Raw genomic sequence first — 115,343 nt, 5'->3', positions numbered from 1 at the left:
GAGCCGCCAGTTCATATTAGGCTCGGAGTGCGATCTTGGAGCTACCTTACGCGGCATGTATCCGCAGAAAGAATTTATAGTGCCCTGCATCAAGTGTCCGCACATGAAGCAGATAACCATGGCCCGTACCCTGGATGCGCTGCGCTCGATCGGTACTGAAAAAGAAGCCCTGTTCGAGATCACGCTCGAAGATGAGATTATCAGAAATGCCCTGACCCCGATAGAGCGAATGCTGGCTTTTGCATAACTAAAGTAACATGCGGTACGATGTGATTGTGTTGGGCAGCGGCATTGCGGGTCTGACATTTGCCCTCGAAGCTGCTGCTCATAAGAAGGTGTTGGTGCTCTGTAAAGCTGCATTACAAGAGACCAATACCGCTTATGCGCAGGGTGGAATAGCCGCTGTGCTGGGTACTATAGATTCGTTTGAGCAGCATGTGCAGGATACCCTGGAAGCCGGCGCTGGCCTGTGCGATGAGACGGCCGTACAGTTTATGGTGGAGCAGGCGCCGGAGAGTATAAAATGGCTGCAGCAGCAACAGGTTAAATTTGACAGCGGTGCCGACGAAACGATAGCCCTCGGCCTGGAAGGCGGACACAGCCAGCATCGGATTGTGCATGTAAAAGACCATACCGGCTTAAGCATACAACAGGCACTTAGCAGAGCTGCTTTACAGCATCCAAATATTACGGTATTTGAATATCACCTGGGGCTCGACCTGCTCACGCAAACTATAGCTGATGAAAAAGTCTGCTGCGGCGTGCAGGTGCTGGACTTAAAGACCGGCAACTATAAAACGATATTTGCCAACGCCACCGTACTGGCTACAGGTGGCTCCGGCCAGGTTTTCTGCCACACCACCAACCCAACTATAGCCACCGGCGACGGGCTGGCCATGGCCGCAAGGGCAGGAGCAAAGATCCGTAACATGGAGTTTTTCCAGTTCCACCCGACAGCCTTGTACGACCCCACTTCAGAAGATACTTTCCTGATAAGCGAAGCCTTGCGCGGAGCAGGAGCGGAACTGGTATTGCCTGCCGGGGACACATTCATGCATCGTTACCACCCGCTTGGCTCCTTAGCCCCCCGCGATGTAGTAGCCCGTGCCGTGTACGAACAGATGCAACTGCACAATTCGCCATGTTTATTCCTGGATGCTCGTCATCTTGGTAAAGCGTTATTGCAACAGAAATTCCCATCTATCTATAACCGCTGCCAGACTATAGCCATCGACCCAACTATAGACCTGATCCCGGTGGTGCCGGCGGCGCATTACCAGTGTGGCGGCATACAGACCGACCTGCAGGGGCAAACAACTATAGCCGGACTGTACGCCATCGGGGAAGTGGCTTGTACGGGTGTGCACGGGGCTAACAGGCTGGCCAGCAATTCCCTCCTCGAAGGGGTGGTGTTTGCCAGGTCGGCCGCGGCTCATTTCCAAACTATAGTGCAGCCAAAGTGTTTTGCGGATTTCGACAGCATAGTTTACCACCGGCTTAACGAGGAACAGGATGCCGCGATAAACCACCTGAAAAGTGAGCTGCAGCTGCTGCTATGGCGGCAGGCAGGTATTGTTCGCACACCCGAAGGGCTGGCAGGTGCCCTTGATAAACTGGAAGTTCTGAGATACAAGCTGGAACGCCTGCACACTTTTTCGGTTGCCTGGCAGGAGGTGCAAAACCTGCTAACAGTAGCTGAACTTATACTGGTCGCCGCTAAACATCGCAAAAAAAGTGTAGGCGGGCATTTTGTACAATCCACTCAGGCACTGGCAGCCGTTTGTTAACCTTTTGTTTTCATAAGGAGTTAATGTTGTAACTAACTGAACTATAGTTAACTATAGCTGAAGTTGAGCATGGTAATCCGGCCTGAGAAGTACAGTTTAAATACTACAAAAGTGAAGCGGTTGTGAAAAATACGTACCGCTGTAAGTGTTATTACTTAAAATTAAACCTTCGTAGTAATTAAAACATTCTGGAACATAATGAGTAAGTTTATGGCATTGCCAAACGGGCCAGTACCTTAAATTTAACATATGGAGCGGAAAACAGCACCTGTAAATCTTGCTATTGAAAAGAACTATGACTCGGAAATGTGTGGGAGCATACCGCTGCACCTGGTAAACCTGATACAACCACACGGCATGCTGCTGGTGCTCGATAAACAGGAGCTGCGCATACTGCAGGCCAGTGCCAATACCGAAGTTTATTTACAGATTGCTGCCGACGAACTGCTTTCCAAACCTTTCTCAAGTCTTATACCGGAGCACCAGTTTAACGAGGTCGTCTCTAAACTGAAAAGCCAGAACAAACAGGACAAAATTCCCTTTACACTTAGTTTACCGGCCGGCGATACGGTTAAAACCTTCACTGCTATTATCCTGCAGCACCCCGATTACATTCTGGTGGAGCTGGAAGAAAGCAGAACTATAGCACAGGAGTCCTTTCTGAGTTTGTACCAGCACCTGAAGTACATTACCTCGCTGCTGAAACAACCGGATACGATAAGCGAAATAGCACAACTGGCAGTAGAGGAGCTCAAAAAGTTCAGTGGCTTTGATAAAGTGATGGTGTACCAGTTTGACCCGAACTGGAACGGCATGGTTATAGCCCAGGCACGCGAAGCAGACATGGACGATTACATGGACCTGCGCTTCCCGGCATCGGATGTGCCCAAGCAGGCCCGCGACCTGTATTTTAAAAACCCGTACCGCCTGATCCCGACCCGCAGTTACACACCCGTGCGGCTGGTGCCGGTGCTGAACCCGGTAACACAAAAATTTACCGACCTCTCTGACTGCAGCCTGCGCAGCGTAGCCAATGTGCACCTCGAGTACCTGGCCAATATGAGAGTGGATGCGTCTATGTCGTTACCGCTGATCATTGATAACAAACTATGGGGGCTGATTGCCTGCCACCATAAAACGCCTAAATACCTGAGTTACGAGATGCGCTCTGCCATGGAGCTGCTATCCGATATATTAGCTGCCCAGTTGCAGGCCCGCCAGAAAGAAGAAGCCATGGCCCACCGTGTAAAGCTTCGCAGCCTGCACGCATCGCTACTGGAACAGATCTACAGCAGCCCGAACTTTGCCGAAGGCTTACTGGAAGGTGAGACAACCATCCTGGAACTGTTCTCGCTGAGTGGGGCGGCAGTGTTTTACGAAGGCAATACCTGGGTAGCCGGCGAAACACCCTCTCCGCAGGAGATGAAAGAGCTGGTGTCGTGGTTGCGCCGAAACAATGCGACAGGCTTGTATGTTACTGATACACTGCCACAGGCATACCCGCGCGGCAAAGATTTCCAGACAAAGGCCAGCGGACTGATGGCAATACCAATAAACAAGGAGCAGGGCGAATTTATACTGGGCTTCAGGCCGGAAGTACAGCAGACTATAAAATGGGGAGGCGACCCGAATAACGCCGTGCAGATGGAACCGGATGGCAAGAGCTATCATCCGCGTAACTCCTTTGCTATTTACAAGGAAGTTGTAAAAAATACGTCCCTGCCCTGGATGCCGGACGATGCCGCTGCCGCTGAAACGCTGCGGCACGCCGTGCTGGAAAAGCTGATCAAAGACAGATATTAAGATTGGCTGATTACCGCTTACCTTATTGCACACATGAAGTCAGAACAGCAACAGTTATCTATGGCAGTAACGAAACCATCTGAAAAAGAGAAGGCTAAACCTACCGACCATTACCTGGTAGGGATTGGTGCGTCGGCAGGTGGGCTCGAAGCGATCCATATGCTCTTCGACCATTTTCCGAATAACTCCAGCTTTTCGTTTGTCATCATTCAGCACTTATCGCCCGACCACAAGAGCCTGATGACGGAGCTGCTGAGCAAGCATACCAGCATGCAGGTGCTGGAGGCAGAAGATAACATGTTTACAAGGCCCAACTGTGTGTACGTGTTGCCCAGCGGCAAGCAGCTTACCATAGAGAACGGCCGCCTGCGCCTGACCGAAAAGACCCGAAGCCGCGAGCCAAATTTTGCCATCGATCTGTTTTTTGAGTCGATGGCCAGGAGCAGGGGCAAGTACGCGATTGGGGTTGTGCTGTCTGGCACCGGTACGGATGGCACCAAAGGAGCCAAAGCCATAAAGAAGGCTGGTGGCATGGTAGTAGTGCAGGACCCTGAAACGGCCAAGTTTGACGGCATGCCACGCAGCGCAATTGATGCAGGTTACGTAGACTATGTGCTGGCACCGGACCAGATGCCAGACGAGATCATTTCTTATACACAGAAGATACCTTTGCTTAAATCACTGATAAAGGATAGTAAACACGAACACGAGAACGCTATACTGAAAGATATCCTGGACCTGGTGTGCACCCACACCCAGACCGATTTTTCAGACTATAAGGAAGCGACCATTAACCGCCGCATCCGGAAACGGATGGATAGCTTAAAAATTACAGAGCTGGCGGCTTATCTGGACTATCTGCATGAGAACCCTAACGAGATAAAAAAACTATGCCAGGAGTTCTTTATAAATGTTACCAATTTCTTCCGCGACCCGGAGGCGTTTGAGTTGCTGGAGCAAAAAGTAATTCCGCATATAATTGAAAATAAGCCCGAGAATGAACCTGTAAAAGTATGGGTGGCCGCCTGCAGTACCGGCGAAGAGGTGTACTCGCTGGCCATACTCTTTGTCGAAGCCTACGAAAAGCTGGGCAGAGAGCCGAATATCAAGCTTTTTGCCACGGATATAGACCAGCAGGCTATTACTCAGGCATCGAAAGGCAGTTACCCGACCAGCATTGCCAAGCACGTAACGGCAGCCCGCATCGAGCGTTTTTTTACATTGCGGAATAACCGCTACATTGTAAAGGATGAGATCCGGAAGCTGGTGATTTTTGCGCAGCACGACCTGCAGAAGGACCCGCCTTACAGCCGTATAGACCTGATCACGTGCCGCAACATGCTGATCTACCTGAATGCCGAGCTGCAGAATAAGGTAATTGCGCTGTTTCCGTATGCCCTTAATTTTGGAGGTTACCTGTTGCTGGGCCCCAGCGAGCATATCGGCGATATGGGATCTTATTTTAAGGAAGAGAACCGCAAATGGAAGCTTTTCCGGAAGATAAAGGAAAGCCAGGGCTCGGGGAGGAAGAAAGCCTATGGGCTGAACCACCAAAACACAGGCCTCACATCGCTGAGTCAGAACACACAATATAAAAATCTTTCGCTGGCCCTCTACAATAACTCCTTTATGGATGCCGTGTCCGAAGACTTTAAAGTTACGGCACTGTATGTGGATGAACAGTACCAGCTACTGCACGGCATCGGCGACATCAACCGTTTCCTTAAGTTTCCGGACAAGCGCCTGCACTTTAACCTGATAAAGATGGTGCCTGAAGAGCTGGCCGTTACCCTGAGCGTGGGCATACGCAAAGCCCTGAAGCAGGACCGCAAAGTAGTGGCGCGGCAGGTAACCGTAAAAATGGGCAAAAAGGAGCAACTGGTACACGTTTCCATACGCCCGGTTTCCGGAGAGAAAGATCAGTCGAAAGTAATACTGGTGCTGCTGCAGGAGCTTGGCGAAGTAACGCCGCTGCCTAAGGTATCGGACATGACCTTTGTATCGGATTCGGATTATTACCAGCAGCTAACGGCCCTGGAAATGGAGCTGAAGGAAGTGCGCGAAAGCCTGCACATGACGGTGCAGGACCTGAGCACCTCCAACGAAGAGCTCCAGTCGAGCAACGAAGAGCTGATGTCGAGCAACGAAGAGCTGCAAAGCTCCAACGAAGAGATGCAGTCGCTGAACGAAGAGCTGCATACTGTAAACTCGGAGCATCAGCTAAAGATAAAAGAGCTGCAGGAGCTGAACGAGGACCTGGACAACTTTATCCGCAGTTCCAACATCGGGCAGCTGTTCCTGGACCATCACCTGCGCATCCGTAAGTTTACGCCTGCAGTAGAGAAACTCATCAACATCATCGATAGTGACCTTGGCCGGCCTATCCACCACCTGTCGCATAACCTGAAGTACAGCCAGTTTATAGACGATATAAAGAAGGTAAACAACACCTCGGCAGAGATAGAGCAGGAAATAGAAACGCAGGACGGCAGATATTACCTGATGCGTATTCTGCCATACCTGAAGCAGGATGGCAACAAGGATGGAGTGGTTGTTAGTTTTGTGGATGTGACCACACTCAAAACCCTGACCAATGTGGTGCAGGGCGTGTTGAACAGTTCCCTGAACAGCATTATGGCCTTCCGGTCGGTACGTGATGATAAACGTGCTATAGTTGACTTTAACTGGACCCTACTGAACAAACGGGCAGAGGCGCTGATCGAAAGATCGCAGGCAGACCTGTTAGGCAAGAGTGTGCTCGATACCATTCCGTTCCTTAAAAAATCGGGCTTGTTCCGGAAGCTGGCACAGGTTGCCGAAGATGGTAAATCATTGCACATAGAGCAGCAACTGGAGGTAAACGGAGGCAAGATATGGTACGAGATAGCGGCTGTAAAAATGGGCGATGGCGTTACCTTAACAATGGGCGACGTTACCGGCAAAAAGAACAGCGAAGATAAAGTACAGATCGCTTACGAAGAGCTGAAAGCGGCCGAAGAAGACCTGATCAGGCTAAACAACGAGCTGGAGAAGCGGGTAGCTGAACGAACTGCCGCCCTGGCCGCCAGCGAAGAGCGCTTCCGGATGGTATCGATGGCGACGAACGATGTGATCTGGGACTGGAACCTGGTAACAAACGAGATCTGGTGGAGCGATAGCTTAAAAACCATGCTGGGCTACGACTCTACGCAGCTGCTGGATGGCGTAAACAGCTGGTTCAACCTTATTCACCCGGAAGACCGCGAGAAGGTTGTAAAGGATATAAACAGCGCGATCAACACCGGCAAGGATCAGTGGTCCGGAGAATACAGGATCAAAAAGGCAGGTGACGGCTATGCTTTCGTATCGAACAGGGCCTACATTATGCACAACGAATACCAGATGCCGCACCGGGTGCTGGGCTCGTTTATAGACCTGACTGACCTGAAACAGACCCAGGAAAAACTGCAGCAGACCAACGAGCACCTGCTCCGTGTAATAGAAGACCTGGATACGTTTGTGTACACGGCGTCGCATGACCTGAAATCCCCGATCGGGAACATAGAAGGCCTGATGCTACTGTTGCAGGACCAGATCGCAACCGCAGGGCCGATTCCCGGAGAACCTACCGAGCCTGTCTTTGAGATGATGAAAGATGCCATTGTGCGGTTCAAGAATGTGATAAGAGACCTGACGGACATCGCCAAAATACAGCGCGACGTAGACAGTGAGCCTGAAACAGTGGATGTGCGGGAGGTTTTTGAAGAAGTGAAATCAAGTTTGCAGGAACTCTTGATCCGTGAAAAAGCCCGGATCGAGGTTGATTTTGAGACCGCGCCGCAGGTGGCCTTTTCAAAAAAGAACCTGTATAGTGTACTGTATAACCTGATAAGCAATGCCATAAAATACAAAGCTAAAGACAGGCCACCGCACATTGTCCTGAAAACCGATGCGGTAGATGGTTATGTCCGGCTGACGGTGCAGGATAATGGCCTGGGTATCAGTGCGCAGAACTTAGCAAAGATCTTTACGCTGTTCAAGCGTTTCCATACGCACGTAGAAGGGACGGGCATGGGTTTATACATAGTAAAACGATTAATTGACAACGCAGGAGGCTATATTGAAGTAAACAGCCGGGAAGGAGAGGGCACTACTTTTGAATTGTATTTAAAAAAAGAATAAAAGCCGCTTTTTGAGAGCGGCAGCCGTATAACCGGTTTTTGCGCGCCAATAGTTAGTTCAGTTTTAGTAACAGGAAATTTATAGTTGATGAAGAAAATCTCTTCGGTAATGCTCATTGACGATGATGAGACAACAAATTACATTAATAAGCTGACCGTAACCCGTGCAGAAATAACCGATGAACTGTTGATCTCGCTGGACGGCAAAGCTGCCCTCGATGTGATACAGCAGCGTTGTGAGCAATCTATAGCATGCGGTGTGAACTGTGTGCCCGAACTGATTCTGCTGGATATTAACATGCCTGTGCTGGATGGCTTTGGTTTTCTGGAGGCACTGGCCAGGCTGGAAGCAATGCAAAAACATAAAGTGGTAATAGCCGTGCTCACTACCTCGCTTAACCCCCGTGATGTGGCTCGGGTAAAAGATGCCGGCGTTACCGAACTGCTAAACAAACCACTTACCCGCGAATCGCTTTTACAACTGGTGAACAAATACTTCCCCAGCGTATCCCCTGCTGTAGTTTCTAACTGATCACGACAGCGCCTGTGGTGCCGGGCCACCGGCAGGTTTCGATCTGTCTTCTGGAAGTGGTACAAACTCCTGGTTATCAGTAGGTGGTAACAGGATGCGCCCGGCTTTCCAATCGGCTTTTGCCTGTTCTATCCGCTCCTTCCGCGACGATACAAAATTCCACCAGATAAACCGTTCACCTAACGGCTCTCCGCCAAGCAGCATCAGGGTGGCAGCTGTTCTGGCAACTATAGTTGGCTCTGCATTTTTGTTGAATACCAGCATCTGGCCCGTGGTGTAAGTGCGGCCTGCTACTTCTATCGTACCTTTCGCTACATAAATGCCACGTTCGGTATGCTTGTCGGGTAAACTGAACCGGGCGTTAGGCTCCAGAATCACATGCAGGTAAAACAACGGCGAATGTGTTTTTACTTCGTTGCCGAGGCCGTAGGCATTGCCGGCAATCAGGCGCATCCACACGCCGGTATCCGTAAAAACGGGCAGTTCTTCGGGTTTATAGTTGGTAAAGGCAGGGGCCGCTTCTTCATCTTTTTCGGGCAGGGCCACCCAGGTCTGTATCATTTCCAGGGTGCCGCCGGCCAGCGCAGCCGGGTCTTCAAAGCGCTCTGAGTGGGCAATGCCGCTGCCGGCTGTCATCCAGTTCACTTCTCCCGGGCGTATGATCTGCTCCACGCCCAGACTGTCGCGGTGGGTTACCTGGCCGCCAAACAAATAGCTGACTGTAGATAAGCCAATGTGCGGGTGCGGCAGCACATCCATGGCATGGGTTTGGGCAGGAGCCACATCCACAGGGCCGGCATGGTCCATGAATATGAACGGGCCCACCATGCGGCGCAGCCTGAACGGAAGGATCCGGCGTACATCCATGCCCGGTGCCAGCGATGCTTTACGGGCTTCAATTACAATATCCAGCATAACTATAGTTTATAGTTTTAATCTTCAGAACGAAAAATAACCTTTTGCGGCCAACATTGCACAAGCATACAGCAACTACAACTATAGCAACCCTAATGTTTTAGGTAAACTATAGTCTGAAATGCAGCCTTTTAAAATCGAACTGCGTAACCTGCTCTGTACCAATCCTTCTCGCGTATGACCTTTTACACCACCAACCCCGAGCACCTTTTGTTTGATGCCGCCCGCAACGGCGATGTGGCTTACCTGAAAGAACGTATTGCCGAAGGCGCGGACCTGACGATAAGAAACGGCCGAGGCTTTACCCCCTTAATTATTGCCAGTTACGACGAGCACCTGGAAGCTACCAAACTGTTGCTGGAGGCCGGCGCAGACCCAAATGCCCAGGACAGCGGCGGCAATACGGCCCTGATGGGCGTAAGCTTTAAAGGCTACCCCGACATTGCCAGACTGCTGATAGCACACGGTGCCGACCTGAACCTGCAAAATGGCAGCGGCGGCACTGCCCTGATGTTTGCTACCCTGTTCGGGCGCAACCAACTGGTGAAACTGTTGCTGGAAGCCGGCGCAGATACAACCATACGCGATGCGCGCGGCCTTACTGCCCTGGACCTGGCTTACCAGCAAGGCAACGAGGAAGCAGTCAACCTCTTTCGGCAGGCCGGTAAACTATAATTGGTTTCATTGCCATAGCGATTTTGTAATCCGCTCTCAAAGCGCGAAACTATAGTTGCTGGAATATGCGCGTGAACTATAGTTTGGCACTTTAAAAGACTATGACTTACCGGTGTTGATAAATAAAAACTAATATAGTTAGTGTGGGTGGATAAATAACTAATTAAATTAGCGGTCTGGTCTTGCGTAATGTGTCGGCAGACATGCCATAGTTGCTGCTTTATGTTACTTCGGATCAGTTCTAAAAAGCGTAATCTATAGTTTACAGCAGCGTTTATAGTTGCTTTTTGCCCATGCCTGGTACAGCACCCGATCAGTTTTTTCAGGAAAGCCGCAGTTTTGCCGAGATCAGGCAGGAGTTATTCGGGAGGTACCTGGAGGTGTGGTGCGATCTGCAACAGGAAAAGCACAAAGGTGAAAATAAGTTACCGCTGTTGCTGATAGATCTGGAAGCCGGCGCTGACCTGTCCGAAACGGAAGATACTGCTACACTCGATCCTTATCTTTACAAAAGCATTCTGAAAAGAGAGCAGCAGCGCCAGCCGGTGCTTAGCTACCTTTACAGCAAACGGAAAACAGCCCTTGCGCAGCTCTGCGAAACGATACCGGCATTGCCTTTTTACGATGAACTGGAAACGCCGCCTGTGGTGCTGCACAATGCTGAAAATAAGGAGCAGACAACTATAGCACTGGAAGCCGGCCATCCTGCCCTTGTTTTCCTGGAGCCGTTCGGCAGCAGCTACGCGCAACAGGTACTGCAGCAAGCAATAGATAGCGAAAGCGCAGACCTTTTTATGCTCCTTCAACCGGAAACTATAGCCAGCGCTGTTACCACTGCAAAGCCATCGGCAGCACTCACCAGGTTGTTTGGCAGTCATCTGCAACCCATCCAGGCTTATTGCCGCAAGCAGAAAAGCAAAGCCAGGCGCGCCGCCTTCATTCTCGATATTTTTGAAGCTATCCTGAAAGAGAAAGAGTACTTTCTTCAGCGCTTCCACATAAACCTGCCCGGCACCGGGGCTGCTGCTTATTACCTGCTTTTTGCATCCCAAGACAGCTATAGTTACCGTAGTTTTAAGGAGATGCTGCTGCCCTATAGTATACTGCAACCCGATGGCGTGCCCCTGTTCATGGCCAATACGTTTGTGCAGCAACAGACCGAGCTGTTCGGGCAAAAGCCAGCCTATAGCATCGCGTGTCTGGAAGAGCAGATTCTGGCGCAGGAAGCACTGTACAAATACAAATCCATTGAGCAGATTTATACTACAGACCACGCCGGTACGCCATATACCCGCCAGAACTACCTGGAGGCCATTGAGCGGCTGCGCCGTGCCGGGAAAGCAGAATTGCTGAATGGCAGCACCATGCAGCCGGTGAAGCGCCCGGTGCCCTCGGCCAAAGTAAAGTTCAGATCCCGCTCCTGAAACTATAAGTAAAGATTTGCCCCACTGGTGTTAATCCTGTATTTTCAGGAACAGAAATGTTTAGCACCTAACCTATCCCTTTATGCTGCAACGCCAGGTTTACCGCATGCCCCGAGCAGGTTCCATCAACAACCTGGCCTTACAAACCGAAACGTTGCCAGCCCCGGCACCCGACGAAGTGTGCGTGCAGGTGAAAGCGATCGGGCTGAACTTTGCGGATATTTTTGCGATGCAGGGCCTCTACAGTGCTACTCCCAAAGGCGCTTTTGTTCCGGGGCTGGAGTTTTCGGGGGAGATAGCGGCCGTTGGCGAACAGGTAACCACCTGGAAAATAGGGGACAAGGTAATGGGTGTTACCCGGTTTGGCGGCTACACAACCCACCTGAACATCGATCAGCGCTACGTGATACCGCTTCCTGCCGGCTGGAGCTACGAGGAAGGTGCCGGTTACCTGGTGCAGGGACTTACGGCGTATTATGCGCTCACGCAGTTAGGCGCGCTGGAGCCGAACACCACCGTACTGATACACAGCGCAGCCGGCGGGGTAGGCATACTGGCTAACCGCATCTGCAAAAAGTACGGGGCCTATACCATAGGCACGGTCGGCAACCCGGGCAAAGCGGAGTTTTTACTTTCTTCCGAAGGCTATGATGACGTAATTGTGCGGGACAGCGAGTTTGAGCAGCGCCTGCGAACAGCCCTGCACGGCCGGCCCCTGCAGCTGATTATGGAATGTATTGGCGGCGACATATTGCAACAGGGCTGGAACATGCTGGCACCCATGGGGCGGATGGTGGTTTACGGCAACGCAAGCTTTACCACGCACTCTTCCAAACCAAATTACCCCAAACTGATCTGGCGTTACCTCTGGCGCCCCAAAATTGATCCGCTCCGGCTGCCCACAGAAAACAAATCGCTGATGGGGTTTAACCTGATTTACCTCTACGAACAGACCGACATGATGCACCGCCTGCTGCGCGAACTACAGGCCCTCGACCTGAAACCACAATACATAGGGCAGGTCTTTCCGTTCGGGCAGATGCACGAGGCGATCCGCTTGTTTCAGCTGGGGAAAACGATAGGCAAAGTAGTGGTAACCACACCGTAGTAAACTATAGTTTGGTAGCCCAACACCTATAGTTTGTAAAGACATGATACCTTTGGTCCGGTGATCCTACTTCATCTCAGTAGACCATTTACAATTTTTTATTACAGCTACCTGTAGTTTACAAAAAGTGAATTTGGTTTACCAATCCACTCAGCTTCTGAAGTATGCAGTGGTTTGGTGAATGTGTTATAACATTGATTTACTGAAAGTTATAGTTTGAGATGAGGAGGTGGGTCTGTTAACTTATTGTCGCTCAGAGAGAAATGAGATAGCCCCAGCTGTTAAAATGATCGGAAATTAGTGTAATATTTTGTTTGATGAATATTATGTATTGTCTGATTAAACTATAGATTTGTATTTATTGCGCTTACCATACAAACTTAACCGCACGCTATTTTATGCTTCAACGATTACTACTGGTACTGTTGCTTTTCCTTTCGCAGCAGGCTATTGCCCAGGAGTCAGGTGCCCGGCAGTACCGGTTATCAGGTACTGTAAAAGGAGCCTGGGGCGAAAAACTGGAAGGAGCCTACCTGGTATTCAGCTCGGGTAAAACCGCTCTCTCTGATAAGCAGGGCAGGTTTTCTGTTATGTTACCGGCTGGCAAACACGAAGTAACCTGCCAGTTCATCGGCATGACTCCTTTTCGCGAAACCGTTGTGCTGAACAGCGACAAAGAAGTGGTATTTACGCTGATACACCGCAATTTTGACCTGCAGGTAGTAGAGATCACCGGCCGCCAGGTGACAGACCCCAGCTCTACCAACATGGGCAGTACCTTTATAGACCAGAAACTGATGACGCGCATGCCCAAACTGCTGGGCGAAGCCGATGTGATTAGAACGGTTTCGGCTTTGCCGGGTGTGGTAAATGCCGGCGAAGGTACGTCCGGCTTTTTTGTGCGCGGTGGCAGTGCCGACCAGAACCTGGTGCTCATGGACGATGCTCCTTTGTTCAATGCCAATCACCTGTTCGGTTTTTTCTCGGTCTATAACCCCGATATCCTGAAGAGCTTTATGCTGCACCGCAGTGGTATCTCGGCAAGGTATGGCAGCCGCATCTCCTCGATACTGGATGTGAGCCTGCGCGATGGTAACCCCGATAAAATGCAGTACGAGATAGGCGTATCGCCGATAACCGGTAAACTGAGCATGGATGGCCCCTTGTCGGAGAAGGCAACGATGCTGGTGGCGGTGCGTGGGGCCTACCCGAACTATATCATGAAGCTGTTCCCGAGCCGGAACATAAAGCAGAGCTCCGGCCACTTTTACGATGCCAATCTCAAGCTCAAATACAAACTGAACGAAAATAACAACCTGAGCTTTTCAGGCTACTATAGCAACGACGGCTTTAAATTCCCCAATGACACCACCTACCAGTGGAGCAATGCACTGGGCACCGTAAAATGGAGCCACCTGTTCAATAATGACTTTTCGGGGGTGGCTACGCTGGTAAAAAGCGTGTATAAAAACAAAGTGGAAGGCCTCTCGACCGGCGAGGAATTTGAGCTACATTCCGGTGTAGACCTTACCCAGGCAAAGCTTGATTTCGGTTATTTCGGTTTAAAAGGGCACCAGGTAGATTTTGGCGGCGAAGCATCGCTGTACGCCATCGAACCCGGCGACCTGAGGCCGTCAGGCACCTCGAGCCTGAACCCGCGCACCATGCAGCAGGACAGGGGCATCGAAAAAACCTTGTATGTGAACGACGAGATCACCTTCAGCGAAAAGCTTTCGATCTCGCTGGGGCTGCGCTATTCGCATTTTGCCAAAATTGGTCCGGCCGTTTCGTATGTCTACGCCGAGGGCCAGCCGCGCAGCGAGCAGACCATTACCGACACCATTCACTATAGTTCCGGAAGCGTGGTAAAGACCTACCATGGCCTGGAACCACGTGCATCGGTAAAGTATAGCCTTACGCCGGCATCGTCGGTAAAAGTGGGTTATAGCCGTACACGCCAGTACATTCAGCTTATCTCCAACACGGCCGCCATCACGCCTGTCGATGTCTGGAAACTGTCCAACCAGTACATTAAACCGCAGGTAGCAGACCAGTTATCGGTGGGGTATTTTTATGCGGATACCGAAAGCATGTATGAGTTTAACTGGGAAGTGTACTATAAAAAACTATACAACCAGGTGGATTATAAAGATGGTGCCACGCTGCTGCTCAATCCGTCGCTGGAGTCGGATCTGCTGATCGGGGATGGGTACGCGTACGGCTCGGAGTGGATGGTGAAAAAGAACATCGGCCGCCTGAAAGGCTGGGTAAGCCTGACCTATTCCAGATCGATGCGCCAGATAGAGGGAGCAACAGCTGCCGAAACAATAAACAACGGGGATCCTTACCCATCGAACTATGACAAGCCGGTGAACGTGAACGTGTTTGCCGATTACCATTTATGGCCGGACTGGAAATTTACAGCCAACTTTACGTACACCACCGGCCGCCCGGTAACTTTAGCCGACTCGTGGTACTGGTACCAGGGGCAGATCTTTGCCAACTACTCAGGCCGTAACCAGGAGCGCATGCCCGATTACCATCGCCTCGATGTGTCGCTGAACCGCGAGCCTATTAAAAAAGAAAATGTGGAATACAGCTACGGTATTTCGGTATACAACCTGTACGGCCGCAAAAATGCCTACTCTATGCTGTACCAGCACTACTACGGCGAGCCACCAAGTGCCTACAAACTATCTGTTATTGGTGCCCCTATCCCTTCCATCAACTTTAATATTAAATTCTAAACCGATATGCTGAAACGGTTCCTTTATATAGCACTTGTATTCCTGGTTGGGTGTATTGACCCGGTAGATGTTGACCTGAGCACGCAGCAAAAACACCTGGTAGTAGAAGCTTATTTTACCAACATCGCGAAGCTGAACTATGTACGCCTGAGTTACTCGCAGCCCCATTCCGTGCCGTATAACCTGTTCGAGGAAAATGCCAGCGTGTACATTACCAGCGACCAGGGCGAAGCCTATAGTTTTTACTACGACAAGGCAGGCTTTTATTACCCGACAGCCGGCGGCGATGCCTTTGGTGTACCCGGGCGAACTTACACGCTCCATATTATGGCTGGTAACAAACTATACCAGTCGGAGCCGGTAAAAATGCGTGAAGCCCTGCCGATAGATGCCATACACTTTGAGGTAGATGAGCAGACCTATGCTTTTTACGGTGAGCGGGAGAAGCAACTGCTGCCAGGCTACAACGTGCTGATCGATTACCAGGACCCGGCCGATGAAAAGAATTACCTGCGCTGGTCTTTTGAAACGCAATATGAAGTACGCACCCAGCCCTGGGATTATATCCATCCGTTTACAGGGTTACCGGCACCAAAGGACTGCTGTGTGCAATGTTTCCTGAAAGACAGACTGGAATTGCTGCGGGTATCCGACGACCGCCTTACCAATGGCCGTAACGTACGCAATTTAGCGGTGCTGTTCATGCCTTTCGAGAAGTACCTGAATACCAAGAACAAGCTGACGGTGTACCAGCATTCTATTACCGACGAGGCTTACAATTTTTTCAGGATACTGGAACAACAGAAGAACAGTACCGGCACCGTGTTTGACCCGCCTCCTGCCGAGGTAAAAGGCAATATGAAAAATGCCGAGAATGAGAGTGAGCAAGTGATCGGCTTTTTTGATGTGTCGGGGGTGAGCATGAAGGAAGTGACCATTCTGCGCCAGGACATTGATTACCCGGTGGGGGAGTTCCGGTATCCGGATGACTGCCTCGTGCTGCCCGGCGCCACTACTGAACGGCCTGTGGGCTGGTAAACGTCCGGGCTATAGTTCAAGCATTTTCAGATCGCCTGTTCCAAAAGAGCAGGCGATTTTTTTTTGCGAAGCGGGCAATAGGTATCCCGAACTTTCAGGAAATAAAATAGCGGTTAGGTGCAACGGTTATAGTTGGCGCTTGTCTTTATACCAACACTAACCTGACACACATTTTAAACTTCAGACTATGGAAAAAAGGATACTCCCTTTGCTGTTTTACCTGTGCCTGTGCTGTGGCATTTCGGCCCTTGCCCAGAGCAGCCCAACCACAGCCGGCACCGGAAAAATATCCGGGGTGCTGGCCGACTCCCTTACCGGAAAACCTGTAGAGTTTGCAACGATAGCATTACTCTATGGCGGAACCGGAAATTCTGCAGCCGTGCAGATGACCAGCGCCACCGGCAAATTTGAATTTGCAGGCCTGCAGCCCGGCACCTACGAACTGGCCATCAGCTTTATCGGTTACCGCACCAAAACTGTAAAACAGCTCCAGATCACTACCCAGAAGCCAGCTATTGTTTTAGGTACTGTACGCTTTGCACCAACCGCTACGCAACTAAAGGAAGTAACGGTACAATCGTTGCGCCCGACTATTACCCAGGAAGCCGACAAACTGGTGGTGAGCATTGAGGGGACGGCACTGGCTGCCGGCAAGACCGCTTACGATGTGCTGGCCACCTCGCCGGGCGTTTTTGTGGACCCGGATGGCAATATACAACTGAATGGCCGCGCCGGGGCTACCGTAATGATCGATGGAAAACTGACCTACCTGTCCGCCCGCGACCTGCGCTCGCTGCTGGAGTCCATGGCTGCCGAGAACATCAAAAACATCGAGATCATCACCAACCCGTCTGCCAAATACGACGCCGAAGGCACCTCGGGTATCCTGAACATCAACCTTAAAAAGAACACCATTTTCGGGCTGAACGGCAGCGTGGCCGTGGGTGCAAACTATAACGGCGCAGATGTTGGCTACAGCACCACCGGCAGCATCAACTATAAATCGGGTAAGTGGAGTTCTTTTCTGAGCTTGGACATGGCACGGCGAGTGTTTGGCCGCGAAGCCACGTTTACGCGCGTGTTTAAGGACGAAGGCAACACCACGTACTTTGACCAGGTAGCCGAGTCGAATGGGGTAGTGCAGGGGCCGCCATCAGTGCGCGTGGGCTCCGACTATAGTTTAAATGACAAGCACAGCATCGGGTTTATGAGCTACTATGTTACCAATAAACTGCACGCCGATTTCCTGACCGACACGTATATTGGCAGCGCGCCCGGCAACTATAACCTTTTTGTAGAAGCCGACAACTATAACACCAACCGCTTCAGCAACTTTACAGGCAACCTGCATTATGCCGGCAAGTTCGATACGCTGGGCACCACGCTTACTGCCGACCTCGACTATGTGCGCATCACCAACCGGGGTTTTGCCAACTTCTACAACTATAGCACCGTTATTGGCGCCGGCGAGCCGGCAAAACGCGACCTGCTGTACACCGAAACACCCAGCGGCTTTGATATTTACGCCGCCAAACTGGATTTTACCAAACCGCTTCAAAACGGCCAGAAACTGGAAATGGGATTGAAAGCGAGCAAGGTGGTGTCGGATGCAGATTCCCGCTTTTTCCTGAACAATGGGCCGGTACCGGTACTGGATGCCCGCCGCACGAACCACTTTATTTACGACGAGACCATATATGCCGCCTATGCCAACTGGAACGGTAAACTGAGGGATAACCTGACACTGCAGGCTGGTCTGCGGGCCGAGCAAACGGTGTCGGAGGGAGAACTGGTGACGACCGGCGAAGTAGACCCCCGTGATTACCTCAGCCTGTTCCCGAGCGTTTTTCTGCAGCACAAGATCAGTGATAACTATGAGATAAACTATAACTATAGCCGCCGCATACAGCGCCCCAACTATGGCCACCTGAATCCTTTTTTCTCGTACCGCGATCAGTATACGTACTGGCTGGGCAACCCGGAGCTGCGCCCGCAATACACCAACTCGGTAGGCATAACCCAGTTGTTCCGGAAAACCTATAGCCTGAGCCTCAGCTACCAGCACAACCAGGATGTTATCGCCGAGCTGGTGCGCATTGTTCCCGAAGATACCACCACCATTTATTATGTGGGCAACGTGAACGACCTGCGCAGTATAGGTCTGACAGCTCTGGTCCCGGTCAAGATCATGAAGAACTGGGATACCAACAATACCTTTGTGCTGTCTTATAACGAGAACAGCGTGATAGTGGAGGAGCGCCAGGTGATCAACGACCAGGTGTATTACATGCTGCAGTCCAACCATACCATTGCCCTGCCACGTAAGTTTAAGCTGGAACTGAACGGAACATACTACAGCAAATCAGTGCATGCCCTTTATATTATTGAGCCGCGCTGGTGGGTAAACGGTGGCATCCGGAAAAGCTTTCTGGGTGATAAACTGGACGTGAGCCTGAACGTGAACGATATCTTTAAAAGCCAGCGCCTGGTACTGGGCACCAAACTGGACGATGGCAGCGTAAGTGATTTCGACCAGTACTTCAGGACACGCAATGCCACGCTCACCCTGCGTTACAACTTCAGTAAAGGGCAGAAAGTAGAAGAGCGCCGCCGCAACAACCTCGAAGAACTGAACCGCACCGGCGGCTGATAAAATCCTGCTGATAATAAAACGACAGCCCCAACTATAGAACAACCGTGTTACAGCCCATAACGCAGGTGTTCTATAGTTGGGGCTGTGGGTTTTAACGTACCAGAGCTGGAAAGGGGACATGCACCTATAGTTGGTAAGCTGTATTTTTGAGGACGAACTATAGCTATAGTTGCCGGAATTAACCGTAGCTTGCCATAGCAGTATACCATAACCTGACTTAAACTATAGCTAAGCCCGAACCCATGTACCAGGTATTGCTGGAAAGTATACACACCAAAGTGCACCTCACCGAAGCAGAACAGCAGTTATGCCAATCCTTTTTTGTGCCCGAAACGCTACACCGCAGGCAGTTTTTATTGCAGGAAGGCGACGTGTGCCGGCATATAGCCTTTGTGGAAAGTGGCGTGCTCCGTTCGTATACCCTCGATGCCAAAGGAGGGGAACACGTGGTGCAGTTTGCGCTGGAAGGCTGGTGGATCTCCGATAACTATAGCTTCCTGACGGGCGAGCCCTCTACCTTTAACATTGATGTGCTGGAAGACAGCGCCGTGCTGCTGCTCACCAAAGACGCCATGGACGAGCTGGTGTTGCAGGTACCCAAAATGGAGCGCTACTTCCGGTTACTGATGCAGAACAGCCTGATCGCGCTGCAGCGCCGCCTGGTAAGCTCGCTCAGCAATACCGCCGAAGAAAAGTATCTTAAACTCATCCAGACGTACCCTACCATTGTGCAGCGTGTGCCGCAACACATGATCGCCTCCTACCTGGGCATTACCCCCGAAACCCTCAGCCGCATCCGCAGACAACTGGCCACGCAGCACAGGCTATAGTTCTTTCTTGATCTATGTCAATGGAGCACTGGTACTTGCTGTTGTATCTTTGTATCATAGTATAAACGGCGGGCAACTATAGTCGGCAGCCATCGCACGAAACGTTACGCGACACTATGAACAGAAAAGATTTTATAAAAACATTAGCAATAGGAGCAGCAGGAATGACAACACTATCTGCCTTTAACAGATTTACAGACGGCCTTGCCGTAGACGATCAGCTGATGCCGGTGCTTTTTATCGGGCACGGCTCGCCGATGAACGGAATTGAAGACAACGAATTCAGCCGGTACTGGACAAAACTGGCCAAAGAGATACCAACACCTAAAGCCGTACTGGTAGTGTCAGCGCACTGGCTGAGCAAGGGCACCCGCATCACGGCCATGGACTTCCCGAAAACCATTCACGATTTCGGCGGATTTCCGCAGGAGTTGTTTGAGGTACAATACAAAGCACCCGGCAACCCGGCACTGGCCAAAGAAACAGCTGCTTTGCTTGCATCTACGGACGTGGAGCTGGACCACGACTGGGGCCTGGACCACGGCGCCTGGACAATTGTGCGCCACATGTACCCGGAAGCCAACATACCGGTGCTGCAGCTGAGCATAGACTATACCAAAGGCCCGCAATACCATTACGACCTGTCCAAGCAACTGGCTGCGCTGCGTAAAAAAGGCGTATTAATAATGGGCAGCGGCAACATGGTGCACAACCTGCGCATGGTAGCCTGGGACAAGCTGGATGCCTCGGAATACGGGTATGACTGGGCGATTCAGATGAACTCGAAGTTTAAGGAGCTCATCAGCAGCGGCCAGCACGATAAACTGATCAACTATGAGAAGCTGGGCCGCGAAGCCATGCTCGCCATCCCTACTCCCGAGCACTACTGGCCATTACTTTACACGTTAGGCCTGAAAGGCAGCAAAGACGATATCTCGTTCTTTAACGACAAAGCCGTAGGCGGCTCCCTGACCATGACATCGGTACGCATCGGGTAAATAAATTTTTGAACTAAGCAGAACTATAGCATAATGAACCTGACTATGAAACAAACCGAACTTCAGGATGACCTGGTGTTGCAATACCTTGTAAAGCCTGCCACACAGGAGGTCTCCAAAAAGAAAGCGATTATACTGCTACACGGCGTTGGCAGCAACGAAGCAGACCTTTTCAGCCTGGCGCCCCTGTTGCCTGCAGAGTTTATAGTGATATCGGCAAGAGGGCCGGTTACACTTGGCAGCGGCAGATACGCCTGGTACGAAGTGGATTTCTCATCGGGGAAGCCAGCTATAAATGCCGGTCAGGAAAAGCAAAGCCGCGAACGCATTCTGGAGTTTGTAGAACAGGTAAAGCAGAAGTATAGTTTGGATGAAGTATACCTGGGCGGTTTTAGCCAGGGCGCTATCATGAGCTATAGTTTAGGCCTGCTGCACCCGGGCACAATTACCGGAGTAGTGGCCCTGAGCGGAAGAATTCTGCAGGAAATAAGACCGGAAGTAAAACCGGGTAAAGATGTAGAGAATCTGAAGGTGTTTATAGCGCACGGCACACAGGACGGCACCTTGCCGGTACACTATGCCCGCGAAGCAAAAGAATACCTGCAGCAGTTACAGGTAACACCTGCCTGTTTTGAATACAACGGTGGCCACCAGATAACTCAGGAAGTACTCACCAACCTGGCCAACTGGCTGCAGAAATAAGCCGATCAATATAAACTAAGATCCTAGGATAAGGAGAAGGGAAACTATACCTGCTTCTGTCTCAGGATCTTGTTGTCTATGGAGTAGCGGCCGGGGCCTTTCACCATAAAGAACAGCACCAGCGCAATTATCCCCAGCGATAGCAAAAGCTCCGTGTTCTGCAGGCTGATACCGGCCTCACGCTGCGGGCTTACAATAAGCAGTGCACCTACCAGTATCGGAAGCTGGCAGAGCAGCGCCAGGCGTGTCAGCATCCCGAACGCGATCATAAGCCCACCTACAATATGCACCATGCTGGTCAGAAAATGCGCTTTCCCCGCCGAAAGCAGGTCCTGCTGTGCTCCAAAAATATAGAACACATCGGTGGTATGCTCCAGGAACAGAATTCCCTTAACAAACAGGAACAAGCCCAGTAAAACGCGCAGGGCATCCATCCAGACCGGGTTATTGGCGCTGTTGATGCGCCGCGGGTGTCGGAGTTCGTGTGCAAGAGCCATGGCAGTAAGGTTAAGTAAACAAATGAGTTATAGCTATATTTACGTTTTGCTGCTATAGTCCGGTTTTGTACTATTTATCCTGCCGTTTAACCTTAAAAATCCACTTTACGCCGAAATCGCTTTCAGTATTGCCTGTATCGTTTTAGCTTTGTACTCCCGAATGAACGTTCGGTTGAAGGAGGAGCGCTTATGGAACCGATAGCAGATAAGAAGAAGGCAATATTTGAAAGCACGCTGGAACTGGTCCGGGAAAACGGCTTTCACGGCACGCCCATGAGCATGGTAGCCAGACACGCCGGCGTGGCAGCGGGCACTATTTACCATTACTTCGAGAGCAAGGATCAGCTGATAAAGGAATTGTTTGATTATGTGCAGCAGCAGGCCATTGCTATAGTTGAGAAAGAAGATTGCAAAACAATTCCGTTCAAAACCTGTTTTCTTAACCTTTGGTTTGGCTTATACACCCTGTATCACGACAGGCCGAATGTACTGAAGTTTTTTGAGCAGTTTGTGAACTCACCTTATAGTACAGGCAGGCCGCCGCTGGAAGAAGATAAGTTTTATGCGCCCCTGTTGCTGTTTTTTGAGCGCGGCATAGCCGATGGCGAATTGCAACAGGTAAGCCCTAAGATACTGGCCATGCTGGCACACAGCAGCATTGTGTCAACGGCAAAACTGGCCGGGAGCGGCATTGTGCAGCTTACCCCAGCCGAACTGAAACAGATACCCGAACTGCTCTGGAACGGCATTAAGCAAACAACCTGATAACTATAGTTTAAACTATAGTTATCAGGTTGTTTAAACATACACCAGAAATAATTTACATACAGATCATCAACAACACTAAAAACAAATGAAATAATAACTGCCTGAGGCTTACCTGGTAACGGCGTTGTCCGTTTAACATTGCAACTAATTTACTGAACACCAAACCTATACATGAAACTAAGTAAACGCTTAAAATTACTGCTTACTGCCTGTCTGCTGGCCCCGGGCGTGCTGTTTGCGCAGGACAACAAAGCCGTGCCTGCCACCGACAGCCTGACCCTGGAGCAGGTGATAGCTTATGCGCTGGAGAACAGGGCAGCCGTAGAGCAGGCACTGATAGACGAAGCCATCGGGGAGCGGGAGATACGCGCCAGCCTGTCCGGTTGGTTTCCGCAGATAAATGCCAACTTTGGCGGTAACTATAACATTAAAAGGCAGCAACAGCCTTTCGGCGACGATATCATTACCGTGGGGCAGAAGTATAATTCCAGCCTTTCGTTGCAGGCCACGCAAAATATTTTCGACAGCAACCTGCTGCTGGCTTCGAGGGCAGCACGCTCCAGAAGAACGCTTCTGGATCAGGAGATAACCGATACCCGCATCAGTACGGTAGTGGAAGTGAGCAAAGCTTTTTTTGATGTATTGCTGACACAGGAGCAGCTCCGCATACTGGACCTGAACATTACCCGCCAGGAAAAACAATACAACGATGCCCGCAGCCGCTACGACGTTGGGTTGGTAGACAAGACCGATTACCAGCGTGCCGCCATTACCCTGGCCAATATCCGTTCGGACCGCAAGCGCGCCCTGGAGGGTATAAAAGCCAGCATTGCCTACCTGAAACAGCTGATGGGCTACCCGGTAGACCAGGACCTGAAACTGACCTATAGTTACGAGCGCATGGAGCAGGCCGTGCAGGTAGATACCACCCAGTTGCTGGCCTACGAAAACCGGATAGAGCTGCAGCAACTCGAAACACAGCGCGAGCTTTTAAGACTGAATACCGCCTACAACCGCTGGAGCTTTTTACCAACTGTGTCAGCTTTCGGTAACTATAACCTGCTATACTTCAACAATGATTTAGGCAACCTCTATAACCAGCATTACCCAACATCAGGGGTAGGCCTGCAGGTGTCGCTTCCTATTTTCCAGGGTACCCGGCGGTGGCAGAATGTGAAGATAGCTCAGCTGGAAGAGCAGCGCCTGGATGTAACTATAGAGGATACCCGCCGCGCCCTGAACACCGAATACCAGACAGCCCTTGCCAACTATAAAAGCGACCTTACCGAGTGGAAAACATTGCAAAGTAACCTGCAGATGGCGGAAGAGGTGTACGAGATCATCAAACTACAGTACGACGAAGGCGTGAAAGCTTATGTGGACCTGATCGTAGCCGAAACTGAGCTGCGCACTACGCAGCTGAACTACTATAATGCCCTTTACAATGTACTTTCCAGCAAACTCGATCTGCAAAAAGCTTTAGGTAACATCGATGTCAACAGATAAAACAGAGAAAAACTCCAACATGAAAAATAGATACACATGGCTGCTCTCGGCCATTCTTGCGCCGGCTGTTCTTGCATCCTGCGGCGACGATAAGGCTGCCCAGCAGCAGATGAACCCGGCGGCTATGGCAGTACCGGTAAATACCATGCAGGTAAAAGAAGAACGCGTAACCGGCAAAGATACCTATCCGGCAACGGTGGTGGCCCTGCAGGAAGTGGAGCTGCGTCCGCAGGTATCAGGTTATATCACCAACATATTTGTGCAGGACGGCCAGCGCGTAAAAAAGGGCCAGAAACTATACGAAATAGACCAGAGCAAATACCAGGCAGGCATACAGTCGGCGCAGGCCAGCTTGCAAAGTGCCAGAGCTAACCTTGCCAGAGCAGAGAAAGACCTGGAGCGTTACGAGCGACTGGCTGAGCGCGATGCCATTGCCAAACAGCAGGTAGACTATGCCCGCACCGATGTACAGACCGCCCGCGCGCAGGTCAACGCTGCCCAGGCACAGGTGCGCAGCGCCTCCACCGACCTCAATTATTCTGTTATCAATGCGCCTTTCAGCGGAACTATAGGTATTTCGCAGGTTAGGGTAGGAGCGCAGGTTTCTCCGGGTCAGCCACTGCTGAACACCATCTCATCTTCCGACCCGATCGCGGTAGATTTTGTGATCAACGAAAGTGAGCTGGGCCGTTTTACAAACCTGCAGCAGGGTAAGCAGCCGGACTCACTTTTCACTATCCGTTTTAACAATGGCGAGCAATACGAGCATGCCGGTAAACTGGTAGCCATCGACAGAGCGATTGGTCGCCAGTCGGGTACAACTACGGTGCGTGTGCAGTTCCCGAACCCTAATGAGAGATTAATACCTGGCATGACCGTAAGCCTGGACGTGCTGAACCAGGACATTGGCGAGCAGATCGTGATCCCTTACAAATCTGTAACCGAGCAGTTAGGTGAGTACTTTGTATATGTGGTGCAGGGCGACTCGGTGGTGCAGCAGAATGTGCAGTTGGGTACCCGCATGAGTGGCAACGTAGTAGTGCGAGAAGGCCTGAAAGAGGGACAGCAGATTGTGACGGAAGGTATACAGCGCCTGCGCCAGGGTGCCAAAGTACAGGTAGGCGCACCGCAGCAACAGGGCCAGCCACAGGCAGGGGCACCAAAGAAATAATTTCATCTACCCTTCAGAAGAGATTCAGAAAGAAACATGATATCAGAAGTATTTATAAGAAGGCCCGTCACCGCTATGGTGATCTCGATCGTGATCGTGCTGGTGGGTGTGCTGGCCATGATGAATTTGCCTGTCACCCAGTACCCGGATATTTCGCCGCCCTCGGTTTCGGTATCGGCTAACTATACTGGCTCCGATGCCTTAACGGTGGAGCAGGCCGTAGCCACCCCGATCGAGACGCAGATCAACGGTTCGCCAGGCATGGCCTACATTACCTCTACCAGTACCGGTACAGGCCAGATGAACATGTCGGTTACATTTGAGATTGGTACGGACATAGACATTGCAACGCTGGATGTGCAGAACCGCGCCAGTATTGCCCAGCCATCGCTGCCGGAAGAGGTACGCAGACTGGGTGTAACAGTGCGTAAGCGTAACCCGAGCATCATGATGGTAATCGGTATCTACTCGCCGAACCGTACGCACGATGTACAGTTCCTGGATAACTATACTAACATTTATGTGCGCGATGCCCTGATGCGTGTAAGCGGTGTGGGGGATATCTTCTCTATTGGCCAGGACTTTAGTATGCGTGTGTGGCTGCAGCCCGATAAACTGGCGCAGTATAACATTGGTGCCTCCGAAGTTACAGCCGCTATTCAGGAGCAGAACCTGCAGGTAGCGGGTGGTACGGTAGGTGCCGCGCCACAATATGACACACAGGCTTTCCAGTACCCGATTACCGTAACAGGCCGTTTGCAGACACAGGAAGAATTCGGCAATATCATCGTTCGGACCAATCCTGCTGATGGCTCAATCGTTTACCTGCGCGACGTAGCACGTATCGAGTTCGGTAAGTTTGACTATGGCCGCGAATCCAAGATAAACGGCAACCCTGCCACCATGATGCTGATTTACCAGGCCCCTGGCAGTAACGCCCTGGACACGGCCGAAGGTATTTATGCTGCGCTGGATGAAATGAAACAAACGTTCCCGGCTGATGTGGATTACATTGTGTCTTTCGAGACAGTTTCGGTGGTGCAGGTGTCGATCAACGAAGTAGTGAAAACGCTGGTTGAAGCCCTGATACTAGTTATTATAGTAGTGTTCCTGTTCCTGCAGAGCTGGCGTGCTACGTTGGTCCCAATTCTGGCCATTCCGGTTTCCATTATAGGTACGTTCGTGTTCTTCCTGCCTTTAGGCTTTACCATCAACACGCTTACCATGTTTGGTTTCGTGCTCTCCATTGGTATTGTGGTGGATGATGCCATAGTTGTGGTGGAAGCGGTGCAGCATTACATTGACCATGAGAAGCTCTCGGCGAGGGAAGCCACGCGTAAAGCCATGAAGGACATTACGGCTCCGGTTATTGCCATTGCCCTTATTCTGGCAGCGGTATTTATTCCGGTGGGCTTTATTCCGGGTATTGTGGGCAGGTTGTATCAGCAGTTTGCCATCACAATTGCTATCTCTGTACTTATCTCGGCTTTTGTGGCTTTAACGCTTACGCCGGCCCTTTGCTCACTGATGCTGAAGCCAATGAACGTGAACAAGGACTCGCGCGGCATCAACAAATTCTTCTATAAGTTTAACAACTGGTTTGCCCGCACCACTGAAAATTACTCGGTGGGAGTGCGCAAAAGTATAAAAGCGTCGCCGCTGGTGCTTATCCTTCTGATCTGCCTTTATGCAGGTACAGTAGGCTTGTTTGCCAGTAAACCAACAGGCTTTATCCCATCCGAAGACGAAGGCCGTTTCTTCGTGTCGATAGAGTTGCCGGAAGGTGCATCTAAAAGCAGGACTTCTGAGATATTAAACCAGGTAGGCGAGCAGATGGCAACTATACCAGCCATCCGTAACTATACTTCCGTTGCCGGACTGAACGCCATCAACTTCTCGTTTAAATCGAACAGTGGTACGTTCTTCGTGCAGATGGCGCCCTGGGATGAGCGTGAAGATGAATCGGAGAAACTACAGGCTGTAATGGCTACACTGCAACAGAAATTAGCCGGTATTAAGGAAGCCAACATCCTGGTGGTGGCGCCGCCTGCCATTCCGGGTCTGGGTGCTTCGGGTGGTTTCAGTTTTGTGCTGCAGCAGCGCCGTGCCGGCGATGTAAAAGAGCTGGAGCAGGTAATGGGGCAGTTCCTGGCAGCCGCCAACCAGCGTCCTGAAATTGCGATGGCCTATAGTTTCTTTACAGCCAAAACCCCGGGCTACCACGTAGACGTGGACCGCGAAAAAGCCAAGAGATTAGGCGTGAACGTTGCGGATGTGTATGCTACCATGTCAACGTATATGGGTAGCCGCTATGTGAACGACTTCACCCGCTACGGACGTAACTTCCGGGTGGTAGCGCAGGCCGATACCTCGTTCCGTATGGACATTGAAAGCCTGAAACAGTTTTACGTGATGAACCGCCAGGGCGAATCGGTGCCGCTGAGTGCGCTGGTAAGCACCAAAGTGGTAGAGAATGCCCCGGTAATTTCGCACTATAACCTGTTCCGTTCCGTGGATATTAATGGTAGTGCCGCACCGGGCTATAGTTCGGGGCAGGCATTGCAGGCCCTGGAAGAAGTTGCAGCTGAAGTTTTACCAGCTGGGTACGGTTACGAATTCTCCGGTCTGAGCCGTGAAGAGCTCGCAGCAGGAAGCAGTACCATTTACATCTTCTCGCTTTCCATTATCCTGGTGCTATTGTTACTGGCTGCGCTGTATGAGAGCTGGTCGGTACCGTTCTCTATCCTGTTTGCTATTCCGCTGGGTATGTTCGGGGCGATACTGGCCTTAACCTTACTCCCTAAGCTGGACAACAACGTGTATGCCCAGGTAGGTATGATCACGCTGATCGGTCTGGCTGCCAAAAACGCCATTCTGATTGTGGAATTTGCCAAGGAACGGGTGGACAGGGGCATGGAGCTGATTGCAGCAACTATAGAAGCCGTAAAACTGCGTCTTCGCCCGATCATCATGACCTCGCTGGCCTTTATCTTAGGGGTGGTTCCGCTGGCTATGGCCTCAGGCGCCGGTGCCGTATCGCGCCAGACAATTGGCTGGGTTGTGATCGGTGGTATGCTTGCCGCTACGTTCCTGGCGATCTTTGTGGTACCGGTACTTTACGTGGTTATCACCAGGCTGGCTTATGGTAAAAAAGGCCTGGCCGAACTCCGCGAAAGAGCCAACAACCAACCGGATACAGATGAAGGCGGTGACCCAGCGTATGTGAATCCGTAATTATAAACTATAGTTTGAGGATAAAAGAAAATCCCCGGCCGGTATGGTCGGGGATTTTTTTGTCCTGGCGATCGCTGCGTAAAACTTCGCGCCCTTTGCGGTTAAATTTAAAGGCAATGAGCGCAAAGGCACCCGCAACGTACGCAAAGAGCTACAGCTATCGGCTAACTATAAGCTTCACGGACTTACTTTGCGAACCGCTGATGATGCGGGCAATGTACATGCCGTTTGGCAGGGCAGCGCCATCTACTTCCACCTGTTTTGTTTCGCCGGCTATAGTTGTGCCCGCTGCCAACTCACTGATCAGGTTGCCGCGCAGGTCGTGCAAGGTAACAGTGTAAGGTGCGGCTTCGGTCGCCTCAAAGGCTATAGTTGTTCTGTCGGAGAACAGGGTAGGAGTGGCGTAGGCGGCTAAGGTGTTAGTGGTTGCGGCAGAACAATCTTCTTCCCGAACCTTCATGCAGAATTTGATATCATCTACAGCACCAGAGCCAAGCGTTATTTCCATCCTCATGACACGCCCTGTACTGCCCAGATCTATAGTTTGCTTGCTGTTGTTGCCGAGTGGCTGCAATTGTATTGACTTTAGTTGGTTTCCATGTTCATCAAACAGCGCTACCCACGAATTATCCTCATATTCATCTACATCCAGTACCTTCATGGATTTTAATGTTACCGGACCAAATGCAGAGAAGTCAAGATAAAGCTTGCCGCCGAACTGGTTATCATTGGGTACATCGGTAAGGTCCTGATTTATGATCAGTACATTGCCCCAGTCTTCTGTGTAAAGGTCATCATCGTCACCGGTTGGCATACCGGTATCAAAAACAGCAGCATGATTTTCCGGAGAAGGGGGCAGTTGCCCATACTGATCGTTATTTTTGCTGCCCCAGATCTTTACTGTGCCAGCACCGGTTCCTGTCATAGAGATAAGTCCCTTACTTTCATTGCTGAAATCAAGAGTATAACAAACATCATTCTGTAAGGCTGATAAAACACTGACTGTGGTGGACGTACTGCATACGGTTCCGTTTATAGTTACCGTAACGGTGTAGAAACCAGCTAAACTTACTACAGGGTTCTGCTCATGGTAGGTAGTGCTGTCAGGCCCTGTCCAGGTAAACGAAACGTTTCCTGTCACGGACGATGCCTGTAATTGAGCTGTACCAGTTTCACAACTAAGAATACCACCCCTTGCTGTAAGTTCAGGAGCAGCACACTGATCTGAAATGGTGTATTTGTTTACAGTCAGATTGTAAACACTGTCCTCTCCATCGTGGCTGATATAGCCGGATAAATAAATTTCCCCTGTATTGCTGATGGCTATATAGTAGCTGTGCGTGTTTATCTTTTTATCAAGTAAAGTCCCGTCTGATGTGTGTAGCAGCATAACAGCTTCTGTTGTGCGGGTAGCCGGATTTACAGTAGAGCCTAATGATATGACACTGCCGTCTGGTAATACTGCCAATTCACTTGGATATGCCCTGTCACCATATTCCGGGTCGTACGTATCCGCCCAAAGTTTTTCTCCGGTACTTCCGTCTATTTTAGCGGTTACAAAACCATAAGGTGGCGGTGTATGATTGAGTTGGGCTTCGGTTAACAGAAATACGTTTCCTGCTTCGTCTAAAGCGGCATCTGCATAATAGTCACGTTGTTCAAAGTGGTAATCGTCTTCCCATAGTAAAGTCCCCGATGCATCCAGTTTTGCTACCCCCAGCATTCTGACAGGCGACGACAGGTGCTGTGTTTGTTCCATGATGACATATAAGTGGCTGCTGTTATCATGCCAGATCAGTTCCCTTGCCCAGTAGCGTCCGCTGCCTTCTCTCGTATTAATGAACTCCCTGCTGTAAAGCGTGGCGGCGGTTTCAGTATCGAGCTTGAGCAATATAAAGGCTTGTTCTGTTCTGCTTCCTTCTTTAGAATAGGTCAGATATAGTTCATCTCCAATACCCAGCACAACCTCTGCTGATCTTATCATTGGATCTGTGGCTATAGTTTTAGTCCAGAGGGTACTGCCTGAAGGCGACAGTTTAACAAGGAAGAGCTCTGCTTTACTTTTGTAGCCGGCTACATACACATTGCCTGCTGCATCTACCTGCATGGTTTCTCCAAAGCTCAGCGCATACGGAGTCAGGTCATGTGTCCATAGCAGGTTGCCGCCTGCCGATAGTTTGGTAACCGCGTTGCCGAGCAGGTAAGCATTGTTCTGCGCATCTAAGGCAATCATAGTTACAGCATCGTTCACCGGCGTAGCCCATAGGGTAAATCCATTGGTATTCAGTTTGGTAACAGTGGCAGTTCTATCAATACTTGCGAGTGCAATAGCGTGGTTATCTGATGTGGTAAGAATATCGGTTAACTCTGCCGGTTGCTCAAAATACCTGAGCCATTCGTGTTTAAATACCTGAGCCGTTGTGAGCGCGGGTAACAGCAGTAAAAAAGTTAACAGAACTATGCCATATTGGTAAGTTGATTTTGGAAAAGCATGTTGTAAAAAGTAGTATATCTGTTTCATAGGTATAATAAGTAGTATTAGTGACTATAGAACAGCAGGGTGAAGGCTGAATAGAGGGAGCGGGCGCGGATACTATCTATACTTTTACCCTTTATCAGTTCGTTAGTTATAGTTAAATTTTAAGGAGAGTGCTGATAGTAGAAGATGATATAACTGTTTGGTTAATAGTGCTATATTGGTGAATTGAGCTATGGTGCGCTGCGCCAGTGTTACGGCTTTAAAAATTGCACTGTTTCTCGGAGATGATTCCTGAAACTATGGAACAAGGAGTTTACCAGTAGCTAAAGAAATTACAAACTATAGTTATGCTATAGTCACAAAAAAGCCCCGACCTTATGGCCGGGGCTTTGGTATAATTTGCTACATCAGCAGCTTGTAAAACTATAGTTGTCTACGCTCTTACTTTTTCCAGCAATTGCTCCATCCAGAAGATCAGGAAAAGGGCTACCAGGTTTACCCCGATAAACTCCTGGCCAAGGTCGGTGCCGATGTTGAAATGGAACGATGAAAGGGCCAGCCGGAATTTAAAGATCCATCCACCGATCATATCCACGCCAATGCCAACACGCAAGCCCGCCACATACTGGAAACCGTACGCCCCGAACGAGAAGTACACCACCTGCAGCACCTGGTTAACGATTGAAAGCAGGAGCCCACGCTTATAGTTGCGGTACAGCATGCGCCCGCACAGGATAGAAAAAACATAAAGCGCTCCTGCAAAAAGGCCCATGCGCAGGGCAGCCTGGTCTATTACCATTTCGCCGCTGTACATAACCCAGGCTGTCAGTAAAATGCCCAGTACGCCGCCCACGATCTGGTAAATGGCAATGATCGATAATTTAGTTCGGGTTGATTTATCCAAAATTCAGCTGTTAAGTTTACCTCCTGCCTCTGGCAGGCGCAGTGCAAAAGTAACAATTAACAGCGAAGCATGGGCAGGTGTTTCGGCAAACTATAGTTCGGGCTGCAGCGCTGCCGTATCCAGGGCGCCAACGGTGCCAGTTCTCCGGCTTACCAGGTAAACACGCCATACCAGTAACAGGGCTTCTGCTATAATAATCGCCAGGAAGGCCGACAGGAAAGTGGCATGTATATGCGCGAACGTTACGGCCAGCATAGCAACAAAAGGCAGCAGGATCAGGATGGTATCGAGTTTATTGAACAGGCCGGACCGCAGAATGGTAGCAGCAAAAGCAGCAAAAGCCAGCAGGGCAGCCATGTTGGTAAGCGTTATATTTACATAGGCCAGCACCATTGTAGCCATAGCAAAGCCCAGCCCCAGCCAACTATAGGTATTTTGCCCGATGTGGTCGGTCGGGGCAGGAGTAATGTTACAGGGGTTGTTCTGGTAAAACATGAACCGGAATTTCTTATGCTCCAGTCCAAGCAGTGTCAGGTTCAGGCCTAAAAAGATCGCGTTCAGGTACGGGGTTCCGGTCCAGTTCATAGATACCGTAACGGCCAGAATGGACACGTTCATGGGCACCAGCATAACAGCTCCCAGCAAACTAAACCGCTGCGACAATAGCAACATACCACAAATTACCTGGCTGATGGCCACTACCTGCGCAAATAATCCAAGGCCGTGTTTTGCAAGCGCTTCTTCCAGCCAGGGCGGCCCTATCAGTTGCCCGAACTCGCCATGCGTGAGCTTGCAGATGCCGGCCGAAAAAAAGATATAGCCCAGAAAGAGGCGGATAAGTACAGTGAGCATGTCTTGATTGCGGAGCATAGTTTTATGAGCTAAGTATAAAAGATACAGGTAATTATACTTAAAAGTAGCAGGTGCAGGCATAGCAGTGCAAAGCTTTTATACCAACAGGCAGGATGTTTCGGTTAACTGGCAAATTAGCGGGCTGAGCCGGAAGCGGGAACAGGGAGGGGCAGAAATTAAAAAAGGCTCCCCGTCTGGGAGCCTTTTTTACTGAATAAGTTATAATAACTTTTCAACTTTTAGCCATCCCTTTATACGGGAGGACTTCAGCGGAGGTTACAGGTTGTGTAAAAATTTTTAATTTTTTTTCGGATGAGCGGTATTGGGGATAAAAGGAAAGATTAAACCCCGCCGGGGCACGCCACAAGCACGTAGTACCTATATTTGCAGTGCCGCACGCTATTGCCCGGAACATGTTTAAAGAGCTACTCGAGTTTAAGAAATCCGACAGAAAATGGCACATGCCTGTGCTGGCCGGTCTCTGTATTGGCATACCTGTGTTGGGCGGTTATTTTACAGGGCACATGCAGGATGGCAAACTGGCTTCCATGTCGGCGCTGGTTATTCTTTACATACAGTCGCAGCAGCTAAGCCGCCGCATGATCGTGCTGATGAGCTGTTCTTTTGGCATTCTGGTGTCGTTTGCCTTAGGGCTGGTATTTGGCTTTAACCTTTACGTGGCATCGCTGGTGCTGGGCCTCTACGCCTGCGTTGTGCACCTCACCCTATACTACCTGAAAATGGTGCGGCCGCCCGGCAACTTCTTTTTTATCATGATCGCGGCGGTGGCCATCAGTCTGCCACACGAGATAGCCCTGGTGCCACACCGCCTGGGGCTGGCCGTAATCGGTACCATTATTTCGTGCCTGCTGGGCCTGGTCTATAGTCTGATAACGCTGCGCCCACTGGTAACGGACAACGAAGTGGTAACGGTTACCAAGAACCGCTATGTTAACCTGGTAGAGTCGCTTACTTATGGCTTTTTTGTGGGCTTCTCGCTGCTGGTGGCTTATTTACTGGAACTCGAAAATCCGTACTGGGTGCCCACTTCGTGTGCCGCTGTAATGCAGGGAGCCAGCGCCACACACATCTGGCAACGGAGCGCGCAGCGGGTGCTGGGTACGTTTATCGGGCTTATTGTTACCTGGGGCGTGCTGTTGCTTCATCCGTCGCTGCTAACTATAGCCATCAGCATTATTGTGCTCCAGACGGTGGTAGAGATACTGGTTGTGCGCAATTATGGCATTGCGGTTATTTTCATCACTGTGCTCACTATTTTCCTGGCAGAGAGTGGTACATCCCTTACAACGGACCCAACCGCACTCATCACTACACGCTTTTTCGACATCCTGATCGGGAGCGTGATAGGGGCAGCAGGCGGCTGGATCTTGTACAACGAGAAACTGCACTACCTGGCCATCCGACAGATCCGCCGCAACAGGATCAGGATGGGAAGACGCCGGTACAAAAAAGAATAGTTAAAACCACCAACTATAGCCTGTGTTCTACAATTATAGTCCGGAAGGCTGAACTTTAGTTTGTGCATTACCCAACTATAAACAGGAAAAATAAAGGTTAAGCTATAGTTTGAGAAGGCTGCGCCAACTATAGTTCTGAGCGGCAGCTTACCTACCGCATCAGAAACTTAAAGTGTTCCAGGTTCTTCAGCGCAATGCCGGTACCATTTACAACAGCGTGCAACGGGGCATCCACAATATGCACCGGCAGTTTGGTTCTGCGGGCCAGTCGTTTATCCAGGCCACGGAGCAGCGCGCCGCCGCCCGTTAAGTAAATGCCGGACTGGTGAATGTCGGATGATAATTCCGGCGGAGTTAGCTCGAGCGTCATCAGCACGGCATCTTCTATCTTGGAAAGCGATTTATCGAGGCAGGCAGCAATGTCGTGGTGAGTAATGTGCACCTGCTTCGGCAAGCCATTCATCAGGTTACGGCCTTTTACAGCATACGGCTCCGGTGGTTCCGGCAGGTCATCCATAGCAGCTCCCACTTCAATCTTCAGCTTTTCGGCGGTTGGCGCACCGATCAGCATGCTGTGCTCCCGGCGTATATATTCTATAATGTCTTCGTCAAAATTGTTACCGGCCACGCGTACCGATTGCGAACAAACAATACCGCTCAGCGCGATCACGGCTATCTCGGTAGTGCCGCCGCCTACATCTATAATCATGTGCCCGGTGGGCTCCTGCACGTCCAGCCCGATACCGATGGCAGCGGCAACAGGCTCATGGATCAGGTAAATCTCTTTGGCACCCGCTATCATGGCTGAGTCGCGGATGGCACGTTTTTCTACTTCCGTAATACCGGCAGGCACACACACCACCATTCTGTAAGACGGCGAGAAACCCAGGCGGCCTTGTTTTTTCAACTTCAGCATACCTTTTATCATGTGCTCGGCTGCATGGAAATCTGCGATAACGCCATTGCGCAGCGGCTTCACGATCCGGATATTCTCATGTTCGCGGCCAGCCATCTGCTCGGCCTGCCGGCCAATGGCTACCACCTCGCCGGTTGTATAGTTAAAAGCGATAATAGAGGGCTCATCCACCACCACATTGTTTTCCTGAAGTACCAGGAAATTGGCTGTGCCGATGTCGATAGCTATATCTTGGTTAAGAAAATTAAAAAGACTCATACTATAGATTTTGTGCCTGAGGTACTGCCGTACCCGTATTGTTACAAATTTAAGGCTTTTACCCGAGAACCAGCAGGTTTACGATAGGATAATGCACGGAATAGCAGTATAGTTTCGTGGCGAGGGTGGTGGCCCTTACTTTTTCCGGGAAGCAGGCAGACCCCATGTTTTTGAAACTGCAGGTAAAATAACTATACTTACCCTGTGTTTTAAATGTAACCCGATGAGAAACCTACTGTCTACCGTTTGCCTGCTGGTGCTTTGCACTACCGGCGTATTTGCCCAGAACAGAGTATTTACCCGCCAGGATACCCTGCGTGGCTCCATCACACCGGAACGCGCCTGGTGGGATCTGACCTATTATCACCTGAGCGTGCAGGTAAACCCCGTCGACAGCACCATAAAAGGCACAAACACTATCCGCTATAAAGTACTGGAGCCAAAGCAGATTATGCAGATCGACATGCAGCAACCGATGGCGATCGAAAAAATAACCCAGGGCGGAAAAGTACTGACTTTCAAAAGGGATGGCAACGCTTATTTTGTACAGCTTCCGGAAGCGCAACAGGCGGGCAAGGTAAACGAGGTGAAAGTACATTTTGGCGGCAAACCAACTGTAAGCACCAACCCACCGTGGTCCGGCGGCATCACCTGGAAAAAGGACAGCAACGGCAACCCGTTTATTGCCAACTCTAACCAGGGAAGCGGCGCCAGCATGTGGTGGCCCTGCAAAGACCACTCGTACGACGAGCCCGACAGCATGCTGATCAGTGTGCGCGTGCCGGAGCATTTAATGGACGTATCGAATGGCAGGCTGCGCGGCGTGGAGCAGCACAACGACAAGACAAAGACCTGGCACTGGTTCGTAAATAACCCGATCAACAACTATGGCGTGAACATCAGCATTGCCGACTATGCGCATTTTTCGGAGAAGTACCAGGGCGAAAAAGGCGTGCTGGACTGCAACTACTACGTGCTGAAGGAGAACCTGGAGAAAGCCAGAGTACAGTTTAAAGATGCTGCCCGCATGTTGCAGGCCTTTGAGCACTGGTTTGGCCCTTATCCGTTTTATGAAGACGGCTACAAACTGGTGGAAGTGCCTTACCTGGGCATGGAGCACCAGAGCGCTGTTACCTATGGCAATGGCTACCAGAACGGCTACCGCGGGCGCGATTTGAGCGGCTCCGGCTGGGGAATGAAATTCGACTTTATCATCATCCACGAATCGGGGCACGAGTGGTTTGCCAACAACATCACCAACAAGGATGTGGCCGATATGTGGATTCACGAAAGCTTCACCAACTATTCCGAAAACCTGTTCCTGGATTATCACTATGGCAAAAAAGCCAGCAGTGAGTATGTGATAGGTACGCGCCAGAACATCAAAAACGACCGACCAATTATCGGGACGTACAATGTAAACCGCAGCGGCTCGGGCGACATGTATTACAAAGGCGGCAATATGCTGCACACCCTGCGCCAGATCGTGAACGACGATGAAAAATGGAGAAATATACTACGCGGCCTGAACAAGGATTTCTACCACCAGACCGTTACCACCCAGCAGATAGAAAATTACCTGAGCCAGCACACCGGCCGCAACCTGACACCGTTTTTCGACCAGTACCTGCGCGATGTGCGCATCCCGAAACTGGAATACCAGGTAGCTGGCAAAAAACTGAAATACCGCTGGAGCAATACCGTTCCGGATTTTGATATGCCGGTAAAAGTGCTGGTAAACGGACAGGAACAATGGCTGGAGCCAACTACGGCCTGGAAGGAAACCAAGCTCCGTAAGAAAAATGCGACCGTAACCATAGTACCTGATTTTTATGTGGAAGCTGCCACTGCAAATGCCACTGCCGAAGCCCGGTAAAACTATAGCCCAGCTATAGTTGCAGGTGCGTTCCCTTGCTCTTCCGGGCATAGATACCCGGAAGAGCTGAGGGCACAACACACGCTAAACACATACCACTTCATATTTTACTTTACTACAATCTTCCCTTTCATTACCGGGTGAAAACTGCAATAGAAGGCCGCACTTTTGGTGGCAGCCATGCGCCAGCTATCTCCGGAAGCCAGGGCGGGTGATTTCCATGCCTTCCCGGAGATCTCTGTAGCATCGTGGGTAACGATGTCTTTGTTCACGAACACAATTGTGTCTCCTTTATGAACAGTCAGGGTGGCGGGATTGAACTGCATCTGGCTGATCCGGATGGTGTGTACAGTTGGCTGCACGCCTGCTACCGGCGTAAAGGTAGTGCAAAGCAACAGCAACCCGAACAGCGACAGATCGACTGGTAACAGTTTCAGGGTTTTCATTTCTGGTTGAGTTGTTTCTGCAACATCTGGGCATGTTCCAGGTGCGCATTCAGGGCAGGTACTATACTTTGCAGCAGGTTTCGCAGCTCCTCATTTTCTGATTCGGGGATAAGCAATCCCTCCACTGCCGAAATAACCGCTTTGTGGTAGGCCACCTCATTGTTCACATAGGCTTTGTCGAAGGCGCTGCCGGATTTGGTGCGCAGCATGTTGGCTGTTTTGGCTGCATCAGCCTGTAGTTGTTTGCCCACGGCATTCTCTTTGGGGGTTACGCCTAATTTCTGCACCAGGTCCGAAGCCTGCTTTATCACGGCCTTGTGGTCGTTTATCATGGTTTCGGCAAACTGCAGCACGTCCTGGTTCTTCGATCTTTCTTTGGCCAGCATGGCCTGGTCAATATCTATCTGGTTGGCGATAACAGCTACCGACGCCACTTCCGCATCCGATAGTTTCGGGTTGTTCTGTTTGTTCTGAGCAGCGGCGGTTTGCAGTTGCAGGGCAAAGGCTATAAATAAAACCATTGCCCAGAAAGTTGATGATTGGTGTGTTCTCATAGTTTTTGCTTTTTGTTTACCTGTTAGAGTAGCTTGCCGGCAGGTAGTTACAGAAACTATAGTTTTTATTTTGGCTGATACTAAACAACTATAGTTCGAAACCGGAATCACACTTCATAAGCACTGGAGCAGTAAACTATAGTTTGCTCAACTATAGAATAACCCCAGTACACCACCATAAACCAGGTGCGCCAGCAAAGTTGCCAGGGGCGTGCCATGGCCATAGTTCAGAGCCATAAAGCCGGGCGGTTCCAGTTGCCGTGTAGGAGTGGGGCCCTGGTAGGGATTGGCTACCCTTGGGTGTATGGTGGTAACCAGCGGCAACCCGACCGTGAGCACAAATGTACCATGCACCAGCCCGATGGCCATGCCAAACCACCAGGTGGCCAGCCCGCTACTTTCAAAAGCAGCGCCGTAAATAAACGCAAAAAGCCAGCCCATGAGCAGGTGCAAGGCAAACCCCCACAGCGGTGCCTTGTTGCGGTTGGGCGTAAAAAAAGTGCCGAGCAAAAAAGGCAGGTCCATACGGGTAAGGCCCAGTGGCCGCGAGGCAGCCAGGAGTATGGAAAGGATAAGCGTGGCAGCAAATCCCCACAGAAAAAGGTCACTTATATGCATAGTGTTTTATGTTTTGCTGGTATACTTCGTTAAGTGAAAGCGCCGCATTAATGAGGCCGATGTGCGTGAAACCCTGCGGGTAATTGCCAAGCAGCGCGCCGGTGTCGGGGTCTATCTCTTCAGATAAAAGGCCTGCGGGACTGGCATGTGCCAGCATGGTTTCGAACAGTTCGATGGCTCTTTCCACTTCTCCGGCCTTTACCAGCACCTCTATCAGCCAGAAGTTACAGATACCAAAAGCGCCTTCATCGCCCTGCAGCCCATCTGTTATGTTGCGGTACCTGTAAAGCAGGTCGTTTTTCAGTAGTTTATCGCAGATTGTTCGGGTAGTGGCGCGCATTCTGGGAGAGGCCGCATCGCAGTAGCCTACCAACGGCAAGGTAAGCAAACTGGCATCTACCCGGTCGCCGTAAAATTCGTGCGTATACGAGTCCATTTCTGTGTTGTACCCTGCTTCTTCCACCGCCTGCTTTATCCTGTCGGCTGTTTCTTTAAAGAGTTGCAGCGGGGCGTCGGTCCAGTTATACTGTTGCGCTAAGGTCAGTAACCTGTCGAGCCCGGCCCAGGCCATTACTTTGGAGTGTGTATGATGCGAAAGATCGGCGCGCACTTCCCAGATACCGTTGTCGGGTTTGTCCCAGAGGCGACAGATGATCTTGCCCAGCCCGATCAGGAATTTGCGGGTGTCGCGGTCAAAGGTTTTTACGAGAGGCGCATAGGCACACACGGCATCCAGCACTTCGCCATACACATCCAGCTGAAATTGCTTATCGGCTCCGTTCCCGATCCGGACAGGCGTTGAGTTTTGGAATCCGCGCAGCCAGTCCAGTGTTTTTTCCTTCAGTTTTGCATGCCCGAACACCGAGTAAACTACCTGAAGCTTTGGCCTGGTCAGGCGGGTGGCGTGCAGTATCCAGTTCATGTAGGCGTGCGCTTCGTCGGTATAGCCCAGTTTTATCAGCACCCTGACGGTAAAAGAGGCATCGCGCAGCCAGCAGTAGCGGTAATCCCAGTTGCGGCCGCCGCCGGGGTGCTCGGGCAGCGAAGTAGTAGGGGCTGCAACTATAGCGCCGGATGGGGCATGGGCCAGTAGCTTAAGCACCAGCGCGCTGCGTTTTACGGCCTGTTCGTACACGCCTTTATACTGGCAGCGGCTGCTCCAGTTTTCCCAGTAAGCTATCGTCTGGTGCATCCGGTTCAGGCCGGTTTTGGGCAGCTCGGGCAACACCACGGGGCACTGACCCGAATAGCTCATCGAAAAGAGGATCTGTTCGCCGGGCTGTACTATAAACTGCGCTGTCGCGTTGCCTTCCTCCACTATAAACTGGTCTGGTTGCAAGGTGCTCAGCAGGGTGTAGATGTTCCCTTTCCAGGCGAAATGAATACCGAGCTTCCGGCGGTTTTGCAGGCGCGGTGTGTTCCGGCCATAGTAAGTACGGGGTGTATATTCCAGTTTAAAAGCAATCGTTCCGGAAAGGCCTTCCACCACGCGCAGCACTTCATGGTCGGGGAACAGCGTGCGTTTCCTGGCTTCTTCGGTCTGTACGGCAAAGGCATCCAGCAGGCGTGCTTTGCCGGTGGCGGTCTCAAAAGTGGTTTCCACTACGTTGGTATCGGGCAGATAGCGCTGCTGCGAACTATAGGTGCCTTCGGGGCAAATGCTGAAATGGCCGCCACGTTCGGGATCTAATATAGAAGCAAACAGGCTGGGCGAGTCAAATTCGGGCAGGCAGCACCAGGCTATAGTTCCGGTTTTACTGACCAGGGCTGCCGCACGCGCATTCCCGATCAGGGCATAGTCTGATAACCTGGTAACCATAGTCAGCGGGCAAGGTTATAGTTTATAGTCAGAAGGCAGGGCTTTGAGTACGCGGCCCACCAGGGCATCGCAGCGCTTGTTTCCGAACTCAAATACATCCCGGTTAACAGACAGCTTGAACAGGCTCTCTTTCAGCATGGATTTGGCACGGTGCAGCCGCACTTTTACGTTACTTTCCGACAGGTGCAGGCATTGGGTGATCTCCTGTATGGGCATGCCTTCTACTTCGCGCAGGTTATATACCACGCTGTATTTGGCAGGCAGGCTGTCGATGGCTTTTTCCAGCAGTTGCTTTACTTCCTGCCGGATAGCTAATTGCTCGGGGTTCATATAGTTTACTTGAGTTAACAGGTGAGAAAAATCTTCCGGCTGGTCTAACAGAAATGCGACCGGCGACAAACGTTTCCGTTCGCGCAGCTTTGCCAGGGCATTGTTAATCCCGATCCGGATGAGCCAGGTAGAGAACAACGCATCGCTGCGGAACTGGTATAGTTTCTCGAAAGCTTTCAGGTAGGTGTCCTGCATGGTGTCTTCTACTTCCTGTTCCTGTTTCAGATAGCTCCGGATAACCCGGTATAGTTTCTGGTTGTGCCGCCGCATCAGCAGTTCGTACAGGGATACTTCGCCGGCTAGCACGCGGGCCACTACGGCGGCATCGGTAAGGGCTGCTTCGCCGGTGGCGCTTCTATAGTTCATCTCTTCCATAGCATAATAGGTTTTATAGTTAGATGTACAGTAGCAGAAGGAGTTACAATATTCTGTAACGTATTTCAGCGGCATTCATCTAATCAGCAGAAACCAATTAAAAAGGAGGACAAAAATCATGGGAACAATTGCATCAACTACAACCAGCGCACACAGGGCCGAGCGCCCCGCCTACGACCGCCTTGCCACTGCCACCAACCTGCTGAAGTACACCTATGGCCTGGTGCCTATTGTAGCAGGCCTCGACAAATTTACCCACCTGCTTACCGACTGGAATAAGTACCTGGCCCCGGTGGTGGCCGATATGCTGCCATTTAGTGTGAATACCTTTATGAGCATAGTGGGTGTTATCGAGATCATAGCCGGCGTACTGGTGCTTATCAGGCCGAAGATAGGCTCGTTGGTAGTGTGCCTGTGGCTGGTTGGCATAGCGCTTAACCTGCTGCTCAGTGGCGAGTATTTTGATGTTGCCGTCCGGGACCTGGTCATGGCGATAGGTGCTTTCTCGCTTTACCTGCTGCTGCCCCGCACCGACGAAGCACATCTGTAAACAAAACTGAGGCTGGCTTATGCCAAAGCGGGCTTCTCCGGCAGGATCGGGGAGGCCCGTTTTTTTTGTGCGGTACAAAATGCCGGTTGTTTTGCATTTTGGCCGGGCGGGCTATAGTTGCCGGCTGCACGGTTGCAGATTATAGTTACCAGTGATGGCTACAACTATAGCACTTCCTCCGGGCGATTAGTTTGAAATGCCGGATTAACCCTGCTTTTAAATCGCTTGTTGTAACATAGGTTTAAAAGCAGAGATCGCTGTTGTTTTGTGCTGTTTCATAAAAGACGAAAGCTGCTGCAGTGCCAGGCATCTCAGTTCTAAACCACCCTCTCCGCCTGTCCGGAAAACAGGTGGTAATGCAAGCAGTTGATTGTCAAACAGAAGTAACGGAAATTTAATATATGAATTTTCTAATATTATCTGTTGAGTCTTTGGATTTAAAACTAAATGAAGCTTATTTTGGTGAAAAATAGAGCCTGAGGGAAAGTGAGTTAAGTAGCTTTATATGACAGGTTTAGAGCTTTATTTAAAACCTGTTTTGCGTTTTTGCCTGCCACCTGAAAACAAACTATAGCTTTTTAATAATCGCTTAGTTTTCAACTTATAGCCAAACTTTCACGCCCTCAGCCATGCTACATTTCCCTGCCCTACAGGTCAGTTCAGGATTCTCATTCCTCAAAAATAAAATACTACTTTTCTTGCCTGCCTCGCCGTGAGTTTAGGTAAAGCTACGCCTGTTTGCCTGCATTGTGTTGGCTATAGTTGTGGAGCATTCTTATACCACGCCAACCGCATTACCGATGCCTAAACGGGGAGCAACCGGCATTTTAGTATAAATTTTTATTAGCACAACCAACCTTTTACATACATGATAAAATTTTACAAAAAACGGGATCTGGATCAGCGGACCGTAACTGCGCCTTGGTTCGCAGCAAACGGTTCTGATACAGCCCGCCCGATTGGCCTGCCAAAAAAAGCAGCGTTATTTTCAGGGATCTTCATCCTGCTGCTGAGCCTGATCAGCTTTCACGCGAAGGCACAGCTCATACAGGTTAATACCACCACCTCTTTTGTGCAGGCCGATGCGGCCGTTTGGTGGTACTGGGGGCATACTGAATCGCAAAAGAAAACTGTAGCGCAACTTAACCAGACATACAGCGCGTCAATCATCCAGAATGCAAATGGTGGCTGGGTGAATATCTCATCATCTGGGAGCCTTACAAGTATGGTAAGCGGTGACGGGTATCAGTTCACCTTAACCGGAAACCAGTCTTCAACTAATGCCAACCATGGAGGCGTAGGTCGTTTTTATACAAACATTGAGTTCCTGGCATTGACTCCAGTTAAAATGCAGCTCATTTCAGGCTTGCATGCTGGTGGCGGTGCCAATAATGTGCTTGATGTGACTGTTTTTGAGAAACTTGCTGACGGTTCATTAACGGAGGTAAAACGCTTCCGGAAAAACAGCGACTCGGTCTTTAACTTAGACCCGGGTTTCGTATTGCTGGCTGGTGGCAAAATATACGTGCTCCAGATGAACGTGGAACGGGTATTCCCTTCTATTTACACCAGCTACACCAGCCAGTCGGGTAGTATCATTGTAAAATTATTATCTGCTACAGATATAACCGGCATTTCGGATGATACGGGCGTTTCGGCAAGCGATGCGGTTACGAACGATGGCACACTACAACTTAGTGGTACTGCCTTATCAGGCTCAACAGTAACGTTAAAACAAAATGGCTCCTTAATTGGAAGCACTACTGCCGATGCATCCGGGAAATGGACATTTTTCCACTCATTCACCCTGAGCGACAGAACTTATACTTTTAAAGCTATTGCAGCTGACGCTTTTGGAAATGAGATCGGGCAAAGTGATGATTTTATAGTAAGGATAGATAAGAGTGCACCAACCATTACAGCACCTGCTGCCTTAACCGTGACTACGGATGCAGGCAAAAATACAGCTTCCGGTGTAGTGCTTGGTACTCCGGTAACTGCTGATAATCATCAGGTAGCATCAACTATAAATAACGCGCCTGCTACTTTCCCGGTAGGAAACACCACAGTAACCTGGACAGTGACCGATGTGGCTGGCAATACCGCCACAGCTACGCAGGTGGTGACAGTGCAGGATAATGAAAAGCCGGTACCAACTATAGCCACCCTGCCAGCGCTGACGGGCGAGTGTTCAGTAACTGCAACTGCGCCAACTGCTACAGACAACGTGGCCGGAACTATAACTGCTACTACTACCGATCCTTTAGTTTACACCGCGCAGGGTACCTACACCATTACCTGGACATATACTGATGGAAGTGGAAACACTGCTGCCCAAACGCAGCAGGTAATCATAAAAGATATTACGGCCCCGGTATTTGCAGCAGTAGCTCCTATTACAAAGATTAATGATGTTGATAAATGTGGTGCAGTGGTTACCTATACAACACCAACTGCTACCGACAATTGCAGCGCCGGAGGCAAAAAGGTGCTGTTAATATGGGATGAAATGACCGCCAGTACAATAAGCCTGAAAAACGCTCTCACTGCTGCCGGGTTAGAGGTTACTTTAAGTACTACAGCCGAAAACGGCTATGATGGTACAAACCCCTCTCTGACAGGATTTGATGCTGTTATTCACTTGAACGGAACTACTTATGATGTAGCCATGCCGGTTTCCGGTCAAAACGCACTCGTTGATTTTGTTCTGAACCAAGGCAAAACCTATATCACCAACGAATGGTCGGCTTATGAAATAGACTATACGACCGCAATGCGGGATATTGTGGTGCTTGAAAGAAGTAGTGGGTTTACAGAAGCAGTTACTTATACCACAGTAGCTGATCAGGCAGCGCATCCGATACTAAAAGATATTCCGACATCTTTTGTACTACCAAGTGCAGGTGGGAATGTTGGTGGTGCCAGAACATATAGTGAAAACCAGCCAAAGGTATTAATGACCTCTGAACACGGAGCTGCCGTTGCTGTAAGAGAGTTTGCTAATGGAGGTAAAGCGATAGGCTTCCAGCATGCCGGTAACTATGATTACTCTACTGTTTTATCCGATGCCAACGTGCAGAAGCTTTATGTGAACTCTGTAAAGTATAGCGGTGGCACTGATATTACGATCACCCAAACGGCTGGTCTTGCATCTGGTGCCTTGTTCCCGGTTGGTAAAACCACCAACACGTTTGTTGCAACCGATGCAGCAGGTAACACATCGGAGATCAGTTTTGATGTAACAGTTACAGATACGCAGAAACCAACAGTGGTAACTAAGAACATCACGGTTAACCTGGATGCCAATGGTGCTGCCACCATAACCCCTGCTGATGTGATCAATAGCGCTACCGATAACTGCGCAATTGCTGCCGATGGCTATAGTTTAAGCAAGACCAGCTTTACGTGTACCGACCTTGGACCGAAGACAGTTACGCTTACTGTAACCGATGTACATGGCAATAGCCAAACCGCAACGGCCGTAGTAACTATAGCTGACCCGATCAATCCTACTATTACCGCGCCGGTAGCTGTTGTCGTGAACACCGATGCAGGCAAGAATACAGCGTCTGGTGTGGCACTGGGTACTCCAACTACAGCCGATAACTGTCAGGACGTAACTGTTACGAATAATGCTCCTGCCGCTTTCCCAGTGGGCACGACTACAGTAACCTGGACCGTGACAGATGCTGCAGATAATGAAGCCCACGCAACGCAACTGGTGACTGTAGAAGACAAAGAAGCACCGGTACCAACTATAGCTACACTGCCAACTATAAACGGTCAGTGTGCCGCAACTGCTACCGTACCAACAGCTACTGATAATGTAGATGGTACTGTTTCGGCGACAACCTCCGATCCGCTGTCTTATACAGCGCAGGGGACTTACACCATTACCTGGACCTATACCGATGCGGCTGGGAACACCAGCTCACAGGCACAGCAGGTAATTGTAAAAGATAATACTGCTCCGGTAGTAGCTACCCGTAACATCACCGTTCAGGTAGATGCCAATGGCAAAGCAACTATAACTCCTGCCATGGTCGACAATAGTTCGGCAGACAACTGCGGCATCGCCAGCATGAAACTTGACCAGACTGAGTTTGCGTGCGGCGGTACAGCCACAGTAACCTTGACGGTAACGGACGTGAACGGCAACTCTGCGACAGGTACAGCTATAGTAACCGTAGAAGACAAAGTAGCGCCGGTAGCCAATGCCAAAAACATCACCGTTGAGCTGGATGAAGCAGGTAAGGTAACTATAGTTGCTTCGGATGTGGAGAATGGCTCCACGGACAACTGCGGTATTGCATCTTACGAACTAAGCAAAACCGCTTTTGACTGCAGCAACGTGGGTCCTAACACCATTACCTTAACCGTTACCGATAACAGCGGCAATACCCACTCTACTACCGCTATAGTTACAGTGGTTGACAACATCAAGCCAACTATTACAGCGCCTGACGATATAATAGTGGATGTAGATCCGGGTAAGAACACTGCATCTAATGTAGCATTAGGCACACCGGTAACGGCTGATAACTGCTCAGTAGCCAATATTAAAAACTATGCTCCGGCTGAATTTGCTACCGGCACAACTATAGTAATCTGGGAGGTAACCGATGTGAACGGCAACACAACTAAGGCAACGCAAACCGTAACGGTTCGTCGTGATGTGGTTGCGGTAGCCACACCGGCCACTGTTACTGTTCCGATCCGGACCACGTTTGCCAATGTGCCGCTGCCAAGTACAATCACCGTTACTTACTCTGATAACTCAACCGAGCAAATTGGTGTCACCTGGAGCCAGGGCAACTACAACGGCACAGTAGCCGGCAACTATAGTTTAACAGGCCAGCTGGACTTGGCTTCTGGCACGACCAACACGACCGGCCTTACCGCTGCGATCACGGTAGTGGTTGAGCCAAACAAAGTGCCTACCAACCTTGCTTTCAGCGCGACTACCTTTGCCCCGAACATTAAGGCAGACGAGGCCATCGGCACGCTTTCCACCACCGACCCGGATGACACCCAGTTTGTCTACACCCTGGTAAGTGGCAGCGGCGACACGGACAACAGCTTGTTTGAAGTGATCGGTGATAAGGTTTACCTGAAGAGCAACAACGGCTTATCCGGCCGCACCAGCTTCAGCTTCCGTGTCAGAAGTACTGACCCGTACCAGAACACGATCGAAAAGGCCTTCACCCTGACCAAAAGCAACTATGGCGTGGCAGCAGATAAACTCAAGATCGTGAACGCATTCTCACCAAACGGCGATGGCATCAACGACACGTGGAGTATTCCGGAACTGCGCTTCTATAACAACGTGGAAGTGGAAGTATTCGACCGCTCGGGTGTGCGCCTGTTCCACTCTACCAACCCGGAAATGACCTGGGACGGACGCAGTGCCAACGGACAAGTTCTGCAGGGCGCCTTCTTCTACATCGTGCAGGTGAAGGATATCAACCTGGTGAAAAAAGGTGTCGTGACCATTCTTAAGAAGTAATCAAAATGAAAAAGATAGTATTAACCATAGCCCTGGTGGCTTCTGTTCTGGGCGCAAGTGCCCAGAACAGAAAACATGTGGCCAACTTCTCGCTGTTTCAACAGTATTTTAACCCGGCCCTGACCGGCTACGAAGGCTCCATGCTCAAGACCTATTACCGCAACCAGTGGACAGGCTTTGAAGATGCGCCCAAAACCATCTTCGCCTCCGCCGAACTGGACCTGGCTGATCTGGCCTCCTGGAAAAAGGACGGTCTGCTCAAGACTAACCGGGAAGACAACTACAACCGCCAGCTGGAAGCCAAACATGCCTTTGGCCTGGCCGTGCTCAACGACCGCTTCGGCCCGTTCACGGAAACGCAGCTGCATCTGAGCTACGGCACGCGGGTACGTTTGTCGGAGAAGCTGAGCCTGCGCTGGGGAGCGGCCGCTACCTATAGTTCGCAGCAACTGGATGCCAGCAAGTTGACCATGGACCAGGAAGGAGACCCCGAGTTTGAGAACTTCAACGGCCAGACCGCCAAAGTGGGCAAAGTGGACCTGAACATGGGCCTGATGCTCACGGTCGACAACTTTTATGTGGGCTACGCCATGCAGGATATTATGCAGGGCAAGATGACTACGGGCGATGATTACCTCAACAGCAGCTTTCCACGCCAGCACGTGGTGCAGGCAGGCTACCGCACGGCCCTCACCGAGCAGATCGGGGTGGTTGTGAACGGCCTGTACCGCTACGACGAGAAGCTGGAGGAGACCATGGAAGGGCAGGTGAAGGCGGTGTACCAGAACATGCTGTGGTTGGGAGCCGGTTACCGCAAAGACCTGGCTTACTCACTGCAGGGGGGCATCAGGCTGAACCAGCTGCGCTTGGGCTATGTGTACGAGGTGCCTGCTGCGGATGCCCGCTATATCAACAAGGCCACCAACGAGATTATGGTCACTTACAACCTGGTACCGGTCAAATACCCGAAGTATGGCAAAAAAGTGAGCATCTGGTAAGCAAATAAAGAAAAAGAGACAATGAAGAAAATACTATACACGATCGCCTTTATACTGGCTACCGGAACTATAGCACACGCACAGGCACCCATTCTGCAGTCGGAGCAGGAAATAGCGGACTATATGGTGCTTGAAAATGACCTGCTTCTTTTTACGCGCAAGGAAGCCGATGGCCAGTACATTTACAGCGAGCGTAAGCAGAACTGGGAGAGCGTCATTCAAAAAGAAGCGGCACTGAACACCGGCACCATCAATACCGTGATCGGGAGAAACGAAGCTGGCACCGAATTATACGTGTACCAGAAGAATGGCCGCAACGAGGAAGCGATTACCTTTTATAATGTAAAAGATGGCGCCTTCGAGAAGACCGGTGAACGTAAGCTGCCAAAACTGAAGAATCATTCAACTAATCTGGGTTTGCACTTATCAGCTGACAAGAATACGCTGGTGCTGTCTGCGGAATTGGGCAAAACCCATGGCTACGACGATGTATACATCAGCCAGTGGGAAAACAACCGCTGGACCAAACCTAAAAACCTGGGCAAAACGGTAAACACCCGCCAGCCGGAGTTTGCGCCTTTTGTAGCCGATGAAACCCTCTACTTTACCCGTAAGGAAGGCGATAAAAGCCTGGTATACAGTGCTGCGCTTACAGGCAATGCCATAAGCAGCGAGCCCCTTATGCTTGATGAGGTAGTGAACAACACCGGTACCTACAACAGCTACTATAAAAAGCAGGGAGAACAGGAGTTCTGGATCTCAGCAGCTACGGACAAGGCCTTTGCCATTTATACCCGCGAGCCTGTTATGGAGTACAAAGAGGTGTATGAAGGCCCCGTAGCAGAAGATGACCTGAGCTTTGCAGATGCTGTTTCCGGCTCACAGGACCCCGGAAGCATAAAATCGGATACAAAAGCTATAGTTGAAGAAGACGAGTTAGCTGATTTCATGTCGCATTCTGCAAGCCCGCATGATGCGTTTGTGCTGGACCGGGAAGAAGCGGAGAAGAACAACATGGTCACGCACCAGGAAAACGGCCTGACGATGCACTACCTGCTAAACCAGGTGTACATGGGCGGCAAACAGACGCAGATCCTGACGACTTATCTTAAGTCGCTGCCAAAGGGAGCTACGCTTAACATCAAAGGCATGTCCGATGGGCTTGGTGCAGGCAATGTTAAAGCCAGGGTGAGTAAACAGCGCGCCCAACTGCTGAAAGCGTACATCCAGCAGAACTTCGCAGCTAAAAACTTTAAGGTAAACGTTGACTCGAAGGTGTGGAAAGAAGTGGGTAAACACTTCCGTGTTGCGGAGATACGCGTAGCTAAGTAAAAGCAATGATCTGTTAACTAAAAGAGCCTTTCTGCATAAAGCGGAAAGGCTCTTTTAGTTTAGCTATAGTTGTTTAACCTGTTTTGCTATAGTTGCTATAGTTACAGATCAGCGAATATCGGCCATCCACTTCCGGATGAGGGGGCTTATCAGCATTAGCAGGATACCGAAGCCAATAGCATAAATCCCGATCTTGCTGATGATATCGGCATAATAAGGCAACGACAGTACCGGATTGTCCACTACCGCTTCCGGCACACTCATCAGCGCCCCGATCTTACCTGCCAGGAACTCACCAATGGCACTGGCAAAAAACCAGATACCCATCATCATGGCCACAATTTTGGCAGGCGCCAGCTTTGTTACCATCGACAGGCCGATCGGGGAGATACACAGCTCACCGCAGATGATGAAGAAATAACCAAAGATGAAGGCCGGCAAGGAGATCAGACCCGACTCGGCACCCCAAACAGTGGCGGCAAAAAAGGTGCAGAAGCCCAGCCCAAGCAGTATGAACGATAAACCGAATTTAAGCGGAGTAGATGGTTCCAGGCCTTTGCGGTTAAGGGCAGGCCACAGCCAGGCAAAAAAGAAGCTCAGCACAATAACCCAAGCCGGCGGCAGAAAGTTGTTTACTGCCAGCGCCGGTAATTCAAAACCGGCTACGTGCATGTCCACGTTGCGCATGGCAAACAGGTTAAGCGAGCCGGCGTTCTGCTCGTAAAAGGCCCAGAACAGCGTAGAGAAAATGATAAGTACCAGCGCAGCAAAAAGCTTGTTACGGGCAATACTTTCCAGCTGAAAAGCAATGTAGAGGATGTAGATTAACGATACGGCGCCCAGCCCGAACATGATAAAATCCATGAGCTCGTAGCGGTGGAAGAGAGCCACAATCACTGGGATCACTAACAGCGAACCGGCATAGATCCAGATTTCTGTAGAGATGCCTGCAAACAGCGGCTTGTTAAGCGCAGCCGGGTCAGGTGGCAGGCCTTTTTCTTTCAGTGATTTACGACCGATGGCAAATACGATCAGCCCCAGGATCATGAAGATACCGGCTAATCCGAAACCGTAATGCCAGTTGATCTGCTGCCCTACGTAGCCGCAAAGCAGGCCGCCAAGCGCCGCCCCGATGTTGATGCCCATGTAGAAAATAGAAAAACCACTGTCTTTGCGCGGATCGTTGTCGGCATACAGGGTGCCTACCAAACTGGAAATGTTCGGTTTAAAGAAGCCGTTGCCACAAATGATAAAGGCCATCCCGAAAAAGAAGCTCCAGTCTTCGGGCACCGCCAGCACCAGGTGACCGATACTCATCAGAATGCCGCCATATAACACGGCTTTGCGGTAGCCGAGATACCTGTCTGCCATCACGCCGCCAAACAAGGGCATGGTGTACACCAGGGCAGCATAAGAGCCGAGGATGGCGTAGCCTTTTGGTTCGTCAAACTTTAGCTCGGTTACCATGTAGGCAAGCAACAGGGCTTTCATGCCGTAAAACGAGAAGCGTTCCCACATCTCGGCAAAAAACAGCATGTATAATTGTTTCGGGTGGCCCGTAGCGGCAGGGGCTTCGGGTACCTTGGTTTCTGTCAGGTCCATATAGGTGTTCGTGTTGTTAGGTGTTTTGCAGGTGTGCTATAGTTTGTAAACGGAATTGGTGCTTCTGCTGCAAAGCAAAAGGCGTGCTAATATACTGATTTCTCAACTCTCGTAGCCTGCAGGCATAGCCCGGGGCGTTTTTATAGTCAGGGTAGAGGAACGGCAGCCAACAGGCAAACTATAGTTGCACTATTACAGACAAGCTACATGGTGTAACTATAGTTTATAGTTGCCGCTTATTTTACCCTATAGTTTAGTTTCACGGTAATAGAAGCTGTTTTTTCTTTAGAGGATGTATTGAACGTGCCACCCCACGAGTATTCTTCGTTCGAGTTCTGCCCGGTTATCTGGAAAATGCCGAGGCTGGCAGAAATAAGGTCGCCGATCTCGCTGCCCGAGTTCTGTGAGATCTTTTCGGCCCGTTCGCGCGCATCTTTCGTCGCTTCCGAGATCAGTTCAATTTTAAGGTCCGATAGCTTGGTATAGTAGTAGCGCGGCGGTTGCGAGTTCAGTTGTATGCCTTCGTTCAGCAGCTCTGTAATGCGGCGCGAAATGTCCTCTATCTTTTCGATCTCTTTGGAGGTGATCTGGATAGACTGGGTGAGCCGGTAACCGATGAATTCATCGCCCATGTACTGTCCCTTGTCGGAATATTTGGGGCGTTGCTGTTCGGTTATTTCGATGGCGCTGAACACTACCTCGCTGGGGTTGATACCGTTTTTGGTTAAGTACCCGGCTATGATCTGTTTGTCCTGCTCCAGCTGGGCCGATGCGGTTTTCAGGTCCTGCCCCTGCTTTATAAAGCTGCCTTCCCACACAATAAGGTCAGAGGTAAAATCGCGGCTGCCGTTGCCGGTTACAGCAATTTCGCCTTCGGGCTTGCTGCGTTTGATGTAGGCATTGCCCAGCACAATGGCCGAGATGATAATGGCTACCGAAAACAGGATGGCGCTGGTGTAATTTCTCATAGTGGCAGGATTTGTTTTTTCAGGGCTATAGTTTGGTGGCAACACAAGTTTTGTGCCTAACCTGCATTTAAGTTACCTGCTTCTGCTTTCTGTTGCAACACCGGAGCAAGATATTTCTATAACTATACGAGATCGGAGATCTGCAGCGTAAGTCTCTCATATAAGCTAATCAGCGATAGCGTGTAAGGATGATAGGTGGCCTGGCTTTGCAGATGGTTTTAAACTGGACAAACATAGAACTTCCCTGATCTGATTAATACCCCAAAGGCAAGATGCTATGCTGTTTCCTGAAAGGTTACAACTATAGCAAACCAGGAAATGCAAAGCCTTTTTACTGATAAGGTACAGCTATAGTTCCGTACCAGCCGTCATCAAAACATACTATACTTTTCTTCGTTGATAGGAGCAGTGTTCAATTTAAAATAAGATAAAGCTAATGGAGCAGAAGTCCCTGATCGAAACTATAGGAAAGCAGGAGTGGCTGGATGCGGCCGGCGATGCCGTTCAGCCTGCCGTTTTAAATGCGTTTGAATCCGCCGGCGAAACGGGGCGGGTTGTAAAAGATGCTTTGCATGGCACCTGGCTTGGGCACCCTTTGCACCCTGCCATTACCGACGTGCCGATCGGGTCGTGGACAACTGCCGCTGTACTGGATACCATGGAACTGATGGGCGAGAAAAAGTACGCGCCCGGCGCTGATGCAGCGGTAGCCGTAGGGCTGGTAGGTGCCGTAGGCTCAGCCATTACCGGACTTACCGACTGGACCGCCACAAGCAAGGAAATGCGCAGCGTAGGATTGATGCACGGGATGCTGAACGCCGGAGCGGCTGCCCTTTACCTGACCTCGCTGGTGCTGCGGCGGCGCAAAAAAACGCGCAAAACGGCCATTGGCTTGTCAATGCTCGGGTATGGCGTAGTTAGCGCGGGAGCGTACCTGGGCGGGCACCTGGTATTTGGCATGCAAACCGGCGTAGACCATACCGCCACTTCCGACGAGCCACCTGCTGATTTTGTAGCCGTTCTGCCCGAAGCCGAATTAGCGGATAACACGATGCGTTGTGTAAAGGCCGGAGAAGTGCCGGTGCTGCTGGCCCGCAAAGAGGGCAGGATCTATGCACTGGCCCATACCTGTTCCCACCTTGGTGGTCCGCTCTCGGAAGGAGAGTTGCTGGATGGGTTAAAGGTAAAGTGTCCATGGCACGGTTCGGTTTTCTCGCTGGAAGATGGCAGTGTGGCGGAAGGGCCTGCCACAGCACCGCAGCCAAAGTACGAAGTCAGGACCCGGAACGGACAGATAGAAGTGCGCCCGGCATGATAAACACAACGCTGCCAGTAACTGTAAACTATAGTTTGGAGCCTGCTGCTCAATGTTCTCTGCTGGTGGGCTGCCGCTGGCACTGGCCAGGCTATAGTTTATAGTTTCAAAAACACCATTTGTTCAATTTGCAGTGCGCAGGTTCGGTATCCGGTAAAGAAGCTTGCGTTATGCTATAGTTGTGCAGCAATAAGGTAGATCTCAGCCCTATCGCTTTTCAGCTTCATTTTCCTCGCTATCCAGCAGCCAGCCTTCTGCGTCCACTACCGCGTTGTGGGTTGATATGCCCAGGCCGGGTTCTTGTCTGAATGCTTTTACCGGACCATTGATGCGCAGTTTATCGGAGTGCATTACTTCCCTGTACACCTGCTCGCTGACACCCGTCAGGTATAGTTTGCCGTTTACATCATGCAGCAGGGAGGCATAGTCTGCCAGCACCGAAACCAGCGTTGGCCCCAGTTTCTTCCGGCCTCTCAGGCGGAGGATCACCACCGGGTTCCGGGCGTCTTCAGGTTTAGGCAGCAGGTGTTCCAGGGTTCTGGCGCCGGCATAAAACAGGTTGCCATACACGTTCAGTACCGTTACCTGGTTTCCTTTCAGGGTTTTGGGTGGCTTGTGTTCTTCTATAGTTCCATCCGATCGTTTTCTGAGCTCAACCAAGGTTATCTCGGTAGAGGATTGTGTGACAAAAAGGAAAGCCGAAAGCAGCACGCCGATGCCCACTGCCGTAGGGATAGGCAAAACCAGCGTCGCGCCAAAAGTTACACCGCCGGCCAGCAACGAGGGCCACGAACTCCACCCCGAATTCCAGGTTGCAACAATATCTGAAAGCTTGATACTCCGGATGCCGGCCAGTATAAGCATGGCACCCAGAGAAGGCATGGCCGTATGAGCAACTATAGTTGACAGTGCCACAACAATAAGCGTCATTGCCAGGCCAGAGAAAATGACGGCCCACCGGGTTTGCGCCCGCGCCAGCACATTAACAGCCGTAGTTCCCAACGACCCACCAACGGGCAAGCCCTGTATAAAACCGCTGGCAATATTGGCGGCTCCCTGTGCCACAAAGTCGCGGGAGGTGCTGGTGCTCTCGCCGTTTTTATTGGGTACGTTCTGGCTTACCCCGGCTCCCTGTATCAGGATAACGATGGCTACGGCTATGGCACCGGTAATTACCTCAAGGCTGATGGCCGAAAACGGGGGCACCACCAGGCTTGGCGTACTGCCGCTGATATCACCTATATCCTGCACCACTTTTACACCTTCCAGATCGAAGAAATAAACTATAAGCGAGGGGATAGCAATGGCAATTAAAGCGAAGAATTTTTTGAGCGGGGTTTTCTGCAGAAAGATAGCCAGCAGAATGGTTAAGGCAGCCATGCTTACGCTTTGCAGGTGAACCTGACCTATGTGCAGCAACAAATCAAATGTCTGGACGATGCTGTTGCTGCCTTCCGGGGCATAGCCGGTGGCAGTAGGGAGCTGGCTCATGACCAACAGAACCGAGATGCCGGTCAGGAAACCGGTCATAACAGAAAAGGACACAAAACGCGTCAGCCGGCCCATGCCTAACAGTCCCATAATGGCCTGTACCACCCCGATCAACACCACCAGCAGGAAAAATACCTGTGCCCGCTCTTCGGCAGGCAGGCTACGGATGGTCTGGCCGGCCATGATCGCAGAGGCACTGGTGGCAGTGATCATCATTAACTGGGTACTGGAAAAAATACCACCAACTAAAGGGCCTGCTATACAGGCATATAATCCGTAAATGGGGTTTACGCCTGCCAATAAGCCGTTTGCCATGCCATCAGGAAGGCTGCTTACGGCGGTGGTCATGCCGGCAATGGCATCCTGTTGCAGTTTGTTGCGCGGCGGTACTTTTTTAGAGGCATTCTGCACCGCATCGCGCAGCACCGAAAGTCCGGGCAAATGAAACTCATTGTCTGGTGTGGTGGCCTTTTCCTCTTCCGTAGTTTCTCCCATTGTCTATAGTTTACAGTACCTGCTGTTTGCTAATCAAACTATACGATTTGCCGCTGCTCTTGTCACTCTTTATAGTTGGGGCCGGGGTCGGGTATTTCATCCTGTTTTCTTCTGCCCAGTCACCAGGCCAGCGGAAACAGAATAGCCATGCTGATAAGCGAAATAATGATGACCATGACAAGAGGACCTCTGGTCTCGAAACTAAGGGTAGCCACCACGGTGGCGGCAGCTATGTTGCGCTGGGCTGTGGCCAATCCGATCAGTTCACGGATGCTTTCCCGCCAGGCAATAAGGTACCCGATGGCGTAACAACCCAGCACAAAAACTACAGCTGACAGAATAGCACCGGTCCCGAACAGGGAGATAACGGTTCCGAAGTAGAGCAGCAGCGAGGTTAAAAATAAAAGCACCAGCGCGATACCGGATAGTTTTGCCGCCCAGGGTTGTAGTCGCTCGGCCCACATAGGCAGGAAACGTTTAAGCAGAATACCGGCAACCAGGGGCAGCAGCATGGTGAGTAAGAGCGGCTTCAGGATACTCCAGGCATTCACGTCGGCTTCGGGGATGGCCAGCGGCACCACAATGGGCATAAAAATAGCTGTGGCGGGCAACAGCAGGATCAGGCAGGTGGCTGCAAGCGCAACATCCACCTTTGCCATGCCGGCCAGTTGTATCAGAAAAGGAGCCCCGGCACCACAAGCTGCCAATACCAGTCCTGCCTCCAGGGTGGGATGTAACGAGAAAACCTTTATAATGAGTATAGTGAGTGCAGGAACCAGTATGAAGTTTGCCAACAGAGCCAGTACCACGCCTTTCCTGTTCTTCAGAGGCTCTGTTAAGTACTGAAGCGTATAGGGCAGCCCCGCAGAAAACATGCTCAGCACCGAAAATACCGGTACAATCATATTCAGGAACCCTGGTAAAAACTCCTTCATTCAATTCGGTGTCTGGGGGCTGCTATGGCGGAGCTGTTATAGTTGTAGCCTACTTTGCTGAGCTATAGTTTGATAAGCTTAACGTACAGCAAAGTCCCGGGTTTGTAAGAACACCCGATATCTGTATTCGGCTACATGTTAGAAAACAGTTCGGTTGTAGTGAAGGACAGGAAATCAGCAGGAAACAGGGAATTAAAAGGTAACTATAGATAGATGTGAATCTACTACAGCTTTGGTAGCCTGAGCGTCGCTTCCTGCATTTAAACGACAAACTATAGCATCAGAATATACGCCTGAACTATAGGTAACAGGCAGAAGGTGCAGATTGTTAAAAGCTTGCCGAAATGCAAAAACAGGATGGATATCGAGGCTGGGGAAATGGATAACGGCAAAACGGGACACTCCTGATCTCCGCTCCGCAAAAATGAGAGAGGAATTACCGCTACCAGCCCGGGACAAATCACCAGACCGGTAGCGGTAACTCTGTTAAACTATAGTGCCTGCTGCCGCATAGCCTCAACCTCAGCTATAGTTTTAGGCAGCGGTTCGCCCAGTATGCGACTTCCATTTTCAGTTATCAGCAGGTCATCTTCTATCCGGATGCCGCCAAAATCACGGTAGCTGTCCAGCTTATCAAAGTTGATGAATTGCTGCGCCACTTTATCGTTTCGTCGCATGTCGATCAGTTCCGGAATAATGTAAATGCCCGGCTCCACGGTCAACACAAAACCCGGTTCCAAAGCACGGCCCAGGCGCAGCGACTTCAACCCGAATTCGGTGCTTTTGCGCAGCTCCGGTGTATAGCCTACGTATTGCTCGCCCAGGTTTTCCATGTCATGCACGTCCATGCCCATCATGTGGCCCAGGCCGCACTGGAAGAACATGGTATGTGCACCGGCCTGCACCGCTTCTTCGGTATCGCCGCGCATCAGGCCAACCTGTTTCAGTCCATCAGTCAGTTTCCGACAGGCCAGCAGGTGCACGTCTTTGTATAAGATCCCCGGTTTCAGGGCTGCCATGGCGGCTTCGTGTGTGTCCAGCACCACCTGGTATAGTTCACGCTGTCGCTCGGTAAAAGTAGTGCCAACCGGAATGGTACGCGTCATGTCGCCTGCGTAGCCAGCCGGGGTTTGTATGCCGCCATCAAATAACAGCATATCGCCGGGCTGCAGGGTGTTGCCGCGGTAATGGTTGTGCAGTACCTGGCCCTGCGTGGTGCAGATAAGCGGAAAGGAAAGCAGGTTGTTTGTAGATTCAGCATACCGTACGGCTTCGGCAGCCACCTCATGTTCCTTCATGGCTTCGCGGGCAAACTGCATCACGTTACGGTGCATGCGCGAAGTATAGGTCACGGCCTTTTCAATCTCAGCTACTTCAGCATCCGATTTAATGGAGCGCTGCGCAACTATAGCTTGTATCAATTGCAGGCTTGGTTCCAATACAGTTTTGCCAGTCCAGGCCTGTAGTTTAAGTTCATGTTCCGGGCGGTAAGGTGGCAGATAGTGTAGTTTTTTTGTGCTTTTCAGATAGTCCGCTATTTTCCTGACAGGCATTACTTTTTTTATTCCCACCTGCTCAGCCAGCGAGGCCAGGCTCGGAAGCGGTCCTGTCCAGATCACGTCATCTATGCTTTGCTCAGGCCCGAAAATGATCTCTTCGTTTGTATCGATATTGATAACCCCGGTCAGACCGGAGAGATCGATGCCGAAGTAATAGCGGAACGTGCTGTCCTGGTAAAACGGGTACCAGTTGTCTTTATAGTTCATGCTGGCTTCTTCGTTGCCCAGTAACACGATCAGGCCTTCGCCAAGCTGTTGTTTTAGCTGCTGGCGGCGCTGTGTGAAGGTTTCTGCATCAAATGGGTTGGTAGTATTCATAAGGCTATAGTTGGGTTATACTTTGGTTATAGTTGCCTGGCGCCGGAACTCGCGCGGGGTGGTGCCAATGGTTTTTGCAAATACCCGGTTAAAGTGCGACAGGTTGGCAAAGCCGCAGGAAAAAGCAATGCCGGCTATGGTCTGGTCGGTGTGCAGCAGCGCATGGCAGGCATTGTTTACGCGCAGCTCGTTTAAAAACGTGACTAAGGTTTTGCGGGTGCGGTCTTTAAAAAACCGGCAGAAGGCTTCGCGGCTCATGTTGGCTACCGATGCCACTTCTTCCAGGCTCAGTTGGCGATGACTTTCTTCTACCAGAAACTGTACGACCTGCTCCATCCGTTTGCCCTCGCGCTCGTTCAGGTTGTGCATCTGGTCGCCCAGGTTCAGGCGCCGGAGCGTTGCATGTCGCATTAGCACATCCACCAGTTGCAGGGCACCCAGTACCTTTTCCAGTTTCTCCTTGTGCTGTAGTTGCTGTATCTGCCGGATAAAACTTTCCTGATCCGTCACCTGTACCCGGTAACAGCCGTTCAGGTGCTCAAAAAAATCCTTTGCTTCCTGCAGTTCTTCTGATGTCCAGAATTCGTTGCCGAACGCATGCAGGTCGAAGAACACTATGATACTATGGCTTTGCTTCTGGCTTTCGGGCTTGTAATACGCATCATCACTCCGGAAAACATGGGGTACGTTACGGCCCAGCAGGAAAATATCGCCTGGCTCAAAGCGGCCAATGTAGTCACCCACGATCAGTTTTCCTTCTCCCGATAGGATGCAGCTCAGCTGTATTTCGGGGTGCTGGTGCAGCTTATCGTAGAAGTAGGGCTGGCAGTCCACCTGGTAGCGGATCAGCTCTTTGCTCGACTTCGGTATTTTAAACGGGATGACCTTCATGGTGGTACCATGTTAGCTAATTTCTGTGGGACTTGCAAAAATAAGGTCAATATACTACCAGTACTTATTAATCCAGTACAGGATTTTGGTGTGCCGGTCGCCTACCTTTGAAATAGAACCAAAACCCTTCTTATCATGATCAACTGGAACGGAGTATTTCCTGCACTTACCACAAAATTTCATGCCGATGGCAGCCTTGACTTTGAAACCTGTTTTAAGAACATAGATGCCCAACTGGAAGCCGGTGTAGACGGCATTATACTGGGCGGTACCCTGGGCGAAGCCAGCGTACTGCGCACCGACGAAAAACAGGAACTTACCCGCAGAACGATTGCCTATGTGGCCGGTAAAGTACCGGTGATCATGAACATTGCCGAAGGGGCTACCCAGGAAGCCATACTCCGTGCCCGCGAAGCAGAAGAAATGGGCGCGAGTGGTCTGATGCTGCTTCCGCCGATGCGTTACTACTCCGACCACCGCGAGACGGTCGCCTTCTTTAAAGCTGTAGCAGAAAGCACATCGCTGCCCATTATGCTCTACAACAACCCGGTAGACTATAAGCGCAGCATCACCCTGGAGATGTTTGAGGAACTACTCGTGCACGACAACATTCAGGCTGTAAAGGAATCAACCCGCGACCTGACCAACGTAACCCGTATGCTGAACCGTTTCGGCGACCGCATTAAAATACTTTGTGGCGTAGATACCCTGGCGCTGGAAAGCCTGCTGATGGGAGCCCATGGCTGGGTAGCCGGACTGGTTTGCGCTTTCCCGAAAGAGACGATGGCAGTGTTTAAATTAGCCAAGGCCGGAAGAACGCAGGAAGCACTGGAGATTTACCGTTGGTTTATGCCTTTGCTAGAACTCGATATTCACCCGAAACTGGTGCAGTACATTAAGCTGGCAGAGCAGATGGAAGGTATTGGTACCGAGCATGTGCGTGCGCCACGCCTGCCATTGATCGGGGAAGAACGCGAAGCCGTAATCGCTACCATTCAGAAAGGAATAGACAATAGACCTGCCTTGCCGGCTTTTAAAGAAGAATCCTATGCCCTATAAAAATGCAATGATACAGGCAGCGCAGGCCTTTGAAGTATACAAGAAAACCACTCCGGCACAGCGAGCGCAACTGCTCCGAACTATAGCCGAAGAAATTGAAGCCTTAGGCGATACGTTGCTGGAAACGGCCAGCCGCGAAAGCAACCTTCCCCTGGCTCGCCTGACCGGCGAGCGCGGGCGCACCTGTAACCAGCTGCGGTTATTTGCCGACGTGGTGGAAGAAGGTTCCTGGGTAGAAGCAACTATAGACACTGCCCTGCCGGACCGTCAGCCATTGCCGCGTCCTGACATGCGTCGTATGCTGGTGCCGCTCGGGCCGGTAGTTGTGTTTGGGGCAAGTAACTTTCCGCTCGCATTTTCTACAGCGGGCGGCGATTCGGCTTCTGCGCTGGCTTCGGGCTGTACCGTAGTTTACAAAGAACATCCGGGCCACCCGAAAACTTCTCAATTGGTATATGGAGCCATCTCTAACTCTTTACAGAAATGCGGACTGCCGGAAGGTGTTTTTCAGCATGTTAGTGGTGGCGTAGAGGTAGGGCAGGAGTTGGTAAAACATACAACTACAAAAGCAGTGGCTTTTACAGGTTCCTACAAAGGTGGCAAAGCTATTTTCGACCTGGCCATGCAACGCGAAGTACCGATACCGGTGTATGCCGAGATGGGTAGTACCAACCCCCTGTTCATCCTTCCTGAAAAGCTGAAACACGATACAGAACAACTAGCAAAACAGGCAGCCGCTTCGGTGCTGTTAGGTTCCGGGCAATTCTGTACCTGTCCGGGTTTGCTATTTGTGCAGGAATCGGATGCAACCAATCCTTTTATGGAAGCTTTGGAAGAAGAATTGAGCAAGGCTGTTCCTGCCAATATGCTGCATGAAGGTATAGCCGGAAACTACTATACCGGACTGAATAAATTGCTGAAAGAGCAGGGAGTACAGGCTATAGTTCAGCAGGAAACTGATGTGCTGGAAGGTCGTGCTGCGCTGGCACGAACTGATGTGCAGCAGTGGTTACAGAACCCAGCCCTGCAGGAAGAGATCTTCGGGCCGTTTACGCTGGTAGTAACCTATAAGAATACAGACGAATTACTGGCTGCTGCCAACGCGCTGCAGGGGCAACTTACCTGCACGCTCTGGGGCACAGACCAGGAACAGCAACTACAACAACAACTGACCGATGTGCTGCGTGATAAGTGCGGACGTTTGCTTTTTGCCGGCGTACCAACCGGGGTAGAAGTAAGCTATGCCATGACGCACGGCGGCCCGTTTCCGGCTACCACCGACAGCCGCAGTACGTCGGTAGGCGTGTATGCCATCAAACGTTTTGCCCGTCCGGTTACGTTTCAGTCGGCACCGCAGGCACTTTTGCCGCAGGAGTTGCAGAACGGGAACAGCACAGGCATCTGGCGCACTATTAACGGAAAATTAACCCAAAACAGCATCAACGAATAAGTATGGCCCGGAAAACATTCTTTTGTATCGATGCCCACACCTGCGGCAACCCGGTGCGCCTGGTGGCAAGCGGCGGCCCTGTGCTGCAGGGCCAGAACATGAGCGAAAAGCGCCTTCACTTCCTTAAAGAGTACGACTGGATCCGGAAAGGGCTGATGTTTGAGCCGCGCGGCCATGATATGATGTCGGGTAGCATTCTGTACCCGCCCCACGACCCTGAAAATGATGTGGCTGTACTTTACATTGAAACGAGCGGATGCCTGCCTATGTGCGGTCACGGTACCATCGGTACGGTAACTATAGCGCTGGAAGAAGGCCTGATCACCCCGAAAACACCAGGCCAGCTGCGCCTTGAAACGCCCGCCGGGCTCGTGCTTGTGCAGTATACCCAGGAAGGTGATAAAGTGAAATCAGTAAAACTGACCAACGTGGCCTCTTACCTCGATTCGGAAGGGTTGACGGTGGAATGTCCGGAGCTGGGTGAACTAAAGGTGGATGTGGCCTATGGCGGTAACTTTTATGCTATAGTTGATCCGCAGGAAAACTTCAACGGCATGCAGAACTATACGGCGGATAAGCTTATTTCCTGGAGCCGTGTGCTGCGGCAGCGCCTGAACGAGCAGTACACTTTTGTGCATCCTGATAACCCTGCAATAAGCGGCCTTTCGCATATTCTCTGGTCCGGAGATCCGCTGGCATCTACTTCCACAGCCCGCAACGCTGTTTTTTATGGTGATAAAGCCATTGATCGATCGCCCTGTGGCACCGGCACTTCGGCGCGTATGGCGCAGTGGTACACCAAAGGCAAGCTAAAACCCGGTCAGAAGTTCATCCACGAAAGCATCATCGGTTCGGTGTTTACCGGCACGATAGAAGGGGAGACCACCGTGGCTGGCAAACCTGCTATTTATCCCGGCATCGAAGGCTGGGCCATCATTACAGGCCATAACACCATCTTTTTTGATGAGGAAGATCCATACATTCACGGTTTCCAGGTAATCTGATATGAGCAACGTAACTATAATCGGCGGCGGCATTGTGGGGCTGTTTACGGCTTATTACCTTTCGGAAGAAGGCTTTAACGTAACCCTGCTCGACCAGGGCGACATGCAACAGGGCTGCTCGACAGGTAATGCCGGGATGATCGTGCCGAGCCATATTGTGCCACTGGCTTCGCCGGGTATGATCAGTAAAGGACTGAAGTGGATGTTCTCCGCTACCAGTCCTTTTTACATTCACCCCCGGCTGGACAGGCGTTTGCTGCAGTGGTGCCTGCATTTTTACAGGGCATCTACCAAACAGCACGTAGAGCACAGTATTCCGTACCTGAAAAACCTGAGTTTGCTGAGCAAGCGCCTGTACCAGGATTTTGCAGAACAACACCCTGAATCTCAGATAGGGCTGGAAGAAAAAGGCCTGCTGATGTTATACCGGACTCCGGAAATGGAGCGGGAAGAAGTGGAAATGGCGCACCTGGCAAACCAGCACGGGCTGGAAGCAAATGTCCTCTCAAGGCAGGAAGCGCAGCAACTGGAACCGGATGTAGAACTGGATGTGCGCGGTGCCGTGCATTTTACAGGCGATGCTCACCTGGATCCGTCTAAACTGCATGGCTTTTTGAAAGATTACCTGAAGGCAAAAGGCGTGAACATGGTGCCGCTGGCGCGGGTGTTGAAGTTTGAGTATAAAGGCGACCGCATTCAAACTATAGTTACCAACAAAGGCGGTATCACCTGCGATCAGCTTATAGTTTGCGCGGGTGCGTGGTCCGGCGAGCTGGCAGATAAGCTGGGTATTTACCTGCCGATGCTCTCGGGCAAAGGCTATAGTTTTATGCAGCAGAACCAGCCGGCGCTGCAAATTCCTGCCATCCTGTGCGAGCGAAAAGTTGCCGTAACTCCATTTGGGGAGCAAGTGCGTTTTGGCGGCACTATGGAGATAACCGGTACCAACCAAACTATAAACCAGAAGCGGGTACGCGGTATTTTTGATGCTATTCCGGATTACTACGCCAACTTTAATCATACCTTCCCAAAGCAGGATACGATCTGGAGCGGGTTGCGCCCATGTTCGCCGGATGGGCTGCCTTATATTGGCGCCACGCAGCGCTGGAGCAATGTGCTTTTCGGTACCGGCCATAGTATGATGGGTGTGAGCCTGGCCCCGGCCACCGGCAAAGTATTGGCGGAACAATTGCTGAACAGAAAAGCGCAACTGCTAACCGACGCCTTCTCACCGGACAGGTATAATTAAGTTAACAGCTATAGCTATAGTTTTATTTCGCTGTTCCGGATTTCCTAATCCGGAACTTCAACTGAAGCGGATTTCCTAATCCGCGTAGGCTGCAACACGGGGATTAGGAAATCCCCGGCAGATGGCTTTCGGACTGGGAAGTCCGAAAGAGCAATAGGAATGGGAAGTCCAAAAGAGCAGTAAGCAGAATGGGAAGTCTGAAATAGCGGAATGGCAATTCATAAGTCTGAACTATAGCTGGGAACAAATTAATTTGCTAATTTCCTGCTTCCGGCCCGGACGTTACGTACGAACTTCCGGGTCAGCAGAATTTCTTTAAAGTCTCATAATTCGCAACTACCACAAACTAAACCACCCATGTACAATTTAAAACTACGGACCTTTCTGTTGCAGTTACTGCTGCTGCTTTTTATCTCCTTCACCACGCTGGCACAGGGCTACCAGAACCGGCAGTGGCTTAAGTCCGGCGACACCTACGTGCAGGCCGAGCAGGGGCAACTGGTAAAGCATAAACTCCCTGAAGACGCCACTGAGATCTTCCTGAACAAAACGGCGCTTGTGCCAGCCGGAAAAACAGAACCGTTGAAGATCAGGAGTTTTGACCTGTCGGCAGATGAGCAGAAGGTGCTGATCTATACAAACACTCAGAAAGTGTGGCGCTACGATACACGGGGCGACTACTGGGTGTATGATCTCCAAAAGAAAACCCTGCAACAGGTAGGAGCCGGCAGACCGGAATCGTCGCTGATGTTTGCCAAGTTTTCGCCGGATGGCAGTAAGGTAGCTTACGTGAGCGAGCACAATATTTATGTAGATGACCTGCAAAGTGGCCAGCAAAAGCAGTTGACCAAAGATGGCACCCGCAAGCTCATCAATGGTACATTTGACTGGGCTTACGAAGAAGAGTTCTCTGCCCGCGATGGTTTCCGCTGGAGCCCGGACAGCAAAAAGATCGCCTACTGGCAACTGGATGCCACACAGGTAAAAGACTACATCATGTTCGACATGCTGGATGGTGTGTATGCCAAGGTAATTCCGGTAGAGTACCCGGTTGCCGGCGAAGCGCCATCGCCTTACAAGATCGGCGTAGTTGGCGTAGATAATGCAGTTACCCGTTGGATGGAAATTCCGGGAGATCCGAAAAATACCTACCTGCCCCGCATGGAGTGGACCACCAATACCAACGAACTGATCGTGCAGCAGCTGAACCGTAAGCAGAACGAAAGCACCCTTTATCTGTGCCAGGCCGATAATGGTAAAACCCGCCAGATACTGAAAGAGAAAGACGAGGCCTGGATAGATATTCTGCCTACCTGGGACAGAACCTATAGTTACGGCGGCTGGGACTGGCTGAATGGCGGCAAAGAGTTTTTATGGGCCAGTGAAAAAGATGGCTGGCGACACCTGTACCGCGTAAGCCGCGATGGCAAAAAAGAGCACCTGATCACAAAAGGCAACTATGATGTGATGGAGATTGCCGGAATTGATGAAAAAGGCGGCTATGTTTACTTCCTGGCGTCGCCGGAAAACGCTACACAGCAATACCTGTACCGCACGCGCCTGAACGGAAAAGGTAAGGCCGAGCGCCTGACGCCGGCATCACAACCGGGCACGCACAGCTATAGTTTGTCGCCGAATGCAAAGTATGCGCAGCACCGTTTTTCTAACCATTACACCAGGCCGGTTGGTGAGTGGGTAGCATTACCAAATCACAAGGCATTAGGTGGCGAGAGCGCCGTGCAAAAAGCTTTGGCCAGCGCCGATAAAGCTGCCAACAGAGTAGAGTTCATCAAAGTTAAGACAGCAGATGGTGTGGAAATGGATGCCTGGATGGCCAAACCTGCCAAATTCGACCCGAAGAAGAAATACCCGATCGTGTTCTATGTGTACTCAGAACCAGCCAGCCAAACAGTAACTGATACCTATGGCGCAGGCATGAATTTCCTGTACGGTGGCGACATGGCGGAAGACGGCTATATTTATGTATCGGTGGATAACCGTGGTACGCCTGCCCCGAAAGGAAGAGACTGGCGCAAGAGTATTTACCGCAAAGTAGGCCAGCTTAACATTTCTGATCAGGCTGCCGCCGCCCGCGAGCTGCTGAAACTGCCGTATGTGGATGCATCGCGTGTTGCGGTGTGGGGCTGGAGCGGTGGTGGTTCTGCCACACTTAACCTGCTTTTCCAGCATCCGGATATCTATAAAACCGGTATTTCGGTAGCAGCTGTGGCTAACCAGCTTACCTACGACAATATTTACCAGGAGCGTTACATGGGCCTGCCACAGGAAAACCGCGAAGATTTTGTGAAAGGTTCACCGATTACGTACGCTAAAAACCTGCAGGGCAACCTACTGTACATCCACGGTACCGGCGACGATAACGTGCACTACAACAATGCCGAGCAACTGGTAAACGAGCTGATCAAGTACAACAAGCAGTTCCAGTTTATGCCATACCCGAACCGCTCGCACAGCATTTCGGAAGGAGAGGGCACAGGCGTGCACCTGTCTACGCTGTTCACAAATTACCTGAGACAATACTGCCCGCCAGGTGGCAGATAAGCTATAGTTTGTAAGCATAAAAGCCGGCAGCAATCTGATTGCTGCCGGCTTTTGTTTTATAGTTGTGCTATAGTTTATCCGAACTATAGCACTCTGAACTATAGTTGTGCATCGGGCTTATTCTTCTTCCTTGTTCTTCAGTTTCATGAGCAGCGCGTAGGCTCCTTTGGTCACGTAGGTCTGTTTTTCAGGCTGTAAAAGTTGGTCAGGCTGCAGCGCCGTGTAACCATGTTCGGAGTTGCCGGTTTGTGCTTCCAGCATCTCAAAAACGCCGCTGTTACGGGCCGCGAAAACATACTGTTTGTTGCCGTAGCGCACAATCGCATCTTCGGGCAGGGTATAAGCCTCTTTGCTGTGCACCTCGATCTCTGCATTCATGAACATACCGGGCACCAGCGTCGGGTCTTCCTTGTCCAGGTGGCAGTGCACTTTTACAGCCCTGTCATCGGTTACATCCTTACCGATGTAAATGATCTTGCCTGTATATTTCTTTTCGGGTTGGTTGGCGCGGTAGGTCAGTACCTGCTGCCCGATTTCCAGATCATCCAGGTCTTTCTCGAAAACGGTTAACATCAGGTGCAGATCCGCTGGATTCACGAGCTCAAAAAGCACATCAGTTGGCACCACATACTTGCCAATGTTCACATTCACTTTGGTCACGTAGCCATCAATCGGGGAGTAGATCCTTAACGTGCGGGTCAGGTTTTTCTGGGTAAGGCGGTTCGGGTTGATGCCTACCATGCGCAGCTTTTCGCCAAGGGCTTTCAGGGCAACCTGCTGGCTCTGGTATTCCGACCGTGTTTGCTGGTACACTTTGTCGCTGGTGGCTTTGCTCTGGTTCAGTTCGCGCTGGCGCTCATATTCCTGGGTAAGGTAGCCGAGTTTTGCTTTGGCTGTCAGGTAGTCCTGTTGCAGTTGTATGTAGGCCTGGTCTTCCAGTTCGGCCATCAGTTGTCCTTTTTTCAGGTGCATGCCGGGGAGCAGGGTCGTGTGCTTCACATAGCCGCCCAGCGGTACGCTCACCGATACCATACTTTGTGGCGGGGCTTCCATCACACCATTTACCTGCAGTACGGTTGCTATCGTTTTCAGTTCCGCCTTCGCGGTTTCTACGCCGGCATTTTTCATCTGGGCGGGAGTAAGCTGCACCAGGTTGGTCTCCTGGGGCTTTTCAGCTATAGTTGATTCTGCGGGCTGCTCAGAGCTGCAACCGGCCAGTAAAGCTGTTATAAAGGATATATAAATTAATTTTTTCATGATGTTATCTGTTTCCGGTTAGGGCATTTAATTGGAGGATGGTCTGATTATAGTTCCGCAGGGCATCCAGGTAGCTGGTTTGCAGGCTGATAGCCTGGTTTGTAAGCAGCACCCATTCCAGGTAGTCAATTTCGCCACCTTTAAACTGGTCGTCGGCTGTTTTAATGATAGATTCGGCACCAGGTAAGGCCGTTTGTTCATAATAGGCAAGGTTTTCGGCGGCTACCCGGTACTGGTCCATTGCTTTGCGCAGCTGTAGCTCCAGCGAGCGTTTACCGGCATTGTAACTGTTGCGGGTAGCTTGATCCTGTATTCTGGCAGCCTGAATGCGGGCTTTTTGTGCCCCATAAAACAGCGGAATGCCTACGCCTACTTCCACCGATGAAAACCTGTCGGATGCAGTAAAATTTTGCTCTGCCCCGTTCACCGTCTGTGAGCCTTTTATGCTTTGGTTATTGTAGCCTACCTGCAGGTCGGGGAGCAGTCGGGATTGCTCCGTTTTTATACTGGCCTGGCTAACCTGCTGCTGTTGCTGCAATAAATTCAAGTAAGGATGCCCGGCTATAGTTGCGGAGTCACCTGTTAGGGATAGCTCCATCTTCAGCGGGCGCGCTGCGGGCACATAAACTGTATCGGTATTGAGCACCAACTGGAACTGGTGCTGTAGTTCTGATAGCTCCTGTTGCAGCTGCTTTAGTTGCAGATTTACCTGGCCGCGCTGGGTCTGGGCAGTACTTTTTTCGAGCACGTTGCTTGATCCCAGTTTAAACCGCAGGTCTGCGTTACGCTGGAAGTTGGCAAACAGGCTGTCGGTGCGGAGCAGCAGTTTCTGCTTTTCGCGGGCATACAGCATCTCGTAGTATAGTTCCATTACCTGCCACTGCAGTTCATAATCAGCCAGCTCTGCCTCCCGCACTCCCTGCTGCCATTCCCGCTTCAACAGCTGTTTCTGCTGTACATATACCGTCGGGAATTTGATACTTTGGGCTACACTCAGACGGGTATCCTTAAGGGGGCTGTTAATCTGCCCGTACTCGCCGGTTATTGTGGTATGCGGAATGTCCCAGGCGGTGCCTTGCAGTTTTTGCCGAGCTTTTGCCTGTAGTTGCGCATTCTGTAGTTCGGGGTTCTGTTTGCGCGCTTTTACTATAGCCTGTTCCAGGGTGATGGGCTGCTGTGCCGAAACCAGGTTAGGGAGCAGGAAAAGCAGCATAATGCCAACCACTTTTGCCAACGGTTTTGCAGGTTTATCTTCGTGGTGGGCGGCTTTCTCAAAAAGGATGTAAAGCGCCGGTAGCACGAATAAAGTAAGCAAAGTGGCCACTACCAGTCCCCCGATCACAACAGTTGCCAATGGGCGCTGCACTTCGGCCCCGGCACCGGCACTCAGCGCCATCGGTAAAAAGCCAAGGCTGGCTACGCTGGCCGTCATCAGCACCGGGCGCAGGCGCGATTTAGTACCTTCCAGCACGATCTCCTTCAGGCTAAGTCCGCCGGCCAGCCGCAGGCGGTTAAACTCTGCGATCATCACAATCCCGTTCAGCACGGCCACACCAAACAGTGCTATAAACCCGACACCCGCCGAAATACTAAAAGACATATCCCGGACCCACAGCGCAAAAATACCTCCTATAGCCGACAACGGAATAGCCGAGTAGATCAGCAACCCATAGCGCACCGACCGGAAAGCAAAGTAGAGCAGCAGGAATATCAGGCCCAGCGAGACCGGCACGGCCACACTCAGGCGCTGCTGGGCAGCCTCAAGGTTTTCGAAGGCGCCGCCGTACACCACATAGTAGCCGGGTGGCAGGTTTAGTTGCTGCTGTACTTTTTGCTGTAGTTCATCCACTATGCTCTGTACATCGCGGCCGCGCACGTTAAAGCCTACCATAATGCGGCGCTTGGCATCTTCGCGTTGTATCTGGTATGGGCCTTCTTCCAGCTTTACATTAGCCATTAAGTACAAAGGCACCTGTTGCCCGACAGGGGTAGGAATGAGCAGGTTCTGTACATCGGTCAGGTTCTTGCGTAGTTCGCCCTGCAGTCGCACTACCAGGTCAAAGCGCCGTTCGCCTTCAAATACAAGGCCGCTGCTAACACCGGCGAAGGCGGCATTTACGGTGCGATTGATATCCGCTATGTTGGTGCCGTATTGGGCAATGGCAGCATGGTTATAGTCTATCACGATCTGCGGCATGCCCGTTACGGTCTCTACATACAGGTCGGTGGCGCCATCAACAGTAGTTGCAATGCTGCCTAACTTTTGGGCGTAACGCGCCAGGGTGTCCAGGTCTTCGCCAAATATCTTACACACCACATCCTGCCGGGCACCTGTCATCAGTTCGTTGAAGCGCATCTGCACCGGGTACTGGAAACCTGCCGTAATACCGGGTACATCCTGCAGGGCGGTACCCATTTTTTCAGCCAGTTCGTTGAACGATGTCGCAGAGGTCCATTCTTTTTTAGGTTTCAGGATCACCATCATGTCGCTGGCCTCAAGGGGCATGGGGTCGGTTGGTATTTCACCGGAGCCAATCTTGGTGACCACTTTCTCTACTTCCGGGAAACGCTCTAACAAAATGCCGGCCGCCTGCTGTGTTGATTTTATAGTTGTGTTCAGGTTGCTGCCCGTCAGTACACGGGTATCAACGGCAAAGTCGCCTTCTTCCAGGGCAGGTATAAACTCGCCACCCAGCGACATTAAAACCAGCACAGCGCCTGCAAAAAGCACAACCGCACCAGCTATGATCGCTTTCGGGAACTCGATGACGCGGCGCAGGTACTTCTGGTAAAAGTTCTCGATGCGGGCCATCATCTTATCAGAGAACGTATCCTTGTGGCTGATCTTTTTGCTCAGGAAAAGTGCACTCATCATCGGCACGTAGGTCAGCGAGAGGATGGCCGCCCCGATCAGGGCAAAGGAAACGGTCTGTGCCATGGGCTTGAACATTTTACCCTCGATGCCCTGCAGTGTTAGAATAGGAAGGTAAACGATAAGAATGATGATCTGCCCGAAAATTGCGCTGTTCATCATTCGGCTTGCCGACTGCTGTACAGTATCATCCATCTGCGCCTGGTTGATGCGGTTGGTAGTGGCAAAGCGCTTGTTAAAATGGAAAGTATGCAGCACAGCTTCCACTATAATGACAGCCCCATCCACGATCAGACCAAAGTCCAGGGCGCCCAGGCTCATCAGGTTGCCGCTCACGCCAAAGGTGTTCATCATGGTTATGGCAAACAGCATGGAGAGCGGAATGACAGAGGCAACTATAAGCCCGGCCCGCAGGTTTCCTAAGAACAGCACGAGTACGAACACCACGATCAGGGCGCCTTCCAGCAGGTTTTTTTCTACGGTACCAATCGCATTGTTCACCATTTTGGTACGGTCCAGGAAAGGCTCAATTACCACGCCTTCGGGCAGGGACTCCTGAATCTGGGCTATGCGGGCTTTTACTTCTTTGATTACCTGGTTGCTGTTGGCGCCTTTCAGCATCATCACCACCGCCCCGGCTACTTCGCCCTGGTCGTTGTAGGTCATGGCTCCGAAGCGGGTGGCATGGCCATAGTTTACATCAGCCACATCGCGGATGTAAATGGGAGTACCATTCTGTGTGTTCCGGATCGCTATGGATCTGATATCATCGATGCTACCCAACAGGCCTTCGCTGCGGATAAAAAGGACCGCATCGCCTTTGTGGATGTAGGAGCCGCCGGTGTTCTGGTTGTTGTTTTCCAGGGCTGTAAACACATCGGAAATAGAAAGACCGTAGGATTTCAGGCGCGAAGGATCTATGGCGATCTCGTATTGTTTCAGGTAACCGCCAAAGCTGCTTACATCGGCCACGCCCGGCACACCTAACAGCTGCCTGCGCACAATCCAGTCCTGTATGGTGCGCAGCTCCATGGCATCGTATTTACCTTCGTAACCCGGCTCTGGACGTACCATGTATTGGTAGATCTCGCCGAGGCCGGTGGTTACAGGGCCAAGTTCCGGGCTGCCAACACCTTCTGGAATCTGTTGCTGCACGGTTTGCAGGCGTTCGGCCACCTGCTGCCTGGCCCAGTATACATCCACCCCTTCCTGGAAAACTATAGTTACCAGCGATAAGCCGAAACGGGAAAAGCTGCGGATCTCTTTGATGCCGGGAATGTTACTGTTGGCCTGTTCTACCGGGAAGGTGATCAGGCGCTCAATGTCAGGGGCACCCAGCGAGGGCGCCACGGTAATGACCTGTACCTGGTTATCGGTAATATCGGGCACGGCATCTATAGGCAGGCGCGTCACGTTATACACCCCGATAACGATCAGCCCCGCTACAAATAAGCCAATGATCAGCTTATTCTGTATCGAAAAAGAAATAATTTTATTTAGCATAATACTATAGCTAACTGTTATGAAATAATACCTGAACAGTATGACTCAATCTGCAGCTTATGAGGGATAAGCGCTGGCAGTACCATGCTGGTAGCAGCAGGTACAAATGCAACAAGTACTAACTATAGTTGGGGTGGTTGCCAGATGGCTGTGGGTAGGCGCAATAATTCGAAGCGGTCCTTCAGAACCGTATAGTTCAGTTGCTCGGGCAAGGGTGCCAGAAACGAAAGCTCCAGGAAATGTGCCGGTATAAAGGCGATGGCAAAAGCTGTGGTGAGGAAGTCGGCACACCTGAAAGGGAGCTGCAGATCGCGGGTATAATCAGCATCTTTTTCGCTGCCGCTCAGGTAATGGATAACCACATACTCCACTAAAGACAGGTCTTCGTCCAGGATCTTATGCTCCAGGTAATGCTCCACCAGAACAGGCGCTTTCCGGAGTTCCTGAAACGTAGAGCCTGAACATGTATAGATCAGGAGGAGCAATATGGCCGTAAACTGTTTCACACGTAGCGGTGTGTTCTTTTCATTTATAAACCAGACAATAGCTTTATCCGGTTGCCTGAACAAATATAAAACGAATATTCTGTAAACCTGATGCTTGCTATTATTTAATTAAATGATGAAAACCACTCTTATATTCTTTATATAGTCTGTAACTATAGGCAACCAGCCCCGACAAGGCAGTGTTCAGGTTTTATTTTCTCCGGAGCTCTGCCTGTTTAAACTATAGAACAGCGGTATAGGAAGGAAAGTTTATGTAAATGGTATAAATCGAATTGTAGTTTGAAACATTTGTAGCAACGGGGAGTTAAACTATAGAACTGCGCAAGCTATAGTTCAGATCATTTACAGACATAGCAGGGCCGGGTAGCTTAGGTTTTTAGTTGAGGTTAGGTATGGCAGAAGAGCAGAGAATTCTGGTAACCGGAAGTGCAGGTTTTATAGGGCATCATCTGATGCAGGAGCTCCGGCAAACTGATCATACTGTAGTAGGCCTTGACGTACTTAACAGCTATTACGACCCCGAACTGAAATATGCCCGGCTGGAGGCACAGGGCTTTCACCGGGAGCAAATCCAGCCGGAGGTCATTGCCGCCAACTATAGTTTCCCCAACCATTCGTTCATTCAGCTAGACCTGACCAACGGAAAAAGCCTGCATGATCTTTTCGAAAAATACAGGTTTGATGTGGTGGTTAACCTGGCGGCACAGGCAGGGGTAAGGTATAGCATTGATAATCCGCAGGCTTATATCGACAGCAACCTGACCGGTTTTCTGAATCTGCTGGAATGCTGCCGAAGTTTTTCGGTAAAGCATCTGCTGTTTGCTTCTTCCAGCTCGGTGTATGGCCACTGCCGGCAGGTACCTTTTAAAGTCGGGCAGTGCACGGATTACCCTGTTTCCTTGTATGCCGCTACCAAAAAAGCCAACGAAGTACTGGCCTATAGTTATGCGCATCTCTACAGAATACCCACCACCGGGCTCCGGTTTTTTACCGTGTATGGGCCATGGGGCCGGCCCGACATGGCCTACTATAGTTTCGCAAAAGCTATTACCGAAGACCAGCCTATACAGGTATTCAATAACGGAGACATGCAGCGCGATTTTACGTATGTAGAGGATGTAGTGAACTGCCTTGCAAAACTATTGCGCCTGCCCCCTGAAACCACTTTCCCCGGAGCACCCTTTAAACTATACAACATTGGTAATAACAAGCCGGCCCACCTGCTGGAACTGATAGCTGTACTGGAACGGCAACTGGGCAAAAAAGCTGTACTGCAACTGGAGCCCATGCAGCCCGGCGATGTATACACCACTTACGCTGATGTGCGGGAACTGGAGAAAAAGATAAACTATAAGCCGGCCACTACCCTTGAAACCGGCCTGGCGCATTTTGTAAAGTGGTTTAAGCAGTACCATTATGCCCCGGAAGTAGGTGTGCCGGAACCCTGAATTTGTTTTGAACTGAACGCTGTCTTAACTATAGATGCCATGTCGTTAACTATACTTGTGCCGGTTTACAACGAAATAGAATGTCTGGATAGGTTCTGCGAGTCCATGGACGCTTTTCTGGCGCAAACCCCGATGCCCACGCAGGTATTGTTCATAAACGATGGCTCTACCGATGGCAGCCTGCCCCGCATACAACAAATCTGCCAGCTACGGCCCAACTATAGTTATATTTCCCTGAACAGGAACTATGGCCTGAGCACCGCCCTGAAAGCAGGCATTGATCACACAAACACCACTTACCTTGGTTACCTCGACTCGGACCTGCAGACATCTCCGCTGGATTTTATGAGCTACTTTGCTTACCTGCCCGGGTACCAGATGGTGAACGGCATACGCGCCAGGCGAAAAGATACGCTTGTTAAAAAGCTGTCCTCTAAAATTGCCAACCGCTTTCGGCGGCTGATGATAGACGACGGCATACAGGATACCTGCTGCCCGCTAAAAATAATGGAGACAGCTTGTGCCAGGCGTATCCCTTTTTTTGATGGCATGCACCGCTTTCTGCCGGCCCTCATCCAGTTGCAGGGCGGCAAAGTAAAGCAGGTGCCGGTGCAGCATTTCGAACGATATGCCGGCACGGCCAAGTACCATCTCTTTAACCGCCTCTGGGGACCCTTGTACGATACTTTTGCTTTCCGCTGGATGCGCCGGCGCTACATCAACTATAGCATTGCAGAGAAAAGTGTTTTTAATTTGAAAGAGGCGCATGAGCAGATTTGATCTTGGGGTGTACGGAATAGGCCTGGGAGCGCAGTTGCTTTTCTCTTCCCGCATCCTGGTGCAGTGGATTCAGTCGGAGCGGGCCGGCAAAGTGCTTTCGCCTACCTCGTTCTGGACCTTTAGTTTGCTGGCCTCTTTTCTGCTGATGGTGTACGGGGTACTGCGCAACGACCTGGTGATACTGGCTGGCCAGGCTGTTTCGTATTTCATTTATATCCGCAACCTGCATCTTAAAAAAGCCTGGGACGGGCTGCCGTGGTGGGTGCGCTGGCCTGCTGTTCTGTTTCCTGTCACGGCTATCGTCTGGCTTATTTTTGGCGATGTCTATAGTTTGGGATATATCTGGGAGCACAGCAAAATAGCCGGGGCACTGGTGGCATGGGGCGGCGCCGGGCAGCTGGTGTTCACACTTCGGTTTGTGTACCAGTGGTATTATTCTGAAAAGCAGCAGGAGTCGGTGTTGCCACGGGGTTTCTGGGTACTGAGCCTGCTTGGCAGCCTGATGATCATTTTGTACGCAGTTTTAAGGCTGGACCCGGTGCTGTTTATCGGGCAACTGTTCGGGGTAGTAGCTTATAGCCGGAACCTTTACTTAGGCCAGCAGAAACAGCAGCCAAGTTCTCCCATCACCAACTGACCCCGAACATGAGACTACGCGTGTTCCGCTTGTCCGGCAAAACTATAGTTTGGGCGATCTTTCTCATCATGTTTCTGGCACTGCTCTGTAACCTTGGCGGGTGGGGCGTACTGGAAACCAGCGAGGCTCGCTATGCCGAGATCAGCAGAAATATGCTTGTTACCTGCGACTGGCTGCACCCACGTTTGCTGGGCATTCTGCATTATCATAAACCGCCTGTAACCTACCTCATTTCGGCCGGTGGCATGGCGCTGTTTGGTGTGAACAGTTTTGGGGTACGTTTCTTTCTGCAGATTTCTTTGTTGCTGCAAGGGTTGCTGGTTTACCTGCTGGCAAAGGAGCTTTTCAGGAACAGGGAAATTGCGGTAACTGCGCTGCTTGTGTATTTCACAATGCCAGTAGTACTGATCTCGGCCCGAAATTTAACGACGGATTCTTATCTGGCGAACTTCGAATTACTGGCTATCTGGGCGTGGGTAAAGCATAAAAGTACGGCGCGACACGGCTGGGTTTACCTGTTCTATAGTTTGCTGGGGCTGGCTTTTTTAACGAAAGGCCCGGTGGGGCTGGTGTTTCCGGTGCTTGTTGTTATAAGTTATGCCTTCCACAAAACTGAAACTGGGAGCAAAACTAATGTAAAGCACCTGTTAGCTGGTTTTGCGCTGTTCCTGGTACTGGGCGGCAGCTGGTTTGTGTACCTGATGCTGCAGGACAGGCAGTTTGTCGATTACTTTTTTATCCGGCATATCGTTGACCGTTACGCGCACGCAGAAGCTTTTAGCCGTGAAAAGCCCTGGTGGTTTTATATTGTACTTGCCCCCTTGCTCAGTCTACCCTGGTCTGTAATTTTGCTCAGCAACTATAAATGGCTTTCTGACCTTCAGCGGCGGTTCAAGTGGCTGTTTATGCTATGGTTGGTGGTGCCGCTTTTATTTTTCTCTTTTTCCAGCTCCAAATTGATCCTGTATATCCTGCCTTTGTTTGCCGGGTTGGCGTTACTGGTGGCCTGGCTACTATACCGGCTTCCGGAGCGGAGCCTGCACAAAGTAAGCAAATGGGCAATGGGGTATTATATTTTCCTGGCGGTTGCGCTTATAGCAGGGCCATTGTTGCAACCAGGTCTGCAGGTGTATAGCTGGTCGTTAAGCCTGCCTGTGCTGATGGTACTCTGCCTGTTCCTGATCTGGAGAAGCAATTACACAGCCGTGCCTAAACTATTGCTGGGTTCTTTTATATTTACTGTGCTTCTTTTACCTTTTGTGTCTTACCTGTTGCAGGCAAACCCTGCTCTAACCAACAGCGCGGTAGCACTAAGGCAGGTGTTACAGCAAAAAGAACTGCACGGGCGACGCATAGTAGTATACGACAGGCTGCTTCCGTCTTTAGCCTTTGAGCTGGGATGTAACTTTGTAACTATACAGGACCACAACAGAAACCTCGACCGGGAAACCCAGTTTGAAAAAGATACTACATGGAAGCAGTATTATCTAAAACTGAACCAGCCGGAAGACTCCATCAGAATAGTTCAACTAATACAACAACCGGTAGTGCTGCTGGTGAAAAATGAACTGCCAGCCGAACGACAATGGCTTGTGAAGCGGCTGCATCAAAAAAGAAGGGTAGGAGCCTGGCTGATATATTTTTAGAAATGCGTGCAACGCCGGAGCAGCATGTCTTTTTAGAGCAGGGCAAACTATAGTTGGGCTTCAGAAACCCGCGACAAACTATAGTTATCGGTCACAGTTAAGGCCCAAACTATAGTTGGTTTCGGGTATAGCTTCTAGGACTGAGTTATGGAGCAGATGATATGATCAGGGATGAAAATTTTTTTAGCAGTGAGAAGCAATGCATTTGCTGGTAGTTCGTTCTATAAGTACACGTCTGAAACGCATTTTGTAGCGAAACATTCCTACCCCACAACTGAACTAATACCGCTGTTTGCAAAGTTGTAAAAGCATGGCAACCGATGGGCTGCTGCATGTTCACTTTAATTTTCGCTGCTATGTTTAAAAAGCGTATTTCCCTGCTGATTTTACTTTTTGCCGTTATGGTTTCCACTGCAAGCCAGGCACAAACTATAGCCGGCCACGAGGCCTGGCTGCACGAATACAACGCAGCCCTAAAGCAGGCAAAAACGGCACACAAACCCATTCTGATGGTGTTTGCCGGCTCCGACTGGTGCAAGCCCTGCATCCTGCTGAACAAAGAAGTCTGGAACACCGACACGTTTGCAAACTATGCCAAAGACAACCTGGTATTGCTGGAACTGGACTTTCCCCGTTTCAAGAAAAACCAGTTGCCTGCCCAGCAGGTAAAGCACAACGAACAACTGGCCGAGAAGTATAACACAGAGGGCGTTTTTCCGCTGGTTGTGCTGCTGGATGAGGAAGGCAACGTGATCTCGAAGACCGGATACAAAACCGGAGGCCCTGAAGCCTACGTAGAACACCTGAACAAACTGTTGCACCACTAACAAAGAACCATTTACTATGCTGCATCGCCTGCGCTTACTTGTTTTATGTAGTTTGCTGCTGATGCAGATACAGGCCATTGCCCAGGGAGCACCTTCTTCTGCCAAAGCGCACAAGAAGGTGCTCCTTTTAATGGGTACCCGTTTCGAGCTGGTAGCTGTTTCTGAAAACGAGCAGTTGGCCAATAACGCCATAGATGCCGGTGTAAACGAGATAAAACGCATCGAAGCCCTGATCTCGGAGTGGCAGCCTACCAGCCAGACAAGCGCCATTAACCGGGCCGCAGGTTCCATGCCTGTTTCCGTCGATCCTGAACTATACCACCTTATTGAAAGAAGTATCAAGGTTTCCAGGCTTACTGATGGTGCGTTTGATATATCGTTTGCAGCCGCTTATAAACTATGGAAGTTTGATGGCACCATGACGCAGATGCCTGCACCGGAACAGGTTGCAGCCTCTGTCAAACACATCGGGTACCAGCGCATCAAACTCAACTCTGCCAACTATAGTGTCTTTCTGGACGATCCGGAAATGAAGATCGGGTTTGGGGCCATTGGCAAAGGCTATGCGGCCAACCGGGCCCGCGATGTGATGCGCAAAATGGGCATTAAGGCCGGCGTAGTGAATGCCGCCGGGGACATGGTAACCTGGGGAAAACAACCTGATGGCCAGCCCTGGTACATCGGCATCGCCGACCCGGCCGAAAAAGACAAGGTATTCAGCTGGCTAACAGCCAGCGAAACCGCTATCGTTACCTCCGGCGATTATGAGAAATTTGTGGAAATTGATGGCAAACGCTACGGCCACATCATCGACCCACGCACCGGTTACCCTGCCAGCGGCCTGAAAAGCGTAACCATTATTTGCCCCGATGCCGAGCTGGCCGATGCCCTGGCAACCGCTACGTATGTACTGGGCCCGGAGGATGGCTTGTACCTGATCAATCAACTGAAAGGTGTGGAGTGCCTGCTGATAACGGATAAAGATGAAATGCTTGCCTCCGATAACCTGAGCCTGCACTTTTACCAGAACACATCATCGCCCCGAAAGGAAAGCAAAACAGCCACTGAGCAACCTTAAAACCCGACAAACTATGAAAACCTGCGTTAAACCGGCATCCGTCTTTACAGGCCTGCTTATAGTTGCACTGCTGAGCAGTTGCGAGGCCGTAAAGCCTTATCAGAAGTCGTACCTGAACGAAGAGGAAATGCAGCTGAGCGCCCGCAAAGTGCAGACCTTTGAAATGAATTTTGAAAGCTACCGGGAAGGGGCTTCCGGGGCAACAGGCGGTAAAATGGGAGGAGGCTGCGGATGCAACTAAGGTATATCGGGGTGCTGGTGGCCTGTTCGGTGGCCACGGCAACTATGGCGCAGCAAACTACTTCAACAACTACTACCAATGGGCGCCGGGTGCGCGAACTTTCGCCTACGGAAGTGAACATACTGGGCAGCTACTATAGCCAGACCGGGGAACACTCGCCGGTTACGGGAGGCGTTGGCACCGAAGAACTGACCGACGTGACGCCCACCATCATTGTGAATGTGCCCCTGGATACGGTGACCAACCTGAACGTGAATTTCGGGATGGATTTCTATAGTTCGGCCTCTTCCGACAAGATAGACTATAACGTTTCCAGTGCCTCTAAGTCCGATACCCGCACCCACCTGAACGTAGGGTTGAGCCGCCGCAACAATGCCCGCCGCACTATAAAAGGCATTACCCTCGGCGGCTCCACCGAGTACGATTACCAGTCACTGTCGGTAGGGGTGAACTGGGCTGTGCTTTCCAAAGACGGAAACCGGGAGCTGAGCCTGGGCGCACTGGCCTTTTTTGATACCTGGTCGCGTATCTACCCGATAGAGCTGCGCAGCCAGGGCGAGTTGCTGAGCGAAGATAAACGGCAGTCCTATAGTTTGTCGGCCACCTTTTCGCAGGTCATCAACCAGAAACTGCAGGCAGCCCTTTCCTCAGACATTGTGTACCAGACCGGCCTGCTCTCCACGCCCTTCCATAGGGTATATTTTACAGACCGGGAACAGCCCGACATTGAGCGCCTGCCCGAAAACCGCTACAAATACCCGGTCGGGTTGCGGGTTAGCTACTACACCTCCGATTACCTGACCATGCGTTTCTTTTACCGGTTTTATACTGATAGCTGGGGCATGACGGCCAATACCATTGAGCTAGAAACACCCATCAAAATAGGGCCGTTCTTTTCCTTTTACCCCTTTTACCGCTACCACACCCAAACGGCTGTAGATTACTTTGCACCATACAAAGCACATTCCTCCACCGAAGAATTCTATACTTCCGACTACGACCTGGCAGGTATCAACAGCCACAAAGCCGGGCTTGGTGTGCGCTATTCTCCCCTGGAGGGTATCACGCATTTTGGCCTCCCTTTTTCCAGGAACACCACGCAGTTTAAAAGTGTAGAACTACGGGGAGGCAACTACTGGCGCAGTGATGGCCTGAAAGCCTTTATCATCAGCGCCGACCTGGGCTTTACCATACCGGTTAGCAGATAAAAGTACTTATTCTTTCATAAGTTACAGGCGTATGAAACTGGTTTTTCTTTATCGTAGCAGGTATCGTTTTCTGCAAGGTTTTCTGCTGTTTATTGTAACGGCAGCGCATGCTCAGGTGCCCCCAGTAACTATAGATACGGTTGGTTATGGCCATAGTGTGGATACCTTGCAACAGGTACTTCCGGTACAGTTGCCGCAGGGTGGTGGTCGGAAAGCATCTGTATTAAAAAACGGAGCTCTTATAGTTGCCGGCGTTGGTGTCTGGACAGCAACTTTTGCCTGGGTGGATGAGCCGGTTCAGCGGTTTATGTTTTCTCACAGGTCGCAGGCTGGGGATAAGATTGCGACTGTGGTAGAGCCCTTTGGCCGGCAGCATTATATGCTGCCGCTTGCTGTTACAGCTGCTGCAACAGGTATGCTCCTGAAAGATAAAAATCTGGAGAAAGCAGGCATTCTGGCAGTGGGTAGTATTATGGTGAGCGCCGGAATTACAGAAGGATTAAAGCATCAGTTTCACCGGCACAGGCCAAACAGCGGCGATGATAATCATTTTTTTGACGGCCCGTCCCTGAGCCCGGCGCATACCTCTTTGCCCTCTTCCCACACCACTACGGCGTTTGCCATGGCAACTTCCGTCGCGTCTGTTTACCGTTACGAGCATCCCGCCGTACCACCCATAGCGTATGGCGTAGCAACGTTGGTGGGTTTATCGCGCATACACGATAACGCCCACTGGACAACCGATGTGCTGGCAGGCGCCCTGGTAGGGTATGTATCAGCAAAGGGAACCCTGTATCTTTATGACGTGCTGGACCAAAAGCTGAAGATACGGAAACAAAAGCTGTTAATCACGCCGCAGCCCGGAATCAGATTTGGAGGCGTTAGTGCCCTGCTCATTTTTTAGTTATAATATCGCTGCCTGCCTCTTTTACAGGCTTACTATAGTTGGCCAACGGCTAAAGTATTACCAGCGGGCGCATGGAAGATGGAATGCCGTGAATGACCGGATGATGTGCTGCGGGGCTTTCTGCGGTACTGCAGCTCATCCAGGCTAATGTACAAAGCTACTCCGGCGGCGTTCGGCTGGTAGGTTGGAATGAGTGTGAAAGGTTTCCGGCCCCAGCGGTTGCGGTGCGAAAGGTAAGAAAGGTGAGAGGATAAAATACCAATGCCAGCCCCAACAAACACATCTGACTGCCAGTGCTTGTTTTTTAACATACGCATGGCTGCCACACTCGTAGCTATACCATAGGCGCCTACTCCGTACCACTGGCTGTGGTGGCGCAGCTCGGTATGCACGATTGAAGCCGCCAGGAAGGCCTGGGCCGTATGTCCGGATGGCATGGCTTTGTTGTCTTCGCCGTTCGGCCGCTCCAGTTTTGTTACTTCCTTCAGCCCGAAAACCAGGGCAGCCATCACTGCTTCGGCTTTGAGGGTAACCAGTGCTGTGTTTACAAAGTCGTTGTTTGATTTTACCTGTAACAGGTTTACAAGGGCCAGCTCTACATAGGGTGCTACCAGGAGCGGGTTGTCAAGCCAGGTATCAAAATTCGGATAGGCTTCCAGTATATCTTCCCGTGCATCATAACTCGAGTAAATGCCATTATCCCTTATAGTACTCACCCCATACCCGATAAGCACCGCCGGAATGATAGTTGCCTTAAACAGTTTAGATTTATAAAAAGGGACTTTCAAGCTATCGGGCCGCGATTTCTCATATTTTCTGAGCGTATCTGTTTCCTGCGCCAGTAGTTCCTGGCCACACGAACCAAGCATCAGCATAAAAGTAAGCCAGATTGTAAAAATGTTTTTCATAGGAATTGATGTTTAAGAGTACGGGTTGTTAAACAGCGCTTTGCCATCGGATCAAAGGTTACATTGCAGCCTGGAGTATACTGGAAGTACGTAGAAAGGATGGCACCTTGTTTTATTTTCAGTATGCAGTTTCAGGTACGCCTTACGCAACTATAAAGTGCAGTTATTTAAAACAGGCCTTCAACTATAGTTAGCAGCCATCATCTTTCTGTTTCCAGATACAAACCCGGGAATATGAAAGCTATGTCAGCCTCTGCTATCGCAAACAAATCGGAAGCATCCAAGTATAGCAACTCACCGTTATACAGTTCATAAGTTGCCGTGTTTAAAACAAGCAGCTCTACTTTCATTCACTTCATTAAAATGAATCCTTATGAAATGGCAAGGCAGAAGAAAAAGTACTAACATAGAAGACCGCAGGGGGCAGGGAGCAGGTGGTTTCGGAGGTGGCAGGGGCATCAGCCCGATGCTGCTGGTACCGTTGTTCCGCTTGCTTTTCTCTAAAGTAGGGTTGATCATTGTGGCAATACTGGTCGTGATCATGTTTCTGACAGGCACCAACCCTTTGGCGCTGCTGCAGCAGTTTATGGGCGGTGAACCACAGTATGCCCAGTCAACCGGGTACGAGCCAAGCCCGGCAGAGCAAAAACTTGCCGACCAGACGGCTGTGGTGCTGGCAGATACCGAAGATTTCTGGAGCAAGACCATTCAGGGCTACCGGGATCCTACGCTTGTGCTGTTCTCCGATCAGGTAAGCTCTGCCTGCGGGCTTGCTTCCTCCGCCTCCGGGCCGTTTTACTGCCCCGGCGACGAGAAACTATACATCGACCTTAGCTTTTTCCGGGAAATGGAAGATAGGTTTGGCGCAGCAGGAGACTTTGCCCAGGCCTATGTGGTGGCCCACGAGGTAGGGCACCATGTACAGCACCTGACCGGTACCATGGATCAGGTAAACGCCATGCGTGGCCAGCTATCCGAAACAGAATTTAACCAGCTGATGGTAAGGGTAGAATTACAGGCTGATTTTTATGCCGGCGTATGGGCACACCATACTCAAAAATCGACAGGATTTATGGAGCCCGGCGACCTGGAAGAAGCCCTGAATGCTGCAAGTGCCATTGGGGATGACCGTCTTCAGAAGCAGGCCACCGGAAGGGTAGTGCCGGATTCTTTTACGCACGGTACATCAGCCCAACGCGTGCGCTGGTTCCGGAAGGGCTTTGAGACAGGCGATGTGTCGCAGGGCGATACGTTTAATGCCCCAGTACTATAGTAAGTATAGTAACTATAGTTTAAACCAGACTTGCTATAGTTTAGCAACAAAGCCACCCGAAATGTGGCTTTGTTGTTGGCCTGGCTATCCGGGGCATCATCCCAGGCAGGCGCTTTAGGTTCTGTTTAGATTGCCGGAATTTCTTCTTCTGCTGGTGCAGGTGTAGACGATCTGAACAGGTCATTCTGGTTCACCCGACCCTTTGGGTCTGCGCCGTAGCGGTTGTTGCCGTGGTCTCCGTCCCCAAACAGCATCCAGAGTCCGTAAAAAGGAATCAGCTGGTAGAAGCCTGAATTGCCACGATCGTGGCATCTTTTGGTACCGGAAGCAAGGCTGATCCAGCATGCCAGCAGAATGGAAACACCAAAAAAGATGATGGCTCCCATGGCAGCAGACTCCCCAGCGAAAAGTGAGATGCCGAAAACAAAGAACAGGAAGCACATAACCATAGAGGTAAGGATTTGAGTAACGGCGTACTCGGTTCTGCGGATTCGTCCGCTAAAAGAGAAGATGTTTGACATAGGTGTTTGTTTAAAATAGTTGGAAAGATTAAAGCACAATGTAAGTATAATATATGGAAAATACTATACTATAAGTATGGTATTGATAGGGGGCTGTGTCGGAAATTCTAGAAGCAACGAAAACCGGCCAATTTGCAGAAAATTAGCTGGTTATGATAGCGGGCAGAGAGGATAAACTATAGAACCCGACTGGTAATTGCTTACAAGTTTAAAACCTGCGTGTTGTCCAGCTTTTTATTGGGATGAATGAAGTAGGAGTATAGCTGAAATATATTCACTGCACAATCAGGTGCTACACATCATCACCTGAGCGGTAAATGAGTAGAAGCTTACCCCAGAAATGATGACCTTAATTCAGCTTAAGAAATTTAACTGTTTCTTTGCGTTCACTTGTTGTTAAAACGTAGCTGCCAGGTTGCAGGTCCGAAACGGGTAAACTATAGTTGTATTCAGTACCGGTACAGGCAAAAGTCTTGATTACTTTACCGAAGTGGTTTATAATAAAGATCTTTTCCGGGGCCTTATGGTCCTTGAAAGATACATACAATACATCCCGTACAGGATTTGGATATAGTTGCAAACCTTCCTTGCTAGGTGATCGCTTAACCGGCACTGTTCTGGAATACATATGCGAGCCATCTGTATCTACCTGCCTTAAGCGGTAGTATGCTGTGCCGGAAAACGGTCTTCTATCCTCAAAATGATAGGTATTTTTAATGTTGCTGTTGCCCGCACTTCTTATGGTTCCTATCGTTTCGAATTGTCTTCCATCAGGGCTTCGTTCAATCTCAAAGCGGTCGCTGTTTTTTTCGGAGGCTGTTATCCAGGTAAGCCGGGTAGCATTGTTATGTGGCTTTGCTGTAAAAGAAATAAGCTCTACAGGAAGAATGCTTATACTACGAACAGATCTGAAATTTACTGATAGATCATCAATAGCGTACATGCCATCGAGAAGAGAGGCGTCTTTGCCGGACCACCTGAACCAGATGGTATCCCCTTCTGCAAGGGTTAAGTCTATATTTCCGGAGATGGCCGCTCTGTTGGCAGGCAGGTTGCCATTCACAGCACCTGCAGTTGTAGTAGTAGTAAGTATTTCAGCTAAATCCATCTTTGGTAATGGCACCCAGCTTGCAGCAGCATCATTTATCCCGGTGGCATTTAAACTATACTCAAATGTGTAAACTTCATTTGTCTCATTTGAAGACCCTGAACGCCACTGCTCCATAACTCCCGACAACTCGATTGAAAGTACAGGCACTCCGGTTTGGTTAGTAAATCCCGCTCCAAACCTTGGCCCCGTCGATCCCGAACTCAAAGCCCCAAGGGCCCTGTCTGTTGCGTTTGTTGTTCCGACATTATACATCTTTCCTTCCAGGCTCCCTCCCGAGCCATCAGAAACAGAAATTGTGAGTGCCTCTCCGATGGTTTTGTCTCCGGTATGCCTTACAGCTGACCAACCTGTTGGAAAAGTAGTGCCTGTTTGGCCCATGTCATCAAAGTTTTCCACAAGAGCTACATCCGCCTGGGAAATTATGATCTGGCCTTTACTATTAAATGGCTGTAAAATCCCAAAAAGAATTAACAGCAAACTGACTTTAGGTTGGAGCGATTTTAGGAGCAAGGAATACATTTGTAAAAGAATTCTTTTTGATTTCACGGATAGGAATAGAAGCCTATTAGCGAGATCAAATTTTTAACTGACGCTTAATAAATTAACTGTCATAAAGTTAGATAGATAAATCTTAATATTATCGACAAACTATGTTATATAAATGTTAATTGCATCATATGACGCTTGACGCCAACTATAAGGCTGGTAGAAGTATATAACTACCGTTAATAGCACCAGCGATTTCACAATCAGGCAATCCGCTTTTATGGTGTCTCTCCTGCTTCTTTTAAAGTGAAAATAGTTATTGGGTTTGTTAAGTGTATTAAACCAAAGGCTGGTAAGCTGAGGCAGGTAACCAATAACTCTTACAAGTCGGAACAGTATACTTGTCTGATAAGCAGGTTTCCTAAGCCTGGCAGTGAAAAAATAAAAAATAGAATGCGGTTAGTTACAGTAAAAGCTCCCTCCGGACAAGGAAAGAACATAGCTCAGATTGCTTTCGAGTCTGAAATTGAGCACGTATCTATACTACAGTCACGCCAATACAGCTCAAACCAAAGTCAAACAGAACTGGATGTGGTGGAGATCGAAACCGCCACACCAAAAGCCAGGAAGTTCCTGGAGAGCCTGATGGTTTCTTCTATCTATGATCCTGAAACATTCACTTTCTCCGTGCGGCATCCGGAGTCGATATTTGGGGATGAACCTCCTAAGGAAGAAACCTGGCCGATTGTAAGGCCTACTACAGACGTGTATCAAGAGCTGTGGCAATTTACTCAGGTTACAAAAAGTCTTGTTGGCAGGGTTTTTCTCTCTGCTATTTTACTTGCCTACGGGATGGTAGAGGATATGCTTCCGCTCATTATTGCCGGTCTCTTGTTTTTACCTTACCATCACCACATGCTCGGGATAGGTTTGGGTATACAGCTTCGGGAATGGCGCTTTCTGTGGCAGGGACTTCTGGCGCTGTTGGTTACTACTGTCCTCATTGTGGCTGCAGGTGCTTGTGTCGCGCTCTTTACCAATCCCCCCATCGGATTTGAAGAATTTGGTACCCCGTTAGCCGGGATAGTGCTTTCTGCTGTTATCGGTATTGCAGCGGCGTTGGCCGCAATGGACGACGCCGGACGCCGGGAACTCATTGGCTTAGCTGCCACGGCGCATATTTCAGTTTATCCGGCCTGGTTTGGACTCAAATTAATTTTTGGGTTTGATGCAGCAGATACGTGGGCAGAGCATTTGTTAACCTTCAGCCTCAATATTTCTACGTTGATTTTAGCTGCATGTCTTACATTCTTGGTTTTGGGAATGAAAGGTAAGGGTATCCGCCGCTTTGCCAGAAGGTGATCAGGTGCCGATATCGCGCAGTTTAACTGCGATTATAAAAAAACGCGAAACGATTCCTCTCCCTAAGTATACGTTGTTGCAACCGGGCTTTTACTCTGCTTAGGGTAGTATGAGATAAGCCGGTATGGCTACGCTATAGTTTGATGTATAAACTTAGCTCCAAATCAAGAATTAGTCTTGCAAAGTAATTACCTCAAACTATTAAAGTAATTACATATAAAATTTAAAATTTAACTTACATTTACCTGAAGTAGAAAGAAATTACTTCTGAATTATCTTTTAAGGATGATGTGTTAACCTATCCCGGATCAACAAAATGCGTGAAAAGCCTTTACAGTTTAAGCCAGCAGATCCGGATGATATTACCTACATTCTTGCCCTGCTTGCTACCCAACACCCTGTCTGCTTAGAACTACAGAACGAATTCTATAAACACGCTATATCGATACAACTACAGGAAGGGGAGCACCTGCTGTACGAAGGGGGCAGGTGCAATTACATGTACTTTATAAGAGAAGGTGCGCTTATGGCGTACTCCACACACAAACGGAAAAGGATTACTACCTATATTTCGGTCGAGAACGAGTTTGTCAGTTCCTTGTCGGGGCTGTACGGCGAGCAACCATCCCGGGAAGCTATAGTTGCCATAGAGCCTACGCTTGTGCTGGGCGTACATACCGATATATTACAGGACTGGTATAAGCGCTATTTTGACCTGAATTATATTATCCGGCAGGTGTACGAGAATTATTACCGCGATGCACAGGAGAGGACGCATGTTATTCGTGTTGGAAATGCGACAGAGCGCTACTTATACTTTGTAAATTCCAAGCCCGGGTACATCGAACGGCTACCCCTGAAGTGTGTTGCTTCGTTCCTGGACATGAAGCCGGAAACACTATCACGGATCATAAAGCAGGCGAAAGTTAAGGAACAGGACCAGGATGGCGGATACCTGCTTCAGCGGGTAGAGCAATTCATGCTTACGTCTGAATGCTATAAAGAAAAGACGTTAAAAGTCAATGATCTGGCCGCGAGGCTGCAGATTCCTTCCTACAAACTATCGCAGGTACTGAACGTGTTTGCTAACTCCAGTTTCAACGATTTTGTAAATAACTACCGCATTGCATACCTCAAATTGCAGTTAGAGAAAGATGGTTCTCTGCAAAACTATACCATCGAAGCTTTAGCCCTGCAAGCAGGTTTTGCCTCGAGGAGCGGATTTTACAAAGCATTTAAGAAGTCAGAAGGAATTAGCCCCAAGGAGTATTTAGCAGCTTCGAAAACTATAGTTTAGCGCTACTTACAGATAAAAAGAGGTTGTGTTATCCTGTCCGGAGTTGCTCTTGATTAAACAGGCAAAGCAGTTAAGAGCTTGCTTATAACACAAGTTGAGTAAGCGTAACTGCAATTATAGTTCTTGTCCTTCCATTACAATCGCCATCTTTTCGGGCTAAACCCTTTTTGCTTCCAATCAGACCTATCAAAAGCATTTCTGCTACAATAGTAATTAACACTTCTTCGGGAATTATTTGTGTCCGTTTTTAATACGAGACAAACCAGTGCAATTCTATATTGGATGGACGCTAACTTAAACTATAACTTGCGCTACTATTTAAATGCTCTTATTACAAGATCTACTTTAAGTATTCAGCCTCAGCAGAAACCGAACTATAGTTTGGTATTTGCATTACAGTTAACATCCTGAAATATATAGTATTTGGGTTTTAACTGTTTGGTTTTAAGGTGCTACCTATATAGCCCTCCCCGCTTTCCCGCTTCCAGAGTTACTACCGAAAACGATGAAATTAAACCAGTTTCAGCATAAAGCTGAAGCTTACATGTATTCAGTATCAAATTTCAATTTATAGCCAAACCTTTACCCCCTATTTATGAAACATGCTGTTGCACGTCCTGCTCATCAGGGCGCTGTATCAACCGTTTTCCTTCGGTTGCTTTATAACGTGCAGTCGACCTTCGCAGCCAGGTGCCACTTTCAGGTAACTATAGTTCTGGCCGTGTTTTGCACCAGCAAACAGCAATGTTTTACTCCAGCCAACTAATCAACAACCAACCTCTTTATATGAAACAATTTTACATGCAGTTGTCCGCTTTGTGGGGCCATCCCAAATCCCGTGGATCAGCAAAAATGAAAGGACTGTTCCTGGTCCTTGCCTTCATGTGTTCTGTGCTAAGTGCACAGGGGCAGCAGACGTTTACTTTTAATTATACAGGTACTACTCAGGAATTTACGGTTCCTGCTGGTGTAGCATTGATAGAGATAAAAGTTAGTGGAGCCTCTGGTGGAAGTAACGCATCTTGGGGAGGTTTAGGTGGTATTGCAACTGGTAATTTATATGTAACACCAGGGCAGGTTCTACAAATCAATGTAGGCGGAATGCCTAACGGACAATTAGGAGGCTTCAATGGAGGCGGTAGAGGATTATGCTTTAATGGAGGAGGTGGAGCTACAGATGTTCGTATTTCACCTTTTACGTTGAATGATAGAAAAATAGTAGCTGGCGGTGGCGGTGGCCAATTGGGCAACGGCCTGGCAGGTAGTGGAGGGGGATTAGTAGGAGGTACCGCTTCAGGCGGGTATAATCCAACGTATCAACCAACAGGAGGTACACAAACAGCAGCTGGGACACCTGGTACTGGCGGTGGTTTTGGATTAGGACAAAGTACAAGTAGCTTAGGTGGATATTGCGGCGGCGGCGGTGGCGGCGGCTGGTATGGCGGTGGAGCAGTAGATCCTGCTTTAGGTAGTAACGTTTCTGGTGGCGGTGGCTCCAGTTATATAAATGGGGTCCTTAATGGTTCAACCACAGCAGGTGTAAACTTGGGGCACGGTAAAGTAGAAATTAAAGTGCTTTATGGTGTAACTCTTACCGAAACCCAATCTATCTCATGTGCTGGCGACGCCACAGGCGAACTTACTGCGACAGTATTAGGTGGTACTGCGCCTTATACCTATAGTTGGTCACCAACTGGCGGGAATGGTACTACTGCTACTGGTTTAACCGCAGGCTCCTATACTGTAACCGTAACAGATGCAGTTGGAGCTGTAACTTCTGCTACCAAAGAAATCAAAGTTAATGATACGGTAGCGCCTGTTGTAACTAAAACAGGTACAAAAGTTATTTCTATACCAGCTGGTCAATCCAGAGACTGGAACATGTTTAGCCATTCCTTCGCCGATCCGCTTCCGGTAGGTGCTGTAGTTACAGGTATAACCCTGGAATATTCCGGCAGAGATCAGAACTGGGGTGGTACAGGCGCCTGGGCAAGAATGATCGTTTCTAATACTCATATTGGGTCTAACCAGTTCTTTGGTACCAGCCAGAATTTCAAGATCGAATACAAAGGAGCTGTGCCAGGTTATGTATATGGCGGCAATAACTTCCTGAGAATGGATTTTGATACATGGCCAGGCTGGGTCGGATACTTCAATGGAGGTACCATGACGATCCATTACGAAATGATGCCTGATGTATTAGCCGAATGTAGTGCTACCATAGCAAGAGCTCCATCTGCTGTTGATGCTTGCAATGGTACCATTATAGGTACAACCACGGACCCTTTAACTTATACAACACTGGGCACACATGTAATTAACTGGAAGTTTGATGACGGAAATGGGAACATTACTACAGCTACCCAAAACGTAATAATTATAGCAGATAAAACCAATCCAGCAATAACAGCACCGCCAACGGTTACTATAAACACCGATGCAGGCAAGAACACCGCATCAGGTGTAGTGTTGGGCACACCAGTAACAGCTGATAATTGCGCACTTGGTACCACTACTAACGATGCACCGGCTACGTTCCCGGTAGGTAACACTGCTGTAACCTGGACCGTGACAGATAAGGTTGGCCATTCTGCTACAGCCACACAAATAGTAACTGTTACAGATAACGAAGCACCGGTACCAACTATAGCCACCCTGCCAGCGCTGACGGGCGAGTGTTCAGTAACTGCAACTGCGCCAACTGCTACAGACAATGTTTCAGGAACTGTTACCGGTACTACTACAGATGCCTTAACTTATACTGCACAGGGCACCTACACTATCACCTGGACCTTTACTGATGCGGCCGGCAACAAAGCTACGCAGCAACAGAAGGTTATCGTTAAAGACATCACCAAACCAAGCGTCATTACCAGGAACATCACAGTAAACCTGGATGCAACAGGTAATGCCACTATAACGGCTGCTGATGTAAACAATGGCTCTACCGATAACTGCGCTATTCCGGCTAATGGCTATAGTTTAGATAAGTCAACGTTCACTTGCGCCAACATAGGTAACAACACCGTAACCTTAATGGTAACAGATGCTGCCGGTAACACTTCTTCAGAAACTGCTATAGTTACTGTTAAAGATGTAACGCTACCAACTACGACTGCAAAAGCAATTACTGTTCAGCTGGATGCCAGCGGTGCAGCAACTATAACACCTGAGATGGTGGATAATGGTTCTTCTGATGTATGTGGAAATGTAACCTTAGCGCTTTCTAAAACTACATTTGATTGCAATAACCTGGGAGCTAACACAGTAACGTTAACCGTAACAGATGCTTCAGGAAATGTAGCTACAACTACAGCAACCGTAACTATAGAAGATAAGGTTGCTCCCAAAGCTATTGCCAAAAACATAATGGTAACATTAGATGCAACTGGCAAAGCAACTATAACCGCAGCACAGGTAAACAACGGCTCAACTGACAACTGTGGTATCGAAACGTTAGTGCTGTCTAAAACTGCTTTCGACTGCAGCAATGTGGGCGAGAACACAGTAACCTTAACTGCTACAGACAAGAGCGGAAACAGTCATGCTGCAACAGCTATAGTTACTATAGTAGACGAAACACTTCCGGTTGCGCTTGCTAAGAATATCACTGTTCAGTTAGACGCAACTGGTAATGCAACTATAACTGCGGATGAGATTAATAACGGTAGTTCAGATGCTTGCGGCATTAAATCTTTGAGCCTAAGCAAAACTGCTTTTGATTGCAGTAATATTGGTGATAACTCCGTAATATTAACGGTAACCGACAACAACGGCAATGCAGCAACAGCTACGGCTATAGTTACTGTAGAGGATAAGGTTATCCCGATCGCTAAAGCGCAGAATGTAACCATAGAGCTTGATATCAACGGTGTTGCAACTATAACCGCAGCGGCAGTAGATAATGGAAGCTCTGATGCATGTGGTGATGTAACCTTAGATTTATCTAAAACTACCTTTGGTTGCGCTAACCTGGGTGCCAATCCGGTAATCTTAACCGTTACCGATAAGAATGGCAACAAAGCAACTGCTGAGGCAACTATAATAGTAGTTGATAATATTGCTCCGGTAGCGCGTGCGAAGAACATCACGGTTCAGCTGGATGCAACGGGTAACGCAACTATAACTGCCTCGCAGGTTAACAACGGATCTTCTGACAATTGCAGCATTAAAACGATAATGCTGGATAAGACGACGTTTGATTGCAGTACAGTAGGAGAGAACGAAGTTGTATTAACGGTAACAGATGTTAACAACAACACGCACACCACTACGGCTATTGTTACCGTGGAAGATAAGGTTGCTCCGGTTGTTATCACCCGGAACATCACCGTTCAGCTGGATGCAGCTGGTAATGCAACTATAACGGCTGAAGACATTAACAATGGAAGTTCAGATGCTTGCGGTATCAAATCCATGAGCCTGAGCAAAACTGCTTTTGATTGCTCTGACATCGGAGCCAACACAGTAACCCTGACTGTAACTGATAACAACGGAAACGAATCCACCGAAACAGCTATAGTTACTGTAGAAGACAAGATTGCTCCGATTGCGCTTACCAAAAACATCACCGTAAAACTGGATGCAAACGGTAAAGCAACTATAGTTGCGGCTGACGTAGACAACGGTTCTTCGGATGTGTGCGGAACTGTAACCTTAACTATAGATAAAGCTGCATTCGATTGTTCAAATATCGGCGACAACACGGTGATACTTACTGTAACGGATGCCCATGACAACGAAACTTCTGAAAAAGCAACGGTAACTATAGTTGATGACCTGGCTCCGACAGTTATAACTCAGAACATCACTGTAAAACTGGATGCAACAGGTAACGCAACTATAACTCCTGCTATGGTCGACAATGGTTCGGCAGACAACTGCGGAATTGCCGGTATGGAGCTGGATGTAGCAGCGTTTACATGCGAGGATGCTGGTGTTAAAACTGTGACGTTAACAGTAAAAGATGTGAACGGCAATGTAGCCTCTAAAGAAGCAACTGTAACTATAGTTGATGAAATAGCACCTGCTGCATTTGCCAAAAATATCACCGCTGAGCTTGATAAGAACGGTACGGTAACTATCAAGGCAACACAGGTAAACGATAACTCTACCGATAACTGTGGTGTAGAAACGCTGGAACTTGACAAGGATACGTTCGGCTGCAGCAATGTTGGTGAAAACACAGTTAAGTTAACTATAACCGATAAAGCAGGTAACAAATCAAGGGCTACAGCTATCGTAACTATAGTTGATAACATCGCACCAACTATAACTGCCCCGGCAGACCTGGTGCTGGATGTGGATGCTGGTAAAACAACTGCTTCTAATGTAGACCTTGGAACTCCGGTAACTGCTGATAACTGCGATGCTGCAGCTATAGTTGTAACCAACGATGCGCCATCAGAATATCCGGCAGGTGTAACCATCGTTACCTGGACGGCAACCGATGCATCTGGCAATAAAACGACAGCAACACAAACTGTAACCGTTCGTCAGAACATTGTATCTGTAGCGACTTTGGCAACTATAAATGTTCCGATCAGAACTACTTATGCCAATGTGCCACTTCCGGCAACAGTAGAGGTAACCTACACCAACGGTCAGAAAGAAGCGATTGGCGTAACCTGGGCACAGGGTACTTACAACGGCCTGGTAGCCGGCACCTACGTACTTGTCGGTGAGTTAATTCCTGCACCGAACACGACCAACCGTAACAGCAAAGTAGCTACCATATCGGTAGTAGTAGAACCGAACAAAGCACCTACCAACCTTGCTTTCAGTGCGACTACTTTTGTCCCCGAAGCCAAGACAGATGATGTGATTGGAACGCTAACTACGACTGATGCCGACGACACTGAATTTGTGTACACGCTGGTAGCTGGTGAAGGGGATGCAGGTAACAGCCTGTTCGAGATCAGAGGTGATAAGGTATACCTGAAGAGCAACAACGGTTTATCTGGTAAAACTACTTTCAGCATCAGAGTTCGCAGTACCGACCCTTACCAGAACACGATCGAAAAGGTATTTACCCTTAACAAAGAGCCTTATACCAAACCAGTTGATAAACTGAAGATCGTGAATGCATTCTCGCCAAATGGTGATGGCATGAACGACACCTGGACCATACCGGAGCTTCGCTTCTACAACAGTGTGGAGATCGAGGTATTCGACAGAGCTGGGGTTAGGCTGTTCCATACAACAGATCCGGAAAAAGGATGGGACGGACGCGGCCTGAACGGACAGATCCTGCAGGGCGCCTTCTTCTACATCGTGCAGGTGAAAGATATCAACCTGGTGAAAAAAGGTGTCGTGACCATTCTTAAGAAGTAATCAATAATGAAAAAGATAATATTAACCATAGCCCTGGTGGCTTCTGTTCTGGGCGCAAGTGCCCAGAACAGAAAACATGTGGCCAACTTCTCGCTCTTTCAGCAGTACTTTAACCCGGCCCTGACCGGCTACGAAGGCTCCATGCTCAAGACCTATTACCGCAACCAGTGGACGGGCTTTGAAGGTGCACCGCGAACCATTTTTGCTTCAGCAGAACTGGACCTGGCAGACCTTGGATCCTGGAAGAAAGATGACCAGTTGAAGTCGCGTGAAGAGGACAACTATAACAGGCAGCTGGGCGCCAAACACGCGTTTGGCCTGGCTGTGCTCAACGACCGCTTCGGACCTTTTACCGAAAACCAGGTGCATTTAAGCTATAGCACGCGGGTGCGTTTGTCGGAGAATCTAAGCCTGCGTTGGGGCTCGGCAATTACCCTCAGTGCACAGCAGCTGGATGGCAGCAAGTTAACCATAGACCAGGAAGGCGATCCGGAATTTGAAGGATTGGCAGGCCAGAAAGGTAACGTAAACCGCGTGGATCTGAACATGGGCCTGATGCTGACAGCTGAGAACTATTACCTGGGCTACGCGATGCAGGATATCACCAAAGGCAAGATCATGACCTCGGGTGATGACTACCTACAGAACAACGTACCGCAGCACCACATTGTGCAGGCAGGTTTCAGAGCACCGGTTACCGATCAGTTTGGTGTAGTGGTTAACTCTATCTACCGCTACGACAGCAAACTGGAGGAAACCCTGGAAGGCCAGGTGAAAGGGGTTTACCAGAACATGCTATGGCTTGGAGTAGGCTACCGTAAAGACCAGGCATTCTCAGTAAATGCAGGCCTGCGCCTGAGCCAGCTGAAGATCGGGTATGTGTACGAAACACCAACTGCCGATGCCCGCTACATTAACAAGGCTACCAACGAGATCATGTTTACTTATAACCTGATTCCGGTGAAGTATCCGAAGTACAGCAAAAAAGTAACCATGTGGTAACCAGTAGTAAGATGAAGAAAATACTATACACGATCGCCTTTATGCTGGCTGCCGGAACTATAGCTCAGGCACAAGTATCGTTAAAGCAAACCAAATCAGAGCTGGCAGACTTTATTTTGCTGGAAAATGATTTGCTGGTTTATACCCTAAAAGAAGATCAGGGACAATACATTTATTCGGAGCAACGTGGTAAAAGCGAGACTTCTAAAAAGGAACTGGTACTAAACACAGGTTTAATAAACGCAGTGGTGGGTGGCAACAAATTTACCGGCGAACTATACGTTTACCACAAGGATGGCCGCAGCCGGGAAGTTATCTCCTTCTATAGTTTAAAAGACGGAAGCTTTGAAAAGACCGGAGAGCGTGCTTTGCCAAAGATGCGCAATCATGCCTACAACCTGGGTATATTCCTGTCTGAAGATAAAATGACGCTCCTGGTATCGGCAGAACTTGGCAGGTCACAAGGGTATGAAGACCTCTACCTTAGCAAGTGGGAGAACAACCGCTGGACCAAACCTAAAAACCTTGGTAAAGCCGTAAATACCCGCCAGCAAGAGTTTGCCCCGTATGTCGCCAACGATACCTTATACTTCTCGCGCAAGGAAGCAGCTAGTGCCTATAACTATAGCTCGCCGCTAAACCTGGCAACAGGTGAGGCAGGTACGCCAGTGAAAGCAGACCCTGTTATGAACGCGGCAGGTGCCTACAATGCATACTATAAAAAAGTAGCAGATAGCCAGATGTGGATCTCAGCTTCTAATGAGCAGGATTCCTTTTATACAGCCTACATCCTGGAGAAAGTACTGCCTGAAGAAGAAGTGATTGCAGTAGTTGAAGAAGAAAGTATAGTTGTAGAAGAAGTTATAACTCCTGCAACTGTAGTTAAAGTAAAAGCTGCCTTACCTGCGCTGAAGTTATTCTATGCCTTCAATAGTGTTTATCTGAACCTGGAAGAAGTATCGGCTTTGTCAAGATTCCTGAACAAGCAGCCAGAAGGGACCGAACTTGTTATAAAAGGCTTTTCGGATGGATATGGAACCGCTGAAGCAAAAGATTATGTTAGCCGCAACCGCGCTTTGCAGGTTAAAAATCACATCGAGAAGTATTTCAGCAGCAAGAAGTTTGTTATAACCCTTGAGAATGAAGTACGCGACGAGAAAGGCAGGGACAATCGCAAAACAGAACTATACCTCATGCAATAGCAGGCTATAGTTTAGATCTATCCTGAACCAAGTTGACAAATGTTCTAAAATCCCGGTCTGTGGGAACAGGCCGGGATTCTTTTTGAGTGGTAGTAGCTTTCTTTTCGCAGGAAGTAACTGTACAATTTGTTCTGCATCAACCTTTAGCATTAGTAGTAATTGAGGTCTTTGAATCTGCTGCTATAGTTAGCAGCGTTGTTTGTGTTTGCCTGGTAAGCTTCCTGCAGGTATTCCAGTGTCTGACTTCTTTACATATACAAAAACGTGCTGCATTACTACAGCACAGGAATGATATTTCCCTTTTTAGTTCAGTCAATAATGCATACTTTAATAGAGTAATTCTATAGTATTTTGCCGGGCGTGTTATTGGATAAAATGTTATCCCGTAAACTATTTGTTCGCCGCTGCTAAAGGAACTATAGTTTCAGCTTTTATAAGAAAATATTATCCCCGCACGTATGCCTGAAATAAATACGCCGGAACAACCAATGGTTACCCAAGGCCTAAGCACAGAGCAGGTGCTTGAAGCCAGGAGAACGTATGGAATGAACCAGCTGACTGAGCGCAGGGAGAACAAATTGCTGGCGATCATTAAGCGAATAGCTGAGGAGCCAATGGTAATGTTGTTGCTGGTGGCCTCGCTCATCTATTGGATAAGTGGCGATACAGGCAACAGTATTTTCCTGGCTGTAGCCATCCTGATGGTGGCCGGTATTTCGCTCTACCAGGATTCCAGGAGCCGGAGCGCGTTGGAAAAGCTGCGTAGCTTCACACAGCCAACCTGTAAGGTAATACGCAACGGTAACGTGGAGGAAATTAAAAGGGAAGAAGTTGTATTGGGTGACAGCCTGATGGTAGAGGAAGGAGGGCTGATAGCGGCAGATGGACAAATTATTAAGGCAAATGATTTTTCGGTAAACGAATCCATTCTCACGGGGGAGTCTCTTGCCGTTTTTAAAGACCAGAAACTACCAGACCCATTTGTATATCAGGGTACAACCGTGGCCAGCGGCCTGGCTATAGTTACAGTCACTGCCATTGGCAACGATACGAGGCTGGGTAAGATCGGGAAAAGTATAGAGAGCATAGCGGAGGAAGTAACGCCGCTGGAATTGCAGATCAATAACTTTGTCCGGAAAATGGTGCTGTTGGGGGCCGTAGTCCTTATGATTGTATGGGCGATAAACTATTTCCATAGTTATAGTTTGCTCGATAGTCTGCTCAAATCCCTGACGCTGGCGATGAGTATTCTTCCTGAAGAAATTCCGGTAGCCTTCACCACCTTTATGGCCCTTGGTGCCTGGCGCCTGATGCGGCTTGGCATTGTGGTAAAGCAGATGAAAACAGTGGAAACCCTGGGCAGTGCAACGGTTATCTGTACAGATAAAACCGGTACCATTACCGAGAACCGGATGCAGTTGGACAAGGTTTATGCCCTTGCTTCGCACCGGCTTTCCCGCTTAGAGGATAACCTGGATGAAAACGAGAAGGAGCTCATTCGGGTAGCCATGTGGGCAAGCGAACCCATCCCGTTCGACCCTATGGAAGTGTCCCTTCATGAGGCTTACCAAAGGCTTGCTACGCTGGATGAAAGACCCCTCTACAGAATGGTGCATGAATACCCGCTGGGAGGAAAGCCCCCGATGATGACCCATGTATTCGAAAATGACCAGGGCATGCGTATTGTGGCTTCTAAAGGTGCCCCCGAAGCATACAGTAAGCTGGACGGACTTTCGGAGAGTGAAAAAGCTGAAGTAGATAGCGTGATGCGTGAATTAGCCGGAGAAGGTTACCGGGTGTTAGGTGTTGCAGAAGCAATCTGGACGGGAGATCAGTTTCCGGGTACGCAACAGGAATTACCTTTCGTATTTAAAGGGCTTGTAGCGTTTTATGATCCTCCAAAAACAGGAATACAGCAGGTTTTCGAAGCCTTTTATGCTGCCGGAATCGATGTGAAAATTGTTACCGGCGATAACGCAACCACAACGGCGGCCATTGCCCGTCAGGTCGGTTTTCGGGGCTACGAGAAAAGCATGCCCGGGGAGGAGCTGGTCACGTTACCGGAGGCTGTATTGGCAGAGCGGGTAATGGAAACACAGGTATTTACCCGCATGTTTCCGGAGGCCAAGCTGCGCATCATTAATGCCCTGAAGGCAAAAGAGCAGGTAGTAGCCATGACAGGCGATGGCGTAAATGATGGCCCAGCTCTTAAAGCAGCTCATATTGGTATAGCCATGGGCCGGAAAGGATCTGAGATTGCCAAACAGGCCGCCGCCCTCATTTTGCTGGAAGACGATCTGGGCAAGATGGTAGACGCCATAACGATGGGCAGAAAAATTTACTCTAATCTCAAAAAGGCTATCCAGTATATCATCTCCATCCATATCCCGATCATCCTAACTGTTTTTATTCCGCTGGTTTTAGGATGGAAGTACCCTAACATATTCTCACCGGCGCATATAATTTATTTCGAGCTGATCATGGGACCTACCTGTTCCATCATTTATGAGAATGAACCGATTGAGAAAAACATCATGGTGCAAAAGCCACGTAAATTTTCTCAGACTTTTTTTAACTGGCGGGAGCTGACAACAAGCATTGTTCAAGGAATTATGATTACGGCAGGAGCGTTGATTATCTATCAGTACGCCGTAATGCAGGGGCACGACATTAACTTTACGCGAACTATGGTCTTTACCGTTCTTATTTCTGCTAACATATTCCTGACACTGGTAAACCGTTCTTTTTACTATTCGGCGATCACCACTTTAAAATATAAGAACAACCTGGTATTCCTGATCATTGGGGTAACCATCGTTTTATCAGGGTTATTACTTTATGCGGGTCCGTTTGCCCATTTCTTTGGATTTGCTTCTTTATCTCTGCCTCAGTTATTGCTTGCTGTTGCTGTTGGTTTTGTATCTGTCATTTGGTATGAAGCCGTGAAGTGGGTAAAAAGAAGTACTAATGCACCAGCAATAACTATATCCTGAGCCTTGCTTAGAAGGCTTGGGTTCTATAACGACGCTACGCCTTTGGAGAAATTGAAAAAGACCTCTTTGTGAAATTCAGTTCAGAACTGAAGACAGAGTTGCTGGAAATCGAGCGGAATCTGGAAAAGTGCGCATCAGGCTTATCGAACCCAAAAGAGTTCATTAAAATGGGCTTATAAAAAGCAATAACTATTTCACAATCATGGGTTAAGGCAAGTGTGCAGGGGCGTAAACAGCTGCAAGCGATGATGTTTCCAGAAGGCGTGTATTATGACCGCGAAATGGAGGGTTATCGAACCACAAGGGTAAACGGCTTTTTTGCCCTTTCCAGCCTCGTGCAGCAGTTTTTGGTGGAAAAAGAAAAAGGGAAAAGCGATCAAAATAATCACTTTTCCCTTTCAGTAGTCCGTAGGGGAATCGTAACTCCCGCAGAACATAGCTTATTATCAGTCACTTAAATGACGCTTCATTTTTGACTCACCGAATCCCGCACCACTTTTTGCTCTCAGTATAGCTGCAAATGCTATGCATTAAAGCTACGCAGATAAAAGGTAAAATCAAATCGTCTGTTCTTCCATTTTGATCAATAAAAAACTAACTGAGGTCAAGCCGGGCTAATACCGTTTTTATTTCACACATACAGCCTGTCAACCCAATTACCTTGGGAAGGTTTTAGGACGGTGTTAGGTCATGGCTTGTCTTTTGGGTCATTTCCCAACCAGGTAGAAGACGGTATACTTTCAAAAAAATTCTTCAAATTTCGGGACCGGATTTTTAAGTTAAAATGTTACAAAACAGCTCATTGTACCTGTTTTTTTAAGCCAGATATTGCGCCTAAAGACGATAAAGGCCCTTTTGGCGCCTTTTGTCATTAAAAAAGGATGTTACAATCGGGCATCCGATTACCTTGACAGCTTCTTTTTCACCCATTACCTTTAACGGTTAAAATAAAAGCTCTCATTTTTAGTCATTTATCTGATTGCTATTCAACAGTATATGAAATATCCATTACTCCTTGTTTTCCTGCTGTGCACCTGGTATGCCAATGGACAGGATATCAAACTTATTCCCCCTTCCCCTGAAGCCACGGCGGCTTTCAAGTTTGCAGAAGTACCGGTCTCCCTCTTCACCGGGGTACCTAACACATCCGTGGAAATCCACCAGATCAAGGCAAAAGGCCTTACCATACCCGTGTCGGTCAATTATCACAGCCGTGGCGTGAAAGTAGATGAGATTGCCTCCCGGGTAGGGCTGGGGTGGATGCTGAGCTACGGCGGGGCCATCACACGGCAGGTACGGGGAAGAGCAGATGACTCAGGGCTGGGAATTATGTACCAACCGACGAATTATAACGAAGTCCTCTACGATGCCGATGCATTACTTTCGCTGGAACAACGGATGATAAATGGTGAAGCAGATGAGTCCCCGGACCAGTTTTATCTTGACTTGAATGGGGAAAGTATCAAGTTTACCATTGACCCTACGACCAAAAAGCTGCTGGTCCAAAAGTATAGTGATGTGGCAATATCATGTATCATTGCCAAAGATTTCAATTCAACAATAGATGGCAGTATTGAAGGGTGGAAAGTTACGGATTTGCAGGGGAATACTTACTACTATGGCCTATCCAAGAACAGGTTAGGTCACTTTTATGACTATGATCAGTTAATAACAAGTGCCTCCTTTTCGTTTCTGGATGGGAAGAAGGTTTCTTCTACAGGGTTTGAATCAAGAAATATCAATACATGGCATCTAGTGGAGATAGAAACCGCCTACGGGGAAAGGATAGAGTTCGACTATGAACTGGAAGAAGCCATAAGCTGCAGAAGATCCTTTGACAGGGTAGAACAGAATGAAAGAGGGACTTATCCTGTCAGTTACTACTCAATCAGCAGGAATTATCAGTATCAGATCAGTGAAATCAAATTTAAAAATGAAAGCATAAATTTTATTCCAAAGCAGGTGACACGGGCAGACCTGCCAGGTAGCCAGGCGCTTGCTAAGATAATTGTTTCCTATGGAGCGGAGTTAGTAAAGGAATTCAGTTTCGAGCACAGTTTTACGACCAGCAATACGGTCGATAACACCGTTCTTTACATGTTAAGGGAGGAAGACCCAAGCGCCAATCACCGTATGTTCCTGGCCTCGATACAGGAGAAGGGAAGAGAGGGGGAAACGAAACCGGCCTATAAATTTGAATATAACCAAACGCTGCTCCCTAATCGCTTTTCGACTTCGCAGGATGCCTGGGGCTATTATAACGGAAAACAGAATGGCCCTTTCCTCGCCTTTTATCCTTATGATGCGCAAGGCGTGAACAGGGAGGTGGATACGGTGAAGGCCGAAGCCGGCCTTTTAAAGAAAATCACTTATCCTACGGGCGGTAGCGTGGAATTTGAGTATGAACATAACAAGGCAATGCCGCCTTTTTTTATAGGACGGATGCTCATCCCCAACATCAACCCGACTACCATTTCTCCTAAGTCAGAGCCCATGTTAAAAATGGCCGCCAACTTTACAGGCAGCGTCTATAGCTACCCGGTCACGTTGGGTCCTAATAAACGGAATTTAAGGTTTAAGCTCCTGTTACCCGAGTGTGACTCGACGGCTGCAGCGTGTAAGTTTACTGCTTATTTAAAAGACGATGCTTCCATTGTGAAACAGTTATATCCTTCAATCCCTGATAATTTACCCGGAGAGCCAATAGGCAGCTACAAGGTTGAAATAGCATCGCCCTGTGACCACCACTTCTATGGCAATCTGGAATGGGAGGAAGTATACCGGGTCCCGGAAACTGAACTGTTGTATACTTCTGGCAAAAGAATAAAGAAAATTACCTACACTGATGCGTCGAAGGGTGTGAAAATAAAGGAATATGCCTATTCCGGCGGGAAAACGTTTGGGCTACCTGGGTTCTATTTTAAAAGAATTCATAAGATAGCCAAAGCTGAATACACCGATGTACATGGTTCCTTACCTGGCAGCCCCTTGACAAATTTGCAAGGCAACAGTGTGGGCTACCAGATAGTGACGGAGTATTTTGATGAAAAAGCAGCAAACTATGGAAAGGTTGAGCATGAGTTTACCATAACAGAAGATGGGGGTGATTATTACGAGTTTCCATATACTATACCAATCGATAATGAATGGCTTAGGGGGAAAAGTATTGGTACCAGTTATTTTAAGACAAGCCTTGGATCGCCATTGGGGTATGAGCTAATAAAGGAGATCAGAAACAGGTACTTGTTTGCAAATAATTCTAGTACCGGTAGTGACAGGGTGTTTTCGCCACCATTTGTTAATATTAATCAGCCATATTTATACTCTATCAGTGACACGTTATTTTACAGGCCTTTTGCAATCCCAGCCAGGGAGCCCGATACCACGGCCTTTATTCATTCTCGCAAAATTTTCTATATAACGGGCGGCACACTGGATCTTCACCAAACCGTAGAGCGGGAGTATTTTGCATCGGGAGACACTGTTGAAAAGGTCACCACTTACTCCTACGACTATAGCCGTCATTACCAGCCGGCGGGCACGGAGACGGTAGACAGCCAGGGGCGCTTGCAACGAAGCCGCACCACCTACCCGCTGACGCTGGATGCAGGAAAGCGCACCGCGGCCGAGCAGCAGCTGGTGGCGCAAAACCGGGTGGCCGTGCCCCTGTTGACCGAGACGGTGGTGCTGGATGCGTCGGGCAGGGAGGTGGCCGCCACCGAGCAGCGCACCCACTACCGCAACGACTGGCCCGGCAAAGCCAGTAGCTTTGTGATGCCTTTTACTATCAAGAGCCGTGTCAACCGGGGAAACTGGCAGGAAGAGGCCCGCTACCTGGACTACGACGGGAGCGGCAACCCGCTGGGCCTGGTGGTCAAGTACGGGCCTGAGACGCGCTACCTGTGGGACTACCAAGGCAACCACCCGGTGGCCGAAGTCGTGCATGCCGACCCAGGCACTTTTGCCTACACCAGCTTTGAGGCCGAGGGCAAAGGCAACTGGCGCTATGCCGGTGCAGTGTACACCGATACCATCGGCCTGACCGGTTTGCGCCACTACCGCCTTACCGATTCGACCGGCATCAGCATCGACGGCCTGCCTGCCGGCACCACGTATGAGCTTACCTTCTGGGCCAGGGACGGGGCCGTCAAGGTTAACGGTGCGCCTGCTACCCCCAAGGAGCTGACGCGCCGCGGGTGGCACTACTACCAGGTCAGCGGACTGAAAACGGGCGCTGTCTCCATTACGGGCAGCGGAAAGATCGATGAGCTTCGCCTTTACCCGGCGGGGGCGCTGATGAGCACCTATACCTACGACCCGCTGGTGGGGATGACCTCGCAGACCGACCCCAACGGCAGGACCACTTATTATGAGTACGATGGCTTTGGCCGCCTGCAGGCCGTCCGGGACGAGGAGGGCAATGTCTTGAAAACCTACCAGTACCACTACAAAGGCCAGTCTGTTGAGTAACCTGTACTTCACCCAAGAACGATGAAACACTTCTACCTGTTTACCTGCCGCCCGGCCGCTGGTTATGGCCTGCTGTTGCCTTTTTTGTTTATGCTGCTAAGCTTGCTGGCAGTACCCGCTTTTTCCCAGACCGCCTCAGGGCCTGGCAAGGGCAAGGCACCGGTGCTGCCGCCGGGCAACTGGTCCAAGTCCACCCGGGATAAAGTAGCCACGTCAACGATGTCCTTCCCAGGGCCGGGCACTGGGCCAAGCTTTACTATCTCGGGCCCCACCCAAGTGTGCTTTGGACAGACTTATACCTACACGGCCACGGCCTCGGATGGCTGTGCGGTGTTTGACTGGGATGTTCAAGGGGGCACAGCTATAATAAACGGCAACTCGGTGACGGTGACATGGGATAACCCACAGGTAAACATCGGCAGTTTATCTGCCGTGGGGGGATGCCCTGACGGTAGTGGCAACCAGTACCTGACCAGCGGCTATCAGGAAGTGACTGTAAACAAGACAGCAGCGCCTGCTGTGACTGGTGCCACTCGTATTGGCCCAGGCTCTGCGACCTTGCAGGTCAGTAGCCCGCTTTCGAGCTATAGCTATAAGTGGTATGCAACCTCCACCAGCACACAGGTGCTGCACACGGGCACCAGCTTTCCTGCAACAGTACAGACCACTACGACATACTATGTGGCTGCTGTCAGCAGCCTGGGCTGCCAGAGTGCAGCCAGAACCGCTGCCACTGCTACTGTATACCCGATGCCGGTAGTGGTGGTGCAAAGCGGTGCTCTTCCTTTGGCTCCAGGCGGGAAGATAACCTTAGCTACCAGCACAAGTTACAGTACTTACCAATGGCTGCGCAACGGGGTGGAGTTGACGGGCAAAACAAGCCAGAGCTTGAGCAATGTGCACGAAACCGGAGAGTACACCGTTAAGGTAACCATAAATGGAGTGTCAGGATCCGCCACCTCACAGGCTTTACCGGTACGTTCGGCAGCCCAGGCCTCGGACCGGAACTACATCATCGAGAATGTGGTGACCAAAGCAGGGGTGACGGGCATCCCGGAGGCCAACCTGTTGCCGGTGGACCACATGCGGCAGCAGATCACCTACTTCGACGGGCTGGGGCGGCTGGAGCAGACGGTGCTCACCCAGGCCAGCCCCCAGAAGCAGGACATCGTCACGCCCGTGACCTATGACCGCTTCGGGCGCACCGACACCACCTGGCTGCCCTACGTGCAGGGACAGAACGGCATGTTCCGGCCCGGGGCCGTAAAAGAGCAGAAAGACTTCTATGCCATCGCCTCGCCCGACAAGACCATTGCCCGCGACGGGCACCCGTATGCGGTCAGCGTGCTGGAGAGCTCGCCCCTGAGCCGCGTGCTCAAGCAGGGAGCCCCGGGCCTGGACTGGCAGCCCGATGCCCTGTCCGTCGCTGCCAGCCAGGACCACACGGTAAAGACCACTTACCGCACCAATGCTGCCGGAGAGGTGCGCGTCTGGGGAAAGGACCCTGCCGGCGGCAACTACTATTCCACAGGTTTCTACGGTGCCGGGCAGCTGCAGGTGACCCAAGTCCGGGACGAGCAGGGTTCGCTCACGGTGGAATACAAGGACAAGCAGGGGAGGGTGGTGCTCAAAAAAGTGCAGGAAGACAGCACGGCCACCGACCCGTTGGCCGCTACTGGTTTCCTGCTCACCCAGTATGTGTATGATCCGCTGGGCAACCTGGTGCTGGTCATCCAGCCCGAGGGCTACCGCCGGCTGCCGGCCCCCGTGCGCTTGCGGGGCAGCATCGCACAGGAGATCTGGTATGGACTAGTGGGCGATCAGGTCGGCCAGATCCCTGTAAAGACTGTGTCTGATAGCCTTGCTTTTCTGTCTGTCTTTGACTCACCCCACAACGACTTTGACAGCTACGGGCAACGGATTAGCGGGTACATTTTAGCACCGGAGAGTGGCCTATATGTTTTCTCTGTTTCTGGAGGTGATGAAGCAGAACTCTACCTGAGTACAACTGACAATCCTGCCGCTAAGGTACGCATTGCCGCTGCCAGGCACACTTCCCAGGAATCGGCACCTGTAACTCTGGTGGCAGGGCAGAGTTATTATATCGAAGTGCTGCATAAAGTAGATTTTCAAGGGGGGCATGTCACGGTTGGCTGGCAAAAACCAAGCAACACAGAGGAGCGACCTATCCCGGGACACAGGCTCTCGCCATACCCTGAATTAGCAGTGGAATTAGACAAAGATTTTACCAGCCGCTGGTGCTTCCGCTACGAATACGACCACCGCAACCGGGTGGTGGAAAAGCAGGTACCGGGCGCGGGCGCCGTGCACATGGTCTACAACAGGCGCAACCAGGTGGTACTCACCCAGGATTCGGTGCAGCGGGCCAGGGAGGAGTGGCACTTTACCAAGTACGACGTGCTGGGCCGCCCGGTGGTAACGGGCCTGGCCCTACTGCCGGGGAAAGACCGGGCCGCGGTGCAGGGGGAGGTCGACCGGGCGCCGGCCTTGTACGAAGACAGGAAACCGGGCAGCAGCGTGGGCTACAGCCTCAACAAAAGCTACCCGGCCCTGGACAGCACGGCTCTGTCCACAAGCGAATCGGCCTGGCTGACCACGATCGCCTACTACGACGATTACCGTTACGCTGCCCTGGACACCACTACCTTTGCCTCCGAGCTGGGCTACACGTACGGCTCCTGGAACAGGCACGTGCTGGGCCAGGTCACAGGCACCCGCACCCGGGTGCTGGGCACCGGTGACTGGCTGACCGGCATCAACTTCTATGACAGCAGGTACCGGCTGATCCAAAGCGTCTCGGACGGCTACCTGGGAGGAAACGTGGCGGCCGGAGGGGAGCGGGTGAGCAGCACCTACGACTTTACGGGCCAGGTGCTCAAGACGCTGGCCACCCACCAGGCCGGCCCGGTGGCCCATACCATCACCACCACCATGGTCTACGACCACATGGGCCGCCTGCTGGAGACAAGGCAGCAGACGGGCAGCAGCGAGGAGGTGGTGCTCTCCAGGCTGGTCTACAACGCGCTGGGGCAGGTGGTGGATAAAAAGCTGCATGCCACTAAAGTTGAACTGGCTGACGAGCAGCGCACCTACCTGCAGTCGGTGGACATGCGCTACAACATCCGCGGCTGGCTCACAAGCATTAACAACGGCACCCTGACCAACGACGGGGCGGAAAAGAACGAAGATGCCGTGAGCTTCTTTGAGCCCGACCTGTTCGGCCTGGAGCTGGGCTACAACGCCGGGCTGGAACTGGGGCTTTCGCCCCGGCAGTTCAACGGCAACATCTCGGAGATGCGCTGGATCACGGCCTCTGACGGGGTGCGGCGGGGCTATGGCTACACCTATGACAGGGCCAACCGCCTGGTCACGGCGGGGTACCGGGCCAACACCGGCGCTGGCTGGAACCAGGAAACGGACCGCTACTCGGTAGAGATGCAGCAAAAAGATGCAGCAGGCAACATCACCCAGAGCGGCTACGATGCCAACGGCAACATCCGCCACCTGGTGCGCCGCGGCCTTATGCTGGGCAACCCGCAGGACCGGCAGGACCCGGCCCGCTCTTTCGGGGTGGTGGATAAGCTCAGCTACGCTTACGAAGGCAACCGCCTGGTAGGGGTGGACGATGCGGCGGCGGCGGCAGGCCCGGCAGGCGACTTTAGAGACAACGGCAGCAAGTATTCTGTGGCCGGCACCGAATACCACTACGACGGCAACGGCAACTTAACCCAGGATGAAAACAAAGGCATCAGCTTTATTGGCTACAACCACCTGAACCTGCCCGACAGAGTGGTGATCACGGGCAAAGGCTACATCCTGTACCGCTACTCAGCGAGTGGTACTAAACTTCGCAAAGAAGTGTATGAGAACGGCAAGGATGTAGTCACCACGGATTACGCGGGCTTGTTTGTGCACCAGGGCGATACCCTGTTTGCCCATACTGGGGAAGGAAGGGTGCTCTACCAGCCTGAGACCAATGAAAAGTGGCGCTACGAGTACCACTTAAAGGACCACCTGGGCAACCTGCGTGTCTCCTTTGCCGCCCCCGTCTCGTCGACCACCTTGGCCACGATGGAGCCGATGCTGGCCCAATCGGAGGAAAGCGACTTTGACAACGTGGCCCGGACCCGCCACCTGGACCGGGGCCGCTCCCGCACGGGCAGCCATGCCGCCCTGCTGAGTGCGGGCCGCAACCAGCCGGTGGGGCCAAGCCGCAGAGTACAACTGCAGGCAGGAGACTCGCTGCAGGTGGAAGCCTACGGGATGTATGAGACGGTGAAAGAGCAGGATGCGGCCTTCAGCCTGCTCAGCTGGCTGGCCGCCAGTGCGATGGTCACCACCGCCCAGATAGCAGGGGAAGGCAAAGCCAAAGCAAACAAGTACCTGCCGCTGCTGGGGGCCGGGCTGGCCCTGGCCCCGCAAATTATTCAGCAGGAAAAAGGTGTACCCAAAGCGTATTTGCGCTATATTGTCTATGATTCGGACTCGAACTATGTGACGAGCGGCTACCGGGCCCTAGGCAGGGAGGGCAAAGGCAACTGGGAAAAGCTGGAGTTAAGCTACAAAGCCGAGCAAGCAGGGTTTGCCGAAGTGTACGTGGCCAACGAGTCGGCCAACGATGCCTGGCTGGACGACATGAGCGTGACGGTCACCTCGCCCATGCTGGTGCAGGAGAACCACTACGACCCGTGGGGGCTGAATCTGGCCGGCATTGAGCAGCAGGGAGCACCGGATCATAAGTTCCAGTACAACGGAAAGGAACGTCAGACCGAGCTGGGGCTTAACTGGATGGACTACGGGGCCCGGATGTATGACGCGCAGATCGGAAGGTGGCATGTCGTTGACCCAATGGCGGATTTGATGCGCCGCCACTCACCTTACAACTATGCCTTCGACAACCCCATTAGGTACATTGACCCGGATGGGATGGCGCCTGAATGTCCTAACTGCGATAATGGCGGTTACTTGCGTCAAGATCAAGCAATGGCATATTTCGCGCTCCAGTTTCAGGCAGCACAGAAGAACCTAAGCAGCATAATTGCAGGTGCAATTAACTCTCCTACTGGATCCCCTTTTATAGTCCGATCCGAATTCTCTGTAGTAAACAATGAGAGTGGGGAAGTGTACTTGAATGAAAGTGAGCCTTTTGTGCAGAGCAAAGCTGCTGCTGCTGGACTAGGTGTGTTGGAGTCAGCATCTTTAATTCCTGAGGCTGGTCCTACATTAGGTGCACTGGTGAAAACTGGTAAGGCCGTTCTTAATGAAGCGAAAGCTCTTGTAAAAGAGGCAGTAGATAATGGTTCGTTCTCTATAAGTAATTGGGATGGATACCCTACAGAAGGTAATGTGCCTAAACCACAAGGTCCATTTAAATTGCTAGAAGGTGACGAATATAAGTCAGCTCGCACCCAAGCGAATACTGCTAATAATAAAATACATAAAACTGACCCTACTACAAAGGGTAAACAAATTCACGAAGTTCAACCCGTAAAATTTGGAGGAAGCCCTACTGATCCGGCTAATAAAGTCCCTTTATCGCCAGCAGTTCATAGACAATATAATACTTTTTGGTACCATCTTCAGAAGTCAATAACTAATAAATAATGAGAAGAAATATAATAAACATTTTATCAAGATTGGATCTTAATTCTGCTCCATCAAAAACGGACATGGAGTTGTTAATTCAAAAAATAGATTTCAAAATCGATGATGATTATATCGAATTTATAAAGAACCATAATGGTGCTAGTGGGGATTTAAGTGAAAGTAACTATATTTTGCTATGGGAGGCAAAAGACGTTGTACAGCTAAATCCCTATTACGAAGGTGTTGAAGAATCTGATAAATTGTTATTTATCGGTTCTGATGGTGGAAATTTGGGATATGCTGTAGACAAAGAAAGTAGTGAATTTGTTGAGATAGATTTTCTAGAAATTGCACATTCTAAACCAACAAAAGTTGCAGATTCCTTCGAAGGGCTTCTAAAATATTTAGGAAATGATTCTGTTGATAATGGTTTTTAGCTATTAAATTACCTGCTAAAATGAATCTGCTGTCTGCACATTCAAAATAAAATTGCAAGAGCCCATTACTCCATGGATGGGCTCTTACATTACATTAAAAATCTTGGGAACAAGAGCCACTACTGTTTGAAAGGCCGTTACGCGGTACAGCGGGGTTCGTGTGCTGCTCACTTAGTTGCGTCAGCCAACAAAGCAAGGCTACCCTTCGGCTCACTCGTGCCTCGTTCGGTCTTGCTTTGCCGCTTTACTGCCACCGCTTCCTTACGTCAGCCGTGGCAGTAAAGCTTTGGCTGTCTTCACACGTTGCGCTGCTCCTCACGGCTGCTTTCTCTGTGCTGTCCGCCGCCTCACTATCGTTCGGCCACGGCAAGCCCAGCCGCATCCCAATTTATGCTCGCCTGCGGGTCAGCTGCCGCACAGCCAGCCGCCCTCGTACCTCGGGCTCTTCCTGGCTGGCTCTGGCTTCCGCTCGCAGCGGCTTCGCGCTTGAAATCTTACCCCCAACCCCCGGAATCAACCGGGGCTTTTTGTTTTATGGCTGGTGCTATACTTTATGCCTATACCTTAAAGTTGGCGCTATACCTGAGAGCCAGCTGATCCGCCAGCCGCACCAGGCCAAGGGGCTATTCCGGCCCCTTCCACCCCAGAAGCCTTGCCGTGGCTTTCCGGGACATGCGTCCCAACCATCCCCGCCAAGGTTATAGCTTGCTCGTTCAGCTAAGGTATAGACACAAAGAAGCCCGACCTGTAGAGGCCGGGCTCTATACCTTATACTTTAGCAGTTTTAGCCTTTGCGAAGTTCCTTCAGCAATTCCACCTTTTCCCGTTCACTCTGTAGCAAGCGCTCATAGAGTTCCACAACTTTATCTAGCGGATTAAAAGTGCATTGATAATTTAATGAAGATGAATGGTCATTATAGGTATTGCCCATAATGTTGAAAATAGCTTCTTCACTAAAATTTTTGATCGCCTCAGGGTGTACATCCAGAATCTTGGCAACCTTGGCCAATATGTCTTCTTCAATCGTTTCGCTGGCTTCGATGCGGGACACTGTCTGCTGGCTTACCCCCATTTCCTGGGCAAGTGTTTCCTGCTTAATGCCGCGTAACTCCCTAATGCGGCTGATTTTTCTGCCAATATGTGCTGGTTTCATAGTCGTTTCCATTTATCAAATATAGCGTTTTCAGGTGAGTAAGAAAAACACAAAGATGAGTAAAATACCCATGCTTTGGGTTCGGTACACCAAGGCAAAGCGCCAACTTCAGGTAAAGCAATAAACCAGACCTATGGAAAGCGTGAAAACCAACTTGGAAGATGTGATTATTCACCTGTCTGAGGAAGAGCGGCAGGAGCCGGTAACCGTTATTTTAGAGCTGTTCAGCATGAGCACCATTGATTACTGGCGAATTGATTTGTGGCAATACCTAAAAGCCGCCACTACCAAACTGGGCTGGCCCATGATGAGACAGCCAGGCGATGCTGTGTCCCTGCAGAAGATGCTGGAAAAACTGATGGAAAGCTGCTGGTTGATATTGCTTAAGAAAGAAGCTAGCGATGGGGAAGTGGAACTGCCGGTTTTTACGCCATATTCAAAGGAGTGGTGGGAAGAAGAAAGGCAAAAGCGACAGGAACATCGTACGAATCAGAAAATTTACGGCGGCAACATTCGCCTGCTCAGGAACCGGGAGCTGGATAACCCCTGCCTGGTTTTGAAGGCTTTCTTTGAGACGATGCCGCTTGCCCGGTGGAAGAACCTGCTCAGCGATTGGACGGAGTATGCGCTGCGCCGAACAAGTATGCTTGAAGAAACCGAAAACTACGACCTGCTGGTGCACTATGAGCAACTGGTGAAACTGCTGGAAGTAGCCTGGATCCTAAACTTCAGGTACCTGGGAAAAGCAAACATCATAACTGATGGTGAAAAGCAGGAAGCTGAAGCAGACACAACAACAACAACAACAACAGCTTTGCCAAGTACAATACCACTGAGCCTCACTCTGCAAAAAGACATTATATCCTTCCTGCAGGAAGTGCCGCCCGAGCGGCTGAGCGATAACCTGCTGCGGATTTACATGGGGTACCTGAAATATAAAGGCAGAGATTCGCCAGATGATGACGATTCAACGCTGCATGATTTTTTGAAACTCTACAATTTACTTCGATCAGCAGAGCTTGATGCCAAGGGGATATTTGAGGAGATAAAAAGACTGGAGCAGGAGCAGGCTAAAAACTGAGCGCAAACAATGGAGAAGATGTTGAAACAATTACCTGCTGAAGATCAGGCAGAGCTTCAGGGCATTGTTGCCAAACTGGTGCAGCAGTTCCAGCCCGAAAAGATCATCTGTTTTGGGTGTATCTCATCTAAAAAGGACAGTTATAGTTGTTTTGCCGAAGCAACTGATGAAAGTTGTAACCACTATTTCCTGCTGGTAGTAACCGCCGCCGGTAAACGCATCGAACATGATGTACAGAGCTATGCCACCAATCATTTTAAAAAGGGCAAAGTCACCGTGCTGGCACATAGACATGAAACAATTGAGAAAGCGCTGAGCAGGCAAAGCCGGTTCTTTTGCAGGGCATTCAGGGAAGGCGCACTGTTGTACGTGGCCAGTGGGTTTGTGACAATGCCTGCCCTGCCGGATGTATGCCCCCGTAAAGCAGCAGAAAAGGCAATAACGCATTTCTATAACCGCTTCGACCTGGCGCAGGGCTTTTTTTGCGCAGCAGAAAACGCTTTGGAAAACGGTTACTTTAACTGTGCAGTGTTCTTAATGCACCAAGTGGTGGAGCAGTCGTGCAGGGCTTTGATACGCGTGCACATGGCCTACCGGTCGGACATACACCATCTGGGCAGGCTGCTGGATCTGTGTTGTTGTTTTTCTCCTGAACCGGCCCGTGTTTTTGCAGGCAATACACCGGAGGATACCCGGCTCTTTTCCATTCTTGCCAAAAGCTACTTGGAAGGCCGCTACAAAGACGAATTTCAGGTTGATGAAGCAGATGCAAGGCAGCTGTACCGGAAGGTGAAATACTTTATGGAGCTGACAAGGGACTTATGCTTTAAAGAGATTGAAGTACTGGAAGCAAAAGCGCTCCTGACCGAAGCCCAGATGGAAGAAGCCCAAATTAAATCAGATAGTGAAGAGTTGATACGCACCGTATGAAAGCAGCAAAAAAGTACCCGTGGAAGAACGCTCCTGTACAGCTGTCAGATGAAGAAGTTGAAAATCCGTTACAGGTAGTTGCTCTCTTCTTTATAAACCACAAACTGCCCACCATCAGAAAGCAGCTGCTCCGGTACCTGATAGCCGGGATAAAGGATCAACATAAGTGGAAGTATAAAAAAGTGGTTGACCTGCTGTATACTTTCCAGGATGTGGAAAGGCTTATGGAGGCCCTTTGGCTGCTGCGTAAGTCCGGAGTAAGCTGTACGGAAGCGGATAGCGGTGGCAGGTACGGCCCGCACGCGCTAGAAATACACTGGTCTGCTGCAGTGGAAAATGAACTGGCGTTTTCTGAGTATGATGAAACGGATTTTTACACCAATAACCTGAGCCAGGCAGAAGAAAGGAATCCTTATCTCGTGATCAATGAGTTCTTCGAATGGCAGGATCTGGATGCTGTCAAGTCAAAGATATCCTTCTGGTGCCACACCGCCTTAACCAACCCCTGGGAATACCAGGCAATGGACAAAGTAGAGATGGCAGACATTTACCAAAGGGTAAATAAAATAGTGGAAGCAGCCTTCGTGCTAAACGAGATACAACTGCTCAAAAACGGAAACAAAACCAGTATACCTAATACCCCGCTGCAAGTAAAAGTATAAACCGGAAACAGTCATGGTGGAGCCGCACGGTCTAGGTGTATGTCCCTTGCAAGAAAATGTGGAGCGCAAATTGAAGTGGAATAAGCAATTTGAGCAGGAGAGGTGCTTCCCTTTGGTTGTTTAGCTATCATAAAAGAAATGTATAAAAGCGGTTCAAATGCCATTTGCCCCAATGCGCCCTGCTTGCTTAGCTAAAACTTTCATTTAGCTTCTTTACACAGACTCAGTCTGTTTGCTAATCTGCCGTAGCAACAGACTGGAAGAAACAGCAATTCTTAAAGGAATCTGAAGGTGTAAAAGCGTGCTGGGAGTGGCACGAGCAAGATGTATTTTTGTATACAAAAATGGTCCTCCCCTCCAGGCCAGGACTCATTGCGCAAGCCTCGGAACTCGGCGCTTTTCCTTTTTAATAACCTTGCTTCACAAGGTCTATATTCCCCTTTCTTAACCAAGTACGCATATATACCTGAGCTGTCAAACTGAATCGACCATACATGGCTGCCTTTAGATAATACAACTCTTGAGATACTGCAAAAGCTTGAAGTAACAAAGCTAAGGCAGTGCGAAGGAGAGTAGAAAACCTGATGTAAGGTGCTAATCACTTGAAGACACAGCAACTCAAAAGTGCGGGGACATTTATTCTGTTGCAAAGGTAGCCTTGTGCCCGGACACGGGTACGCTTGCGCCAAGGTAGTCCAAAGAAAATGGGTATCCCAAAGGGAGCCCTCCGCATTTTCTTTGGCTCCACCTCCTATGTTGAATTCTCCTATGTTGAATTCTTATGGGGGGAGAACAGCGCGTTCCAGTAAAAGGGTCTGATACCTACATAAGCCTATACGTTATTTCCCATGCTCCAGTCTTGCCAATC

General features: G+C 50.0%; 79 protein-coding genes (1 of these 79 running past the window's edge). 54 read left to right on the top strand and 25 right to left on the bottom strand.

Going from position 1 to position 115,343, the window contains the following annotated elements; all coding sequences use genetic code 11:
- The 5 genes from nadA to H7F15_RS11225 form a co-directional block, all read left to right on the top strand.
- Positions 1-247: the end of a quinolinate synthase NadA gene (gene nadA, locus H7F15_RS11245; RefSeq protein WP_185197076.1), read on the top strand. 800 nt of this gene lie to the left of the window's left edge; the window shows 247 of its 1,047 coding nt (coding positions 801-1,047); its start codon lies off the left edge, out of view; its stop codon occupies positions 245-247.
- A gap of 10 nt (positions 248-257) precedes the next feature.
- The gene (gene nadB, locus H7F15_RS11240) at positions 258-1,787 is read left to right on the top strand and encodes an L-aspartate oxidase (protein ID WP_185197075.1); all 1,530 of its coding nucleotides are present in this window, start codon (positions 258-260) and stop codon (positions 1,785-1,787) included.
- Positions 1,788-2,036: 249 nt separating this feature from the next.
- Positions 2,037-3,590 carry a GAF domain-containing protein gene (locus H7F15_RS11235; protein WP_185197074.1) on the top strand — a complete coding sequence of 518 codons (1,554 nt, stop codon included), beginning with the start codon at positions 2,037-2,039 and terminating at the stop codon, positions 3,588-3,590.
- Positions 3,591-3,650: 60 nt separating this feature from the next.
- Positions 3,651-7,751, top strand: a complete 4,101-nt coding sequence (locus H7F15_RS11230; protein WP_185197073.1) for a chemotaxis protein CheB — start codon at positions 3,651-3,653, stop codon at positions 7,749-7,751.
- A gap of 87 nt (positions 7,752-7,838) precedes the next feature.
- Complete coding sequence (locus tag H7F15_RS11225; RefSeq protein ID WP_185197072.1) at positions 7,839-8,282, top strand: response regulator; 444 nt, start codon at positions 7,839-7,841, stop codon at positions 8,280-8,282.
- On the opposite strand, the gene H7F15_RS11220 is transcribed toward H7F15_RS11225, so the two are convergent.
- Complete coding sequence (locus H7F15_RS11220; protein WP_185197071.1) at positions 8,283-9,197, bottom strand: pirin family protein; 915 nt, start codon at positions 9,195-9,197, stop codon at positions 8,283-8,285. It lies immediately after the preceding gene.
- 177 nt (positions 9,198-9,374) lie between these two features.
- On the opposite strand from H7F15_RS11220, the gene H7F15_RS11215 reads away from it, so the two are divergent.
- The 6 genes from H7F15_RS11215 to H7F15_RS11190 all read left to right on the top strand — a co-directional run bounded on the left by H7F15_RS11215 (position 9,375) and on the right by H7F15_RS11190 (position 18,839).
- Complete coding sequence (locus H7F15_RS11215; RefSeq protein WP_185197070.1) at positions 9,375-9,872, top strand: ankyrin repeat domain-containing protein; 498 nt, start codon at positions 9,375-9,377, stop codon at positions 9,870-9,872.
- A 293-nt stretch (positions 9,873-10,165) separates the two neighbouring features.
- Positions 10,166-11,296, top strand: coding sequence for a hypothetical protein (locus H7F15_RS11210; protein ID WP_185197069.1), 1,131 nt, complete (start codon positions 10,166-10,168; stop codon positions 11,294-11,296).
- A gap of 82 nt (positions 11,297-11,378) precedes the next feature.
- Complete coding sequence (locus H7F15_RS11205; protein WP_185197068.1) at positions 11,379-12,404, top strand: medium chain dehydrogenase/reductase family protein; 1,026 nt, start codon at positions 11,379-11,381, stop codon at positions 12,402-12,404.
- Positions 12,405-12,802: 398 nt separating this feature from the next.
- Positions 12,803-15,151, top strand: coding sequence for a TonB-dependent receptor domain-containing protein (locus H7F15_RS11200; protein WP_185197067.1), 2,349 nt, complete (start codon positions 12,803-12,805; stop codon positions 15,149-15,151).
- A gap of 6 nt (positions 15,152-15,157) precedes the next feature.
- Entirely contained in the window at positions 15,158-16,189 is a 1,032-nt protein-coding gene (locus tag H7F15_RS11195; RefSeq protein ID WP_185197066.1) for a DUF4249 domain-containing protein, read from the top strand.
- 187 nt (positions 16,190-16,376) lie between these two features.
- Positions 16,377-18,839 carry a TonB-dependent receptor domain-containing protein gene (locus tag H7F15_RS11190; RefSeq protein WP_185197065.1) on the top strand — a complete coding sequence of 821 codons (2,463 nt, stop codon included), beginning with the start codon at positions 16,377-16,379 and terminating at the stop codon, positions 18,837-18,839.
- A gap of 50 nt (positions 18,840-18,889) precedes the next feature.
- Here the strand turns inward: H7F15_RS11190 and H7F15_RS11185 are convergent, their stop codons facing one another.
- Positions 18,890-19,051 (bottom strand): hypothetical protein, encoded by a 162-nt coding sequence (locus H7F15_RS11185; protein ID WP_185197064.1) that lies wholly within the window; start codon positions 19,049-19,051, stop codon positions 18,890-18,892.
- 33 nt (positions 19,052-19,084) lie between these two features.
- Here H7F15_RS11185 and H7F15_RS11180 point away from each other — a divergent pair, with 33 nt between their 5' ends.
- From H7F15_RS11180 to H7F15_RS11170, 3 genes are all read left to right on the top strand, one after another.
- Positions 19,085-19,672, top strand: coding sequence for a Crp/Fnr family transcriptional regulator (locus H7F15_RS11180; RefSeq protein ID WP_185197063.1), 588 nt, complete (start codon positions 19,085-19,087; stop codon positions 19,670-19,672).
- A gap of 164 nt (positions 19,673-19,836) precedes the next feature.
- Positions 19,837-20,670: a 4,5-DOPA dioxygenase extradiol gene (gene ygiD / locus H7F15_RS11175; protein WP_185197062.1), complete on the top strand. Its 834-nt coding sequence runs from the start codon at positions 19,837-19,839 to the stop codon at positions 20,668-20,670.
- 45 nt (positions 20,671-20,715) lie between these two features.
- Positions 20,716-21,372 (top strand): alpha/beta hydrolase, encoded by a 657-nt coding sequence (locus H7F15_RS11170; protein ID WP_255481194.1) that lies wholly within the window; start codon positions 20,716-20,718, stop codon positions 21,370-21,372.
- Positions 21,373-21,416: 44 nt separating this feature from the next.
- Here H7F15_RS11170 and H7F15_RS11165 read toward each other — a convergent pair whose 3' ends face one another.
- Positions 21,417-21,869, bottom strand: a complete 453-nt coding sequence (locus H7F15_RS11165) for a DoxX family protein (protein WP_185197060.1) — start codon at positions 21,867-21,869, stop codon at positions 21,417-21,419.
- 189 nt (positions 21,870-22,058) lie between these two features.
- Between H7F15_RS11165 and H7F15_RS11160 the strand changes: the two genes are divergently transcribed.
- The 4 genes from H7F15_RS11160 to H7F15_RS11145 all read left to right on the top strand — a co-directional run bounded on the left by H7F15_RS11160 (position 22,059) and on the right by H7F15_RS11145 (position 28,548).
- Positions 22,059-22,634, top strand: coding sequence for a TetR/AcrR family transcriptional regulator (locus tag H7F15_RS11160; RefSeq protein WP_185197059.1), 576 nt, complete (start codon positions 22,059-22,061; stop codon positions 22,632-22,634).
- A gap of 174 nt (positions 22,635-22,808) precedes the next feature.
- Entirely contained in the window at positions 22,809-24,143 is a 1,335-nt protein-coding gene (locus tag H7F15_RS11155; protein WP_185197058.1) for a TolC family protein, read from the top strand.
- Between the two features lie 19 nt (positions 24,144-24,162).
- The gene (locus tag H7F15_RS11150; RefSeq protein WP_185197057.1) at positions 24,163-25,314 is read left to right on the top strand and encodes an efflux RND transporter periplasmic adaptor subunit; all 1,152 of its coding nucleotides are present in this window, start codon (positions 24,163-24,165) and stop codon (positions 25,312-25,314) included.
- 36 nt (positions 25,315-25,350) lie between these two features.
- Entirely contained in the window at positions 25,351-28,548 is a 3,198-nt protein-coding gene (locus H7F15_RS11145; protein ID WP_185197056.1) for an efflux RND transporter permease subunit, read from the top strand.
- 157 nt (positions 28,549-28,705) lie between these two features.
- Here H7F15_RS11145 and H7F15_RS11140 read toward each other — a convergent pair whose 3' ends face one another.
- From H7F15_RS11140 to H7F15_RS11130, 3 genes are all read right to left on the bottom strand, one after another.
- Positions 28,706-31,069: a T9SS type A sorting domain-containing protein gene (locus tag H7F15_RS11140; protein ID WP_185197055.1), complete on the bottom strand. Its 2,364-nt coding sequence runs from the start codon at positions 31,067-31,069 to the stop codon at positions 28,706-28,708.
- Between the two features lie 391 nt (positions 31,070-31,460).
- A complete protein-coding gene (locus H7F15_RS11135; protein ID WP_185197054.1) occupies positions 31,461-31,931 on the bottom strand; it encodes a hypothetical protein in 471 nt (156 codons plus the stop codon).
- A gap of 90 nt (positions 31,932-32,021) precedes the next feature.
- The gene (locus H7F15_RS11130; RefSeq protein ID WP_185197053.1) at positions 32,022-32,801 is read right to left on the bottom strand and encodes a DoxX family protein; all 780 of its coding nucleotides are present in this window, start codon (positions 32,799-32,801) and stop codon (positions 32,022-32,024) included.
- A gap of 395 nt (positions 32,802-33,196) precedes the next feature.
- On the opposite strand from H7F15_RS11130, the gene H7F15_RS11125 reads away from it, so the two are divergent.
- Positions 33,197-34,261 carry an FUSC family protein gene (locus H7F15_RS11125; protein ID WP_185197052.1) on the top strand — a complete coding sequence of 355 codons (1,065 nt, stop codon included), beginning with the start codon at positions 33,197-33,199 and terminating at the stop codon, positions 34,259-34,261.
- A gap of 151 nt (positions 34,262-34,412) precedes the next feature.
- Here the strand turns inward: H7F15_RS11125 and H7F15_RS11120 are convergent, their stop codons facing one another.
- Positions 34,413-35,435 (bottom strand): rod shape-determining protein, encoded by a 1,023-nt coding sequence (locus H7F15_RS11120; protein WP_185197051.1) that lies wholly within the window; start codon positions 35,433-35,435, stop codon positions 34,413-34,415.
- Between the two features lie 223 nt (positions 35,436-35,658).
- On the opposite strand from H7F15_RS11120, the gene H7F15_RS11115 reads away from it, so the two are divergent.
- Positions 35,659-37,311: a M1 family metallopeptidase gene (locus H7F15_RS11115; protein WP_185197050.1), complete on the top strand. Its 1,653-nt coding sequence runs from the start codon at positions 35,659-35,661 to the stop codon at positions 37,309-37,311.
- 107 nt (positions 37,312-37,418) lie between these two features.
- Here H7F15_RS11115 and H7F15_RS11110 read toward each other — a convergent pair whose 3' ends face one another.
- From H7F15_RS11110 to H7F15_RS11090, 5 genes are all read right to left on the bottom strand, one after another.
- Positions 37,419-37,757 (bottom strand): plastocyanin/azurin family copper-binding protein, encoded by a 339-nt coding sequence (locus H7F15_RS11110; protein ID WP_185197049.1) that lies wholly within the window; start codon positions 37,755-37,757, stop codon positions 37,419-37,421.
- The gene (locus tag H7F15_RS11105; RefSeq protein ID WP_185197048.1) at positions 37,754-38,311 is read right to left on the bottom strand and encodes a DUF4142 domain-containing protein; all 558 of its coding nucleotides are present in this window, start codon (positions 38,309-38,311) and stop codon (positions 37,754-37,756) included. Before H7F15_RS11105 ends, H7F15_RS11110 begins: the two co-directional genes overlap by 4 nt.
- Positions 38,312-38,458: 147 nt before the next feature.
- Positions 38,459-38,929 (bottom strand): hypothetical protein, encoded by a 471-nt coding sequence (locus H7F15_RS11100; RefSeq protein ID WP_185197047.1) that lies wholly within the window; start codon positions 38,927-38,929, stop codon positions 38,459-38,461.
- The gene (locus H7F15_RS11095) at positions 38,916-40,748 is read right to left on the bottom strand and encodes a glycoside hydrolase family 15 protein (RefSeq protein WP_185197046.1); all 1,833 of its coding nucleotides are present in this window, start codon (positions 40,746-40,748) and stop codon (positions 38,916-38,918) included. Before H7F15_RS11095 ends, H7F15_RS11100 begins: the two co-directional genes overlap by 14 nt.
- Positions 40,749-40,763: 15 nt before the next feature.
- Positions 40,764-41,453 (bottom strand): RNA polymerase sigma factor, encoded by a 690-nt coding sequence (locus H7F15_RS11090; protein WP_255481191.1) that lies wholly within the window; start codon positions 41,451-41,453, stop codon positions 40,764-40,766.
- 118 nt (positions 41,454-41,571) lie between these two features.
- On the opposite strand from H7F15_RS11090, the gene H7F15_RS11085 reads away from it, so the two are divergent.
- The 4 genes from H7F15_RS11085 to H7F15_RS11070 all read left to right on the top strand — a co-directional run bounded on the left by H7F15_RS11085 (position 41,572) and on the right by H7F15_RS11070 (position 49,839).
- Positions 41,572-42,003: a tRNA (5-methylaminomethyl-2-thiouridylate)-methyltransferase gene (locus tag H7F15_RS11085; protein ID WP_221627053.1), complete on the top strand. Its 432-nt coding sequence runs from the start codon at positions 41,572-41,574 to the stop codon at positions 42,001-42,003.
- An 868-nt stretch (positions 42,004-42,871) separates the two neighbouring features.
- Positions 42,872-47,509 (top strand): HYR domain-containing protein, encoded by a 4,638-nt coding sequence (locus H7F15_RS11080; protein WP_185197045.1) that lies wholly within the window; start codon positions 42,872-42,874, stop codon positions 47,507-47,509.
- A 5-nt stretch (positions 47,510-47,514) separates the two neighbouring features.
- A complete protein-coding gene (locus H7F15_RS11075; RefSeq protein ID WP_185197044.1) occupies positions 47,515-48,507 on the top strand; it encodes a PorP/SprF family type IX secretion system membrane protein in 993 nt (330 codons plus the stop codon).
- 21 nt (positions 48,508-48,528) lie between these two features.
- On the top strand, positions 48,529-49,839 hold the full coding sequence (locus tag H7F15_RS11070) for a hypothetical protein (protein ID WP_185197043.1): 1,311 nt from the start codon (positions 48,529-48,531) through the stop codon (positions 49,837-49,839).
- Between the two features lie 108 nt (positions 49,840-49,947).
- Here the strand turns inward: H7F15_RS11070 and H7F15_RS11065 are convergent, their stop codons facing one another.
- Both H7F15_RS11065 and H7F15_RS11060 read right to left on the bottom strand, forming a co-directional pair.
- Positions 49,948-51,441 (bottom strand): peptide MFS transporter, encoded by a 1,494-nt coding sequence (locus H7F15_RS11065; protein ID WP_185197042.1) that lies wholly within the window; start codon positions 51,439-51,441, stop codon positions 49,948-49,950.
- Between the two features lie 236 nt (positions 51,442-51,677).
- The gene (locus tag H7F15_RS11060) at positions 51,678-52,409 is read right to left on the bottom strand and encodes an SIMPL domain-containing protein (RefSeq protein WP_185197041.1); all 732 of its coding nucleotides are present in this window, start codon (positions 52,407-52,409) and stop codon (positions 51,678-51,680) included.
- A gap of 436 nt (positions 52,410-52,845) precedes the next feature.
- On the opposite strand from H7F15_RS11060, the gene H7F15_RS11055 reads away from it, so the two are divergent.
- Positions 52,846-53,724: a Rieske 2Fe-2S domain-containing protein gene (locus H7F15_RS11055; protein WP_185197040.1), complete on the top strand. Its 879-nt coding sequence runs from the start codon at positions 52,846-52,848 to the stop codon at positions 53,722-53,724.
- A gap of 207 nt (positions 53,725-53,931) precedes the next feature.
- On the opposite strand, the gene H7F15_RS11050 is transcribed toward H7F15_RS11055, so the two are convergent.
- The 4 genes from H7F15_RS11050 to H7F15_RS11035 form a co-directional block, all read right to left on the bottom strand.
- Entirely contained in the window at positions 53,932-55,710 is a 1,779-nt protein-coding gene (locus H7F15_RS11050) for a SulP family inorganic anion transporter (RefSeq protein ID WP_185197039.1), read from the bottom strand.
- Between the two features lie 119 nt (positions 55,711-55,829).
- Positions 55,830-56,645: a bile acid:sodium symporter family protein gene (locus tag H7F15_RS11045; protein ID WP_185197038.1), complete on the bottom strand. Its 816-nt coding sequence runs from the start codon at positions 56,643-56,645 to the stop codon at positions 55,830-55,832.
- 491 nt (positions 56,646-57,136) lie between these two features.
- Positions 57,137-58,522, bottom strand: coding sequence for an aminopeptidase P family protein (locus H7F15_RS11040; protein ID WP_185197037.1), 1,386 nt, complete (start codon positions 58,520-58,522; stop codon positions 57,137-57,139).
- Between the two features lie 15 nt (positions 58,523-58,537).
- Positions 58,538-59,413, bottom strand: a complete 876-nt coding sequence (locus H7F15_RS11035; RefSeq protein ID WP_185197036.1) for an AraC family transcriptional regulator — start codon at positions 59,411-59,413, stop codon at positions 58,538-58,540.
- Positions 59,414-59,551: 138 nt separating this feature from the next.
- Here H7F15_RS11035 and H7F15_RS11030 point away from each other — a divergent pair, with 138 nt between their 5' ends.
- The 5 genes from H7F15_RS11030 (at position 59,552) to H7F15_RS11010 (ending at position 66,737) form a co-directional block, all read left to right on the top strand.
- The gene (locus tag H7F15_RS11030; RefSeq protein WP_185197266.1) at positions 59,552-60,472 is read left to right on the top strand and encodes a dihydrodipicolinate synthase family protein; all 921 of its coding nucleotides are present in this window, start codon (positions 59,552-59,554) and stop codon (positions 60,470-60,472) included.
- Positions 60,462-61,922 (top strand): aldehyde dehydrogenase (NADP(+)), encoded by a 1,461-nt coding sequence (locus H7F15_RS11025; protein WP_185197035.1) that lies wholly within the window; start codon positions 60,462-60,464, stop codon positions 61,920-61,922. The genes H7F15_RS11030 and H7F15_RS11025 overlap by 11 nt, the downstream gene beginning before the upstream one ends.
- A 2-nt stretch (positions 61,923-61,924) precedes the next feature.
- A complete protein-coding gene (locus tag H7F15_RS11020) occupies positions 61,925-62,926 on the top strand; it encodes a 4-hydroxyproline epimerase (RefSeq protein ID WP_185197034.1) in 1,002 nt (333 codons plus the stop codon).
- A 1-nt stretch (position 62,927) separates the two neighbouring features.
- Positions 62,928-64,175, top strand: a complete 1,248-nt coding sequence (locus tag H7F15_RS11015) for an FAD-binding oxidoreductase (protein ID WP_185197033.1) — start codon at positions 62,928-62,930, stop codon at positions 64,173-64,175.
- Between the two features lie 357 nt (positions 64,176-64,532).
- The gene (locus H7F15_RS11010) at positions 64,533-66,737 is read left to right on the top strand and encodes a S9 family peptidase (RefSeq protein WP_185197032.1); all 2,205 of its coding nucleotides are present in this window, start codon (positions 64,533-64,535) and stop codon (positions 66,735-66,737) included.
- Positions 66,738-66,854: 117 nt separating this feature from the next.
- On the opposite strand, the gene H7F15_RS11005 is transcribed toward H7F15_RS11010, so the two are convergent.
- The 3 genes from H7F15_RS11005 to H7F15_RS10995 all read right to left on the bottom strand — a co-directional run bounded on the left by H7F15_RS11005 (position 66,855) and on the right by H7F15_RS10995 (position 72,875).
- A complete protein-coding gene (locus H7F15_RS11005) occupies positions 66,855-67,994 on the bottom strand; it encodes an efflux RND transporter periplasmic adaptor subunit (RefSeq protein ID WP_185197031.1) in 1,140 nt (379 codons plus the stop codon).
- 4 nt (positions 67,995-67,998) lie between these two features.
- Complete coding sequence (locus tag H7F15_RS11000) at positions 67,999-72,369, bottom strand: CusA/CzcA family heavy metal efflux RND transporter (RefSeq protein ID WP_185197030.1); 4,371 nt, start codon at positions 72,367-72,369, stop codon at positions 67,999-68,001.
- 122 nt (positions 72,370-72,491) lie between these two features.
- Positions 72,492-72,875, bottom strand: a complete 384-nt coding sequence (locus H7F15_RS10995) for a hypothetical protein (RefSeq protein ID WP_185197029.1) — start codon at positions 72,873-72,875, stop codon at positions 72,492-72,494.
- 392 nt (positions 72,876-73,267) lie between these two features.
- Between H7F15_RS10995 and H7F15_RS10990 the strand changes: the two genes are divergently transcribed.
- The 9 genes from H7F15_RS10990 to H7F15_RS10950 all read left to right on the top strand — a co-directional run bounded on the left by H7F15_RS10990 (position 73,268) and on the right by H7F15_RS10950 (position 81,644).
- Positions 73,268-74,323, top strand: coding sequence for an NAD-dependent epimerase/dehydratase family protein (locus tag H7F15_RS10990; protein ID WP_185197028.1), 1,056 nt, complete (start codon positions 73,268-73,270; stop codon positions 74,321-74,323).
- A gap of 39 nt (positions 74,324-74,362) precedes the next feature.
- Entirely contained in the window at positions 74,363-75,103 is a 741-nt protein-coding gene (locus tag H7F15_RS10985) for a glycosyltransferase (protein ID WP_185197027.1), read from the top strand.
- Positions 75,090-75,740: a lipid-A-disaccharide synthase N-terminal domain-containing protein gene (locus H7F15_RS10980; protein WP_185197026.1), complete on the top strand. Its 651-nt coding sequence runs from the start codon at positions 75,090-75,092 to the stop codon at positions 75,738-75,740. The genes H7F15_RS10985 and H7F15_RS10980 overlap by 14 nt, the downstream gene beginning before the upstream one ends.
- A gap of 8 nt (positions 75,741-75,748) precedes the next feature.
- On the top strand, positions 75,749-77,386 hold the full coding sequence (locus H7F15_RS10975) for a glycosyltransferase family 39 protein (RefSeq protein WP_185197025.1): 1,638 nt from the start codon (positions 75,749-75,751) through the stop codon (positions 77,384-77,386).
- Positions 77,387-77,742: 356 nt separating this feature from the next.
- Positions 77,743-78,213, top strand: coding sequence for a thioredoxin family protein (locus H7F15_RS10970; protein WP_185197024.1), 471 nt, complete (start codon positions 77,743-77,745; stop codon positions 78,211-78,213).
- 16 nt (positions 78,214-78,229) lie between these two features.
- The gene (locus H7F15_RS10965) at positions 78,230-79,291 is read left to right on the top strand and encodes an FAD:protein FMN transferase (RefSeq protein WP_185197023.1); all 1,062 of its coding nucleotides are present in this window, start codon (positions 78,230-78,232) and stop codon (positions 79,289-79,291) included.
- 13 nt (positions 79,292-79,304) lie between these two features.
- Complete coding sequence (locus tag H7F15_RS10960) at positions 79,305-79,532, top strand: DUF4266 domain-containing protein (RefSeq protein WP_185197022.1); 228 nt, start codon at positions 79,305-79,307, stop codon at positions 79,530-79,532.
- Positions 79,523-80,740, top strand: a complete 1,218-nt coding sequence (locus tag H7F15_RS10955) for a DUF3570 domain-containing protein (protein WP_185197021.1) — start codon at positions 79,523-79,525, stop codon at positions 80,738-80,740. Before H7F15_RS10960 ends, H7F15_RS10955 begins: the two co-directional genes overlap by 10 nt.
- Positions 80,741-80,771: 31 nt before the next feature.
- Complete coding sequence (locus tag H7F15_RS10950) at positions 80,772-81,644, top strand: phosphatase PAP2 family protein (protein ID WP_185197020.1); 873 nt, start codon at positions 80,772-80,774, stop codon at positions 81,642-81,644.
- Positions 81,645-81,679: 35 nt separating this feature from the next.
- Here the strand turns inward: H7F15_RS10950 and H7F15_RS10945 are convergent, their stop codons facing one another.
- Positions 81,680-82,555 carry a phosphatase PAP2 family protein gene (locus tag H7F15_RS10945; RefSeq protein ID WP_185197019.1) on the bottom strand — a complete coding sequence of 292 codons (876 nt, stop codon included), beginning with the start codon at positions 82,553-82,555 and terminating at the stop codon, positions 81,680-81,682.
- 373 nt (positions 82,556-82,928) lie between these two features.
- Between H7F15_RS10945 and H7F15_RS10940 the strand changes: the two genes are divergently transcribed.
- Positions 82,929-83,828: a neutral zinc metallopeptidase gene (locus tag H7F15_RS10940; protein WP_185197018.1), complete on the top strand. Its 900-nt coding sequence runs from the start codon at positions 82,929-82,931 to the stop codon at positions 83,826-83,828.
- A 125-nt stretch (positions 83,829-83,953) separates the two neighbouring features.
- On the opposite strand, the gene H7F15_RS10935 is transcribed toward H7F15_RS10940, so the two are convergent.
- The gene (locus tag H7F15_RS10935; RefSeq protein WP_185197017.1) at positions 83,954-84,349 is read right to left on the bottom strand and encodes a DUF805 domain-containing protein; all 396 of its coding nucleotides are present in this window, start codon (positions 84,347-84,349) and stop codon (positions 83,954-83,956) included.
- Positions 84,350-84,698: 349 nt separating this feature from the next.
- Positions 84,699-86,006 (bottom strand): T9SS type A sorting domain-containing protein, encoded by a 1,308-nt coding sequence (locus H7F15_RS19645; RefSeq protein ID WP_185197016.1) that lies wholly within the window; start codon positions 86,004-86,006, stop codon positions 84,699-84,701.
- A 393-nt stretch (positions 86,007-86,399) separates the two neighbouring features.
- Between H7F15_RS19645 and H7F15_RS10925 the strand changes: the two genes are divergently transcribed.
- The 11 genes from H7F15_RS10925 to H7F15_RS10875 all read left to right on the top strand — a co-directional run bounded on the left by H7F15_RS10925 (position 86,400) and on the right by H7F15_RS10875 (position 110,649).
- The gene (locus H7F15_RS10925; protein ID WP_185197015.1) at positions 86,400-87,308 is read left to right on the top strand and encodes a hypothetical protein; all 909 of its coding nucleotides are present in this window, start codon (positions 86,400-86,402) and stop codon (positions 87,306-87,308) included.
- A 316-nt stretch (positions 87,309-87,624) separates the two neighbouring features.
- Entirely contained in the window at positions 87,625-88,605 is a 981-nt protein-coding gene (locus tag H7F15_RS10920) for a helix-turn-helix domain-containing protein (RefSeq protein ID WP_185197014.1), read from the top strand.
- 595 nt (positions 88,606-89,200) lie between these two features.
- Entirely contained in the window at positions 89,201-89,371 is a 171-nt protein-coding gene (locus tag H7F15_RS10915) for a hypothetical protein (RefSeq protein ID WP_185197013.1), read from the top strand.
- A gap of 20 nt (positions 89,372-89,391) precedes the next feature.
- The gene (locus tag H7F15_RS10910; RefSeq protein ID WP_185197012.1) at positions 89,392-94,938 is read left to right on the top strand and encodes an HYR domain-containing protein; all 5,547 of its coding nucleotides are present in this window, start codon (positions 89,392-89,394) and stop codon (positions 94,936-94,938) included.
- 6 nt (positions 94,939-94,944) lie between these two features.
- Positions 94,945-95,940 carry a PorP/SprF family type IX secretion system membrane protein gene (locus tag H7F15_RS10905; protein ID WP_185197011.1) on the top strand — a complete coding sequence of 332 codons (996 nt, stop codon included), beginning with the start codon at positions 94,945-94,947 and terminating at the stop codon, positions 95,938-95,940.
- Positions 95,941-95,951: 11 nt separating this feature from the next.
- On the top strand, positions 95,952-97,142 hold the full coding sequence (locus H7F15_RS10900) for a hypothetical protein (RefSeq protein WP_185197010.1): 1,191 nt from the start codon (positions 95,952-95,954) through the stop codon (positions 97,140-97,142).
- Positions 97,143-97,600: 458 nt separating this feature from the next.
- Positions 97,601-100,135 carry a cation-translocating P-type ATPase gene (locus H7F15_RS10895; protein ID WP_255481189.1) on the top strand — a complete coding sequence of 845 codons (2,535 nt, stop codon included), beginning with the start codon at positions 97,601-97,603 and terminating at the stop codon, positions 100,133-100,135.
- A 245-nt stretch (positions 100,136-100,380) separates the two neighbouring features.
- Positions 100,381-100,593 carry a hypothetical protein gene (locus H7F15_RS10890; RefSeq protein WP_185197009.1) on the top strand — a complete coding sequence of 71 codons (213 nt, stop codon included), beginning with the start codon at positions 100,381-100,383 and terminating at the stop codon, positions 100,591-100,593.
- A 538-nt stretch (positions 100,594-101,131) separates the two neighbouring features.
- Entirely contained in the window at positions 101,132-104,605 is a 3,474-nt protein-coding gene (locus H7F15_RS10885) for an RHS repeat domain-containing protein (RefSeq protein ID WP_185197008.1), read from the top strand.
- A gap of 21 nt (positions 104,606-104,626) precedes the next feature.
- A complete protein-coding gene (locus tag H7F15_RS10880) occupies positions 104,627-110,230 on the top strand; it encodes a DUF6443 domain-containing protein (RefSeq protein ID WP_185197007.1) in 5,604 nt (1,867 codons plus the stop codon).
- Positions 110,230-110,649, top strand: a complete 420-nt coding sequence (locus H7F15_RS10875; RefSeq protein ID WP_185197006.1) for an SMI1/KNR4 family protein — start codon at positions 110,230-110,232, stop codon at positions 110,647-110,649. The genes H7F15_RS10880 and H7F15_RS10875 overlap by 1 nt, the downstream gene beginning before the upstream one ends.
- Before the next feature lie 784 nt (positions 110,650-111,433).
- Here the strand turns inward: H7F15_RS10875 and H7F15_RS10870 are convergent.
- The gene (locus tag H7F15_RS10870) at positions 111,434-111,802 is read right to left on the bottom strand and encodes a helix-turn-helix domain-containing protein (protein ID WP_255481188.1); all 369 of its coding nucleotides are present in this window, start codon (positions 111,800-111,802) and stop codon (positions 111,434-111,436) included.
- A 133-nt stretch (positions 111,803-111,935) separates the two neighbouring features.
- Between H7F15_RS10870 and H7F15_RS10865 the strand changes: the two genes are divergently transcribed.
- The 3 genes from H7F15_RS10865 to H7F15_RS10855 are packed head-to-tail and all read left to right on the top strand — an operon-like array spanning position 111,936 to position 114,475.
- Entirely contained in the window at positions 111,936-112,883 is a 948-nt protein-coding gene (locus H7F15_RS10865; protein WP_185197004.1) for a hypothetical protein, read from the top strand.
- Positions 112,884-112,892: 9 nt separating this feature from the next.
- Entirely contained in the window at positions 112,893-113,813 is a 921-nt protein-coding gene (locus H7F15_RS10860) for a HEPN domain-containing protein (RefSeq protein WP_185197003.1), read from the top strand.
- The gene (locus H7F15_RS10855) at positions 113,810-114,475 is read left to right on the top strand and encodes a hypothetical protein (protein ID WP_185197002.1); all 666 of its coding nucleotides are present in this window, start codon (positions 113,810-113,812) and stop codon (positions 114,473-114,475) included. Before H7F15_RS10860 ends, H7F15_RS10855 begins: the two co-directional genes overlap by 4 nt.
- Positions 114,476-115,343: the final 868 nt, after the last annotated feature.

Origin of the sequence: Pontibacter sp. Tf4, from assembly GCF_014212495.1 — a bacterium.
GTDB lineage: Bacteria > Bacteroidota > Bacteroidia > Cytophagales > Hymenobacteraceae > Pontibacter.
Note: the sequence above shows the minus strand (reverse complement) of the source record. Positions and strands in the feature narration are given on the sequence as shown.

Bases quoted from the DNA above. Each gene is read 5' to 3' on its own strand.
- H7F15_RS11210 (WP_185197069.1), top strand. From the start codon at position 10,166: ATGCCTGGTACAGCACCCGATCAGTTTTTTCAGGAAAGCCGCAGTTTT.
- H7F15_RS10880 (WP_185197007.1), top strand. From the start codon at position 104,627: ATGAAACACTTCTACCTGTTTACCTGCCGCCCGGCCGCTGGTTATGGC.
- H7F15_RS10915 (WP_185197013.1), top strand. From the start codon at position 89,201: ATGAAACATGCTGTTGCACGTCCTGCTCATCAGGGCGCTGTATCAACC.
- H7F15_RS11080 (WP_185197045.1), top strand. From the start codon at position 42,872: ATGATAAAATTTTACAAAAAACGGGATCTGGATCAGCGGACCGTAACT.
- H7F15_RS11085 (WP_221627053.1), top strand. From the start codon at position 41,572: ATGGGAACAATTGCATCAACTACAACCAGCGCACACAGGGCCGAGCGC.
- H7F15_RS11190 (WP_185197065.1), top strand. From the start codon at position 16,377: ATGGAAAAAAGGATACTCCCTTTGCTGTTTTACCTGTGCCTGTGCTGT.
- H7F15_RS11010 (WP_185197032.1), top strand. From the start codon at position 64,533: ATGTACAATTTAAAACTACGGACCTTTCTGTTGCAGTTACTGCTGCTG.
- H7F15_RS11120 (WP_185197051.1), bottom strand. From the start codon at position 35,435: ATGAGTCTTTTTAATTTTCTTAACCAAGATATAGCTATCGACATCGGC.
- H7F15_RS10900 (WP_185197010.1), top strand. From the start codon at position 95,952: ATGAAGAAAATACTATACACGATCGCCTTTATGCTGGCTGCCGGAACT.
- H7F15_RS10885 (WP_185197008.1), top strand. From the start codon at position 101,132: ATGAAATATCCATTACTCCTTGTTTTCCTGCTGTGCACCTGGTATGCC.
- H7F15_RS11150 (WP_185197057.1), top strand. From the start codon at position 24,163: ATGAAAAATAGATACACATGGCTGCTCTCGGCCATTCTTGCGCCGGCT.
- H7F15_RS11155 (WP_185197058.1), top strand. From the start codon at position 22,809: ATGAAACTAAGTAAACGCTTAAAATTACTGCTTACTGCCTGTCTGCTG.
- H7F15_RS10875 (WP_185197006.1), top strand. From the start codon at position 110,230: ATGAGAAGAAATATAATAAACATTTTATCAAGATTGGATCTTAATTCT.
- H7F15_RS11225 (WP_185197072.1), top strand. From the start codon at position 7,839: ATGAAGAAAATCTCTTCGGTAATGCTCATTGACGATGATGAGACAACA.
- H7F15_RS11095 (WP_185197046.1), bottom strand. From the start codon at position 40,748: ATGGTTACCAGGTTATCAGACTATGCCCTGATCGGGAATGCGCGTGCG.
- H7F15_RS11235 (WP_185197074.1), top strand. From the start codon at position 2,037: ATGGAGCGGAAAACAGCACCTGTAAATCTTGCTATTGAAAAGAACTAT.
- ygiD (WP_185197062.1), top strand. From the start codon at position 19,837: ATGACAACACTATCTGCCTTTAACAGATTTACAGACGGCCTTGCCGTA.
- H7F15_RS11140 (WP_185197055.1), bottom strand. From the start codon at position 31,069: ATGAAACAGATATACTACTTTTTACAACATGCTTTTCCAAAATCAACT.
- H7F15_RS11220 (WP_185197071.1), bottom strand. From the start codon at position 9,197: ATGCTGGATATTGTAATTGAAGCCCGTAAAGCATCGCTGGCACCGGGC.
- H7F15_RS10975 (WP_185197025.1), top strand. From the start codon at position 75,749: ATGAGACTACGCGTGTTCCGCTTGTCCGGCAAAACTATAGTTTGGGCG.
- H7F15_RS10920 (WP_185197014.1), top strand. From the start codon at position 87,625: ATGCGTGAAAAGCCTTTACAGTTTAAGCCAGCAGATCCGGATGATATT.
- H7F15_RS11165 (WP_185197060.1), bottom strand. From the start codon at position 21,869: ATGGCTCTTGCACACGAACTCCGACACCCGCGGCGCATCAACAGCGCC.
- H7F15_RS11050 (WP_185197039.1), bottom strand. From the start codon at position 55,710: ATGGGAGAAACTACGGAAGAGGAAAAGGCCACCACACCAGACAATGAG.
- H7F15_RS11200 (WP_185197067.1), top strand. From the start codon at position 12,803: ATGCTTCAACGATTACTACTGGTACTGTTGCTTTTCCTTTCGCAGCAG.
- H7F15_RS11090 (WP_255481191.1), bottom strand. From the start codon at position 41,453: ATGGAAGAGATGAACTATAGAAGCGCCACCGGCGAAGCAGCCCTTACC.
- H7F15_RS10945 (WP_185197019.1), bottom strand. From the start codon at position 82,555: ATGAAAAACATTTTTACAATCTGGCTTACTTTTATGCTGATGCTTGGT.
- H7F15_RS11045 (WP_185197038.1), bottom strand. From the start codon at position 56,645: ATGAAGGAGTTTTTACCAGGGTTCCTGAATATGATTGTACCGGTATTT.
- H7F15_RS11195 (WP_185197066.1), top strand. From the start codon at position 15,158: ATGCTGAAACGGTTCCTTTATATAGCACTTGTATTCCTGGTTGGGTGT.
- H7F15_RS11110 (WP_185197049.1), bottom strand. From the start codon at position 37,757: ATGAAAACCCTGAAACTGTTACCAGTCGATCTGTCGCTGTTCGGGTTG.
- H7F15_RS10985 (WP_185197027.1), top strand. From the start codon at position 74,363: ATGTCGTTAACTATACTTGTGCCGGTTTACAACGAAATAGAATGTCTG.
- H7F15_RS10895 (WP_255481189.1), top strand. From the start codon at position 97,601: ATGCCTGAAATAAATACGCCGGAACAACCAATGGTTACCCAAGGCCTA.
- H7F15_RS11040 (WP_185197037.1), bottom strand. From the start codon at position 58,522: ATGAATACTACCAACCCATTTGATGCAGAAACCTTCACACAGCGCCGC.
- H7F15_RS10990 (WP_185197028.1), top strand. From the start codon at position 73,268: ATGGCAGAAGAGCAGAGAATTCTGGTAACCGGAAGTGCAGGTTTTATA.
- H7F15_RS11065 (WP_185197042.1), bottom strand. From the start codon at position 51,441: ATGGACCTGACAGAAACCAAGGTACCCGAAGCCCCTGCCGCTACGGGC.
- H7F15_RS11060 (WP_185197041.1), bottom strand. From the start codon at position 52,409: ATGAGAAATTACACCAGCGCCATCCTGTTTTCGGTAGCCATTATCATC.
- H7F15_RS11015 (WP_185197033.1), top strand. From the start codon at position 62,928: ATGAGCAACGTAACTATAATCGGCGGCGGCATTGTGGGGCTGTTTACG.
- H7F15_RS10860 (WP_185197003.1), top strand. From the start codon at position 112,893: ATGGAGAAGATGTTGAAACAATTACCTGCTGAAGATCAGGCAGAGCTT.
- H7F15_RS10855 (WP_185197002.1), top strand. From the start codon at position 113,810: ATGAAAGCAGCAAAAAAGTACCCGTGGAAGAACGCTCCTGTACAGCTG.
- H7F15_RS10950 (WP_185197020.1), top strand. From the start codon at position 80,772: ATGAAACTGGTTTTTCTTTATCGTAGCAGGTATCGTTTTCTGCAAGGT.
- H7F15_RS11215 (WP_185197070.1), top strand. From the start codon at position 9,375: ATGACCTTTTACACCACCAACCCCGAGCACCTTTTGTTTGATGCCGCC.
- H7F15_RS11145 (WP_185197056.1), top strand. From the start codon at position 25,351: ATGATATCAGAAGTATTTATAAGAAGGCCCGTCACCGCTATGGTGATC.
- H7F15_RS11075 (WP_185197044.1), top strand. From the start codon at position 47,515: ATGAAAAAGATAGTATTAACCATAGCCCTGGTGGCTTCTGTTCTGGGC.
- H7F15_RS11170 (WP_255481194.1), top strand. From the start codon at position 20,716: ATGAAACAAACCGAACTTCAGGATGACCTGGTGTTGCAATACCTTGTA.
- H7F15_RS10870 (WP_255481188.1), bottom strand. From the start codon at position 111,802: ATGAAACCAGCACATATTGGCAGAAAAATCAGCCGCATTAGGGAGTTA.
- H7F15_RS10865 (WP_185197004.1), top strand. From the start codon at position 111,936: ATGGAAAGCGTGAAAACCAACTTGGAAGATGTGATTATTCACCTGTCT.
- H7F15_RS11230 (WP_185197073.1), top strand. From the start codon at position 3,651: ATGGCAGTAACGAAACCATCTGAAAAAGAGAAGGCTAAACCTACCGAC.
- H7F15_RS10935 (WP_185197017.1), bottom strand. From the start codon at position 84,349: ATGTCAAACATCTTCTCTTTTAGCGGACGAATCCGCAGAACCGAGTAC.
- H7F15_RS10955 (WP_185197021.1), top strand. From the start codon at position 79,523: ATGCAACTAAGGTATATCGGGGTGCTGGTGGCCTGTTCGGTGGCCACG.
- H7F15_RS11035 (WP_185197036.1), bottom strand. From the start codon at position 59,413: ATGAAGGTCATCCCGTTTAAAATACCGAAGTCGAGCAAAGAGCTGATC.
- H7F15_RS11160 (WP_185197059.1), top strand. From the start codon at position 22,059: ATGGAACCGATAGCAGATAAGAAGAAGGCAATATTTGAAAGCACGCTG.
- H7F15_RS10960 (WP_185197022.1), top strand. From the start codon at position 79,305: ATGAAAACCTGCGTTAAACCGGCATCCGTCTTTACAGGCCTGCTTATA.
- H7F15_RS10980 (WP_185197026.1), top strand. From the start codon at position 75,090: ATGAGCAGATTTGATCTTGGGGTGTACGGAATAGGCCTGGGAGCGCAG.
- H7F15_RS10940 (WP_185197018.1), top strand. From the start codon at position 82,929: ATGAAATGGCAAGGCAGAAGAAAAAGTACTAACATAGAAGACCGCAGG.
- H7F15_RS11205 (WP_185197068.1), top strand. From the start codon at position 11,379: ATGCTGCAACGCCAGGTTTACCGCATGCCCCGAGCAGGTTCCATCAAC.
- H7F15_RS11070 (WP_185197043.1), top strand. From the start codon at position 48,529: ATGAAGAAAATACTATACACGATCGCCTTTATACTGGCTACCGGAACT.
- H7F15_RS11025 (WP_185197035.1), top strand. From the start codon at position 60,462: ATGCCCTATAAAAATGCAATGATACAGGCAGCGCAGGCCTTTGAAGTA.
- H7F15_RS11115 (WP_185197050.1), top strand. From the start codon at position 35,659: ATGAGAAACCTACTGTCTACCGTTTGCCTGCTGGTGCTTTGCACTACC.
- H7F15_RS11055 (WP_185197040.1), top strand. From the start codon at position 52,846: ATGGAGCAGAAGTCCCTGATCGAAACTATAGGAAAGCAGGAGTGGCTG.
- nadB (WP_185197075.1), top strand. From the start codon at position 258: ATGCGGTACGATGTGATTGTGTTGGGCAGCGGCATTGCGGGTCTGACA.
- H7F15_RS11185 (WP_185197064.1), bottom strand. From the start codon at position 19,051: ATGGTATACTGCTATGGCAAGCTACGGTTAATTCCGGCAACTATAGCT.
- H7F15_RS10890 (WP_185197009.1), top strand. From the start codon at position 100,381: ATGATGTTTCCAGAAGGCGTGTATTATGACCGCGAAATGGAGGGTTAT.
- H7F15_RS11020 (WP_185197034.1), top strand. From the start codon at position 61,925: ATGGCCCGGAAAACATTCTTTTGTATCGATGCCCACACCTGCGGCAAC.
- H7F15_RS11130 (WP_185197053.1), bottom strand. From the start codon at position 32,801: ATGCTCCGCAATCAAGACATGCTCACTGTACTTATCCGCCTCTTTCTG.
- H7F15_RS11005 (WP_185197031.1), bottom strand. From the start codon at position 67,994: ATGAAAAAATTAATTTATATATCCTTTATAACAGCTTTACTGGCCGGT.
- H7F15_RS10925 (WP_185197015.1), top strand. From the start codon at position 86,400: ATGCGGTTAGTTACAGTAAAAGCTCCCTCCGGACAAGGAAAGAACATA.
- H7F15_RS11100 (WP_185197047.1), bottom strand. From the start codon at position 38,929: ATGCATATAAGTGACCTTTTTCTGTGGGGATTTGCTGCCACGCTTATC.
- H7F15_RS10910 (WP_185197012.1), top strand. From the start codon at position 89,392: ATGAAACAATTTTACATGCAGTTGTCCGCTTTGTGGGGCCATCCCAAA.
- H7F15_RS10970 (WP_185197024.1), top strand. From the start codon at position 77,743: ATGTTTAAAAAGCGTATTTCCCTGCTGATTTTACTTTTTGCCGTTATG.
- H7F15_RS10905 (WP_185197011.1), top strand. From the start codon at position 94,945: ATGAAAAAGATAATATTAACCATAGCCCTGGTGGCTTCTGTTCTGGGC.
- H7F15_RS11000 (WP_185197030.1), bottom strand. From the start codon at position 72,369: ATGCTAAATAAAATTATTTCTTTTTCGATACAGAATAAGCTGATCATT.
- H7F15_RS11180 (WP_185197063.1), top strand. From the start codon at position 19,085: ATGTACCAGGTATTGCTGGAAAGTATACACACCAAAGTGCACCTCACC.
- H7F15_RS11125 (WP_185197052.1), top strand. From the start codon at position 33,197: ATGTTTAAAGAGCTACTCGAGTTTAAGAAATCCGACAGAAAATGGCAC.
- H7F15_RS11105 (WP_185197048.1), bottom strand. From the start codon at position 38,311: ATGAGAACACACCAATCATCAACTTTCTGGGCAATGGTTTTATTTATA.
- H7F15_RS10965 (WP_185197023.1), top strand. From the start codon at position 78,230: ATGCTGCATCGCCTGCGCTTACTTGTTTTATGTAGTTTGCTGCTGATG.